The following is an 82,876-nucleotide window of genomic DNA, read 5'->3' as shown; positions in this document are numbered from 1 at the left end:
TTGATAACTCGAAACATTTCCTAAGGTGGTTTCTAAAACTCCATCTATATATATGTTATAACCAGTAACTCCTATATTGTCGGTTGCTCCTAACCAACTTAAATCTACTGTAGTGTCGGTTTGGTCAGTACTGGATAGTGTCGGAGGTGTTGGAGATTCTGTGTCTGCAGATACAGAGACTGGAGTTCCTGAAGTAGCAAATGTAGAAGGACTATTTTGGTTATTATATTCTGTCGATATCCAGTCATCAGATCTCGCAATGTTTGAAATACGCAATTCATCTATTATACCGTCTAATAATAAACTACCATTACTTCTAGCTCCCAGATATAAATTTTGGGCAAGACCATCTGGTAGAGCAACCACTGTTATTTCTGATGAAAAATTACCATTCAAAAAAGCAGTCATACCTGTTCCTGATGCATTTAACTTAATAACTGCATAATTCCATTCATTAATATTATAATTCATTCCTGTACTATGTATTGTAGTGCCATCATAATATGCTAGATGCCCTGCTAGCTGTGGTAGAATATTATAACCATTTTCTACAGTTTCACTTCGTTTTCCCAATACATAAAAAGCACCAAAGCTGTGAGGGTTAAACCATCCAGAAACAGTTAAGTTTGACGTTAGGTTTAAACTGGCATCATTCCCAACATTAAAAAAATTGTTTCCTAGTAAATCAATCCCATCACCTACTTTACATGCCAAACTGTTATTAGTATTCATATTCGTTGCTGAAACACCATCATTAGAGTTTGAACCACTATCTAGTATTTGATGTGTACTTCCTCCAGCAGTAATACCTTCGTCTAAATGCCATGTAGAAACATAATTATTTGACCATACAGCCTGACTTCCATAAGTATCTGTAGCTACAGGTTGTGTTTCTCCTGATTTATTATACCAAATGTAAATAGTAGTATCTGAGGTTGATGATAGACTTGGTATTTTAACCCACACTTGACATTGCCTGTTCGCTGCTGTAGCATCGGTTACTAAACTTACTATTTCACAGGCTAATCTGTTATTACCTGCTGCATCACTGGAAAAGCGAATATCACCACCGCCATTTAATGCCGAATTAGCGCCTCCATCAACAATTTCAGGGTCTAAATGATCTAAGGTTACCAAAAAAGGAAAATCTGTTAAATCTGAACTTCCCGTTACATAGGTATTATTAATTGTTATAGCTTGCTTTCTTCCCCAGTCCTGTAATGTTTGTGCATTATTAACATTAATAGATATAATTGACAATACAAGAATCACTAATATTTTTTTCATAATTATAATTTCAACTTTTAATGTTTTTTACATACTAACTATAGTATCTAAATGAATTTAGTTATGTTGTTTTATTATTTTTTCTAATTGATTTAATCGTTTTTCTTGTTCTAGTATATAAAGTGTTAACTCTTCTATCTTTTCTAACAATTTCATGTTCATGACACCTAACTCAACACCATTTGCTTCCATATCTATAGCTGTTGGTATGTTTGGTAAATGTTTATAGGTTTTTATGTATTGTTGAAGTGTTTCTAAAGGCGTTAAATTATAATCCTTTTCAAATACATAATCGGGTGCTGGTACTGATAAATCTACTTTTACTTCTTCGCTATGAACAGTACCTGCTACTGTTAATTTTGAATCGGGAATTGAAGTCCCTATTCCTACATTACCTGTATTGTAATACACATCTTGATTGGTTAAAGTCCAATACCCTTCAGACGTTGGTGGGGTCTGGTTTACTTCTGTTATTGATATACTACTTATATATACTTTATCGTCATTGTTAGTACAATCACATCCGTATGTACTAAATGAAAAATCACTGCCATCGGATGTAAAAGTCATCGTATAATCCTGATATGTGGTTGATGAAACTGTGATTGATGGAAGGTTACTGGTTACTCCACTCCAACTGGTAATAAGTCCACTTCCTATATTTCCCACATCATTTCTTGCTCGTATTGTAATAGTATATTCTACTCCGTTTGTTAAATTTTGAACTTGATTTGTTGCGGCATTATACCCATATTGGCTTCCTCTTCTTACAACTATAGAATAATTACTTGTCCCATCTGTTTCTGTTGCTGTGGTTACTGTTGTTTCTCCATGGGCAGTCCAGCCTGTGGTTCCGTCTACTTCATTTAAGGTACTTGCTGCATTGGATAGTGTATATAACTCCTGACTATTGTAAGGGCTATTTGTGGTTACTGTTATTATATTGCTAACTACACTTTCATTGCTAGCAGCATCCAATGCTGTTACTGTGAAATCATAGGATGTTTCTGTTGTTAATCCTGTAACTTGATAGGTTAATACATTTCCTAAAGTTGTTTCCAAAACACCATCTTTATAAATGTTATAGCCTGTAACTGCTGTATCGTCGGTTGCTCCTGCCCAGCTTAAATCTACAGTGATATCGGTTTGGGCTGTACTTGATAATATAGAGACTGTTGGGGCTTGGGTATCTGGATCATCTATAAGTTCCTGAATCGTGGGTTCTTGTCCGTTAACTTCATATAAAGTAGGTCCGTATGAAATGAATTCATCACTAGTATTAGTTGAAAATTCTAAATAATTAAGTAGTTTTAAACGCGAAGCCGTATTAGAAAACTTAAAGTCTGCATTCATATCAGCCTCTTTGACACCATTAGTATTATAAACTCCTCCAATACTTGTGGTTGAGCTATATCCACTTTCATGCATATATCCAACCAATAAATACCATTCATCTAGATTTGGCGTATCACTTTGAAATGCTCGTGGAGCAGTATTGACTAGACCATCGTCTAAATTTAGACCTGTATTATTATCTAAATCGTCTTTACATCTAAGTGCTAAATAAATAGTCCCATCATTTGAATTTGTTTTTTTAACCCAAGATGTATATCTATATGTTTTAGTATGGTCTATACTAATATAATCAGTATTCCACCCAATTTTACCTGAAGTACTAGTTGGCTGTGCTTTCCAAAGGGCACTTTGTAAACCATGAGGATCAGTACCTAACTCTCTGGAATTTTCAGAACTGACTCCTTGCAAATTAAACCCTACAACAGAACCCGTGCCTACTGTCCATACCGATGTATCTAAAAGATTAGTTTGCGAAAAAGATATACTAGCAATCAGTATGAGAGCTAATTTTAATATTATTTTCATATTATCTTATAATTTTAAAGGTGTTTGGTTAAAATTGAATTTTAAGATCCCATTTCTAAATAAATGGTCTTGGTATATCAGCTTTATTTGATCCTTGGGATTGATGTTATTAAAATAGAGTAACACGCGTTTAAAAGGGGCTACTTTATAGTTGCGTTCGAAGTTTACTCCCGAACACTGTATGGTATCATTTGAGGATGTGACTACGGTAAAGTCTTTTTTTATGGCAAAGGCCATGTACTTTACTGCTTCTTCGTAGGTTTTATCTGTGTAGTCTTCTAGTAATAAATCTGCTTCATTTGTATGCTGAAACTCTATTTCTATGATACGCTCTTTGGCATTTAGCTGATATAATGAATCTACTTTATCATAATTACTTTGGTTATTCTTTAGAAGGTAGTATTGTATTGGAACTTCTGTAGCTGTATAATTTATATCGTTAATAAAGTGTGTGATACGCTTCGATTTCCAGCCTTGTTGCTCAAAATTATAAATTTTGTATTCGGATTGTTTTTTAGTTTTTGAAGGTTTATTGCATGATATCGTTATGCTTAATATTAGCAATAACATAAAGGATATTGAGGGAATACTCCTTGTTAAAAGCTTCATAAAAATGACTTGTTAAAGTTTTATTAAAACTAAAAAAAGCACTTAAAATCTTACTAGGGATAAGCCTTAATATGTTTAAGGAGAATCCTTAATTATTACCTTCGTATTTTCTATTTGAAAATTCCAATATTTGATTTGTGATATCTATTGTTTCTTCGGCAAACATCACATTACCATTGCCGCTGGTTCCTAAAATAATTTTTAAGTTATTTGTTTGTGCATATACCTTTATATAATTATTGAGTCTATCCCAAACGTTTTTACTTAAATTATGAGTGTAATTATCTTGCAATTCTTGAAAGGCTTTACTCTTTTTTGCTATTTGTTGTTGCAAACTTTTAAAAGATGTATTTTCTTTATCGTTTATAGATTTAAATATTACATATAAGCTATCTAATACTTTACCTGCTTTTTTAATTTTTGCCTCTTCAATAACCTTAATATCTTTGGTCATATTAAAGCCATTAAAAAGTTTAATATTATCTATATAAACAATCTCTTGTTTGTTTTCTTGTATACCATAAATTATACCAGTAATTAGTACTATTACTAAAACAATTGTATTGATTGTTGGATGTATATTAAATCTGTTCATTGGTTATCTTGTTTTTATTATTGTTTTACTGTTGTTATTTAAGGATACTATTAAAGAATCTTTATAAGCCTTTTCTAAAATTATATCACTTACAGTTTCTTTTTCGCGTTTTCTATAAAGCTTATTGGCTATTTTTAATAAGATTAACCGTGTATTTCTACTTTCCCCTTTAACAAAACCATGATACGTAATGGTAGGCCAAACCATATTTTTCTTTATAACAGGTTTTACCACCTTTTTGTTTTTTTTAGCAGAAGGCTTTATAGATTTCTTTTTTATATCTCTAGATACCTTAAAAGGGTCTCTATCTGTTAGCTTAAGTAAAAAGGTATCTTTAATTACTAAATAATGTTGCTCATTAAATGCTAAAGGGTTAATTGTATCTACACTTTCTGATGACCGCTTGTTGTCCCCAAAATATTTATAAAATACAGCCCCCCAAATAATAACTAATAGGACTATCAATGTGCTATTTAAATATTTTTTATTCATTATATACTCACTACTTATTCTACTATTATAGATCTAACAATGCTATAATCGCTTTCATTACCAGCAGCATCTATTGCTTTTATCCTCCAATAATAAGTCCCTGTTGAAGTAAATGTATATTGTACGGTATTATTTTCTGTATTAGCAGAATGAATTATAGAATTAAAATTGACATCAGATGCTATCTCTATAGTATTTGTGATACTAGATTTTATATTTCCAGAATCGACTCCATTAGTCCAATTAAAGGTTACTGTTGTTGTCGTTGTATCTTGATCTTCTGGTGAAGCCAATGCTGGTTGGTTAGGGATCTCCCTATCTAAAAATAGTGATCTTTGTGAAAATTGTGTCTCAGATGTTTCATTGATTGCCTTTACTTTCCAGATATATTCTGCGTCTTCATCAAATACATCAGCATCAATTGTTAAACTATTAGAAGAAATACCGGTTTCTTTAAATACCGTTTGTTCTCCACTTAAATTTTTAATCAATTCAAAACTATAAGAACTCACATTACTAAGTTCATTCCAGGTACAAATAATATTTGCATTGTTTGTATAAAAATCAATTGATGGTGTTAAAAGAGAGACATTTTGGTTTGATAAATCATCTGAAGTTTCAACTGAAAAATTAACTGGAAACGTATAGGTTGTTTCATAAGCAAAATTTTCTCCTCTAATACGCCATTGATAGCTTCCTGGATTAAGCGTATATACAAACGTATTTGTTGACATTAAAGAATCTACTTCTAATATTTGATTAGATGTAATAACTTGTACCCTATAATCGTCTGCTCCGTCAATACTTTGCCATGTAAATTGAACCGTATTTCCTTCAATAACGGTTCCTTCTTTTGGGAAAGAGATTTGCACATTATCATTTGTAATATCTTCTTCCAAAATATCGTCGCAAGACAATGACAAAAAAAGTAATATGATTGCTAGAAAGGTATTATTTATTATTTTCATAATTCTGTAAAATTATTTTTAGAAAAAGGGTTTTAGTATTCGTTCTGTAATTTTTTTTGGTATAAAATTGTGTGCTTATAACTCTGGAGTTTTTAAAATTCTTTTCTATTTCGTAAAGCGTATATGTTAAATCCTTGTAGGAGCCTTCGAGTTCTATTTGATTTGAATAAATTAGAAATTCACTGTCTGAAAACAAGTGTACATCTTCTATATCCACAATATTTACATTAAAATCGTTTTTTGAAATAAAATCTAGTAAGGTTTGCTGCACATACTCTGGGTTTAGAGTTTGCCCTCCAATAATTTTATCAATGCTACTAATTTCATTTTTTAAACGATACAATTCGTTGAGCGAGCTTTCATTACCTGATAATTCTTTTTTAACTTGTTTTAATTCTTTTTTTGCAATTAATGTATGCTTATAGGTTTTTTTATAAGAAGCCATAAACAGTATTATAAAACCAATTATAACTGCAAAAAATTTCTGTTTATATGTGAAATTTTTAAACATTATATTTTAATTTTTATAATGAATGCATTCGTTTTTTTTGTCTGCTGTGTATAATCATCAATATCTATTTTTTGAATCCATAACAAGTCTTCTAATTTTTTTAACCAATTATTAAAAGCTGTATCATTTGTCGCTTCTCCTTTAATAGTAATAATGCCAATCTTAAAATTTATTTTCTCTCTAGGCTTAATTTTTTTTTGCGGAGGGATGACTTCTATCGTGTTTAATGTAATATCTGAAAGCACCGAGTTACCTATATCTGCCACATATTTAGTTATAAAACTCTTGTTGCTAATCCCACTTGTTTGCAATATTTTTTCTTTTAGTTTCTTTTCGTCTTTTAAAGCATTAACTTCATCAATGGTTTGCTGTGCTAGTACATATTCCGATTTTTTTTCAGCTAAAGCGTTTAAGTAAAAATCCATTAAAAAATGACTTGCTAAAAGCGATACAAAAAAAAAGATAAGTGCAAAAATCCCAGCTATTTTGAATAGTTTTTTAAATTTAAACTCATTGCTGTTTTCTGTTAAAAAACCAGTATCAAAATCAATAACTGGGTTGGGAAATTTGTAATCAAAAAATGATGCTAAAAGAGGTAGTTCTCTTTCGTTTAAACGATCGCCATTTATAACATATACTTTGTTTATTGTTTGTTCGTTCTTGAATGATAAAATTTCATTATTAGTTATTTCAAGAATATAATTAGGTGATGCAATCTCATCATACTCCTTTATGATAGGAAGTAAATTAGCCATTACAAATGATCCAAAAGATAAATGAATAACATATAAATTTATATCACTTATCTGTTTTATAATAGTATCTATATTTTGCTTTCTTGTTACAGAAATAAATACTTGCTCTTTTTGATGGTACTCAAAAAAGTGAAATTCGTTTAAGTCTGCTTTAAAAATTAAATCATTTCTATACCCTGCTTTATTTTCAACTTGTTTATTTATAATATTACTCCCTTCTACATGTAGAATTACAGGATAGTCTTTAGTGAGTTTTTCTTTAAATAATTCATCAAAATTATTAGAAAAAAAACGGCTTTCGATTATTAACTCATTGTTTTTAAACAAAATCTCAAGTAACTGGTATTCCAATACATTCCCATTATTAGAGATTCCTATAACGTAATATCTATGTCCTTTAATTGATATATTTTTTAATTTAGATATCATTTAATATGTTACTGTCGGTTTAATAAAAATATGAAGCTTCGATTTTTCTTTCCTTTTTGTTCTAACACTAAACAACCATTTGAGTATTGGGATTCTAGAAAGCAAAGGCGTTCCCGTACCAGAATTTTCGTTTTCTAATTCTTCTAAACCACCTAGTAAAACCATTTCATTATTTTTCACCCTAACTAAAGATTCAAATTTCTGTGTTGATTTCCCAGGAGGCGCATCTTCTCCTGCCCTTCCTAAAAAAGCACTTTTTTCGACCAAAATGGTAAGTGTTACATTCTCATCTTTTGATACAAAAGGTTTTATGTTTATACTCAAATTTGCTTCGGTAGATTTCCATGTGCCTGACTGTAGAATATTATTGTTAACACCCGAATTAATTAATCTATTATTTTGTTCAAAATAATAGCTGGTTTCTCCTATTGAAGATGTTGCATCATGCCCATTTAAGGTAACCAATTTGGGTGTTGAAGATAGTTTGATTAGCGAATTGTTTTCTAAGGCTTTTAGGTCTAAATAAAACTTATCTGAAACTTTACCTAAATTAATTAGTCCCAAACCATTAAAAGCATCAATTAAACTATTTACTGAAGTAGCATTAAGTGCAACATCACTGGTTGGGAATAATCCCCCAGAAGTCGTCCCTCCTGTTTCACTACTTAAACCTGCTTGTATACCTGTTTGTATTTCATACGCTTTTTGGTATTGTACTATAATAACCTCTATTTGTATAACAGGCACTACTAGGTCTATCTCGTAAATATAATCTTTAAACTCTTGTATTTGCGCCTTAGAACCAGACACGACAAAGCCATTAAGCTCTATAAATTCCTTCACTTCTATGCCTTGTGTAAGCGTAGCGGGTAATGTGGCTAAAACTGTTTCTATAGTTCTATTTTCTAATTGAACCAGTTCTACCATTCTTAAACCTTCGGTAGTATGCTCTCCTATTAAAAATAAATCGTCAACTACTTTATAGGTATAATTTTCTCCCTTAAAAAGGTGATCGAGTAAATTATCAAATGTAATACCATTAGCCATTAAAGTTGTACTAATTCCTGTAGGGGTGTTATACATGAAATAATTGATATTCAACTTTTCAGCTGCTTCTATAATCATAGCTGCTGCATCTGCTTCTGCTGCTTTGATATCTAAAAACCCCTGAGCATTCACTTTAATATCATAATCACCATTTTCTCCTTTCGTGGCATTATTCTTTTTAGAAGTTGTTCTTCTATTTCTACTAGTTTGTGTCGTTGATTTGGCCGGTTGTTGTGAAATGATATCTTTCTCTAGATAATAATTATCGTTTTCATCTATGGTTAGCACCAAACTATTTGACTTTGCTATCATTTCAAGAACTTGATCAAATGGTCTATTAAGAATGTAAGCGGATACTTTTTCGTTTTTCACATCGGGTGCTAATACCACATTACGTTTTGATGCATCTGTAATAGCCTGAGCAACTCTTGGTAATGAATCGTTATTTAATTTGACTGATAAAAACTTATTATTATCATTAAAAGTGACGTCTATTTTTTTTAGAGGTTTTGGCTTTTTTATAATAACTTCTTCTGGCTTTTTATTAAAAACCAAAATATTATTTAACACATCTACTTCTAATTTATGTTTCTGTATTAAAAACAGAAATACATCTTTAATATTTACATCATAAAAATTACTAGTTACTAATTGATTTAATTTAGCATCTACACTTACATTTAATTGGTGCTCTTCTGCAAGAGCATTAATAAAATCATACAGTGTTAATCCAGATAAATCAATCCTTACAGTTTCATTTAAACCTTTCTTAGTTTTGGCCAGTTCATCTATTTTTTTTGTAAAGGCTTCAACATTTTTTTGTGCATAGCCAATATTAAAAAGAAGGGTAAAAAAAAGTATATTTAAAAATCTATATAGCATATTTATGAATTAATAAGTATTGGGTAAATCTCTTCTAACGATGTTAACCCTCTTGATAGTAAATCAAAAGCTTTGTCTGAGAGTCTTTTGTTTTTTATAAAATTAGACTGTTCTAAAGTCTGTTTTTTTATGGCATCTGCAACTTCATAAGTAATAGGGAGTATTTCGTAAATAGCGCTTCGTCCTTTATATCCTGTGTGGTAACAAGCATCGCATCCCACGGCTACAAAATGTGTTTTTAATACTTTTTCTGATTTAAAAGTTCTGGGCAAATCATTATCATTAAAGTTTTGTTCACTTTTACAGGTATCACATAACATTCTAACAAGTCTTTGTGCTACAGATATATTAATGGTTTCTGCAATTAAAAATGATGGAACTCCCATATCTATTAATCTAGAAATGGTACCAATAGCTGAATTTGTATGAATTGTAGATAGTACTAAATGTCCTGTTAAAGATGCTCTTATTGCCATTTGTGCTGTTTGGCCATCTCTAATTTCACCAAGCATGATAATATCGGGGTCTTGCCGTAAAAAAGAACGTAATGCAGATGTGAATGTAAGCCCTATATTTTCTTTTAATTGTACTTGGTTAATTCCTTTTAAGGTGTACTCTACCGGATCTTCAACGGTAACAATATTTCTTTTTATACTATTAAGATGCTTTAATGTTGCATATAATGTTGTGGTTTTCCCAGAACCTGTTGGGCCACTAATAAGGACAATACCATTTGTCTTTTTTACGGCTTCTAAATACAATGCCACATCATCATTTTCGAAACCCAGTTTGTTTATGTTTAAATGTGAGGCATCTCTACCTAATATTCGCATCACTACTTTTTCGCCATGGTGTGTTGGTAATATGGACACTCTAATATCAAAATCGTCATATTCTATTCTTCCATCTTGGGGTAATCTTTTTTCTGTAATATCTAGATTTGATTTAATCTTAATTTGATTTATTAACTCCAGATAATTATCTTTTTTAATATGGTTTTTTTCGATTAATTGACCGTCTATACGTAATCGTACTCTAACATCTTCTTCATATATTTCTATATGAATATCACTGGCATTAATATTTTTGGCTTCAAATATTAAATCTTCTAAAAAATCATTTCCATAAGACACCAATTTTGGTTTATCATCATGCTTTCTATAATAAATTGAAAGCGCCTTTTTTATTATTGAAGTATCTATTAATTCAAAAACGATATTTTTATTAAAAATGAGTTTTAATTCCTCTTTAATGGTTTCTTGTTCTAAAACCTTAGATTCATCAATAAAAAAAACATTTTCATTATCAGTAATCTCCTTAGGGATAATTGAAAAATAATTCGCAATATCTGAGCTAATAGACTGTTGTAAGTCAATGCTTAAATTAATCTGTTTTAAGTTCGTTACATTCATTAAAATAGAGCGTTGATTTTAAACATGTTTTTTGCTATTATATTTACGATAAGAAATAAGGATAAATAACCTGCAAGTGGAATGGTTTTTACCTGTTTAAATAGCATAAACCCAAGATGGGTGAGTAAAGAAAACAGTAATCCAAAAACAAAAAATAGAATAAATGGCTTTAAATTAAACAATGGTGTTATTGCTAAAAAAAAGGCTATATCTCCTAGGCCTATATAGGTATCTATCGGATTTACAAATCCTTTGTTTTTTAAAGAAAAGTATAAAACAACTCCTAAAATATTAATTATAATAAAAGCGATATTATAAAGAATATAACTAAATTTTAAATCGGTAGAACTATAGTTAATAACTAAAGCTAGTAGAAACAATATAATAGGCAATGCCACATGTATGGTTCTCTTTTTTAAGTCTTGAAAAAAAACAAAGACTAAAATGACTATTAAAAATAAGGTTGTATATAGTAATATCACTACTAATCTTTTATAGTTTCTTTTAATATGCGATCTTGGTCAATTTGCCAAGTATTATAAACTCCATCTCCATCAAAGTCTTGCAAAGCAGTTGCTGTTGCTTTAAATGTATTCATTGATGCTTCAATAACTTCTATTTTATAAACAGCTTGTCCGCCTTTATCAATTGTTAAAGCTTCTTCAAACCCTAGTTCATTAAAATCGGTAGTGTATTTGGAATGACGATAAAAATGACTTTTCTCTAATCCATGTATCATGCTTAACATATTTTGTGCTTCAATAGATTTGGCACTTGTAACCACTGATGTCTGGTTAGGTACTACGAGGTAAATTAAAATGCCTATAATACATAATACCACCAATATCTCGGACATAGAATATGCTTTTAAATGTCCCTTTTTTGTGTTTGATTTCAATATATTCTTATTCATCTGTTTTTAATTTATTATTTTTTGATAGTCGTATACAACATCTAAATAATCATTTCTCCTTGTGATTAATAGCGTCATAAATATTTTGTTTTATTTCATTTTAATTTTCAATAATCTTACTTAAGTTAAACATAGGTGAGTACATCGCTATCATAATAAACCCAACAATTCCACCTATTAAAACAATCATTAGCGGCTCTAAAATGGTGCCTATCATTTTTGTTGAATGGTCTACTTCGTCATTGTATTGATTAGCTAAGCCATCAAACATATTGTCCAACTCATTAATTTGTTCTCCAATACTGGTTAATGAAATAATTTTGGGAGTGAAAAAAGCGTGTTTTTTTAAACTATCTGCCAATGTCTCTCCTCTTAATATGTCTTTTTTTGATTGTGAAAGCGATGACTTTAGCGGGTAAAATGAAATCATTTTCTCGGTTAATTCTAAAGCTGTTATAAGCGGTGTTTTTGCAGATAGTAAAAGGCTAAAAGATTGACAAAATCTCGCTAAATATATTTTCTTTATAAGACTTCCAAAATAAGGTATTTTTAATATGATTTTTGATGTAATACTTTTATAAGTAATATTCTGTTTTAATAATTTATGTCCAATAATTATTGATATAACAAGGCCTAACACACTAAATACTATAAGGTTAAAATTGTTAGACACTTTAACTACAAACTGCGTTATTTCTGGAAGATCTTTCCCAAATTGTTGAAATACGGATGCAAACATTGGTACCACAAAATTTAGCATAAAGTATAATACGGCAAATGTTATTACTAATACAAAAACTGGGTATGCCAATACCGAAACGACTTGACGTTTCATTTTAATTTTTCTTGTAAAAAATTTTTGAAGTTGATCGAATATATCTGTTAAGCGTCTTGTATCTTCACCTATTTTTATACTGTAATATTCGTAAGGAGAAAAATACTTGTAGTTTTTTATGGCTTCATGTAATGACTTTCCTTTAACAACATCATCATTAATGGTTTTATATATAGCACGAATAAATTTAGATTTTTGCTGACCTGTTAAAATAATTAATGCTTGATTAAAGTCTACTCCTGCTTTTATTAGCGTAGAAAACTCTCTATAAAAATCTTCTTTTTGTTTATCTGAAAACTTTTTAAAAGTTGGCATAGAAAATTTAGCATCCATTTTTAATGCTTCTTTTTTCTTTGCCTTACCTGTATTATATGTACTTACATCAATCTTCACTAAAATATTTTTGGTTTATCATTTTTGATCGATCTTTCTTAAAAAAATAGTTGGTATTAACGGTATCGTTTAATACACTTAATGACAATAACAGTACTTGGGTTTTAGCATTTTTATCTTCATTTAAAAGCTTATAATCTGTGGTCTGCAAATTAAAGGTGTCGGTTTTTATAGTATGCTTCCTTAAGATGTTTCTTTTGTTTATACTATAATAGATATAGGTGCCGTCATAATACTTTAGAGATAGTTCGTTATCACTAAAACTAAAATCATTGGCTTTTTTAATATCATTTATTAAGGCTGAGTTAAACAGGTTATATTCTAATACTTGTACATTTTCTTTTTCAAAAAGTGATAATTGTTTTCCTATTAAGTTAAATAGTGAATAGGTGATTGTAACAATAATACTCATTAACATTAAACTTATTAACGCTTCTAAAATGGTAAACCCTTTAAGATGTATTATACTTCTATTCATTATAAGCGATTAGCTTGTTTATAACATTGGTCTTGTTTCCTGTTTTGTATGTAAAAGTCAATAAAGCTGTATGCTCAGTTTCATTAACATCAACTTGCTTTTTAATGCTATAGCCTGTAAACGTGTAGTCATTACTCTCATAGTCCTTTTGCTCAATACTTTGTTGTATTAATAAACTAATAGAGTGTCTTGCATTAAAATAAGCGATCGATTTATTGTGTCTAATAATATTTAAATAGACCATAAATGCGACTAAAGCACATATAGAAATAATTGAAATGGCAATTACCGATTCCAATACAGATGAAGCCTTAAGCAGTTTAAAATTCTTTAATGATTTCATATATTTTTTCATTAGAGTTATTTTTAAATAAAGGCAACTCGATAAAATCACTTGGTAAGCTATCTCTATTTATTGTACCATTTAAAATGACGTTTTCATAGTTGGATGATTCTGTTTTTAGAAAAAATTTATCTGTATAAATATTTCCTATAACTTTACCTTTTAATTGTGTATTACCGTAGCAGTACACATTTCCAATTACAGTGGCATTTTCTTCTATAGTTAATGATCTATTCAAGCTAGCATTATAAATATCGCCATCGATAACAATACCCCCAGCAATGGTTGAATTTTCACGTATTTCAACCAAAACGTCATCATTATCATTTTTAATGTAAATGCTGGAAGGGTAATGTAATTCTACATTTTCATCAATAGTAACATGCTCTTTAGCAATAATTTGGATGTTACCTTTAAATCCGGATTTAATAGTTACTGATGGTGCAGATATAATCACATCATTCAAGCTAGCAGTAGGCGCAATATTTAATGTATTATTTGAGGTTAAAACAATATTGCCTTTACATACCATATCTCTTAATTCCCCTATGTCTTCAACGTCAATAACCTTTGTAGCTTCATCAAATCCATTAATAACATGAATATCTTTACCTAAACTGCTTAATGAAACGGGTTTAAACTTTGAAAACTCTATAGTGACATCTTTTTCAATTTTAGGAAGTTTATCACCCGATTTTAATTGCTGCCCTTTAAGCATAAGTTTATTACCTTTTTGCCCATTTATATATGCTAGCTCTGTTTTACCATTAGGTACTTTTATTTGTCCTAAAATGGTCATTTTTCCCGATAATTTTAAAGGTCTGTCATAATCTGTTACATACAATGCTATGTTATTACTTATATAAGATTTTTGGCCAACTAAAGCCGTTTTCGTAACAGTGTCGTTTTTAAATTGTGTTTTACTGATTAAAATATCATAAAAGCCCCAATGTTTTTTTTGAATGTATGATAAAACTTCATCACCAAAAACATCAATTTCTTTCATTTGGTCATAAGAAACTGTTTCCAAATTGCTAATTAAATAATTAAACGAAGAATCATTTCTTTGTATTAAATCTTCATGTGTATATAGCAAGTCATTTAGCATATTTTGGTAATAAGATATTAAGACTAAACATCCGCTAAATACTGAAATCATCAAGCATGTAAAAATAGCATTTATAAGGGATGACGCTTTTATACGATACATTTTTTAAAGGGAACAGTTTTAAATTTATTTAAGTTAATAGTCTATCAACCTAGCACTATGAATTAAAAAAACAACTAAATAAACGTACAAAGGATATTTGTTTAATAATTAAGGTTAACACCTAAAATATAGAAGGTAATACCTTAGTTTAATTATCATGTATATCTGAAAAACATACTAGATAAATCCATTTTCTTCAGCTAATAGTAGTAAATCTCTATCTCCTTTTCCTACCACATTAAAAACATCTTTTAATATGCGTTTTCTTCGTTCTAAAGCAGCAATAGAAAGTGGCAAAATTTGAGGTAACTCATTCATTTTTGTGCCATTAGATAGCTCATATAAAATTTTCCTATCTATACTGTCTATAATAAAATCGTTAGCCGATTGTTTTCTTAATATTTTCATTACAGTTTTGCTGTAAAAAGGAGGATCGAAAACAACATTGTTAACAGCATCTATAAGGACAGATAGTGTTATATCATTTTTAACCAAAAAACCATCTGGATTTAAATTTTTTAAAACACTGGATATTTTAAAAGCATTATTATAAGTGGTTGAAACAATTATCTTAATATCCTTGAATGTGTTTTTTATTTTAATGCCTAAATCTTCTCCGCATAAAATACTACCATCTTTAGATTGCGGAAGCCTCATATCTAAAAAAACAAGATCTATACCGCCATTTGTCTTTGCTCTTTCAAGTTTGAGCATTGCAATGTCACAGTTATTAGCAGCATCAATATTAAATTTTAATCTATTGTTTACTAATACTACTTGTTTTAATGCTCGTTGGTAAGAGTCTATTATTAACGGGTGGTCATCAATTATTAGAACATTGAGGGCTTTACTCATTACAATTCGATGTTTCGGTTAATTAATTTATATTTGCTCTTAATTGTAACTATTACATAGTTTTGGAATTAATTTTTTCTTCTAAAAACAAACTTATATATCGAAATTAAGCTATCCTAATTTTCGATACCCCTTTTAGGGAAACATATATTTGTAAGAGTAAACAGTCCTTTTTTAAAAGGCAAATCTTAATTTAAACCATTACCAGAGGTAGTTGATAATAATGAATTAATCATAAACTCTATATTATTTTTATATGTTTTAGTAAAAGGCACGTTGTGGTTACATTTTTTTATAGTGCATATAGAGTTTCCGTAACTTACTCTAGATACATAGTTAGAATTAATAATGTAACTTTTATGAATTCTCAAAAAATTATCTGGTAAAATCGATTCAAAAACTTTAAGCGTTTTAAATGCACTAATTATACTACCATCGTCCATATGGAAATCTGTAGTATTATTATCGGCCCTTAAAAACAAAATTTCATCTATATTCAAATATTGATAATCTTTGTATGATTTCAAGCATATAGTTTTTTTCGTTTTAATTGGATGTTTTTTTTTAAATCTAATTATACATTTTCGTATATCTAATGAAGTAATTGGGTTCAATAAATAATCAAAAAAACCCATTTTAATAGCCTCATATGTTTTTTCTTTTGAAGTCGAAATTGCTATAAACTCTGTATCTCCTTTTAAATATTGGTGTAATTCATTAACTAAACCAAATGGATTTTCATTAATAGTATCAATATTAATAAATATTAAATCTGGCATTTCTCTCAAAACAATATCCATAGACTCTTCATAACTATTTGAATACCCAACACAATTAAATTCTGGAAAATCTTCCATAATATTAATAATGTTATTTATTACAGCATTGTTGTTTTCAATAAATAAGTAATTAGTCAAAATATTAGTTTTAAAAAAGAGAACTAATTTATTTATTAACGAGGAATACAGAATATGGTTTTACCTTTAACTTTTAAAGGTTTTTCAGTAGTTTATAATTAAAGAAATTAAAAGTCTAAAATATTTAACCTACTCGCTTTTTTAACAGACTCAAATATAGGAAAGGTTTAAACGTGCTTAAATATAGTATAATCTGGCTCTTCGAAATATAGTAAATATATAAAGTGTATTATTTGCAGCGGGTCTTTTTATATCAAATCCTTTCAAAAATTTGAATGAAAATTATAAAAGAATAATTTAGGAATTAATTGATACTATTGGTTATTTGTAATGATTGTTCATATAACCTTACTTTTAAAATGTTTTAATATCAATTTAACTTGATTGAATATTTTAACTCCACTTTTAAAACATTTACTTTTTACTTCGATTCTGAATTCTATGACATTTTTATTTAGGCTTAATTGCTCTATTGAAAACCAGCCATTAGGAATAAATACGGTCAATCCATGAAATTCATCTTGCTGATAGAGTGTAAATTCTCCACTTAACCAATTAATGAATTTATTAAAATCGTACAAATTTTCAAAACTATCGTCATGCAACCATTTATGATGAATCGATTCATTTAAAATTTCATTTGGTTTTTCTTCTATAACGCTCACAGCATTAGATGCTCAATATGATTTCTTAAAATCTATCACTTGTCCATTTAACAACCTATCGCAAACTATAACCACATCTTCATTACCATCATAATTTATGGTAAAAACACTTTCTTGATCTGGCATCACTGTTTTAAGTGATTCTGTAGATTTATTATCATTAATTGAAAGGTAAGCATCATAATAAATAGGAGCTGTACCAATATTTTTAACTGTTAACAAAGATTTCCCATTAGATTTCTCAAATTTTGTTACTTCAAATTTATATCCTGTATTGATACTAGCTTCTTTTATACGCGCAGTGGTTTGATATTGATATTGATCGTTTCCAATCATATAAGTTACATGAAATCTATTTGCAAATGATTCGTAAGATTCTCCATGAGGACCATTTGGTGATAATACATTTTGCTGGTCGTAAGTAGTGTAATAATTAAACTCTCCTCCTATTGGAGACGTTTGATATCTTTCTGTACCAAAGAAATTGAAACGCGGCTCGTTTACAGCACCATGTTCTTCACTCATAAAGGAATCATCAAATACTCCAAAAGGGATATTTAACAGTGACGTATTAGCACTTAAGGGTGTTACATTTGTATCTTCTGCATCAATAGAAATAGACCAATGTAAATTATTAAATACGGTATTTAGCTTATTTAAAAACGTTGTTTGATAGTCCTTAGATGGAAATGTTTGTCCTAAAACAAAAGGCCCGTCATAGATATGATATTCTGCCCATAGTCCAAACCCCGTTTGAAGGAATGCTATTCTATTGTCATCATCATATTTTTCTGCAAACTTTTCGTAAAACTCTAAGGTGAAATCTTGCAATTCTTGATGTGACCAATCTGGGAACCAGGTTACCTTTCCTTCACTAGTTCCTTCTGTTTCATTATAATCTGGTAAATCTTTTATGTATTTTGGTACAGAGGTTAGCTGTCCCACATAAGCATATCTAAATCGAAGTATGGCTTGATGGTTTCTTGATGCTATATCATTTAGTTTGTTTTCAATAGTAGTCCAATCATAAACTCCTTTTTCAGAAACAATATCTTCATACAACATATACGAATATTCTAAAGTATGTGCTCCCGAACTTACATTTGCATTACCATCCCATACAACAATACCCGTCATAGGTTGTACATTCGTAAATTCTGTAACACCGCCTCCATTTAAAACAGGTTCTATAATAACCAAATCATCATTAATAGTATCACTACTTCCACCACCGCATGCAATAAAGAAACAACCAAAACTTAAAATTATAAGCTCTATTTTTTTCATAATTTCTTTTTCTTTTAAAACGCTAAATTTTTATATATGTTTTGTTTTTATTCATATACCAGAGTAAGAGATATATGATCCCAAAACCTCCAATTGTTGCAAAGGCATTATAGTATACGCCTAGATATTGTTCAAAACCAAATAATACTTGTTTTGCAAGCTCTGGAAAATCTATTACATGAGAAATAACATATGCTGTAATAGCATTAATACCAATAATTTTTAAAGGTTTCACCCATTTTGTATACCCTTTTACATCTATGATCCAATAAAATAGCGCTAATAATAAGAAACAAATACCCGAGGAGAATAGTACAAAAGAACTATTCCATAATTTTTTTACAATTGGATGCCATATATTTAATATAAGCCCTAAAAAAATTGCGCCATTTCCAATTAATAGAATATTACGCGCTACTTTTTCTCTTGATAATTTAGATCGGAGCATTTCCCCTGCAAATAAACCTGATAATGTAGTCGCTATAAAACCTAAACCACTTAATAGCCATGTATATTGATAACCATCATCAAAATCTCCAAAAATTAGTCTATCTACATAAATAGCAATATTTTTATCTGGCAATAATTCGCTATTACCTATTCCAGGAATATCAGCAAACTCAAGTAATAAAATATAAATAATAAGGCAAACTGCAAAAAGCATATATCTCGCATTTTTACTTAGATGAATATATGCTACACATGAGAAAAAATAGCCTACAGCAATTGCTTGTAATGTATTGCTAAAAATTTGGAACTCATTAATATCTAGATGCAATAGGTTTCCTTGTACAATCCAACCTAACACAAATAATATTACAAAACGCCTAATTAAATGTGGGTATAGTTTAATTTTTTTATCAATCTCTTTAACTCTTTTTTCCATTGAAAAAGGAATGACTACCCCCACTACAAAAAGGAAAAGAGGCATAACAATATCATAAAAATGAAAACCAAACCACTCTGGATGAGAAAATTGAGTTGCTAAAGTATTAGTAAAATCTGTTTGAGCACCTTCATGTAAATGAGCAAAAAAACGATCCGCAAAAATAATCATCAACATATCGAAACCTCTTAAAACATCTATCGATAATAACCTGTTATTTTTAATTGCAACTTTATTCATAATTTATGTATTATAATATTTTTCAAATCTGTTTGATTTTATATCTTGAATCAACCCGACAGGTTTGTGTTTAGATTTTAGAGGTTGTACTATTTCTAAATGAATATTTGTATAGGTTTGGCTTAAAAAGAAATAGCTGTATTATATTGAAATTATTTAATACTTGAAGATAGAATCTCTGTATTAATAATTTAAAATGTATTCGGCTAATACAATACATCAGGTAATAGCCGAATACATTTTTAGTTTTACTCACAAAAACCTATCGAATCTTCCGATGGAAGTTCGTAAATAATAAAACTACTTGTTGCTGTTACTTCGGGGAAAACAGCCACACCAGCCCAGCCAATAGTTAGTTCTGAAATTGCAATACCTATATAGCTTCCTAATGCTCCAAACTGAGTTTTTGGAATACTAAACTCTATAGCATTGGTTTCTGCATCAACACTAACTAACCCTGATGAATTGAAGTTTGCTCCAGAACCAGCTAGCCAGTCCCATCCCCATCCTCCACTAGGATCGTTATGTGAGTAAAAAGCACCCCAAGAACCACTTAGTGGTGGTCCCTCAAATAAATATTCTGCTCCAGAACTTGTAGGCCATTGCCAGCTTAAAAACCCTGTACTAGAGTCTCCATCTGTATTGAAATATATATCGACTAATTCCATTTGCATGGTTGTATTTCCTTCAAGGTATACATTTATGTTTTCGCCTGCTCCCCACATTTTGATTTTTTGCATAGACCCTGTACCAGAAGCACTTTCGTCATATAAATATTCAACATTTTCCCAATCATCAAAATTGCCGTTTATTTCAATATCAATTTCAAAAATTTCAGGAGTTGCAATGGTTTTAGTAGCATAAGCTTCTTGTCCAGAATCATTCATGGCAGTAAGGGTTACCTCAACCTCTCCACCAGCCTTAGTATAGGTATATACCGGATTTTCTTTATCGCAATAAAAATAAAGATCACCAAAATCCCATCTGTAGGTTGTAGCTCCTTCAGAAAGGTTGGTAAATGTAAATGTATTTCCATCACCAACAAACGAAAAGTCTGCTATAATGCCCCCACTAGAGGTTGTTTCTTCATCGTCCGTTGCACAGCCTGCAAGCAGTGAAACAGCAATTAGATAGTAGAAAAATGTTATTTTTTTCATGATTAATTTATTTAGAGATTAAATAGTTTTAATTAATAATTAATGTGTGTTGCAAATTATTGAGGCCTAATGCGGCTTCCCAAGTATTAGTGTTCGCTAATTGTATTGAATATTCTGTTCTATCTGATAATGTATCATGTGAATCTTCAATTTTTAAAAGCAATTCATAATTTCCAGATGGAATCCCTGAAAGACTAACGGTTTCTTCTAATTCATAATCAACATCTGGAACCACTTTTCTTATGTCAAAGTTTAATGCTTTCTTATAAATTGTTCCATCATTAACCGCTCTGAATACTAGAAATGTGTTCTTAGCATTATAAACTGGTGCAAAACCAATATTGTCTATAATGGTATTTAATTCAAAGCTACCATTGGCTGTAGCTTCTTTTTTTAGGCTAGCAGACTTTAATACCAGCCTATAACCTAATTCTTTTTGAAAATCTGTAAAACAGTTATTATTTCTCCACACGTTTAGTACAGGTCCATAATAATCAAGATTTAAATACGTCCATTTTAACAAAGACATCTCTGTATCTGCTGTTGCACAACTCGCCGTTGGAATTCCACTTGGAGGACAAGTTTCTCCTCCTGTAGGAACAAAGAGTGCTTCTTGACTTATATAGCTTTTTTCTATAGTAACATTATTGTATGTTCCATAATCGTCTACACTTGCTAAAAAACAATCGTTATGAAAACCAACTCGTGCAATATCGCTTGTTCCATAACCAACATCGGTTCCTATGGCTGTTGTATAATCAAAAATTTCTTGTTTATACCCTGGTGTTCTCAATTGAATTTTAATACTTTCTGGAAATGCTTCTAACAATTTGTTTAATACTGCTGTCCTGTTTGCTTTTGTATTTAAGCCATTAGTTGTTGTATGCCATTCTCCCCAAGATCCAATAAACCCTGCTTGAACAAAAGCAATCACATCTGCATTATCTGCAAAAATTGGTTTTAATTGATCTAAGTGAGATTCAATAATATTAAGCGGTGCATCTGTATCACTTTGATCACTGTTATATGCAAAACGTAAAACACATTTTACACCAGCTTCTCTTAGGTTTGCAAAATCTGCTTTTATTAAATCTAATTGCGCTGTGCTTAAATCTGAATCTTTAAAAGCGTTTAAATAATAAAGACGTAAAATAATAGTAACGTTTTCATTCATCAAACTTTGAAGCGTAACTAAACTAAGCGGTGTTCCTTCTGAAGCAACACTCCATGAATGCATGAATCCGCGTTCTGGGTTTGAAATAACTTCAGATGATGCTATGTAAGTGATTTCATTTATAGTTTCATCAATAATAACTTCGTCATCACTTGAAGAAACACTATCACTGCCACAACTAATAATTATAATAAGAATTATTAGTACTAAAAACTTATTTTTCATATTCATTTTTTTATGATTAACTACATCTAATAGCTGTCTTTAATCCAATTATAAGGCTTTCTTTTTACCCAATTACCTCTAGTGAAATCTGGAAAATCTTGTGGTGCTCCATTATTCTCTATAGACGCTTCAGATAATGGTGTAATAGCACTCCATGCTGCTGCATCATAAGCATCCATTGGTGGCGCCACATTTAATTTTGCAGATTCTACAAAAGCGTGCATTACAAAGAAATCCATGCCTCCATGTCCGGCACCATTGGCTAATTCACCATATTTTTGCCATAATGGATGATCGTATTTCTTTAACCAGTCATCGGCTGCCTCCCATTCATGAGGTTTTGTTTTGCCATCAATATGAATTCTATTCCCATCTACCTCCCATAAACCATTAGCTCCTTGAACTCTAAAGCCTAATGAATATGGTCTTGGTAAATTAGTATCGTGCGTTACAATTATAGATTCTCCATTAGTTGTTTCAATGGTAGAAGTAATGACATCACCTAGCTTAAATTTAACTTTTGCATTTGGATGATTTTCGCCTCCATGCTTAACAACATAATTGTGTAACCCAACTCCTTTAGTAGCTGTAGAGGTTAATGTCATAAATCTATTACCTCTATTTATATTAGACATGACTGCTATTGGGCCTATACCGTGTGTAGGATATATATCTGCATTTCTTAAAACGGAATGCTGTGTTCTCCACGCAGATTCTGAAATACCTTTTTCTCCAAACTCGACACCTTTGCCATAGGCCGTTTTCCCATCATTAAACTTAACGTGTCGCAAATCATGTTGGTAACCACATCTAAAGTGAATTAATTCTCCGAAAACATTTTGTTTAACCATATTTAATACAGCCATAATATCTCTTCGATAATTAACATTCTCAAGAATCATTAAATGGGTTCCTGTTTGTTCGTGTGTATTTACAAGATCCCAACACTCTTCCATAGTATTTGCTGCAGACACTTCTAAACCGGTATACTTACCTGCTTTCATAGTATCTTTAGCCATACGTGTGTGCCATAACCAAGGTGTAGAAATTACAACAGCATCTACTTCGTCTAAAGCAAGAAGGTTTCTATAATCATAATCATCTTTACCAAAAACCAAAGGTTTTTTATGACCCTTTTCTGTAATCTTATCAACTGCAATAGTTATTCTTTTAGGATCTATGTCGCAAATGGCTGTGATATTTATATCATCTCTTAATAATAAATTATTTAGATGATTAGTACCACGTAAGCCAACTCCTATCATTCCTATTTTTAATTTTTCAGAATTGCTATTGCTATTCATACCAAAAGTAAAACCAGGAAGCATTGAAACACCTGCTCCGAATATTGCTGTTTTTTTTATAAAATTTCTTCTAGAGTCCATTCTTTTTAATTTTCTTATTCTATTATTGTTTAATCTTTCTAAATGAAAGGGTTGTTTATATATACCTTCAAAATATCAAAGCAACCCTTTCATGACTAAACTCAAACTAATTATAACCAGGGTTTTGTAAAAATTCTCCTTTACCTTCACTTATTCTATCTAAGGAAAAAGGGTAGACAGTTTTATGTGCTGCAGTTTCACTTGCTGCTCCAGTTAAATCTATATTATATTCACTGAATTTACCATGTCTAATTAAATCTGCACGGTATTGTCCATTTTCACACCAATATTCGTGAGATCTTTCAAGAAGAATCATCGTATTAAACGTATCTATGTCTGCATAATCTGCTAATAAAAGATCATCTAACTGTGCTCTATTTCTAACAATATTCACTAAATCTATAGCTTCTTGACTAGGAACCCCGTTTTTATTAGCGATGGCTTCTGCTTTTGATAATAGTACATCTGCATATCTATACACAATAATATCTACTGTTGTTATCCCAGTATTTCTGGCAGCATCTTCAGCAATTTTTAATGGTATTGGTCCGTATTGCATATTGGTTCCTGGATTGCTTCTATTATACGTGACTCCATCTGTACCAACATATTCAGCAATAAGATTAGTTTTTCTTATATCATCAGCTTCAAAAGAATCATAAAATTTCCATGAACTTTGTATAGTACCCCATCCACCTCTAACAGGGTAGTTTGATGGTAATACCATAAGTTGCCATTGGTTTTCACTGGTACCCGCGTAATCAGCAGGAATTGCCCAAATAACCTCATTACTATCTACAGGAGCTTGTGTATCCCATAAACCTACATAATCACTTTCTAAATCGTAATGATTCATTGCCATGATTAGGTTTGCTTGTTCTTCTACATCTGCCCATCTTTTTTGGTGTAAATACAGTCTAATTAATAACATTCTTGCCATACCTTGACTAAATCTTCCATAATTAGTTTCAGATGGTGGTAGTAAATCTTCTGCAGCATCTAATAAATCTTGCTCTATAAAACTAACCATTTCATCATTGCTAAGCCTAGCTAAAGGGACTTCATTTAAAGGGGTTTTAAGCAATTCAAGTGGGGCTACTACTAAAGGTCCATACATGTCAAAAAGTTCATAGCTCAATAATGCTCTTGCACATTTAATTTCTGCTATACCTATTTTTTTCACATTCTCATTAGCAGAAGAATTCTCTATTAAATCTATACTTAATGTATTAGCACTTATTTTATTATAAAAATCATCGTAAAAACGAGTTACACTCTCATGTATAGGCTCAAAACTATGAAAAGTAGCATATAATTGCACACTAAAATCACCCATAAGTATCTCTGTGGTTGCATCGTTAATAAACATAACACCACGTTCTGATGTGGTATGAAAACCATCCCACCAAGCACCTCTCAAAGGATAGTATGCCGCTGCAACTAAAGCTTCAATATCATCTTCAGATTGCGGAAAAATAGCTGGACTTATTTCCTCAAAATTAACCGACTCAAGTTCTGGACTACATCCAGACGATAGGGTTATTAATACCCCTATTATAATTAGTTTAATATTTTTCATAATCATTTTTTTAAAATTTTAAATCAAGGCCTATAGTAAAGGTTCTAACATTAGGATATGAAGCAACTAGATTTGAAGGATCCCCCCCTGTTGAAATTACATCTGGATCATAACCATTTGTTTCTGGGTCTGCACCTTTATAAGGTGTAATTACAAAGAGATTCTGTGCTCCCAATCTTAAAGCTGCACTAGATGATGAATTTTTACCAAATATTTCTTTCGGGAATTGATATGACAATGAAATATTTTGTAAACGAATAAACCAAGCATCTTGTAAAAAGAAATCACCAGAACCATAATTAGAAAATCCATAATGAGAACCTGGTCTGGTAGTAGATGGATTTTCTGGTGTCCATCTATTAAGTATGTTTACTAATGCATTATTACCTTGTATGGCAACGCCATCTGCTGATACCCCATAGGCTACATCTGTTGCATCTACTATTTCTCTACCAAACATACCATTAAAATGGAAGTTTAATTGTATGTTTTTATAAGTAATTACATTTGTGAACCCCGCTATAAAATCTGGATCTGAACTGCCTAATAATACAGTATCTGCTATATCTATTTGTCCATCTGGTGCTCCTGTACGTTGAAATATCCCATTTTCATCAACTACTGGGTTTCCACTTCCATCTCTTACAAAACCATTAACATCTTTTATTTTAATTTGGCCAGGAAATAAATCTGGTTGCGCAGGAACTACTTCTCCTATTTGCATAATACCATCTGACAAATAACTATGGTTTGCACGTATAGGGTCATTTACCTCTTGATATACAGCTGGTTTCCAATCTGGTGCTCTTTCTAACCACCTATCGTCATAACTAGAATAGGTTAATGTACTTCTCCATGAAAAATTTTCGGTGCGAACATTAACAGAGTTAAGTGTTATTTCTAAACCTTTACTTTGAGTTGAACCAATATTTGCATTAACTATTGAGACTACCTGATATGAATTAAGGGCTTTCTCATCTAAAAGATTTGATATTTTTCTATCAAAGTACTCAATTGAACCAGAAACTCTATTATTAAAGAATCCAAAATCTAAACCTATATTGGTTTCTTTTGTTGTTTCCCATTGTAAAAATGGATTGGCTATTCTATCATAAAACACACCTGTTAATATAGATTCATCTGGATTTAACCATGCGTTTAATGCAATAAGCGCCGCTTTTGCATTAGCTGGAATTGCTTGATTACCAACTTCTCCATATCCAGCTCTTAATTTGAATTGAGATACTTTATCACTAACACTTTCCATGAATGGTTCTTCGGCAATATTCCATCCCAATGCTATTGATGGGAAAATATCATATTGGTTTTCTTTAAAGAACTTTCCTGATCCATCTCTACGTACTGTAGCTGTAAGCAAATACCTGTCTTTATACACATAGTTAATTCTACCAAAAACAGATGCAAGCTCACTTTCACTTCTAAATGAATCAACACTTGCAACGCCTGCAGCGGAATCTATACTATTCCATAAAAAAGCATCAGTAATAAAATCATTATTTTGTAAAGCCTCACCGTAATCTTCTTCTTTTTGATATGAAGCTCCAACCATTGCGGTTAATTTATGGGCTTCATTAAAGGTCGTATTATACGTTAATGTAAAATCTAACAACTTATCATTCTGTATCGTATTACTTATAGAGGCTCTACCGTTTTCTAATTCACCCCATAAAGTTGTTCTAGGCAAATAGGTATATCGACTACTAACGCCTTGATCTACACCTCCCGAAAACCTTGCAACTAACCCTTCAATAGGTTTTACTTCTAAATAAAAATTAGCAAGTGTTCTATCTGTTTTACCTTGATCTGTGATGGTAAGCATAGATGCAGGATTAGATGTTGTGGCATTATCAGGATTAATTGGATAATTTCCAAACTCATCAATAGCGTCAATAAGTGGTGTAGTTTGTATAGCAGACCTTATGATACCTGAGTTTTCAAATGCCTGTCCACCTAATTGTGTATTATCGTTATTAATGGTACTTTTCGTTAAAGTCATACCAACATTAATGTAGTCATTAATTTTTTGATCTAAATTTAATCTTAAAGATGATCTTTCGAATTCAGAATTTTTTAAAACACCTTGATGTTCGAATAAATTTCCAGACAAATAATATCGTGTACTTTCTGTGCCTCCATTTATAGAAAGGTTATGTTGCTTTACAATACCTTCTCTTGTTATTAAATCGAGCCAATTTGTACCTTCACCTGCATTATTAATTTGGTCATCTGAATAGAATCGAGAAAAAGCAATGCCATTAACTGGGTCTGCAATGGCTTCTTCTAAAGTTCTACTATTTTCCTGCCCACTTGCATAAGGGGTCACTCTATTTAAAAATGCCCAATTTTCAAATGTTGCTTCATTTCTTAATTGCATATATTCAGAAGCACTCAGTACTTCATAATTATCCTCATAGCTTTGAAAAGAACTTGATGTAGAATAATCTACATTAATTTTACCAGCTTTACCTTTTTTAGTGGTAATAATAATTACGCCATTTGCTGCTCTAAGCCCATAAATAGCAGAAGAACTCGCATCTTTTAAAACTTCAATAGATTCAATATCATTAGGGTTAAACGAATTTAAAATTCCTTGAGTACCACCACTAAATCTATTACCATCACCTGGTTCTTCTAAACCTGTTAATGGAAAGCCATCTACTACAATTAAAGGAGCATTACTTCCATTTATCGATGCTGCACCACGAACAAAGATGTCTATACCTCCACCTGGTTGTGCACTATTTTGAGTTATTTGTAAACCAGCCGCTTTTCCTTGTAGAATATGGCCAATTGAAGGTGTTGAAGATAATATTAAATCATCAGTTTTAACTTGTGAAATAGCACCTACTAAATCTCGTTTTCTTTGAACACCGTACCCAACAACAACAACTTCATCTAAATTGTTATTATCCTCAGATAATGATACATTAATAATTGATTGATCATTAATTATTACTTCTTTAGTGACAAAACCTAAATAGGAAATCACTAATGTTTTTCCATTGTCTGGAATGGTTATACTATAATTACCATCAAAATCTGTAGCTGCACCTACAGTGGTTCCTTTTACTTGAACAGAAGCTCCAGGTAGTGGAACTCCATATGCATCAGTAACTTTACCATTAACTATATTTTGTTGGCTATACCCCTTCTCTATCTCAAAAGAATTATTAGAGTTCAGCGAATATGTATTCGCATTAATTTGCATTAAAGAGACTATTAATATTATAATAGTTAGTTTCGTTCTTAAATCAAATTTTAATTCATTACTTATGCTGAGTAGCATCTTGAATTTTTTCATATTTTTGTTATGATTTATTTATTAGAGATTAAATTAAGTCACTTAGTATAACCGGAAAATGCTGCAACATTTTTCGGTTTTTAAGTTAATGTTTGTTTGAGTTAGTGTTGTTTCATAGTTTCTTTATCTTTAGTTGTTTTTATAGTTAGTTTTTATTATAATTAAAATTCCCACCTCACAAAAGCTTCCATAGCAGCATAATGTGATAAACCTAATTGGTCGTACAATTCGGCTGTTTCTTTATTTCTGTCTTCAGCTCTTTGCCAAAATTCTCTGCTATCTGAACCTTGAAAAACAACCCCGTCTTTTTGTGATTGGTGTTTAAAAATCCCTTTTCGTTTTTCCAGCACTTGGTCTGGTCCCATAGGCACTGCCATTTCTATTTCATCTACTGCCCATTCTTGCCATGCGCCTCTGTATAACCAAACCCAACAGTCATTCATAAAAGGTTTGTTTTTTAATTTTTTAACAGCTTCAAAAATGGCATCTAAACATACTTTATGAGTACCATGAGGGTCTGCTAAATCACCAGCCCCATAAATTTGATGTGGTTTAATTTTCTCTATTAAGTCTATAGTTAAATTAATATCTACATCACTCAAATCATTTTTCTCTATAGTACCTGTTTCATAAAAAGGCAGTTCCATAAAATGTATTTGTTCATCTGGAAGTCCAACAAAATGGCTTGTTGCCCTAGCTTCTCCTTTACGTATCAAACCTTTTATGTACCTTACTTCTTTAGTATCTATTTCGCTATCTTTCTTATTTTTTAAAAATTCAATAGCTCCTTTATATATTTTTTGGGCTTCAATACTTTCTATCCCAAATTTTTCGTTGTAATCGCATACAAAACTGGCATATCTTAAAGCTTCATCATCTGCCACTGCTATGTTACCAGATGTTTGGTATGCGACATGTACTTCATGTCCTTGCTCTTGTAACCTTTTAAAAGTACCTCCCATACTAATTATATCATCATCTGGGTGTGGACTAAAAATTAGTACTCGTTTTTTTACTGGTTGCGCACGCTCTGGTCTATTAGAATCTTCGGCATTTGGTTTTCCTCCAGGCCACCCGGTGATGGTATATTGTATTTTGTTAAAAATCTTAATGTTAATATCGTATGCTGGTCCGGAGTCTGCCAATAAATCACTCATCCCATTTTCTATATAATCGGCATCTGTAAGCATTAAGATAGGCTTTTCTAAATGAAGCGCTAAACCTAAAACTGCCTTACGGATCATTTTATCTGTCCAAACAATTTTTTCAACTAACCAAGGTGCATTGATTCTTGTTAATTTTGAAGCTGCTGCCTTATCAATTACAAAAACAGCATTATTATGTTCTTGTAGAAAAGAGGCTGGTACTTGATTTGTAATAGACTCTTCTACTGAAGTTTTTATTATATTAGATTTTCCTTCTCCCCAAGCCATTAGAATAACACGCTTAGCTTCCATGATTTTTTTTACTCCTAATGTAATTGCGGTTCTTGGAGTATTGCTTAACCCTGAAAAATCTTTACTTGCTGCAACTCTTGTTATATGATCTAAAGCGACTAATCGGGTTTTTGAATTTTGAAGCGAACCAGACTCGTTAAAACCAATATGTCCATTTCCTCCTATACCTAATATCTGTAAATCTATTCCTCCTAAAGCTTCAATTTTAGCTTCATAATTTTTACAATAATCAGCTATTTCTTTTTTAGATAAAGTGCCGTCTGGTATATGATAATTCTCTGGCAATATATCCACTTGGTCCAATAATAACTCCTTCATAAATCGCACATAGCTATTTACTGAATCTGGTTTCATTGGATAATACTCATCTAAATTAAATGTGATTACATTTTTAAAGCTCAATCCTTCTTCTTTATGCATTTTAACTAATTCTGCATAAAGGCCCTTAGGTGTTGAACCTGTTGCTAGCCCCAGCACACAAGATTCACCTTTATCTTGTTTAGCTCTTATAAGCCCTGCTATTTCTTTTGCAACTGATTTTGATGCCGTTGATGAATTTTCAAAAACTACGGTTTCGATATTCTCGAATCTTTTTTCAAAACCTGTTGCCTTATCTATACTACTTTTTAACATTTCTTTTTTTTATTTTTTTGACCAACTTTTATATCTATGCCCCTTAACTGCAAAAAACAGTATAATGGCATAGCACGGAATTAATACCCAATAACTTCCTGTTGCTGCTGTTGCAGCTGCTTCTACTTCTGAAATCCCACTAGATATTAATTCATGCTTGCCAGAGTCTACTAATCGTCCGTATAAAGGTGGTATAATAGCGCCTCCCGAAATTGCCATAATTAGCAATGCGGAAGCGGTCTTAGTAAACTTTCCTAAACCATTTAAAGTTAATGGCCATACTGCCGGCCATACCAATGCATTTGATACCCCCAAGGCTGCTACAAATAATACCGATGTAAAGCCTGTTGTTATTAATATACAGATGCTAAAAATTATACCTAACGCAGCACTTACCTCCAAGGCTGTACTTTGTTTAATATATTTGGGAATTAGAAACACTCCTAAAGCATAAGTTACAACCATTGCCATAAGAGTAAATGTGGTAAAAAACTTTGCATCTTCGGCCGAAAACCCTAATGATATACCATACGCTATAATACTATCGCCTGCTATAACTTCGGCTCCTACGTATACAAATAAGGTTAATACGCCTATCCATAAATGAGGGAATTGAAAAATATTGGTTTTACTTGTTTCTCCTTCTTTAGTTTCTTCAGCCTGAGCTGCTTCTACGTTAGGGAGTGGTGCTTTTTTAATTAATAAAGCAAATACAAATAAGGCTATAGCCATTATTAGATATGGTGTATATACGCTATTGGCCATGGTATCTAATAATTGTCCTTTTTCTTCTACAGATACTTGTCCTATTTTTACTTTAACATCGTCTATACCTGATAATAATAGAGCTCCAAAAATTAATGAGCCCAAGGCTCCTGCTATTTTATTGGCTATACCCATTATAGCCATACGCTTGGCACCACTTTCTATAGGGCCTAAAATAATAATGTATGGATTAGCAGCCGTTTGGCATAACGTCATACCTGTACCTTGAATAAAAATCGCTGCTAAAAACACCCAATAAGTACGTGCCTCTGCCGCTGGAATAAATAATAACGCCCCTAAAGACATAATAATGAGACCTAAAGACATCCCTTTACGATAGCCTATTTTATTAATAATAAAAGACGCCGGTAATGCCATAATCACAAAAGATATATAGGACGCTGTAGCGACAAAATAGGATTGCGCTTCGGTTAATTCATTTATGGTTTTCATAAATGGAATTAAAGCACTGTTTATCCAAGTTACAAATCCGAATATGGAAAACAGACCTGCTATTATTGCAATAGCGACCTTATTATTGCTAGATGTTTGTGTCATACCATCTTTTTTAATTACTTATTTCTTGTGTAGCATCCCAACTAAAGTTTGGAAACTCTTTTTTTAAATATTCTTTGACATGCTCAATGTCTTCTTTGGCTGTTAAATCTGGAACATGCTCTGAAAAAGGAATCCCTAACGCTGTTTTTGGATGCTCTTTCAACATATTTAAAAGAACAGTAGGTAACTCTTTCTCATTTCTTTCCGGGTTTATAGGACAATCTTTTAAATATGGATATATCATGTCTCCTTTAAACTTAAAAGCATTCATACTAACTCGTATCTTTCCTTCTGTATCTTTATGTTTGTCGACTTCATTAGCTTCTGGCTTTTCAATAATATTTAACAAATGATTTTCATTATCGAGTTTAGCTACTGCAAACCGAGAAATACGTTCTGAGGAAAACTCTAAAGAATCACGATCGTAACTAATAAAAGCTGCAGGGCTTTCTGTTGCTCTTAAAGCATACAAAGCTTGTGGTGAATACAAGTTATCACTATTACAAACCGAATAAAATTCTGAGTTTAATTCTGGATATTGCTCTACTGCCTGAAATAATGCATCTGCTGTTCCAAATGGTTTTACCCTATCTTTTGGGATATATTGAATTGCAAAAGATATATTTAACCCATAAAAATCATTGTCTTTTTCGTATTTCCCGTAAAAATCTTTAAAAAGTGCTCCTTGTTCACTTATAATTATATATATATTATTATAGCCTGCTAGTTTCGCATTATATAACAGATAATCTAATAAAGGCCTTCCATTTGGCCCTACACCAATAAGGGTTTTACTTCTTTGATTAGCTTGAGCTATTTCTTCTTGACTTAAATTACTAGATATAGCTTCTTTTTTCATTCTAGATGAAGCACCTCCTGCTAATATTATTAAATTCTTGTGCATAGTATATTAATCTAGTTTTCGATGTTTATTGTTTTTGATCTTTCTAATATTCTTGCTCCGGAATCAACAGACACTGGATATGATTCAATAGCTCCTGCTTTTAAAATAGCTTCAACTATTGGTGCCTCTTTTCCTGGTTCTGCTATAACAACAATACTACCTCCTCCTCCAGATCCAACTATTTTAGCTCCATAAGCTCCTGCTTTTAAAGCTGCCTCGATCATATCATCAATTCTGGGAACAGTAATTTTTAATAAATCCCTTAAAACGGTATGATGACCATTCATCAACTCTCCTATTCTTTTTAAATTAAGTGTCTCTTTATTAAATTCTATTAAGGCTTTTTTTGTATAATAGTGGTTTTTAATTGCCGCGTTGAAATAGGGAACATATTCTGTTGGTAAACAATTACTGTATTTATCTAAATCTTCGATTTCTGCTTTATTTAAATTGAAGTCTTTAAATGTTTTCGTAACAATATCTACAGCTTTTAAGGTATTTCCTTTTACTTCTGCAAGTAAACCAACTGTTTCTTTTGGAACACCAGACACACCAGAAATCAAACCATTTAATTCTGTTCTTATAATATTACAAGAGAATGGCTCTGATGTATTTATATAAACAACCTTTCCAACACCTATACTATAATGATCCATCATGCCCCCGGGTGCGCCTTGCTCCAATACTTCAGACTCGTATGCTATTTGTGATATTAGTTCGGGTGTGACTTTTTTAGTAATGCCAAAAGCTTCAATTAAAAAATTAGCCCATGATATAACTAATGCAGAAGAGCTGGATGTTCCTGCGTTTATAGGTAAGTTTCCTGTTATTTCTATGTTGTAACCTCTATTGGGAATACAACCATATTTTTTTAATACTTTAAGCGTATATAGTATATGGTCTCCTTTTTCCAGATCTACAATATCTTCATCTATATTAATGATTCTTTTCTTGTTTATATCTGGTTTATTAATATTAAAAGTTCGCAATCCATTTTCTATTGCTGTTAGTTTAATATGTTTACTTATCGCACACGCAATAATGGGTAAACCCAAATAATCTTGATGATCTCCAAATAAACATGTTCTTCCTGGTGCTATTGATATAATTTTGTTCATTTAAATTAAATATATGTCACTGATATTATGACATTTAATGTTACTAAAAAGCTGATTTTAATTTATGTATTGCTGCGAATGTATTTATTTATTTTAGAAAAAAAAAGAAAAACATCAAAAAATGTGCTCGAACACACAAAAAAAGTGTTATCGAGCACATTTTATGTAATATTACACTTAAGTTTTATTATATTTGCTAATATGAAGAAACACACTATAAAAGATATAGCTAAAATGGCAGGGGTGTCTAAAGGTACTGTCGACAGAGTAATACACAAAAGAGGGAAAGTATCTCAAAAAGCTTTAGAGAAGGTAACTAAGCTACTTGAAGAAATTGATTATCAACCAAACCCAATAGCAAGAAACTTAAAAAATAATAAGGTTTATCAAATTTATGTTGTAATACCAAACCCGGAAGAAGATAGCTTTTGGGAACCTTGTATTAAAAGTGTTAATGATGCGATTGCAGAATTTAAGTCTTTTGGAATAGTTATTAAACTGTTTTTTTATAGCCCTAACAGCACTAAATCTTTTAAAGATATTAATAATGAGATATTAAATTTATCTCCTTATGCTGTTTTATTGGCTCCACTCTTTTATAAAGAAAGTATTAGTGTTGTAAAAAATTATCAATCGGCAGGTATTAAAGTAAGTACCTTTAATAACCAAATAGATTCAAAACAAGTGGTTAGCTTTGTGGGGCAAAACTTATTTCAAAGTGGCAGGGTTGCAGCTCGATTAATGCATATGATTACTCCAAAAAATTCTGAAATTATTATTTGTCATATTGATGAGACATTTAACAATGCCCTCCACATGCAACAAAAAGAAAAAGGGTTTAGAGACTATTTCGATGAACAAAATCATGATAGTTACACAATATCAACACTTAGTGTAAGTCAGGAAAATCTTTATAAATCACTTATCACATTCTTGAAATCTAAACAGAATATTTCTGGCATCTTTGTAACGACTTCTAAAGTATATAAAGTAGTAGAAATTCTTCGTGATAACAATTTAAAAAACATCAAACTTATAGGTTACGATTTATTAACCGAAAACATTGATTTTTTAAAAGAAGATATTATTTCGTTTTTAATTCACCAAAACCCAAAAACACAAACATATCTAGGTTTAACATATTTGGTTGAACACTTCTTATTTGATAAAGAAATTCAAAATCAAAAACTTCTACCTATAGATATAGTAAATTCAGAAAACTTAAGTTCTTATATAGAAAATTAATTGGATTCTAGCTTTAAAACGCCAAATGAAGAAGATATATGAAAATTTGGTTCATCGGTTTTGGGATCAACCCATGTAATCCACACAGGCTCGTAAGATGACTTTTTTGTTTTATAATATTTCGCTCGAAACAGTCCGGTCTCTATTTTTTCGTTATGGATTAAGTCTAATTTCTTTAAAGAAGGTATGCTAATTTTACCTTCAACGCTATAGCCTTTATCTGTAATGTTAGATTTTATAATTAAATCTTCACTCGGCCAATTCCAATTAAAATCAAAGTTTTTATTTGGTAATGCTTTAAAATCCATAAGCCTTGGAGTTGGGTCTATCTCTAAACAATAATAAGGATTAAGAGATGAATTTGGTCTAAAAAATAGCTCTACCCTATCGGATATATTTATGCTATTAAAACTATTATCTGTGTTGTTAATATGTATGGTAGCATCTGTAACTTTATAACAAAAAAACAGGTAGTCTCTATCCCATAATGCTTTAAATTCTGTTTTCGTATGCTTTATATCTTCCCACGGGGAGTTAAAATCAGTCAAAACTACAGCTTTATCCCAAAGCTTGTCATTACCCTTCCCCGTGATAATTAATTGATTACAAGGAATATTATTTACTTTGTAAAGTTTCATCTAATCTTTAGCATTGAAAAATTACTTTTCTTTTAACTTAAATTGAAAAGCATATTATTAAAAATATTGAATTGAAAAATTTATAATAATTTAACGTGAATCTTGGATAAGAAAATTTGTGTCAGTCTGAGTGATTTTTGCAAAAAATCGTATCGAAAACCTGTCTGCCGACAGGCTGACAAGTAAATTTTCGACTAAAAAAAGCTTCTCGATACAAAATTCTTTCAGAATTTCACTCGAAGTGACTTCTGAACTCTTAAACAAGATTCACGTTAATTTAATATGAAAACGAAGTTACATGTATTTCTTTAATTTTCATAAGGAAAATCAAATAATTGTGCTCGAGCACAATTATTTGAAATAGTAAAAATATAGAAAACGTTATCATACTCTCTATAAATGTACATGTAATTCATAACTGGAAAGGATATTGGAAAAGGACTAGCTTATAGAATAAACGGATTTTAAATCAAATCTGACCTTATGCAATGACTTTCGAAAAAAGAAGAAATACTAGACTATTGTACGCATCATTTAACTTAAAATAGATGCTCATCATGTTACAATAGAAGCCAATAATAATTTTAAAAAAACGTTCCAAATAATCTTTTTATCGCTTATTTTTAATAACTTACAAATAAAATTATACAAAGACAAACACATACATAATATCTAAAATTTATGCAATCATATACCAGTAAAACTCAAGATAATGAAAGTAAATCGATTGTAAATAATACACTTAAAATACAAAGTAGTGAGGAATCTGCATTAAAATTTGCAGATAATAGACCTGAAACTATTGCACAAAGAAAACTTCAAGATAAAACAGATAACAGTCCACAGGCAAAACGAGTTGCTCAATTTCAAACTATGGCAAACAGCTATAGTGATCGACAACAACAACCAATCAATAATACAGGACTGCCCGATAACTTAAAATCAGGTATTGAAAGCCTTTCAGGTATTGATATGAGCGATACTCGGGTACACTATAATTCTCCAAAACCAGCACAGTTACAGGCTCATGCATATGCGCAAGGAACAGATATTCATATTGCATCTGGTCAAGAAAAACATTTACCTCATGAAGCATGGCACGTAGTACAACAAAAACAAGGAAGAGTGAAACCTACCATGCAGATGAAAGGTGAAATCAATATTAATGATGACACAGGTTTAGAGAAAGAAGCAGATGTGACGGGAGCTAAGGCACTTTCTGTTACCTCAGAACAAGTATCTACAATTAAAAGTCTGACACCAACACATGCACCTATGCAATTAAAAATGGGCTTTGAATTTGAATCAGCAAAAAATAAAGTGTTAGGAGCTGATAGAAAGTTTATTGTTTATGAAAATGATCAATTCTCTTTAGAAGCTGATACTAAAGAGGATGTAGAGTTTGTAACTAAACCGTTTAGTAAGAAATCTGATGTTCTTGGTGCAGTAGGAGCAGCTGCTGAAATGGCCGCTGACATAGTTGCCGGTAAAAATGGAGACAAAAAATACGAGTTTGTAAAGGGGGGTAATGTAAAAAATGATGCTACTATAGAAGTAAACGATGACCTTTTTAGAGCAAGTGCACAATCTACTGAAGGAGTCCGATTAGAAAATTTAGGGGAGTTAATTGATGAACATATTGGAAGAAGAAAGGCTATAACGAGAACGAGTAGAAATACTGCTGATGAAGTTTTAGAAGAAAATAATTTAACGCTAACTGACCATTTACAAAGAAAGATTCATGGGCTCATTCAATATATGGCATTATATGTATTGCAAGTTAAAAACCGTACAGATGAAAACCTTAAAAATGACGATGGACCAAAAGCTTATTTCAGGCTTATGGCAAGGTCTGATTTTAATACCATGTTTCGATCTATAGCCAATGATAATGATTTTGGACGATATCCAAGGCAAAAAGAAGTCAAAGTGACTTTAGTGAGGGATTTGGTAAAAGAAAAATTACCTGGTGAACTTGATTTAGGTTTAGACGATTATATTTTTTACTCTGGTAGCTATAAAGAGGCCAGAGACGATCCTATGAGAGACAGAAATAAAGGGCCAAAGTTAGGTGATTGGATCAATTCTATATTTACAACTGAAATAGCAAAAGATATGATGTCTCCCCCTCCCGGTTATACAGCTCATGCAGATTTACCCCCAGAATACAGGTATGGAATGGGAGCATATGGCATGGATGAGGATAAAGCATTAGTAGAAATGAGAGGCCATAGAAATAAATTGAGAAATACTGGAAGATTTGAAGAAAATAGCGGGAAAATCCCTAAAACGCAATGGGTTCCTTTCGCCAATCATTTTTTTACTACTGCAGTTGCTAGAAATGATAGTTTAGAAAATGATATGTAACATTAGAAGCATCTCCTTTTCATTAAGAAACATTGGTCTGCTCCTGCCCAGGTGATTCAATAGAAATTTCTCCTGCCCACATGCAGTCGCAGGTACTACTATCATCTAAAGTCGTGATATTATTAATTGACACATCACTAATTCCTGGTGACCACGGTGTGGTCGTAGCAGGAACACAAGGCATCGGTGTTAAAACACCAAGTGCTGCCGTAGTTGCCGTAGCAACTACCGGATTAGTAGGTGATGAGCACATCCCAAAAGTTAAGATATTCTCTAAAGGCACATAGTCCATAATGGTTGCTGCCGGCATATTACTCGTGTTTACTTTATTGGTAGGCAATATAGTTAGTGTTGATGGTGTGTCTCCCATAGTGCATGAGAGCATAGCTCCACTACATACTTGTTTTCCCATAATAATTTAATTAAGTGTTTTATTTGATTTACGATATTCTCGTTTAATTCCTGTTATTATATCATTTATACTTGTCTTTTTTTCGCCTTCGCTTGCTGCTTTTACAGCACAATATCTAAGAACATTAATCATTTCACCTCCGGATAACTCATAATCCTTGGCTATTTTATCCAATCCTTCTGTACCTTCTTTCATTTCAAAAACATCACCTATCATTTTTTTCCACAACAATTTACGTTCTTTATATTTTGGTTTTGGAAAATCGATGGTATTTTGAAAACGTCTTAAAAAAGCATCATCTATATTGGTTTGTAAATTGGTGGCTAAAATCACCAATCCATCAAAGTCTTCAATACGTTGAAGCAAATAAGCTACTTCCTGATTTGCATGTCGGTCGTTGGACGAATTGGTTTGTGTACGTTTGCTAAATAGTGCATCGGCTTCATCAAAAAACAAGATCCATGATTTAGATGCGGCTTCATCAAATAATCTACCCAGATTTTTCTCCGTTTCTCCTATATATTTTGACACGACCATTGATAAATCAATTCTAAAAACCGGTTTTTCAGTTGCTTTTCCAAGTAATGTTGCTGCTAGTGTTTTTCCTGTTCCGGGTGCTCCATAAAACAATACTTTATACCCTGGTTTTAAAGTTTTATCGAGATTCCATGTATTTAAAATAAGGTCGCTATGTTCTAGCCATGCTTGTACTTCGTTAAGTTGACTTTTTATTCGCTCTTCTAAAATAAGATCATTCCATGCTAATTTTGTTGTTATTTGCTGCGCTGGAAATTTAGAATTATAACTGGGTAAATATTTTTCACCGCTAATGATACTACTTAAATGTTCTTCTGAAACTTGCAACTTTTCATAAAGCCTGATTGGGTAGTTATCTGAATATAGAATACCTTCGCTATAAAGGATATAATTCTTGCTTATTGTTTTCATAAAATGAAGCCGTTTTTGCATATCTACTGCGCCTCCTAAAATAAAACTAGCCGTTTCCAGTGTTGGTATAAATCCGTAATGTTTTTCGTTTTTAACGCCCCCAAATTCTGAAAATTCACAGTCTAAATTTTTATTTTTAATTAAAAACACATCTAAACATTGTGGTTTAACAAGCGGTGCTAACGCTAGTATGAGTAATAAACGTTCTTCGAATCCAAAATTATATTTTCTAAGCAATTGCGCGTATCCAGACACTTCATCTGTTATTAATGGAGGTATTAAGTCTTTAACATCATTATAACTGCAATTATTTTCAAAATACAATGTAAGCGCTGTATCTATAACGACTTCTAACCATGCAATATCTTGTTGCAGTAATAAAACGCTTTTCTCTTTCATTAATTTCTCCATATTACATCTATTAATTTTTGCATCCAACTTAGTTTTAGTTTTCCAATGCCCCAGGGAATCTGGTCTAATAACATATCAAATGTTTTTTCTTCTACTCTTAAAATATAACTATCTTCTTCAATACTAATGCTACCTTCTCTGCACAGAAATGTTTCTCGTAAACCTTCAATGGATGTGTTTCCAAGAATACTCCAACTTGTAATAACAGCTTTCAACAAGCTTTCAACAACTTCTTTTTCGTTGGGTGTAATTGGTATATGTTGTTCAACAGTATCATGAATAGGCATTCCACAAATAATTTTGTTTAGAATAAGGTTTTGCTCTTCTACCTCGTCTTTTCCTGTAGCTGCATATTGTAGTATGTAAATGGCTTTCTGAATGCTATAGTCATCTTTAAAGACACCATTTTCTAAGAGCCCTAACCGTTCAAACAACATGGCTATATAAGGCCCCAGTATCACGATCCCGGAATTGGAGATATAAATACTGTCTCCAATAACCTCTTCTTCTGTAGCTTCCATTTCTTCTATATTTTCTACAGCTTCTTCCTTTTTATTTTCTATAAGCTCCTCTACTTCATAAATAACATTCGTAATATCTTCGGAAACCTTCTTGGTTTCAGGATAGAATTCTATTGATGTTATTTTATCTGGTAGCAGCTCTATACTTTTATAAAGAATCATACTCCAATCTTTCGCCGACCATTGTACAGGGCTATCAATAGCTATTTTAAGTAACGTAAGGTCAATAAAGTGATACCACAGGCTTTGATATTCTGATCCGGAAAGTTGCAGACGGCATTTTTCCAGTAAGGTTATTACATCTAAAAAACGCAATAGTTCAGATTTTACCATGAAATATTGTATAAATTCAATATGTGATGTATTGTTTAATTTTTTTATTAATCGTTTTCTGAATGATGCGTATTTTAAGTTAAATAGCAATGCTTCCGGAGCTTTTACGCATATCTTTTTAAGCATTGGTAAAACGTCTTTTTTTGAGGCCGTATCTACTACATGTTTCCAATCTTTTTTATCGTCAATTAATTGTTCTACTTGGGTTAACAGTTTTGACGTTTTAGACATTGGTTTTACTTCTTCATCTAACCACATCTTTACATCTTTTATTAAACCAGTATTCGTTTTTTCATCATAAAGTTTTTCTTGTAGCAAAACTTTAATGTCCGATACATTCATAGCAAAAGCAGAAACTATATTTTCAATTAAATAGTTTGTTAATGCTGCTATGTTTAAAACAGGATTCCTATAAGTATAATTTAGTATTAAGTGTTTTATTTTGTTTTTATAATCGGATGGTACACTTCTTATTCCTGAGATTTTTTTATCTAAAAGATCATCTATTAGCGCTTTAATACGAATCACGGATCCATTTACAGATGGATTTACGTGTTTAATAATCATTTCATAGGATGCATCATCTAACAGTTGAATAATTGCCTGTTGATTTTTTGCATTAACAAACCATACTTTAAAACTATCTGGAAACGATGTAACTGTTTGCCTGAAATATTCTTGTAATTCTTTTAATGATTTACTTTTACCCCACCAGGGTAATTTGCCATGTACGCAGAAATACTGAACAACATCGCTTTTATATCTCTCACTTATTTCATCATTATCGGTGCTTTTATAGAATAGTTTATCGTCAAGAATTCTTTTAAGAATTTTATAGTCGATCCGATTTGAAATTTGTTCTTGAAGTCGTGATAATAATACTGTTTTAGAAATATTATGTTTTTTACAAAACTTAACTACTAAGGCTTCAATGCTTTCTTTTAAATTTTGTGTGGTGCGCTTATAAAACTGCTCGTATACTTCTCCTATGAATGTATATATTATAGCATTGGAAACTTCATTTAAGACGGTCTTTTCTTGTAATTTAACAGGCTCATTTTTTGATTTTCCAGTTGTTTTAATAGCTTCTTTAATACCTTCACAGACCTTTTTATCAATGCTCAACATTTCAATAATCTGTAATAGCTGAATAATGACTTTGTTGTTCTGTTCTTTGCTTTGCAGCAATTCTTTATGTCGTTCTATTACCCAATCGGTTATTTCATGTTTGCTATATTGCTGTGTTGACGAACAGATTTTTAATAATAAAAGAGCTAGTTGTAATACTCCTTTTTTACAGTTAATATGTTGTAATTGCTTCTGAAAATCTATTAAAGCAAAGACATTATTTTTATTATAATTTGAATATATTTTTTTTGATAATTCCGACAAAGGTGACTCTATTTCTAATGCTGTCGTTTTTAAATTTTCGTTTGTTTGAATTAATTCTACTTCGTTAATAAAAGACCTAATTGCGGTATACTGTGCAACGCTTTTTTTACTTTCAAATCTTTTTAATATTCTAATGAATTCTTTATCAATCACCACATGTTTCGTTATCTCATACAAAAACGCTGTTATGTCATTTATAGAACTGTTAGCTATCGTACTGTAAGCGTATAAAGCTATTTTCCCTAACGATTTTTGTGCCATCTCTAAAGTTGAAGATCTAACCTGCAAACGGTTGGCTACATCTGAAATCTGCTTAAAAAAGAGAGTGCATGTTATGAATATTTTATTAGGTGATTTTGTGATTATATCTTTAAGTATATGGTCTGGAAATCTTTTAACCCATTGCTCAATATTGGTTCTATTTTTTATATGCTGATCAAAAAATGTGTAAAACGTTTTTGAGTTTTGAGTACTATTAATTCTTATAGCTTCACATAGTACATTGTAAGACATTAATGTATTATTTGCTGGCAACGAATTGTATTTTAAATAGTAGTCCAGAAGTTTAGTAAACTCTACGGTGCCATTCTTTTTTAAATCATCATTAAAAATGTTTTTTGATTTTTCATCTTCTTCTTTTTCCAATGTGACCAATAACTTTTCAAAATCAATAATAACACCTTCTTTATTTTGACGGCTTTTAATTCCTAACACAATAGCGTGAAGTAAACTCTTGTATGTTAATCTGTATTTCTGGGCTATTTTGCGAATAAGGTATTGTAAAAAACTCTTTTGGTTAGAATAGCTTCTCACTTCTGTAAATATATAGGCCAGGGTGATTTCCCAAATAGCATTTCTATAGCTTCCGGAATCGACTTCAATTATTTTATAATCATGTTGATGTTTAACGATATAACGACGGTATTCATTAATATAAACAGCTTCTTCTCCTGCGGCTGCCACAACTATTTGCTCTAAAAAAGGATCTTCTAATTGTGTTATTAAACGTTTACGTACGGTTTCTTTTTGTCCCAGGTTTTTTAACAGATCAACAAGTTCCTTTTTATTATTCTGGAGTAAGGTTTTAAATATTTCAATAGGTTTGCTAGACATAGAAGCATTCCATTTTACATAACCGTTTTTTAGAAAAAACTCAAATTGTTCGATGTGTTTATGATAAAGCTGTTTGCGTTTCCCAATTTTTAAAGTGCCATTTTCATAGCTATTATTTCTAAAAAAATCGGTTAATGCTTCTTCTATTCTTTGCTCTAACCCTATTTCAAAACCTGCTACTGAAATCGTTCCTATATCTAAAAAAACCTCATCAAATTGATCTAAATATTCCGAACTGTTATACTTGTCCATCACTTTCTGCAAAATGCGGTTGATGCCGTATTCCTGAAGTCTGCTTATTTTAGATTGATATGCATATGCTTCTGATGCATTATCTAAAATTAGTTCATAGCGTTGACTTTTAATGATATGTGTTTGTACTTCCTTCACGTTTCATCTTGTTGTTCGATTAATTTCTGGAGTATCGTAATCAACTCGTATGCGAGATCTTTTTGAGTGTCTTCTTCACTTTTTGAAGATAATTGCTCTAACCATTTAAAGTAAGAGGTTTCAAATGTTTTCAAATCTTCATAATCTAACCAATAAATTCCATATTTAATATGTATTGGAAATTGTTCGTATACTGTATTTTTAAACATCGTTTTAAAGTTTTCATTCTGAAAACGAACTGGCCAAGAAGGCGCTATAAAGCTTGCCTGAAAAGAAAAGAAACTTTCATCTATAGGGGCTTTGCCAGCTGCATAATTGACATAACACTTTATTATAGTCCCTAACTGTTCTTCATCAACTACAGTATTTAAACCTTTTAACAGCTCTATATCTTTATTAAGTGCTTCTTCTGAAGTATATTGATTTTCTGAAACCATTAAAACCTCTCCTTCTTGTCCATCTTCTCCAGACGAACTAATTTCTAAACTATAGTTATCTTTTTTATGAATAACAGAATATTGCAATTGCCCTAAAAGGAGTTGATTTACAAACGTTGTTATGGTTTCGTTTCGTTCTTGACAAGGTGCCCACACTTTATGAGTGAGTTTTAAATTCAATCCTATTGAAGGGAGCAATGAGAAGTCTATTTGAAACCCAAAATACGCTTCCTTGTAAGGTGGCAATAATAGTAAGTGTTCAATCATGAAGAAACCTTCACTCTTTTGGTTGATGTTTACCAAGTAAGCTACTGCTTTTTGAATGGCTGTAACGGCCTCTTCTTGAGTCTTTGACAGATGAACTATATTAGCTTCTTGATTTGCTTTTTTATAAAATATATAATATAAATCCTCCTTTTCGCTTTTTTTAATTTCGTAATTATCGGCTATAACACCATATTTTAAAGTGTCTTGCAGTAAGGTTTCTTTATCTCCCATATAGTGCATGACTTTATATAGATCATCTTTTATGACTTCGTCAATTGTTACATCTTCAATTTTTATAATTTCCAGATCTTCTTGCGAAATATTAATGGCATCAATAACGACTTCTATATTTAAAGTTACAGGGTGAATTTCTATTTCAGAATCTTCAAAACCTTTGATAAGCGATTTAATTTTAAAATCATCGATATCCATTAAGATTGCCAGCTTACGAAGTATTCCCGGAATAAATTGATTTTTTTCTCCTTCTTCTGGTTGGTGATAATTAAAAGACCTTGCTCTGCCATAGCTAATAGATGCATATTCGCGTACTAATTGTCGCTTCGATGTTAATAGTTTCTTATCGAATTCTTCATTCATTAATACTTCGCCATAACTACTACTGTTTATCTTACGAAGTGCATAGGTTTGAAATGTCTCATTAAATCTAGATAGCAAATGATTTGCTACTTCACTTAACCTTTTTAAGGCTTTGTTATCAAAACGATTATTAATATCGTTTAACGTTTCTTTCCATTTAGTTAATTCATATTCACCATTTACAGGTTTTATTAAATCAATTAATTCTTCCGTATCGGGAAGCTCTTTTGTAAAATACGATGCATGGTTATTATCATTCACATCGTATAATGTATGGATATTACTTAATTGAGTTAAAAAGTTGACCATTAATTGATCAAAAGGCATTAAATATGCTTGTAACTGTTTTACTTGAGCTTTACGTAAGTCTGTAGCCTGGCCACTTATGCCTCTATCTCCTATTCCATAGAGCTCAGGAAGTTGTTTTCTAATGGGGAAATAGGATGTCATATCAAGATGATTTCCAGGAGGAATGGATATTTTATTTAATGAACTAGAGGCTTCTTTAAACCCTCCATAACTTAATGCTCGTATAAGTGAGAATTGTTTTTTAGTTTCGTTTAAATCTGGTTGAAAAAAGGTATTTGAATTTTCAAAAACGATTTCTTTGTCAGACTTAGGAAACGTTGCAATCACTCTTGTATTTTTTGGAACTTTAAAACGATCACGTATTTGAATCATGTCCCCTGTATCTGGGTCTTTATATTGAAAGTAAAAGTCATTAACACTTACAATTCCCGGAATTTGGGTTATTATTTTCATAACATCAGAGATCACAATCTCTTCTAAAGGATCTTTAAGGTCTTCATCTAAAATAAATCCATCTAATAAATTGGGGCCATTGAATATTTTATTAATTGGCGTATCTTTTCGTTGTAACTCCCATAACGAATAGTAGTTAACATTCGACACCATGTAATCGTTTACCTGGTTAAAAACTTTTGCCAAAATCTCTTCTCCGTTTACACTATTTGAGAGTTTTATATTTAAACCCATGGCAAGCCTTAATGGCTTATAAATTTCTATGTTATAAATATCTTCACATAGGTTTCTATTGGTGTTATAAGTAGTAAGTATTTCTTGTATGATTCTTTTGTTATCATCACTTTCTTCCTGAGGGTCTGATTTGTATTTAAATTTCCCAATAAAAACACGTAACAGTCCTTTAATATTATCAACTTCTCCCGGACAGTCTTCTATAGGGTAAATCCATACATTTTTCACATTAGAAATTTGATCAATCCAAATTTTCCTGTAATCATAAAAAGTAATGGGGCCTGTTGTTAAAATATCTGAAGCAACAAAAAAACCATTATCTCCGGAATGTAGTTCTTGTCCTCTAGATTTAATTAAGATATCTTGTATTGGAGATAGTGTTTTATGGGCTAATTCCGTAATGGTATATACGATACTTTCTAATATAGTTACTCCGGGATCGTGCTCATTAAAATCTGTCCATACTTCACTACTAAGCTTCTGGATAATTTCTAAAGCCTCAAGATGCAATTCCTCATAAAGACTAGTGCCTTCTTTCTTTTTACTAATATATCCTTTAACGTTATTCATGAAATTTACAACTCCTTATTGCTTAAATAAATCCATGATATTATTATCCCATAACCTGACAATATGGAAATGTATTTTCTGAGAATAACCGTAGTCTGATCGTGTTTTAAGCTGCAATTTATAATTGTATGTACTGCCGGTAAATCGTATGGCTATTTTATTCCAAAACCAGCCATAATAAGCTTGGGTTCTGCGAATTCTGTGACGAGATTTCCCAAAGGTACTTATAGCATGTGCATGTAGCAACGCATATTTGCCTGCTTTTTCTTTGCCTACCTGAGCAATGACTTCGAAGGCTGCACAACCATTTAAACCTGTAATGACATCATGCCAATTTCCATCTGCTGGTACTGAAGCTAATTTATAAGTTCCAATACGAGAATCTACTCCTAAAACCCCATCAATTTCTAAAGTTGTTTTTGGGGTTTTAGTTCCAATACCTATAGCGCCTGTTTTTTGAAAATGTATCACATCTGTAACTTCCGTTTTAGTTACTGGTGCTACTATAGATAACCCTTTATCTTCTTCTTGATTAAGAGTCAAACTCCATTGTGGTAATTCATCTTCTACACTTTCAAAGACACTTAGTACCTTATCTGATTCTTTACCTTCCGGGGAAAGAATCAATCCATCTTCTTTTGTTTTTGAAATACCATCGTCTATTTTATTTATCATAGAATCTATCAAGCTTGAGAAATTGCTTTCTTTCGGTCTTGCTCCTGCTCTAAATAATGTTTTAAGGCTTTGCCTGTTTAATAACTTAATTTTCATATCACTTTTTCTTGTTAGAGGCTATTCCGTTTTGAAAGTCAAAATGGTATTTAACTTTGGTTTTGATGCTTTTGTATCCTCTTGTTTTGTTTTATCTTCTGTTACCTGTTCAGTTGTTGGGGGTTCATCGCCTCCTTCGGGTTCTATAAGTACATCGTTTGCAGCAATAATATAGTCTACACCTATTTGTAAATTCTGTGTTTCTATTTCTACTATGGTGCCTTCCTCAAGAATGGAGGGCAAGAATATATTATGTTTTAGCTTTGGTGCTAATATTGACCATGGGGTGGTTGGTTTAATTTCATTATTTTTTTCATGAATTTTCATTGTAAAATCATTGAGACCATCCTCTACAATATGCTCTATATCTAATCTTCTCACGGATTTTATATATGGTAAGTTCTCTATATGACTCATTAACATTATCGGAACTATCTCGGTTCCTATCCCTTTAGTTCTGCTAGTACTTATCTTTGATAATGGTGATAAATAGTCGTTTATAACGGTATTCAATTCTGTCATGTAATACCCACTATCATCCTCCACATAAAATTCTACGACACAATTAACCAGTAACCACTCTATAACAGGGTTTTGCACTTTTATTTTAATGAATGAATTTGCCCTCCTTTGTAAAAACTGAGTCATTTTTATAAGGTCATTCGTATTAAAATATTGATGGTTTTGGTAGGTCCATTGCTTGCTTAGTACAACCAAGGTTACTTTGCCTGCCTGTGATTTAAAATTTTTATCCAGATTAGTACATTTCGCGGCTATGACATCATGAAAGTATTGGAGTATTAAATGCTCATAATCCCATAATGATACAGCTCTGTCTTTATGTCTTAATCGTTCACTTACTTCTGTGTAAAATAACTCTGGTGTTCCGGGTGTTTCTCCTCCAAAAGAAGCTGCCGGTTGCATAATTTGTTTAAGCCCCGCTATTTTTACAACAGATTTAGTTATCTGTTTTGCTTCAATACACTTTCCTATAACTTGATTGTCTTCACTGGTACAAGTAGCCATTAAGGCATTTGGATAAATTCCATTTATAACCGGATACACATAAGCATCATGTATGGCCATAAATCGTAATTCACATATTTTGTCCTCATTGATTTGTGCATAATCTGGAAGCTGTAATTCTACGATTCCCGATTTGGTGAATTGATATGTACTGTCTGAGATAATATATTTTTCAGTAAGTGTTACCCAACTACCTGATGCTTTATATTGATAAACAATATTGTTACTTTTTTCATTATGTAACGGGTTATCATTCAATAAATCAAAAAACAAGGTTATGTTTGAATTGGGCTGAACACCAGATAACTCAACATAGAGGTACCCTTCTCCTTCATAATCTGTAACCATTGTGTTTAAAAACACTTGGGTGTCGTCTACTACTTTACGTATTCCGGAAGGGGTAATATGCATATAATCTCCGGTTATTTTACCCGAACTTTCATCATTAGGTGCTGTATTATCAAAATATATAACATCTTTTGCCGTATAATCCAGTTGCACTTCTTTTACCTTAGGAATAAAAGGTTTGTTAGGCAAGGGAGCATCCTCTTTATTTCTTGCATTATAGGTTACTATTTTTGTGTAACTTTTTTGATAAGCTTTTTGTCCAAACGCATGCTGTGGGTTGCTCAGGGTTAGTTTTAAAAATCCGTTTTGTGTATGTATATCATACTTTATCGGGTCTTGTAGCCTGTAATCTCTGGAAAGCTTATAAGGTTCCAGATCACTTAAAGCTATAGACCTGTCTTTAGATAGTATAACGCTATCATAACCTTCTGGAGTTGTACAGGGTTCAGTACTATATAGGTTTAATTTTTCTAACGGATGTCCAGCCTCCGGAAACCAATAACCATTTGATAGTGCTCTGACTTCTATTTTAAAAGAATCGTTTGTAAATACCTCATCATATTCCTGATAATAAGTATCAAACCCTCCATAATCCTCCGGAGCATTGGCCCAATCTATATGAATATTCAAGCTTATAAGCTCTTTTTTAAATAATTCACTTTTCCCTACCATAAGATAATCTCCAACAGAAGGTAAGGGGCCAAATAGATCAAAAGATTTTGTTAATGGCATTTTACCAATATTATTATATACCGACAGGTTTTTTACTCCTGTTACCTTTACATCAATTGTAACCGACTCCAGATTGACTCCTTTAAAAAATGAATATGCATAGATCGGCGCATATTCATCAAATAAGACTCTTACCATAGGCCAGGCAGAGTTCTTTTCTTCTGTTATTAATGTGGTTAATGGAGGTGCCGTGTTTTCTAATATGAAACTAATGCCAAAATCGTTGGTTGTTTCATCAAATACTAAATTATATGATGTTATTGCTTCCCATCCTTTTGTTGATGTGTATGAAATAATAAATGTGTTTTCAAAAACCATATTAAAAACGGTATCTAAAGACATTTTATCATTAATGACTATCTGGTTTACGAGTTTCCAAAACACATTCTTTGATGTGTCTTCTTCAAACCTGAATGTTATTGTAACCTGACGTTTTCCTTCTTCTAAAAAAAGCACAGGAGACCCGATCATAAAGCCAATATTTGTAATTGTTTTTTTGGTTATTCCGGAATTGATGAGTGTATTTTTATTAGCTCCGAATAAAGACCAATTTTCGGCATCTTCAATCTTCTTGCCTTTATTTACAAGGTTGTTTTTTATAATATTGGAAATAATAGTACCATCTGTCCCTATTTCAATAAATGGATTTTTGTTAAAGAATAAAGTTTGTGCAGATTCTAATACTATGGGACTTACAACTACAGGTTTATCGGTTTCAAATAGAATTGCTTTTTTACTTTCAAATAATTTACCAGCAGAAAATAGTGTTCCCTGTGGAATAAATACATTCTTTATTTTGGGGTCTACATTAAAACATATAATAGCCTGAGTTGGTTTTCCTTTTCGTAGTGTTTGCTGTAAGATATCTTTATAATAAAAATCTAAATGGCTTTGTGATAGTTTATTGAGCTCCTCTTGTATTTTCTTGTATAATAATGCAAAAGTGATGTACATGGCATTATTAGGCGCATGATCATTTCTTGCAAAAAGATAGGCTTTTAGATAGTTTTTTGTAAAATCCTGAATGTGAATGATGAGCTCTTTAAATGTATTGACTGTCTGATCTAAATTAACCGCTGCGTTTTTATTGTCTTCTTCTAAAGCCGTTCTATCTGGGTTATCTGGGTTTGGAGCGCCTAACATTCTTGGAGAAGTTCCCTCTTGCTCTTGTTTTAAACTTGTTACAGCATTGAGAATAGTCTCTTTCTTAGGTTTTAATATGTCAAATAAAATATTCCCTATTTTACTTGCTAAAACGTCTTCCTTAAGGTGAGTTAAATTAATATGCCATTCTTCTATTTTAGCATACCAATCTAATAAGGTATTCATAGTATCCAGAGGGGTCTCGCTAACTATGAGGCTATCTAATGGTTCCTTTATAATTTTAACCATAGACATAACGGAAGCATTCCTAATAAAAGCTTGCCAATTACCATCAAGGGTATTATCAATATTATAAAAATTTATATGTCCCAGATACGAAATCATATACCCCAAAAGATCTTCAAAAGACCTGTCATCAATCTTAAATTTTTGATTAAGCAGATCGTCGTTTATCCTTTGAGATTGTATGGTACCTGTTCTTCTTTCTATCATCAATGCATCATTGATTTAATTAATTTCATTACCCTTTAGTTGTATCCATTCCCTGTTCGGAAAAGTCTTTGGGATTTCTTACTTGTTTTTTAAATAAGTCGGGGATATCGGTTCCTTCAACTTTATAATATGGAAACACCAGGTTAAATCTGGTATTACTTAACGGCACTATATAATCTAAACTAATTCTTATAACACCATCTAAATAGTTGGATTCATCTAAATTAACCTTCAGTAATTTTATTCGGGGCTCGTAATTTATAATAGCTGTTCTTATAATTTCTGTAATGAGGTGTACTCTGGAATTTGAAATAGAATCGAACAAATAAGTGTATAAATCACAGCCATACCTAGGCTCCATAATGCGTTCACCTATACTGGTATTAAGTAATATTCCAAGAGATTGTTCTATATCTGCTTCATTGGAAACCATCTCGACTCCCGACTCATTATCTTTATAAAATGTAGGAGGGAAAGCCCAACCTGTACCTAAAAACGATTTATCCTTCATAATTTAGTCCATTTTTATTTATCATTTTTAATTTAGGTTTACCATAGTCCCGCTTATACTTGTATTACCACCACTACTACTCATGGTACAACCGCTATTGCCACTAATGGAAACAGTCTTATCTGCTTTTATAGTTACAGAATTTCCTTGAATTGTTAAATCGTTGGTTGCCTTAATGGTTAAACTGGAGTCACTTTGAATAGTAATGCCTTTATCGTTCATTTGTATCGAGTTACTATTCTCGTCAACAATGGTAATACCTTCATCTTTATCACTAATGGTTATAATATTTTTATTAGGGGTCATCATGGTCATAACTATATTCTCATCATCAAATTGAATTTCTAATTGACTTTTAGTCATGAGTGTTTTTATATAATTATTATCATCTCCAATAGTTACCGGAGGCGCATTTTTACTACTATAAACACTCCCTATTATGATTGGAAATCTAGGATCTCCATCCATAAAACCTATAATAACCTCATCCCCTTCCTCTGGGTAGAAAAAAGCGCCAACACCACTACTGGCGTAAAACGTAGATAATCGTGCCCATACAGTTTCTGATTCGTTGTTAATTGCTGGAATTTCCAATTCTACTTTAAATTCTTTTTCCTGATCTTCATTATCGCTGCTAGGAGTTTCATAGATGCTTTTAACTATGGCTGTTTGTAAACCTTTTACTCCTTTTAAAGATCCCGAAGCTGTTGGCCCCATGGAGGAGGATGTTTTTTCACTAAACCAATCTGGAGAAAGTCCAATACCTATCTCTGTTCGCCATTGACCATCACTCATACTATGGGATACGCTGGAAACATAGGCATTTCCATTAAAACGATCTCCTAAGCCTTCTAATAGAATCAATGAGTTTGGTTTTATAAGAGCAGACCCTTGGAATGTAATATTACCTCTATATCTGGACAGTTCATTTTTAAGCTTTGCCGCATCTACCCATGCTTGAGTAGCTTCTTGTGATATTGGAACTGATGTATCTAATGTCTGATCTGCAGATAATACACCTTCTAATTCTGAACCTGAAAGATCGCCTTGTTCGTTCTCTGAAACATCATCTGCCTCTACGCTAACTAATTCCTGGCTATCTGGATCCCAATAACTTCCGGTTATAGATTCGTACTGATTTGTAGCTTCAATTTCCGTATCCATTTCCAGAATATCTCTTCCTAATTTCAGTCCTATTTCGGGAGTCGTGTCTATTGGTGGCGGACTTACTACTAATTTCCCCATATCTGTGATAACAACCATCCCGTTTAATTCCGCTTTATTTACTATAAAATCCCAATCTGTGGCAGTGTATTGTACAATTTTATCCTGTATTACAGAAGAAGGTGTCACTTCTTTTTTAATACCAAGGTTATCTGCTATTTGTTCTATAGCCTTGCTATCTATTGCTTTGGTTAAAACGACTTTTGATTTAGATTTCGTAGCTTTTAAGATGGTGTCTTTACAGGCTACTTGTAACGATGTTCCTGAATCGTCTATTTTAATGGATTGCTTAATTACAACTCCAGAAAATATTTTGGTATCCTTATTATTGTATCCTAAACTAATTTCTATTTCCGATCCTGGCTCAAAAGTATCCGAATCAGTAATTTTAAATAGCTGATCGGATGGATTGCCATCCCTTATTGAAATTTGAGCGCTGGCTATAACATTTACTTCCTGAGATATAGAGATACTCATGACTCCATAGGTGTCTGGAACTTCTGAGCCATTAGATGTAATTGTAAAGGATATTATATTATTCCCTTTTATTATTGGTGATTCAGCCATATCTTAATTATTTTATAGGAGGTAAATATATTTTTGTACCGGGGGTGAGATCTCTAAAATTCAAGATATTATTATAGGCTGCTACTTCCATATAATAACTACTATCTCCATAAATTCTATAGCATATAAGTGGTAATGTGTCTCCTTCTTTTATTTCAACAAGATGTGTTAAATCCGGAGATTGGTTATTAGCTTCTTTAGCAATAAGCCCTTCATCTATAGCTTCTTCAAATGCTGCTGTAATTTTAGCACGCAATGGTGTTCCGTCATTCTTAAAGAGTGTATACGATATATTTAAGGAGGTTAGCTTGCATTTAAAAACTAATGTTCCCCACGAAATAATTAAGTAATTTGACTCATGAATGCTTCCGTTATATGTAAAACAGACATCTTTAAATGTTTTTATCTGATCATCTACAGAGGTCTGTGTTTTAAAACTCGCTAATGATCCTGATTTAATGGCTCCTGTAGCATCAAAATAAATATCGAAAGACACTTTTTCTGGAGGGATTCCCTTAAACCATAATGTTGTTCCCGGAGATCCAAGTGCTTGTTGATTGTTATAATTTACCGTATGCTCATGTGTATAGGATGCAGGATTTATTTGTACGGTACATTTGGATGTCCCGGATCCTGAATATTGATTCGTATCATAAGCTATGATTTCCATTAAATCCTTCCCCATATTAGCGCTCTTTTAACTTGTTCAACTGTTTTTTAACTTCCTTTTTACAAGTAGATTCTATAGTTCTCTTTATCATATTCATATCTATAGCTTCAGATTGTTTATTAATCGATTCTTCTACTTTTACTTTTATAACTAGTTCTCTTATTTCTATTGGCATATCATACTACTATTAAATAATCATAGGTTAGTTCCAATGTTTCTATAAGAATCTCATTGTTCATAGAGTTTAATGGTGAAAATTCCCATTTTACCGGCCACGCATTTATAAAACTCCAATTTTTTACGGGGAGTCCATTTTCATTTAGTAAACTCAACAACACCGTTTGAGAAACAATGGTTGTTGATAACCCGCCTACTAAAGTAGCTTCACACCATAATGATAATGGTGAAACTATTGATGTTATACCTCGTTTAAGTACTAGATTCTGATATTTTGCTCCAGTAGGAACCCGGTGTTTAAACCGGTTTTCCCCACCTTCTGCAATTTCTTCCATTCCCATTTCCATAGTCATACCTGAAACTTCTTTAAAGGAGGTATCTAACGCTCCTAATTCTAGTGGAAATGAAAGTCTAAAATGAAAACCTACTAATGGATAATTACTCATTCTTATCCATTAGCTATGGTTAACCCTTCATGAGCTAATTCTAGGGTTTCTACTGCAACTTCATTACCATCAGATTTTAAATCTGTTGCAGTAATTTTGGTTGGCCATGCATTCGTTAATGTCCAGGTCATTGTAGGAGCTCCGGTTTGATCCAACAACTGAATAACAACGGTTTCTCTTTTAATGGTATTCATTTTTATAGCATCGTACCATTTCCAGAAATTATTATCCTTAACAAAAACGCCTTTTTTTAAGGTGACATTACTAAATTTAGCAATACCAGGCATTTTTATTGTGCTAAATGTTTTACTATCACCATGCCTGTATTCTACGACTTGTGTTTCGGTATCTAACCCTGATACTTCTTGAAAAGAAGCTGTGTTGTCTTGTGAGCCTAAGTTAACTTTGAAATAAAATTTAGTTAACGGCCAAATTGCACCTTGTGCTGATCCATCATCTGCCATAATTGTATGTTTTTTTTAAATGATTTTAATGTTATTTTTTAATGATAAATTATCCTTTTTGCATTTCTTGCTGGAAGGTTATTTCTATGAATTCTGCTGGATGTGATACCGCTACTTTTACAGCAACTAGCATTTTTCCTTCCAGAATATCTTGTGAAGTCATGGTGCTTCCCAATCCTACGGAAACAGAAAAGGCATCTGCTGGTTTAGGTCCTACCAAGCCTCCTTGATTCCATAATCCAGTCAAGAAATTACTAATCATGCTTTTTACAGATACCCAAGTACTTGCATCATTAGGTGCAAAAACATAGGCACTTGCTGCTTCTTTTACAGATTGTTCTATGTATATTAATGTTCTTCTAACATTGATATACCTCCAGTCATTAGAATTTCCATCTAACGTTCTTGCTCCCCATACCAATACACCTTTTCCTGGGAATGATCTAATGGCACATACAGACTTTCCGTCTAATGGTACATTTAGATCTTCTTGAGCTTGATGGTCTATTTTAATGGATGGTGCTATAACGCCTTGCACACCAACATTAGCTGGTGCTACCCATACGCCTTCATTGTTATCTACAATGGTATAGATTCCTGCCATTGCTGCGCTGGGAGGCATTAAATTTAATTTCTCTAAGAAATGATTTAATAATAATTTATAGGAAGCACTTAAATTTTTAAGTACCGAATCTGCTTTATCTTGTGTAATTCCATCTGCTGCTGGTTTAGTCGCGAACAAAGCCGTTATATATGGTTTTATTGGATTATCAACAGAAGCTTTTGTTTTTGGATCTACAACAGCAGGAAACTCGGCATTAAGCATGGTTTGTACAACGGCATTACTTGCTGGTGCAATATTTTTATACGAGATATCGCCTAATTGATTTACGGTAGTATTTAACCAAGGGTAATAAACAGCTGCATAACTGTTAAATTTAGGCAATGTTGGTTCTACTGCATTTCTAAAGCCTTCAACACTTGTAGTTCCTACCAATGATTCGCTATATCCTCCTGGAATATCTAACAGCGCCACTCTAGATTGTAGTAAGCCGCAATGGTTAATCATTTCACCTTGTAATGTATAACATAACGCATATTTTTTTGCCAGATCGGTTTGTGTAGGATCCATTAACTCTACGGCATCCGGTATCACAATCATTGTAGGCTCTGTTTCTTTGACTAGTAACGTTAGTGCTTCTTCAAAAGGTTTTGTTTCTGTTAAACCAGTTGAAGCATAGTCATACCCTCCTACTGAAACAATATAACATGTACCTCCCCCATTTTCATAGAAAAAACGAATGGCACTATATAGTCTATAATTTACAGTAGTTGTCGCTAAATTATACCCCGTAGTATCTATAAAAAAATCTGGTGGTGGTGCACTAGTATTTCCTGCCGCCGGTGCTGCAGGTTGTTTCTTTTTAGAAGCATCTGCTGCTGGTGCTGCAGGAGCTTTGGAAGGAGCTGATGCTTGGTTTACACTAAATTGAATTTGAGGAGGTATGCTCCCAAAAACGGCATTAAATTCTGCCAACGAAGTTATCCTTACCGGTTCGTTTACTAAGTCTTTACCATTGTAACTGGTCTTTTCTGTATACCCTATAAAGGCTGGTATAGCAGTAGGAACAGGTACAACAGCATTTCCAAAGGCATCCAATTCTTGGATATAAACCCCTGGTGTTTTCATTGCTGTTACTGACATTCTTTTTTGTTATTTAAAGTTATACATGAATTATGGTTTGAGAATAAAATACATCCTCGTTGTTTTCCTTTTTAGTGATTATTACAGATGGTTTAGGTACAGGCATTTTAATATCCAATTCCATTACAGTATCTGAAAAATCATTTTTATAAAGCATTTTTAATAATGGACTTGCCCTAGCTCTTTGATGAAGCTTTATAATATCTGGAGAGGTAAACAAATTAGCCTCTTCTGTCCCGATTGTTTTCTTTACAGGCCCCGAATATTGCTCATCATTAACACTTTCTATACTAATATCTTGAATCGTAATTTTTTTATCTTGCGAGACTACAACTGCATATTGCCAATAGGTGGATCTTGCTATAAAATTTGCCTTGAGTAATGGGGGATTATTCTCTTTTAAAGCTGCCAGAATAGATGCCATTTGCAGATGCAAAATACCATAACATTTATCTTCAATTTTTTCTGAAGTGCCTATAAATGTTTGCGATAATTTACCTGCTATCCATAATTCATAAACCCCAGTACCAAAAACATTAATATTTATAGAAATACTTGGTTGATTTTCAATCGTTAACTGATTAAAAACATCTTCTCCTTTACTATTTTTTATCACTACTGAAACTGGTTGACCTTGAGGGACTTTTACCTGAAAAAATAATGATTGGACAGGTAGATATCTATTGGTAATTATAGCTTGTTCATTAGCATCTTGCAGCGGGTTTGTGAGATAAAGTAATGTCCCTTCTTCCTTGGGTAAAGCAAGGTCTGTATAATTATCAAATTCTTGATCTGTATTGATTAATTGAAAATAGAGATCGTCTATCGTTTGAAGCTCTTCCCAACTATTCGTTGAAGGTGAGACACCTATATACCCGAGATATTGATTTTTTAATTTATTTATGTGAATGTTATAATTCTTCATGACCCGTTGGGTAGATACCATTGGTATTAATTTAAAAACAGTACATACGTTATTATCAAAATATTCATGTAGCATTTCTAATGTAAACCAGTGCTGAAGATTCATATCCTATTCTTTTTTAGTATTTGATTTTAAACCTGCTACTGCCGGAATTTGTTCTTTAACATCTCCTTTTTGTATGCCTACCATTCGTACTTTGTACACCATAGATGGTACATATTTAGCTCCTATACCACTCCAAACATGGCTTAGCTCTTGTATGGGAACATTATAGATTTCAAAAGTTAATCGATCAATTGAGGAATCTAAATCTGGGTAATCTGAAGATGCAAAAACTCTAGAGGCTTGAAAAAAGCCTATTACCGCCGAAAGCATTTTTAATGCCTCGAGATAATTATCTGAATTATAATTAGCCGATATTAGTAAATATAGATTAAGATATACAGGAGGATTCACTTTACTAAAATCACCTTGGTTATCGGGAATATATCCTCCCATATGCTTTACCGTTTTTTCATGCTCTAAATTTATAATTGAAATAATGACCTTATTTTCAATGTTATTGGTAACGCTACCGTCCAGATTAATTAAGCTTCCGGGAACGACGATATCATCTGTTAAACCAAAGGACATTTTTAGATTCCTGTTAAGAAGGTCTGTTATAAATATGAGTACTTTATCCAGCATAGTCTATTCTGTTTTACTTTCTAATTGTGTTTTTATTGCCAAAGCAACGATTCTTGAAAAATAGATACCTATGACGCAGGCTATGTATAGCACTACGAATGATGGGTAAAGGTCTTCTGTAATAATGCTAAACACACCACTTAAATCAATAGATGTTAAGCTTATTAAATAGGCAACGATTAGCGTCACTGGAATACCTAATAATACAATGAACAAAACCCACAATAGTTCTTTAGACAACGCTTTCTTTACGGCTTCAAGGATCTTCTTCAGCTTTCCGGCTTCGGCTTTCATCTTTTTAGTATCAATAGCTGGCAGAGTGCTCATGGTAATTCTTTTTTCTTACGTTCAACAAATGTGTTTGCTATATAATATGCTATTCCTCCGAGTATAAAACCAATAATGAGTGTTACGATACTATTGTCTATCCATTGCTGCATTCTAAAAATGACAATCGTTAAGAGCAGCATGAATGCCGAATAGTATATTTTTAATGAAGTGCTATTAAAAAAATTAGCTCTTGTGTTTGGAAACATCATGGCACTTAAAAAGCCAATACATCCAAAGAATAATGCAAAACACATGATGTATAAAAGAATGGTTTTGTAATCGGTGATGCTTGCTAATTCTTTTTCAGTTTTATTAATTTTACTATCTGGATCATCTACTCCTAATGCATTCGAGATTTTTTGTAAGACACCGGTACTATCACTATCATCTTCTGTTGTCGATGCATTTCCCTGTTGAGAAGTATTACTATCACCACCTTGTGTGCCTTCGCCTTCAGATGAACCATCGGTAGACGCGTCCATAGCTGCTTTTTCTTCCTTTGATAATTCATTATATATAACGTTCCAGATATCATCATATCCTTTATCATACCCCAGAGCCCATAACCCCAAACCTGCCAGTTTGTTCTTTTTTATAAGGTTGGTTTTGTAAACAAAACTGGAGTCATTTTCAAACCAACACTGCCTATATTCCGTTTTTTTTCCTTTAACTCTATAGGTACTGTAAGCACTCTTACTAATAGGCTCAATATAGACAGCCTCGTTGTTTTCAATTTCCGACTTTATGTAACTGTAAGTTCTACTTCCTATATATTTTTTGGCTTTAGATTGCAAACTTTGGTTATCTGTCACCCATAAACTCCCATAAGTAGGTAGTGCTAGTATAAGTTTTGAATTTGGAACGCCTTCTTTTAAATAATACTTAACGGATTCCGTAAGATTGAATGGTTCCCAACTTTTGCCACTCAGCAATGGAGCTACCGGGCCTGCTATGCTACTGGTTTTACCATAATAATCGTAGCCCATGATTACAAACTTATCAATAGCCTGATTTAAAGATTTAAAATCTAAGACATAAGTTAAATTTACGCTTGGTACCGCTGCGTATATTTTGTAATCTTTATTTACCTTTTTTAATCTGCTTGAAAGCGTTAGTAAAAAACCCGTATAATCATCTTTTTCTTTTTTTTGAATGCCTTCAAAGTCTATACAAACGCCATCTCCTTTTCTTTTATCCAGTAATTTAATTAGATTACTTATTAATGTGTCAATGGATTTAGAGTTTCTTAAAAACCTCCTATTATTTCGTTCTCCAAAGTTGCTTACCGTAAGTAGTATTTTTTTATTAGGATACGCTTTAATGGAGTCTATTAATGATGTTGTTTCCCATTCGTGCGTAGAGATGGCTTTTCCTGTAGAGGGGTTTACTTCATATGAAAAATAGGCCACCGTAGAGAGCAGTGAAAAATTAATATGTTTATAATAATCTTTTTCCCAATAAGGATACCAACCAAAAACCTCATAGCCTAACTCAAAATTTTTATCTGTTTTAAGAAAAGATTTTTCCAGATCGACATCTGTAGTGCCAGTTGGAAATGTTGGCGTTTTTTTGTCTTTTAATTTTTTATGATTTTGATGTATAAATTTTCGAGCGAGTTTGGCAGAATCGTTATGTTTAAATAGCTTCTCGAAAAAACCAAGTTTTTTGGTTGCCTTTTTAATTAATTTAGATGTATCCTGTTGTTGTATTCTATATGCCTTAGTCGATGACAATGCATACAAATTGTCTTGAAGAAAAATAAAAATAATAAGTAACGTCAATACTTTTAATTGGTTCATTAACAACAGTGATTTTCTCTAAATTAACGTGGCGTAGTTTTTGAATCTTTGTTATTAAAATTATAGATATTGAGATTACTTAGATTGTATAGAAACAAAAAAACAAGGACACAATACCTTTAGTATTTACCATAAGTAAAGTACATCAATACCTATTGATTTTGGTTATAGCAATCTATAAAAAAAAATAAGAAAATTTTGTAATAAAACCATACTACATGTACTACAAAAACATACTTTTAGTAGTGTTTTAGCATACAAAAAGGAAATATAAAGCTTTCTAATTGTAGTTTTTTAGTTAAAAAAAATGTTTAAAAGTTGATTACATTCAATAACTTAATAAAACATGTTTTTTTGTTAACCTCAAACTGGTAAAAAGACTGTTTAACTATGATATATAAAACAACTGTATTATTATGAGTAGTTACGTAGACAAAACAAAAGATAAAATAGCCCAAAACGTTTTAAAAGAGCCCGTTAAGAAACAAAATAACGGTGACAATTCTTTAAAATTTATAGATAAAAGAGCCACAACTATTACACAAAAAAAGTTAATACAAATGGTAACAGCATCTCAAAATTCAATTCAGTTAAAACGCATCGAACATGGCTTAGAAAATAAAAATACTAAGGATCCTTCTCAGGCTCCTATACAAAGGGTTGAAAAAACAGCCGATGAGAAAAAAGATTTGTTTAAGAAATCTGATATTCATTATATTCCTAGTGGATGGGAAAAGGATGAAAATATTAGGAGAACAAATACTTACTTAAGCGGAAGTGCTGATTCCACCCGTGTTAAGAGTAACACAAGTAACCCGGACATCGTAACACAAAGCGGACAAGCATATACACTAACAGTTGTTGGGCATGGAAGAGAAGGTGATAACCAAAATATACATGCAAACTGGACGGGAACTTTAATGAATACACATAAAACAAAAAGTATTACAAATTTAGCTGCTAAAGCTGCTGCTATTGTAAACAGAGAGCGAGGGCAGCTAAACCAACTAAACTTATACATTTGTTTTTCTGCTTCTAATGGCATTATGCAGGCTTTTAAAGATCTTTTTCTTGCAAGAGTTAACCATGATAAACTAACGACAAATGCACTATTAATTGGACGTGAAATTGCAGTATTTGTGCATGAGTCTGGCGGACCAACCGGTAGTGGTAAAAAACTAGTTACTCTCGGTTTAAACACTTAAATAAAAGCCTCGTTGGGTTTTAAGAACTACAAAAAGCCTTTTTTAATAACAGAACTAATCAAAACATCACTATCGTTACTGGTTACACCAAATAGCTCTTTTAAATTGCGCCTTCTTTTTTCAATACCTGCTCTGGACAAAGGTAAAGCTTTAGGTAAATCTTTTGTTTTGGTTCCTTTTGATAACTCATTCAGCAATTGTTTATCAATACGATCTAAAACAATTTTGCTAGATATTTTTTTACGAAGTAGTTTTAAAATTGTTGAACTATAAAATGGTATATCATTAAGTATACTATCTAATGATTCAGAAAGTGTATTACATACAATATCGCTCTTATAAAGCAAACCATCCGGATTTAGATTTTGTAAAATATTACTCAATATTAATGAATTATTATACCCAGTAATAACAATAATTTTGGTTTCAGGTGAATTATTTCTAATATACATGCCAACATCTTCGCCTGATTTAAATTTTCCGTCTTTAGATTTCGGGATTCTTATATCTAAAAAAACTAAGCCAAAAGGGGTATTTGCTTTTTTTATACAATTAATAGCCTCGTCAGTATCAGTAACAAAAGTAACCTTAAATTTTATTTTTGGATTATATCCTTCATATAGGTTAATGTAGTTTTTATATGAATCTATTACCAATTGATGGTCATCGACTAAAAGCGTTTTAATAGTTTTTATCATTTTTTTTACAACAATTGAATTACGCTAAAAATAGTTATTGATATATTTTTTTTACAATTATAGTGCTTTTTTTCTTACCTACTCAACTTAAACTAATTTAAAGTCTAAATTATAATTGCATTGAGTACTTTATCTATTATTCTTTATTAATCTTTTTAAACAAATAGTTTCTAAATAGTTAGGATTGAATTCTTCTTTGATTGGTTTGTCGGCTCTTATAGTTCTCTCTTTCTCTATTTAAATATATTTATTACAAACTAAAGAAACACGTTAGTAATAAGAATTGTAATCGTAGTAATATAATTTCAAAATATAGATATAATAATAAGCTTGAAAATAAACCACTCCTGGACTGGAAGTCCATAGGTTCGTTTTGGCAGACTGAAAGTCTGCTTCGTGAAATATAGTAAAACTGAATTCGTGTGAATTCGTGAAACCTGCCAGCCGGCAGGCTGGTTCGTGTCAAAAGTTTTTAGAAGCTGAAAGCGACATGCACTAAAGTACATAATTTTAACTCCATTTGAGACCAATAAAATATCAGCTCTTTTTTATAAAACTTACACTCTCCTATTTTAAATAATGTTCTAGTACCACAGAATAGCCATTAAATAGCCATTTTTTCAACAAATTAATTCATTCTAATTCTTAAAGTTTTCACAATAATAATGGCTTTATTTTCTTTATTAATAGTAATACTATTATATTTGCGTTTAAACTAACTAATTATGGACAAATTACTATCAAATTTAAAAATTTCAGTGCCTGAGAAAATTTATGTAAAAGACCCTGAGTCTTCTGTATTAGGTAAGCGCATAATAGAACATAGCATTATTTTAATCGATGAAGCTGGTTTCGAAAATTTCACATTTAAAAAGCTAGGTGTACTTATAGGCTCTAATGAAAGCTCTATTTATCGTTATTTTGAAAGTAAGCATAAACTTTTATTATACTTATCGTCTTGGTATTGGGGTTGGATAGAATACCAATTAGTATTCGAAACACATAGTCTAAATGCTACCGATAAGCTTAAAAAAGCCATAGAAATTGTTACCAGAAGCATAAAAAAAGATTCTAATTACCATCATATTAATGAAGTTGTTTTAAATAGAATCATTATTAATGAAAATTCTAAATCATTCTTAACCAAAGAGGTAGACAAAGAAAACAAAGAAGGCTATTTTATTCTTTACAAACGTATTATATACCGCTTACAAGATATGATTGCGGCTATAAATCCAGACTATAAATTCCCTTCCAGTTTAGCGAGTACTATTATTGAAGGCAGTCTACATCAGCACTTTTTAAAAAGTCATTTTGCATCTATGACAGATTGTAAACTTGGTGTTACCCCAACCGATTTTTTAATGCCATTAGTTTTAAAAACAATTAACCCTTAATTATTTATGAATAAACCTACTATGTCTCCTTGGAAACGTTTTATTGGATTACTACGATTAGAAAAAAGAGATATTTTACAAATATTCTATTATGCTATTTTTTCTGGTATAGTAGCCTTATCGCTTCCGTTAGGAATTCAAGCTATAATAAACCTCATACAAGGTGCTCAAATATCTACATCGTGGGTTATATTAGTAATTCTGGTAACCCTTGGTGTCGCTTTCTCAGGTGCTTTGCAACTTATGCAATTACGTATTATAGAAACGATTCAACAAAGAATTTTTTTAAGATCTTCTTTTGAACTTAGTTATCGTTTTCCAAAAATTAAGATGACGGAATTACGCAACTATTATCCTCCTGAGCTTGCCAATAGGTTTTTTGATACGTTAACCATACAAAAGGGGCTTTCTAAAATATTAATCGATGTCCCTTCTGCTATATTACAAATATTGTTTGCCTTAATATTACTATCATTTTACCATCCCTTTTTCATCATTTTTGGTGTTCTGCTACTAACATTAATATTAATCGTATTTAAATATACTGCAGAAAAAGGTTTAAAAACCAGTTTACAAGAATCTAAACATAAATATAAAGTGGCCCATTGGATACAGGAAATAGCAAGAACAATAGTTAGTTTCAAGCTCTCAGGCGATACCAATTTGGCATTAAATAAAAATGATGCTTTAGTTAACGATTACTTAAAATCTAGAGAAAACCATTTTAAAATCCTAGTCATTCAATTCATTCAAATGATAAGTTTTAAAGTTATCGTAACTGCAAGTTTGCTTCTAATTGGCGGTGCTTTGGTTTTAAATCAAGAAATGAATATTGGGCAATTTGTAGCTGCCGAAATTATTATTCTTCTTGTAATTGCCTCAGTAGAAAAGCTAATTTTAGGATTAGAACCCTTTTACGACATGCTTACTTCCATTGAAAAATTAGGTCAAATCGTAGATAAAGACCTGGAGAACGGTAATGGTGAAACTATACCATTTGAAAATGGAATTCAAATTGAATTAGAAGATGTATCATACAAAGTTTCTAATCGTGAAAAACCAATAATTAATAACGTTTCTCTTAATATTAATTCTAAAAGTAGAATCCTTGTTAAAGGAGAAAGTGGTTCTGGAAAGTCAACATTATTGCGATTAATCTCTGGAGTCATACAGCCAACATCTGGTAATATTCATGTAAATAATTTATCGGTAAAAAGTTTAGATCTTAATCACTATCGTTCAAAATTAGGTATGTCATTAACCGAGGAAACACCTTTTGAAGCTTCCATTAAAGACAACCTTACGTTCGGAAATACTGCTATAACCGATGATGAAATATATAACACGATTAAAGCCGTAGGTCTTATCGATTTTATAAAGGAACAAACCAACGGTTTACAAACTATATTGTATCCAGATGGCAGACAAATGTCTCATACAGTTTCTAAAAAAATTGTTTTAGCACGGGCCATTTTAAAAAAACCTAAAGTATTGATTTTAGAAGATGCTTTAGACAGGTTTAACCAAAAAGAAACAAATTCCATTATAAATTTCTTAACGCATAAAGATAGGCCTTGGGCTCTTATAGTAGTAAGTAGTAGCGAAACGTGGGTAGATAAATGTAAAGAATCAGTAACACTAGAAAAAGGAGACATTAAAACTAAAAACTTTTAAGTTATGCTGAACATATCTCATAATCAACTAAATAAAAAAATAGATTTAGAAAAGTATAAATCTGGGAAAAGCATTTTGAATAAAAAGTACTATAAATACTTTAACAGGTTTTTGCTAGGCGCAGCTATCATATTATTTATCGTTCTATTTTTACCATGGACGCAGAACATCTCCGGACAAGGAGTAGTAACAACATTAAAGCCTAATCAACGCCCACAGAACATCATGTCTCAAATACCCGGACGTATAGAAGCGTGGTTTGTTCAAGAAGGTGATTTTGTAAAAGCTGGAGATACTATATTGAGGATTTCTGAAATAAAAAGCGACTATTTTGATGATAAATTGGTTGAAAGAACTAACGAACAAATTCAAGCTAAATCATCATCTGTTAATGCTTATGAAGGGAAAGTTAACGCTTTAAACAGACAGATTTCGGCTTTAAGAAATGAGCAACAATTAAAGCTGGAGTTAACCAAAAACAAACTCATGCAATCGCAGTTAAAAGTAAAAAGCGATAGTATTGACCTGGAAGCTGCCAAAACAAATTTAAAAATTGCAGACATACAGTTTAATCGTATTCAAACCTTACAAGAAGAGGGTTTAAAAGCAGTGAAAGATGTTGAAGAAAAACGCTTAAAACTTCAAGAGACACAGGCTAAATTTATTTCGCAAGAAAATAAATATCTAGCTAGTAAAAATGATGTCATTAACGCAAAATTAGAATTATCTCGAACTCATGCCGTGTTTGCAGACAAAATTTCGAAAGCACAAAGTGATATGTATACTGCTAAGTCTAGTCAGTTTGATACCCAAGCTCAAGTAACCAAACTAGAGAACACATATACTAACTATAAAAAACGCCATAGTTTATTATATATTACTGCTCCGCAAAATGGCTATATAAACAAAGCTTTAAGAGGTGGTATTGGAGTCACTTTTAAAGAAGGTGAAGCACTGGTTGGTATTATGCCTTCTAAATACGATTTGGCAGTTGAAACTTTTGTTAAACCAATAGACTTACCCTTACTTCATGTAGATGAAAAAGTGCGAATTCTGTTTGATGGTTGGCCAGCCATTGTTTTTAGCGGATGGCCAAATGTTTCATACGGTACTTATGGTGCTAAAATAGTTGCTATAGAAAGGTTTATTAGTAACAATGGTAAATATAGAGTACTATTAGCACCAGATGAAGTAGATCACAAATGGCCAGAAGCCATTAGAGTAGGCTCTGGAGCAAAAACAATTGCCTTACTTGAAGATGTACCAATTTGGTTTGAATTGTGGCGACAAATTAACAGCTTCCCTCCTAACTATTATACACCACAAGAAAGTAAAAAAATGGCTTCTAAAAAAGATAACAAATGAGAGCATTAATATGGTGCACATTAATATTTATTAGCGGCTTAGGTTCTGCACAAGAAAATACCTCCATGATATCTTTGGCTGAATATTTAGGCTATGTAAAAGCGTTTCATCCAATCGTAAAACAAGCTAATCTGGTTATTAACGAAAGTGAAGCTAAATTGATGAAAGCTCGTGGTGCTTTTGACCCAAAGTTGGAAGTTGATTACGACAGAAAGAAGTTTAAGAATACAGAATATTATGATAAGTTAAATGCTGCTTTTAAAATACCTACCTGGTATGGTATTGAAATAAAAGGAAATTTCGAAGAAAATACAGGAGACTTTTTAAATCCAGAAGCCAGTATTCCAGAAGATGGTTTATATAGCGCAGGTATATCTGTTTCGTTAGCAAAAGGGTTACTTATTAATAAGCGTATGGCCATGCTTAAACAAGCCAAAATATTTGTGAATCAAGCTAAAGCTGATAGACAAATACTCGTTAACAACATTTTATATCAAGCGACTCTAAGCTACTTTAATTGGTTAAAAACCTATAATGAAAAACGTGTTTATGATAGTTTTTTATCAAATGCCGAAATACGGTTTAATGGTATAAAAAAGAGCTATGAAGTAGGAGAAAGTCCGGCAATAGATACTTTAGAAGCCCGTATTACTTTAAACAACAGGCGGCTTAATTTTGAAAAATCAAGGATTAAGTTTATAAAATCATCATTAGAACTGTCAAACTATTTATGGTTAAATGAAAATACACCTATTGAAATAAAAGACCATGTGATACCAGATGAAAACACAATGCAAACCATTGATAAAACGCTCAATACATCTCAATTTAATATAGATATTTTAGATTTAAATAATCATCCTAAAATACAGTCATTGGATTATAAATTTCAAAGTTTAAATATTGAAAAGCGGTTGAAAATGAATAATTTATTACCAAAAATAGATTTACAATATAACTTCCTATCTCAAACCCCAGAAATTGCAAGGAGTTTTAATACTTCGGCTTATAAAAGTGGTTTAAATATTAGTTTTCCATTGTTTTTAAGAAAAGAGCGTTCTGAATTAAAATTAGCGAAGCTTAAAATGCAACATACTCAATTTGAAATTCAGTCTACAAGAGTGACACTCAAAAATAAGATTGATGCCATTAATAAGGAATTAGAATCATATATAACTCAAAATGATTATATAGAAGTTATTGTTAACGATTATAACACCATGCTATCTGCCGAGGAACGCAAACTCTTTTTAGGAGAGAGCTCTTTGTTTTTAGTCAACTCCAGAGAATCAAAGCTAATAGATGCTAAACTTAAAGCCGTTCAACTCGAAAATGATTTTTTTAAAACAAAAGCAAGTTTATTTAATGTTCTAGCAGTTTCTAATATAAGTGTAAACTAAGTTTATAAAGAAACTCTAAGAAATTGGCTTACTATATTTAGTTGGTGGTTTTTAAGCTTTCTTTTAAAATATTTACGCAAAATATGGTATCTTCAAATCTTGTTATTGAACTCGTTTAAACTTTTTGGATTTAAGCGAAAATTAGAAGTTTTTAGTTCTGTTGAAGGCTTTTTTGAGTTGCATAGCAGAGCTACGGAAGGAAAAAAACAAAAACAGAGTTGAAAACAGCAATTTTTTAGCAAATTGAAAAAGTTTAAACGAGTTCATTGTATGCCATTATAAAAACCATCAACTAAAAATGAAAACTCTAGCTTTTTACCTATTATTATTTTCAACCTTAATTGCCTGTAACAACAAATCCACTTCTACAGAAAAACAAACCACCTCAATACAATCTTTAACCTCTCAAAAAAAGATTATTGATTTGTCTCATACCTATTCAGATAAAACCATTTATTGGGTAACTTCTAAGGAATTTACATTGGATACTGTTTTTAAGGGACAAACAGATAAAGGCTACTATTATTCGGCCAATAACTTTTGTACTGCAGAACATGGGGGAACTCATATAGATGCTCCGATTCATTTTGCAGAAAATGGACAAACCGTAGATGAAATACCTCTTGAAAAATTAATTGGACATGCCATTAAGATTGATGTTTCTTCAAAAGCCGCTAATAATCCAGATTATTTAGTTAGCATAGAAGATTTTTTGGACTGGGAGAAAAGCCAAGGCACTACCATTCCAGATGGGAGTATCGTGTTATTACAAACCGGATTTTCAAAATACTACCCAGACAAAATTAAATATTTGGGGACCGATGAGCGTGGTGAACATGCTGTTAAATTATTACACTTTCCCGGACTTTCGCCAGATGCCGCAACATGGTTAATACAAAACCGCAATATCAATTCTATTGGTATCGATACGCCTAGCATTGATTATGGTCAATCTGAATATTTCAAAAGTCATGTCATACTTCTTGAGGAAGATATTCCTGCTTTTGAAAACCTTACTAATCTGGATAAATTACCTTTAAATGGGTTTGATATAATTGCTTTACCCATGAAAATTGAAGGTGGCACCGGAGCACCACTAAGAATTATAGCTATGGTAACTAATTGATTAAAAGTAACCATAACAAATAGAGTAAACAGTTTTTAAACCTATAAATATCATTCTAATTAATTTTTAATTAACCGATGAGAAATTTGAATTGCATCTTCCTTATTTTATGTTTTAATACAATAGTACTGTCTCAAAGTGTTAAACTAAAAATTCAAGATGACGGGGTACTTTTTAAGGAAGGTAAAGACAGTATTCTATTTTACCAAACGGCCAACAAGGAACTAAATGGTAAATACAAACGGTCTAATTATATTCATCCGCTTTATTCTTTAGATGGTAAAATTCTAACCGAAGACTTTCCAGAAGACCATCCGCATCATCGTGGTATTTTCTGGGCATGGCACCAACTGTATATAGGTGACAAACGAATTGGTGATGGATGGATAATTAAGAATTTTGAATGGCAAGTACTTTCAGTTGAAGCACTCAAAAATAAAGGAAAAGCAAGAAGCATCAAAGCACATGTAGTCTGGAAGTCCCCTTTATGGCTGGATGAAAACGGAAATAAAAAGCCTTTGGTTTCTGAATATACAACCATCACAGTATTCCCAACCAAACAGAACTATCGTCAAATTGATATAGAAATAGCCTTGATCGCTAAGGAACCAAACACCCGAATTGGCGGGTCGGAGGATAAAAAAGGCTATGGTGGTTTTTCTCCAAGGATTCAATTAGTAGAAGATATTATATTCACAAGTTCTACAGGAATGGTTGAACCACAAAATCTACCAATCGAAGCTGGGGGTTGGATAGACATTTCTGGAGCTTTGGGGCATGAAGGTTCTATGGCTGGTATATCGATTCTTAGTCACCACAAAAACCCGGGGTATCCCAATCCTTGGATTTTACGTTCAAAAAGAAGCATGCAAAACGCTGTATATCCGTATCCCGGTGCTAATGCTGTTAGCCTTTCTAATGTTGAGCCTACCGTATTACGTTACCGAATACTCATCCATAACGGAATAACAGCTTCTGAAATTTCATCGCAACATATACAATATAGAAAAGAGGGTTGATATATAAACCGAATACAACATAATAACCAAGAAAATGAAAATATTAAAAAGTAGACTATTAATTGTAATAACACTTGTTGTTCTATTTTCAAGTTATAATTATAAAAAACCTAAAGTGTTAATAATAGGTGACTCCATTTCATTAGGATATACCCCATTTGTTAAGGAAGGTTTAGCAAACGAATCAGATGTTTTTCATAATCCCGGAAATGCACAGCATACGGGAACTGGATTAAAAAAAATAGACGAATGGATTGGTGACGAGACATGGGATATAGTACAATTTAACTGGGGTTTATGGGATTTGTGTTATCGTCATCCAGATTCAAAAGTTCAAGGAAATAGAGATAAAGAAAATGGAAAGATCACTTATACAATTGATGAATATGCTTCAAATCTTGATTCGATAGTTACAATTCTAAAAACGAAAACTGATGCGAAATTAATTTTTGTAACAACATCCTATGTTCCCGAAAATGAAGCTGGTCGGTTTAAAAAAGATGCCATAAGATATAATAATGTTGCAAAAAAAGTCATGAAAAAACAATCGGTTATTGTAAACGATATCTATGAAGCATCCATTCCAATTCACCAAAAATTTGGTAGAGGATCAGATAATGTTCATTATTCAAAACAGGGTTATAAAAAACTAGGTGAAATAGTAACAAAATTTCTAAAAACAGAAATAGAATCAATAAAAAGTAAGTAATGCGAATGAGGTGGCTTAAAAAGTGATATTCTGAATAATTTCAATAATCTCCTTATAAACACAGACGACCTAAAGTAAAGTACCTTAGATCGCCTGTTCTTAAAATGAATAAGCTAAAACTATTAGCCTAAATTTTAAATGTTATAACTGGTAATGTAGAATGATTGGCAACATCTTCCCCTACACTGCCCTGAAAAAAATGAGATAAGCCCTTTCTTCCATGTGTTGGAATGGCAATTAAATCGGCTCCTATTTTTATTGAAGAACTTAAAATACCATCTTCTATAGTATAATCAGACGTGTAATAAACATCTCCCATTCTATCTAAATTTCCATCTGCTTTGGTAAAGAAATTAACCGCAAGTTTTTCAATCTCCAAAGAATTTCTGAATTTATCATTTGGTAAATTCACATAAACCAAATACAATTTAGAGCCTAACTTATCAAACACCTTAACGGCTCTTAAATAAGCCTCAATGGACTCTTCTGAAAAATCGCATGCATAAGCGACTACCTCAAAATTAATTTCAGGTACATTATTTTTAACTACCAATACCGGAATATCGGCATGTCTTACAACACGTTCTGTATTAGAACCAATAAAAAATTCTTTAACACCACTAGCTCCATGAGACCCCATAACTATAAGGTCTGCATCGTACTTGCTTGCAATGTCATTAACCTCACTAAACACCTTAAAATGTTTAACAATTGGTGTTACTTTAACGTCTTTTAAATAATCTTTTTTAAGAAAATCTTCAAATCTTTGCTCTGCTAACTTTAAAAAATAAATTATTTTTTGTGGCTGTTCTCCTCCTGTTGTAAGCACCACTTCAGACATTTCCAGCATATGCAATGCCAACAATTCTGCATCATTCTTTTTAGCTAGCTTTGCAGCTGTATTTAAAGCATATTCTGAATGCTCAGAAAAATCTACGGGTACAATAATCTTCTTCATAATTTTGTAGGTTTAGGTTCCCATTTTTACTTCGGCTTACTTCTAATCCCTGCTTGGCAGGAAGTCACTCAATTTAAGCCACTCAGTAACCATATGGGAGAGTTAATGTTTAAACTGTCATAGAAAACAACTGAGTGTCGGGTTGCTTTCTTTGTAATAATAAATCAAAAGCCATACATATGTTTCTAACATAAGGCCGGCCTTTTTTAGTCACCTCAATAGTGTTTGAACTCACATTGAGTAATCCATCTGTCTTCATTTCCTGTAATTGGTCAATAACCTGTGGTAATTCCTTAAAACAAAGATTATTTTTGGTCCAAGCTGTTTTAAAGCGACACATTAAATTAAGAATATGTTTTCTTATAGTTAAGTCCTCTTCGTTTAGAATATGCCCTCTATAAACAGGTAAAATATTATTTTTTAATAAATCATAGTATGCTTCGATACTTTTTACATTTTGAGAAAAACCGTACCAACTATCACTAATTGACGACACGCCTAAACCAATCATAGCCTGGGTTTTTGAGGCAGTATATCCCATAAAGTTTCTATGTAAATTACCGTTTACCATAGATTCGTACAACGAATCTGTAGTTAAAGCAAAATGATCCATACCTATTTCGCTATAACCAACCTCTGCCAGTAGTTGTTTACCTAGTTCGTATTGTTGCCTTTTTAATTCGGCAGAAGGTAAATCGGAATCCTTAAATCCGCGTTGTCCGTTCCCTTTAATCCATGGTACATGTGCATAACTATAAAATGCCAATCTATCTGGTAATAATTCCTTAGTCTTTAAAATGGTTTCCTTTACATGTTCTAAGGTTTGAAATGGAAGTCCAAAAATAATATCATGTCCAACCGACGTGTAACCAATCTCTCTGGCCATATCGGTAGCTCGTTTTACATTTTCAAAAGGCTGAATTCTGTGTATGGCTTTTTGTACCGTGTCATTATAGTCCTGCACACCATAACTCACCCTTCTAAATCCCACATCGTAAAGGGCTTGCAAATGTTCTTTAGTCGTGTTATTTGGATGCCCTTCAAAACTAAACTCATGGTTGTTTGCAAGTATCGAATGTCTTAAAATACCATTAATTAATCGCTGTAAATTTTCTGGGCTAAAAAAAGTGGGAGTACCACCTCCTAAGTGTAATTCTTTAATAATTGGTTTTTCATCAAACAATTCTAAATATAAATTCCACTCTTTTAAAACTGCAGTTATATAAGGAGACTCCACATTATGCTGTTTTGTAATACGCTTATTACATCCACAAAACGTGCACAAACTTTCACAATAGGGCAAGTGAATATAGAGGCTTATACCTTCTTCTAAATTACTTTCTTTAAAAGATTCTGCTAAAGACGATTTCCATTTTTTTAAGGAAAATGTCTCATTGTTCCAATAAGGAACTGTTGGGTAACTCGTATAACGAGGCCCCGCAATATTATATTTATTTATTAACGAATTTAACATACCTAACATTTATATATCAAAAGTATAGCATGAGAGGTTTTTAAAATATGATATATGTCATAGTGAATATTTGCAATTCGATTATTATTAGTTTAATTTCACACCACCAAAAAATCTAAAAAATGAAAAGAATAATCACCTTATTAGTTGTTATTTCGATAGGAATAACTTCATGTAAACAAGAAAAAAAAGAAGCGAAAACAGATTCTTCCAATGAGGTAGAAGTAACAGAAAAATTTGTTGCAAAGCCTGAGGCTACATCTGTTAAATGGACCGCTTACAAAACCACCGAAAAGATTGGTGTTGGTGGCGAATTCACAACAATAAATTTTGACAATAAAGAAGGAGGCTCTCCTCAAGAAGCTCTAAACAATTTAAATTTTTCTATACCAATAAGTAGTTTGTTTACTAACGATGCTACTAATACACGTGATGCAAAATTAAAAGAGTTTTTCTTTGGTGCGATGTTAGATACTGAGTTTTTAAAAGGTACTATTAAGTATATTAATGATTCGTGCATTGCTTCTATTACTATGAATGGTGTTACCAACGACTTACCGTTAGAAGTTAAGATAACAGATGAAAGACGTGTAAGTATGACTGGTACAATGAATCTTAAAGACTGGGATGCTTTAGGTGCTTTAGAATCTATAAACAAAGCTTGTTTTGATTTACATAAAGGTCCTGATGGCGTTAGTAAAACTTGGGAAGATGTAGCTATAGAAGTGAGTACCTTTCTTCGTAAAAACTAGTAAAATATTATTTATTACTATAAAAAAGCTACTTTAACGAGTAGCTTTTTTATTTGACATTTGTTCAAAGAATCTATATGTAAATTTCTATACATTGTTTGTAACAGATAAAATAATGAATCCAACAAATACAATTTCTCTTCCAGTAATTCTAACAGTACCGTAAATTTGATATGTTGCAATATGTTTCATTAAATCTGCTACAACAATTATACTTAAACAAAATGAGCCGGATATAGTATCCGGCTCATTCAAATTATTTTTATTTCACCATCCTTTTTAAGGATTTGTACTGTCTAACGTTTTTTATGCTTTTAAATAAATTAAGCACTTATCTAATTCTGGGTTCTGCTGTACTAGAGAAAGAATAAATATTTTAAGCTCTTCTAACTCGTAAGGTAGTAAACGTTGCACTGCCTTTTGTACTTCTTTGCAGAACAAAGTCGTATCAAAACTGACTTTTCCAAGTACTGTTTTAGTATACTCTAGCATTGCTCTTGCCATAATGCATCTTAAGATTATTAGGTTAGTAAAAAATAAGTAGATTTTTGTATAGGCTTATATGTTTTAATTAATGAACTTTAAATTTAATAAAAAATTGCACAAGTTTTTTTGTTTAAAATAAATTTAACATTTAAAATTTATTATCGCCATCTAATAAATCGCCTAAACCACCTAAAAGACTTCCTTCTCCTTTATCTTTTCCTCCCCCTCTTGGAGCTGATGCCAAAACACGTCCTGCCAACCTGCTAAATGGTAATGATTGAATATATACTGTACCAGGACCTTGCAGTTTTGCAAAAAACAGACCTTCACCTCCAAAAATAGTATTCTTAATACCGCCAACAAACTCTATATCGTAATCTACACCTTGTGTAAAACCAACGATACATCCTGTATCAACTTTTAAAATTTCTCCAGCTTGTAATTCTTTTTTAGCCATTGTTCCTCCAGCATGAACAAATGCCATACCATCTCCTTCAAGTTTTTGCATTATGAACCCTTCGCCTCCAAATAAACCTCTTCCCAACTTTTTCGAAAACTCAATTCCTACACTTACCCCTTTTGCTGCACATAGAAATGCATCTTTCTGGCAAATAAATTTGCCTTTAAACTCTGTTAAGTCTATGGGTAAAATTTTTCCCGGGTAAGGAGAAGCAAATGATACATTACGTTTACCTATTAAAGTGTTATAATAGGCCGTCATAAATAAACTCTCACCAGTAAGAATACGTTTTCCAGCTCCTAATATTTTTCCTAAAAACCCGGTGTCTTTTTTAGACCCATCACCAAAAATGGTTTCCATTTTTATACCATCGTCCATCATCATAAAACTACCTGCCTCTGCAATAACGACTTCTTCCGGATCAAGTTCAATTTCTACATATTGCATCTCTTCTCCGTATATTCTATAATCAATTTCGTGTGCTGTCATTTTTTTATTTTTTTATTTAACTATAAGTATATTCGTTTAAAGTTTTGTTACATATGAACACCAAGTTTTAAGCACCAAATTCCAAATAACAAAACGAAGACTGATTTTACTGCTACTGATCACTGAACACTGCTTATTACCGAACACTAAAAACTACCCCTTCACCTTAACACTCCATTCAAAATTAAAGGTTGAAACCTCTACGCCTTCTTCATTTACTCCTATAGATTTCATCCAAATAGTTTGTCCTTCTCCAGTTTCTATTGTTCTTTTTAATGCTTCGTCAATTAAGTGGCCATCATTACAAGTAAAGGTTATTCTACCTGTTGCCTTTTTTGTAAAAGTGGCATTGTTACTGGTTACTAGCATAGAAATTCTTTTACCAGATTCTTGAATCTTCGCTATCATTAATGCTCCTGTTGAAAACTCTGCTGCCATGCCTTGTACTGCCCAAAACATAGATTTAAAAGGATTTTGGTTAATCCATCTATACTTTACAGTTACTATACACTTATTGGTATCAATGTGTTTTGTGCGTACACCACAAAAATAAGCCGCCGGCAGCTTAAATATTATGAAAGTATTTAGTTTTCTGGGAGTTATGCTCATTATTTATAATTTATTTTTTACCTAAAGTGATAAAGAATAGTACATAAAGATAATAATAGTTTGTATTTATTATGCTATTTACTGCCAGCTTTCATTAGAACGCTCTAAAATTGAGTCTCGTTATTACTGATTAAAAAACGTTTTAAAGGAACTACAAAACCATTACCAGGCATCTACTATACCAAAAGCGTTAGTCAGATAAACTCTAGCCTCTTGAGTATGATAAACCTATACAAATACAATAAATTAATACAAGGTTATTATGAACTCAAAAGAAGTTCACAATCACAGAATTTCCAAAGGGGCTATTTTGACTTTAGGGCTATTATTAATAATAATTATTTTATCTAAAATCCTGTAGTTAATTATTGAATTTAAACCAAACAGTATTATGTTTTCGACCTCCTCTATCGCATTTAGGGAAAGTATCTCCTTCGTGGATATAATTTTGAATATAATCGTGTTCATTACAATAATAGCTTCCAGAATCATTACATATTGTACTTGTTTTGTTGCTTTTATAAAGTTGATATTTTGATGATTTTGACATAATAATAAAATTGAATGTTAATTAAAAATACAAAGTTAAATCAAAGGAATTTAAAATTATTGGCTCTTATGGCTATAATTAAAATAAGTAGGAGTTAAAGGCTTGTATTTTTTACAAATAAAAGAATGTCTTCGCTTAAAACTAGTAATCCTAATTTAAAGCTAGTTGCAAAATATGAAGTTTTGAAATATGATAAAGCCGAGAGTAACGCCCATAAATATTTTGAAAAATTTATATATGAAGGCGAGTTTTTTGAGGTGAAATTTGAAGACATTCATAATTATATGCTAGAATATTACTGCGTACATGATGCACAAGTGGTGGTTTACTCAAAAGATAAAAGAAACAGATAAACAGGCTTCATAAATCCTTTATTCAGTAAAATTATTTCGATTAAAAACAATAGGATTAGATAACGTAAACACCTGTATTTTCGAGGGGGTATAAATCAAATGAGTCTACCAAATTCAACCCTAAAAACGCTCTTAATCACTGTAAATACATGCAAAGCCAGAGTTTGTTAAAGGTATGTTAAACTTTTAGAGAACGGCATTTTTTTTTAAGCTCAAAAAGGACAAAATCTTTTAGAAGAGTGGCTAAAAATATGACCAAGGCTATTATAAGCCCCGTAATAAAACCTTTTATGTCAAAATATTCTAGCATATTCGCAATTATATAAAAAAAACAGGAAAAACCCTAAAAATATTAAAGAAATAATATTTCAGTTACACCAACGGGACCAATTGTTGCGCCTGAGAAGTACCCGACAATATCACCAGGGCTTTTGAATTTCTCTCTATTTAAAAGGAAGTAAATTACAGAACAGCTCAAACTAACTATAAATACGCTTATTCTAATCGCCTTATTTACATTTTCTGGATTTAGTATCCAATAAATCATTATAGCTGGTACTATCCATATAATACAAAAAATGATAATAAGCCAAGTACACCCACTACTATCTTCTTTTTTCTTAGGAGTATCTTTTCGTATTGTTCTACTTTTATAGTAACGGTCATCTTGAAAATCTCTATCTCTATCTCTATCACCAAAAGCTCCAGAGCCTTGTCTAGGTAATTTCCTTTGATGTTCGATCTCTTTTTCTCCAACTAGTTCAATATCTCTATGCTTATTGTAAACAGACCTTTTATTTAGGCCTTGAGGCTCTTTCTTATCATTGGAAAAAACAGAAATATTCCCCCAAAATATAGCAACTAAGGTTGCTAATGGTGACAGGAATATAATTGACAGCTTTATATTATTTAAATAAATATAAGTAACTAATGCGAGAGCAGAGGTGATAATTAGACCTAGAGCAAAATTCTTTAATACTTTAATCATATCGGGTGAAAGTTTACAAAGTAAATATATTGAAATATATAAAATTTCTTACATTTACTTTGTAAAAAACTATTTGTTAGATGTTTAAAAATATTAAGTGGAGTGATTTAAGAGTATTGGGAGAAAACAAAATGATAAACAAATCTTACATCTACCTTTTTATAGTTCCTGCTTTAGCCAAAATACTTGAAAAAGTTAAGTCACCATTAAATATGGTTATTTTTGGAGAGGATATTGAAATAGTTTTTGAACTACCATTTACATGGCAAGTATTTTACTTTTGCTCTTTGTTTTTCACTATAGCAGCAGTAATATATAATTTAAAAGCTCCCTCTATCATAAAAGAGAATAAATCATATGCTAGTTTTGTGGAAGAACAAAAGAATTTTAAGCATTTAGATAGGTATATTGGGGAATTTTATGGTAATACAAAATATTATAATAAACTGAATTGGAAGAAAATCGTATCATTTATGGAGGAAGGAGATAAAAAGAAACTAGACAAAGAATTGTTCTTGTTGTTTATTAATAAATTAAATCGTTTTACTAATAAATATTTTCATAAACACCAGTTAAACAATTTTAAATCAACTATTAACTTTAAAAATAAAGATAAAAATAAAAATATACTTTATGAAATAAATGTAGTATGGTTCTATATAGTTTATCTTCATGAAAAGAAAAACAATAAAAAAGGACTAGAGAATGGTTTTTGGATGATATACGATTTGTTAAATATGTCAAAAAGCAATTATAAAAAAGTTTCTTTTTTTTCTTATTTGCTAGGGATATTTCTTATCGCTTTCGTCTTAATCCAAAACGTCTGGACAGTAATTAAAATAATGTTCAATATACAATGAAAGACCGCAAACCCCACAACATATACTGGATATTTAACCGTAGATTTTGAATTATGGTTAAAAATTAATTTTTAAAATATGTTACTATAACCGAAGTGTTATGGCAAATGAGAGTATATATATTATTATCATCAGTAACATTAATATCAATGTTATCTTCTTCATTCCAATAATTAATATTTTCATAACCTTTAGAATCTTCACCAATAGAATATCTAACACCATTAGATATATCAAGAATAGTTTTAGTGGATTTTTTTGTGATTTTTTTAATTGTTAGCATAGATTTTTTAAAATAAAAATTGATTAATAAAGCGAAGTTAGAAAATAGAATTTTAAAATTAATTGCTCTTATAGCTATAATTATCATAAACTAAATCCTGTGATAACATTGTACAAACAAGGGCTCAAAAATCACAAGGAACTTCTTTGTATTGCGCAGGAGTATAGTTCCCATTACCATCAACTGATTGTACGCTAACTTCTATGAACTTAGTGCAATCATCATTAGAGGAACAATTAAAAATTAAAAAAGAAATAATTATTAAAAAAGAAAATTTAAAAACTTTTGGCATAAAAAAAATTTAGCTGCAAATATAAATGAATTTAAAAAAACGAAAAATCTGTAATATTTTCGATCTTAAGTTAATTATCCATTTTCCCTCAGTTAAGATTTAACTGTGATGAAAAAGAAAAAACTGTTAGGGGTAGTAAAGGGAATAAATTAATTAACTACAAATGTTAATGTTATGTTAATTTTCAGTACTATGCGTAACAAAGTACCTTCTTTTAGACATATATTTGTATAAGAAACTATTATATGTTTTAAAATCATGCTAGATAATCATCAAAAAAACATTGCAACATTTATTCATTTATCAACCTTTAGCAGGTTTATAATTCCGTTTGGAAACTTTATTGGCCCTATTATTCTATGGGTTACGAATAAGGATAAATCTGAATTTATAGATAATCATGGTAAACAAGCTATTAATTTTCAGATTAGTATTTTGCTTTATGCTATCATTATAGGAACATTAACAATACCATTTTTTATTTTCAAGGTTTTTCATGGTATCGATTTTATAGATTTTCATGGTTTTCATGACTTTCATATTAACATTGGTAAACCCTCTCCTCTACTTTATATAGGCGGAGCATTAGGTTTTTTAGCCATTATAGGTTTTATAGTAGAACTTGTTTTTATTGTATTAGCAAGTTTAAAAGCGAGAGATGGCGAATATTATAAATACCCATTAACAATTAATTTTTTAAAATAAATATTACCCTGAGCATCTGCTTGGCAAATGTAAAGGATTCATCAATAAACAATCATCAAATCAATCTGTCTATTGGCAGGTAAATCAAAAAATGAACAGTTTCATAATATTAAAACGCTTTAGAATATGAAGATAGAAAACACAAAAGCACAAATGCGTAAAGGTGTGTTAGAATTCTGCATACTATCTGTCTTAAAAGACAATGATGCTTATGTAGCAGAAATTTTAGACACCCTTAAAAATGCAAAGTTGCTGGTAGTAGAAGGAACTATTTACCCTTTACTTACACGACTTAAAAATGCAGGGCTTTTAAATTACAGATGGGAAGAGTCTACCTCCGGACCTCCAAGAAAATATTACGGTTTAACCGAAACAGGTAAGCTATTTTTAAAAGAATTAAACACAACCTGGAGTGAATTACACAATGCAGTAACAATAGTAACAAGCCAAAAAACAACAAAAAAATGAATAAAACAGTCAACATAAATTTAGCAGGTATATTTTTTCATATAGATGAAGATGCGTACTTAAAATTACAACGCTATCTTGAGGCTATAAAACGTTCATTTACAGACTCTCAAGGGCGTTCTGAAATTATAGCTGACATTGAAGCTCGAATTGCCGAACTTTTTAATGAACGTGTTCAAAACAATAAACAGGTTATACGAATTAAAGAGGTAGATGAAGTTATCTCCATTATGGGGCAACCGGAAGACTATTTGGTTGATGACGAAATCTTTGAAGATGAACCGCAAACAACTTACAAAAGAAAAACAGCACCTTCTAAAAAACTATTTAGAGATACAGACAACTCTTATATAAGTGGTGTATCATCTGGTTTAGGGCATTATTTTGGTATTGATGCGATATGGGTTCGTTTAGCATGGATTATATTGTTTAGTGCCGCTGGTACCGGTATTCTATTATATATTTTGCTTTGGATTTTAGTACCTGAGGCCAAAACTACTGCCGAAAAGATAATGATGACGGGAGAGCCTGTGAACATTAGTAATATAGAAAAAAAAATTAAAGACGGCTTTGAAAATGTCACTGAAACAGTAAGTGATGTCGCAAAAAATGTGTCCGAATCTGTTTCTGATGCTGCAAAAAACGTAAGCAGCACCGTATCTGATGCCACTAAAAATATTGATTTTCAAAAACAGGGTAATAAAATTAAGTCCAGTTCTAAAACATTTTTCGACACTTTAGGTGAAGTCATTATGTTCTTCTTTAAAGTATTTGCAAAATTTATTGGGATACTGTTAATACTTATTGGGGCTTTCTCCTTAATCGTTTTAATAATTGCCCTATTTTCTGTTGGCATTATAGATATTATCCATATTCCTGGATTAGACTTAGTTGAAATTGCCAATGCTGGAAACACACCACTTTGGTTAGCGTCCTTGTTAAGCTTTTTTGCTGTCGGTATTCCTTTCTTTTTCTTGTTCTATTTAGGTTTAAAAATCCTGATTAACAACTTGAAATCGATTGGTAATATAGCCAAATTCACATTACTAGGCTTATGGTTAATATCCACAATAGGGGTAGCTATTATAATCATAAGAGAAGCTAGCGAACATGTTTATAACGAAAAATATATAGAAAAAACCGAATTACAAATTAAAGCCAATGATACCTTAAGTATAAAAATGGTAGGAGACACAAAATTTAGCCAGAATTTTTACAAGTATCATAATTTTAGATTGGCAAATGATAATGATGGAAATAAAATGATCTATTCTGCCGATGTTCATATTATTGTTAAATCGACTACAGACTCTGTGGCGTCAATGGTTATTGAAAAAAGTTCTGATGGTAGAAGTTATGACAAATCTATAGAACGCGCTAAAAACATAAATTATAATTACGCTTTTAGTAATTCTAATTTACTATTAGACCCATATTTAACTACAAATCCTGAAAATAAAATTAGCGATCAAGAAATAAAAATCATACTATATCTTCCAGAAGGCAGTATCGTAAAATTTGATAAAAACACTAAGCACTTCTTAACTAATCACAAACATAATGGCAATATAGTTTTATCAAAAGGCGCAGGAAATTTTTTAGAAATTATAGAAGATGATACTAAATGTTTAGACTGTCCTGCTAAAAAAGAGAAAGAAAAAGATTTTAAAGTAAAGGTAAATACCCCTAATTTAAAAATTAATGATGAAGGCATAGAAGTTAAATCGGATAGTAATAGTTTAAAAGTTGACGATACCGGTTTAAAAGTTAAGTC

General features: G+C 31.7%; 74 protein-coding genes (1 of these 74 running past the window's edge). 16 read left to right on the top strand and 58 right to left on the bottom strand.

Annotated features, from left to right (window positions below; all coding sequences use genetic code 11):
* The 30 genes from Q4Q35_RS04215 to Q4Q35_RS04070 form a co-directional block, all read right to left on the bottom strand.
* The coding region (locus Q4Q35_RS04215; protein ID WP_303276691.1) for a LamG-like jellyroll fold domain-containing protein at window positions 1-1,287 on the bottom strand (1,287 nt) is incomplete at its 3' end.
* Between the two features lie 57 nt (window positions 1,288-1,344).
* On the bottom strand, window positions 1,345-3,168 hold the full coding sequence (locus Q4Q35_RS04210; protein ID WP_303276690.1) for a fibronectin type III domain-containing protein: 1,824 nt from the start codon (window positions 3,166-3,168) through the stop codon (window positions 1,345-1,347).
* Window positions 3,169-3,174: 6 nt separating this feature from the next.
* Window positions 3,175-3,777, bottom strand: a complete 603-nt coding sequence (locus Q4Q35_RS04205; RefSeq protein WP_303276689.1) for a hypothetical protein — start codon at window positions 3,775-3,777, stop codon at window positions 3,175-3,177.
* An 88-nt stretch (window positions 3,778-3,865) separates the two neighbouring features.
* Window positions 3,866-4,372, bottom strand: coding sequence for an OmpH/Skp family outer membrane protein (locus Q4Q35_RS04200; RefSeq protein ID WP_303276688.1), 507 nt, complete (start codon window positions 4,370-4,372; stop codon window positions 3,866-3,868).
* 3 nt (window positions 4,373-4,375) lie between these two features.
* Entirely contained in the window at window positions 4,376-4,864 is a 489-nt protein-coding gene (locus tag Q4Q35_RS04195; RefSeq protein ID WP_303276687.1) for a hypothetical protein, read from the bottom strand.
* A gap of 14 nt (window positions 4,865-4,878) precedes the next feature.
* On the bottom strand, window positions 4,879-5,832 hold the full coding sequence (locus Q4Q35_RS04190; protein ID WP_303276685.1) for a hypothetical protein: 954 nt from the start codon (window positions 5,830-5,832) through the stop codon (window positions 4,879-4,881).
* Window positions 5,816-6,277, bottom strand: a complete 462-nt coding sequence (locus Q4Q35_RS04185; protein WP_303276684.1) for a hypothetical protein — start codon at window positions 6,275-6,277, stop codon at window positions 5,816-5,818. The genes Q4Q35_RS04190 and Q4Q35_RS04185 overlap by 17 nt, the downstream gene beginning before the upstream one ends.
* Window positions 6,278-6,342: 65 nt before the next feature.
* Window positions 6,343-7,527, bottom strand: coding sequence for a PilN domain-containing protein (locus Q4Q35_RS04180; protein ID WP_303276683.1), 1,185 nt, complete (start codon window positions 7,525-7,527; stop codon window positions 6,343-6,345).
* The gene (locus Q4Q35_RS04175) at window positions 7,528-9,456 is read right to left on the bottom strand and encodes a type II secretion system protein GspD (RefSeq protein WP_303276682.1); all 1,929 of its coding nucleotides are present in this window, start codon (window positions 9,454-9,456) and stop codon (window positions 7,528-7,530) included.
* 2 nt (window positions 9,457-9,458) lie between these two features.
* The gene (locus Q4Q35_RS04170; RefSeq protein WP_303276681.1) at window positions 9,459-10,868 is read right to left on the bottom strand and encodes a GspE/PulE family protein; all 1,410 of its coding nucleotides are present in this window, start codon (window positions 10,866-10,868) and stop codon (window positions 9,459-9,461) included.
* The gene (locus tag Q4Q35_RS04165) at window positions 10,868-11,350 is read right to left on the bottom strand and encodes a prepilin peptidase (RefSeq protein WP_303276680.1); all 483 of its coding nucleotides are present in this window, start codon (window positions 11,348-11,350) and stop codon (window positions 10,868-10,870) included. Before Q4Q35_RS04165 ends, Q4Q35_RS04170 begins: the two co-directional genes overlap by 1 nt.
* 2 nt (window positions 11,351-11,352) lie before the next feature.
* A complete protein-coding gene (locus Q4Q35_RS04160) occupies window positions 11,353-11,781 on the bottom strand; it encodes a type IV pilin protein (RefSeq protein WP_303276678.1) in 429 nt (142 codons plus the stop codon).
* Window positions 11,782-11,881: 100 nt separating this feature from the next.
* The gene (locus tag Q4Q35_RS04155) at window positions 11,882-13,009 is read right to left on the bottom strand and encodes a type II secretion system F family protein (RefSeq protein ID WP_303276677.1); all 1,128 of its coding nucleotides are present in this window, start codon (window positions 13,007-13,009) and stop codon (window positions 11,882-11,884) included.
* The gene (locus Q4Q35_RS04150; RefSeq protein WP_303276676.1) at window positions 12,999-13,487 is read right to left on the bottom strand and encodes a PulJ/GspJ family protein; all 489 of its coding nucleotides are present in this window, start codon (window positions 13,485-13,487) and stop codon (window positions 12,999-13,001) included. The genes Q4Q35_RS04155 and Q4Q35_RS04150 overlap by 11 nt, the downstream gene beginning before the upstream one ends.
* Window positions 13,480-13,830, bottom strand: a complete 351-nt coding sequence (locus Q4Q35_RS04145; RefSeq protein WP_303276675.1) for a hypothetical protein — start codon at window positions 13,828-13,830, stop codon at window positions 13,480-13,482. The genes Q4Q35_RS04150 and Q4Q35_RS04145 overlap by 8 nt, the downstream gene beginning before the upstream one ends.
* A complete protein-coding gene (locus Q4Q35_RS04140) occupies window positions 13,808-15,040 on the bottom strand; it encodes a bactofilin family protein (protein ID WP_303276674.1) in 1,233 nt (410 codons plus the stop codon). Before Q4Q35_RS04140 ends, Q4Q35_RS04145 begins: the two co-directional genes overlap by 23 nt.
* A gap of 177 nt (window positions 15,041-15,217) precedes the next feature.
* Window positions 15,218-15,895: a response regulator gene (locus tag Q4Q35_RS04135; protein ID WP_303276673.1), complete on the bottom strand. Its 678-nt coding sequence runs from the start codon at window positions 15,893-15,895 to the stop codon at window positions 15,218-15,220.
* A gap of 188 nt (window positions 15,896-16,083) precedes the next feature.
* The gene (locus tag Q4Q35_RS04130; protein ID WP_303276672.1) at window positions 16,084-16,812 is read right to left on the bottom strand and encodes a LytR/AlgR family response regulator transcription factor; all 729 of its coding nucleotides are present in this window, start codon (window positions 16,810-16,812) and stop codon (window positions 16,084-16,086) included.
* A gap of 338 nt (window positions 16,813-17,150) precedes the next feature.
* A complete protein-coding gene (locus Q4Q35_RS04125; RefSeq protein WP_303276671.1) occupies window positions 17,151-17,477 on the bottom strand; it encodes a hypothetical protein in 327 nt (108 codons plus the stop codon).
* A 12-nt stretch (window positions 17,478-17,489) separates the two neighbouring features.
* Window positions 17,490-18,764, bottom strand: a complete 1,275-nt coding sequence (locus tag Q4Q35_RS04120) for a hypothetical protein (RefSeq protein ID WP_303276670.1) — start codon at window positions 18,762-18,764, stop codon at window positions 17,490-17,492.
* 22 nt (window positions 18,765-18,786) lie between these two features.
* Window positions 18,787-19,890, bottom strand: coding sequence for an acyltransferase family protein (locus tag Q4Q35_RS04115; RefSeq protein ID WP_303276669.1), 1,104 nt, complete (start codon window positions 19,888-19,890; stop codon window positions 18,787-18,789).
* A 248-nt stretch (window positions 19,891-20,138) separates the two neighbouring features.
* Window positions 20,139-21,047: a PKD domain-containing protein gene (locus Q4Q35_RS04110; protein ID WP_303276668.1), complete on the bottom strand. Its 909-nt coding sequence runs from the start codon at window positions 21,045-21,047 to the stop codon at window positions 20,139-20,141.
* A gap of 28 nt (window positions 21,048-21,075) precedes the next feature.
* Entirely contained in the window at window positions 21,076-22,446 is a 1,371-nt protein-coding gene (locus Q4Q35_RS04105) for a DUF4832 domain-containing protein (RefSeq protein WP_303276667.1), read from the bottom strand.
* A gap of 26 nt (window positions 22,447-22,472) precedes the next feature.
* Window positions 22,473-23,831 (bottom strand): Gfo/Idh/MocA family protein, encoded by a 1,359-nt coding sequence (locus Q4Q35_RS04100; protein WP_303276665.1) that lies wholly within the window; start codon window positions 23,829-23,831, stop codon window positions 22,473-22,475.
* 106 nt (window positions 23,832-23,937) lie between these two features.
* Window positions 23,938-25,410 (bottom strand): RagB/SusD family nutrient uptake outer membrane protein, encoded by a 1,473-nt coding sequence (locus Q4Q35_RS04095; protein WP_303276664.1) that lies wholly within the window; start codon window positions 25,408-25,410, stop codon window positions 23,938-23,940.
* A gap of 10 nt (window positions 25,411-25,420) precedes the next feature.
* A complete protein-coding gene (locus tag Q4Q35_RS04090; protein ID WP_303276663.1) occupies window positions 25,421-28,732 on the bottom strand; it encodes a SusC/RagA family TonB-linked outer membrane protein in 3,312 nt (1,103 codons plus the stop codon).
* Window positions 28,733-28,893: 161 nt separating this feature from the next.
* Window positions 28,894-30,822 carry a glucosamine-6-phosphate deaminase gene (gene nagB, locus Q4Q35_RS04085; RefSeq protein WP_303276662.1) on the bottom strand — a complete coding sequence of 643 codons (1,929 nt, stop codon included), beginning with the start codon at window positions 30,820-30,822 and terminating at the stop codon, window positions 28,894-28,896.
* Window positions 30,823-30,831: 9 nt separating this feature from the next.
* Window positions 30,832-32,145 carry a sugar MFS transporter gene (locus tag Q4Q35_RS04080; RefSeq protein ID WP_303276661.1) on the bottom strand — a complete coding sequence of 438 codons (1,314 nt, stop codon included), beginning with the start codon at window positions 32,143-32,145 and terminating at the stop codon, window positions 30,832-30,834.
* A gap of 10 nt (window positions 32,146-32,155) precedes the next feature.
* Window positions 32,156-33,049, bottom strand: a complete 894-nt coding sequence (locus Q4Q35_RS04075; protein WP_303276660.1) for a sugar phosphate nucleotidyltransferase — start codon at window positions 33,047-33,049, stop codon at window positions 32,156-32,158.
* Window positions 33,050-33,060: 11 nt separating this feature from the next.
* Complete coding sequence (locus tag Q4Q35_RS04070) at window positions 33,061-34,167, bottom strand: mevalonate kinase family protein (protein ID WP_303276659.1); 1,107 nt, start codon at window positions 34,165-34,167, stop codon at window positions 33,061-33,063.
* A 201-nt stretch (window positions 34,168-34,368) separates the two neighbouring features.
* Here Q4Q35_RS04070 and Q4Q35_RS04065 point away from each other — a divergent pair, with 201 nt between their 5' ends.
* Window positions 34,369-35,412 (top strand): LacI family DNA-binding transcriptional regulator, encoded by a 1,044-nt coding sequence (locus Q4Q35_RS04065; protein ID WP_303276658.1) that lies wholly within the window; start codon window positions 34,369-34,371, stop codon window positions 35,410-35,412.
* Here the strand turns inward: Q4Q35_RS04065 and Q4Q35_RS04060 are convergent.
* Window positions 35,409-36,050 carry a carbohydrate-binding family 9-like protein gene (locus Q4Q35_RS04060; RefSeq protein WP_303276657.1) on the bottom strand — a complete coding sequence of 214 codons (642 nt, stop codon included), beginning with the start codon at window positions 36,048-36,050 and terminating at the stop codon, window positions 35,409-35,411. The two genes, Q4Q35_RS04065 and Q4Q35_RS04060, sit on opposite strands and share 4 nt — an antisense overlap.
* A gap of 681 nt (window positions 36,051-36,731) precedes the next feature.
* On the opposite strand from Q4Q35_RS04060, the gene Q4Q35_RS04055 reads away from it, so the two are divergent.
* Window positions 36,732-38,417, top strand: a complete 1,686-nt coding sequence (locus Q4Q35_RS04055; protein WP_303276656.1) for an eCIS core domain-containing protein — start codon at window positions 36,732-36,734, stop codon at window positions 38,415-38,417.
* A 22-nt stretch (window positions 38,418-38,439) separates the two neighbouring features.
* On the opposite strand, the gene Q4Q35_RS04050 is transcribed toward Q4Q35_RS04055, so the two are convergent.
* Genes Q4Q35_RS04050 through Q4Q35_RS03970 form a run of 17 tightly spaced genes read right to left on the bottom strand, consistent with a single transcriptional unit; the run spans window position 38,440 to window position 60,782 of the window.
* Window positions 38,440-38,829 carry a DUF4280 domain-containing protein gene (locus tag Q4Q35_RS04050; RefSeq protein WP_303276655.1) on the bottom strand — a complete coding sequence of 130 codons (390 nt, stop codon included), beginning with the start codon at window positions 38,827-38,829 and terminating at the stop codon, window positions 38,440-38,442.
* 6 nt (window positions 38,830-38,835) lie between these two features.
* Window positions 38,836-40,188, bottom strand: a complete 1,353-nt coding sequence (locus Q4Q35_RS04045; RefSeq protein ID WP_303276654.1) for an ATP-binding protein — start codon at window positions 40,186-40,188, stop codon at window positions 38,836-38,838.
* On the bottom strand, window positions 40,176-43,937 hold the full coding sequence (locus tag Q4Q35_RS04040; protein ID WP_303276653.1) for a contractile injection system tape measure protein: 3,762 nt from the start codon (window positions 43,935-43,937) through the stop codon (window positions 40,176-40,178). The genes Q4Q35_RS04045 and Q4Q35_RS04040 overlap by 13 nt, the downstream gene beginning before the upstream one ends.
* Window positions 43,934-46,804 carry a baseplate wedge protein gene (locus Q4Q35_RS04035; RefSeq protein ID WP_303276652.1) on the bottom strand — a complete coding sequence of 957 codons (2,871 nt, stop codon included), beginning with the start codon at window positions 46,802-46,804 and terminating at the stop codon, window positions 43,934-43,936. The genes Q4Q35_RS04040 and Q4Q35_RS04035 overlap by 4 nt, the downstream gene beginning before the upstream one ends.
* 15 nt (window positions 46,805-46,819) lie before the next feature.
* Complete coding sequence (locus Q4Q35_RS04030; protein WP_303276651.1) at window positions 46,820-47,575, bottom strand: hypothetical protein; 756 nt, start codon at window positions 47,573-47,575, stop codon at window positions 46,820-46,822.
* A gap of 21 nt (window positions 47,576-47,596) precedes the next feature.
* A complete protein-coding gene (locus Q4Q35_RS04025; RefSeq protein ID WP_303276650.1) occupies window positions 47,597-51,277 on the bottom strand; it encodes a baseplate J/gp47 family protein in 3,681 nt (1,226 codons plus the stop codon).
* 28 nt (window positions 51,278-51,305) lie between these two features.
* Window positions 51,306-51,788: a GPW/gp25 family protein gene (locus Q4Q35_RS04020; RefSeq protein WP_303276649.1), complete on the bottom strand. Its 483-nt coding sequence runs from the start codon at window positions 51,786-51,788 to the stop codon at window positions 51,306-51,308.
* 27 nt (window positions 51,789-51,815) lie between these two features.
* Window positions 51,816-53,579 (bottom strand): type VI secretion system tip protein VgrG, encoded by a 1,764-nt coding sequence (gene vgrG, locus Q4Q35_RS04015; RefSeq protein WP_303276648.1) that lies wholly within the window; start codon window positions 53,577-53,579, stop codon window positions 51,816-51,818.
* 7 nt (window positions 53,580-53,586) lie between these two features.
* Window positions 53,587-54,264 carry a CIS tube protein gene (locus tag Q4Q35_RS04010; RefSeq protein WP_303276647.1) on the bottom strand — a complete coding sequence of 226 codons (678 nt, stop codon included), beginning with the start codon at window positions 54,262-54,264 and terminating at the stop codon, window positions 53,587-53,589.
* A 1-nt stretch (window position 54,265) separates the two neighbouring features.
* Complete coding sequence (locus Q4Q35_RS04005) at window positions 54,266-54,424, bottom strand: DUF5908 family protein (RefSeq protein ID WP_303276646.1); 159 nt, start codon at window positions 54,422-54,424, stop codon at window positions 54,266-54,268.
* Window position 54,425: 1 nt separating this feature from the next.
* Window positions 54,426-54,872: a phage tail protein gene (locus Q4Q35_RS04000; RefSeq protein ID WP_303276645.1), complete on the bottom strand. Its 447-nt coding sequence runs from the start codon at window positions 54,870-54,872 to the stop codon at window positions 54,426-54,428.
* 2 nt (window positions 54,873-54,874) lie between these two features.
* Complete coding sequence (locus Q4Q35_RS03995; RefSeq protein WP_303276644.1) at window positions 54,875-55,336, bottom strand: phage tail protein; 462 nt, start codon at window positions 55,334-55,336, stop codon at window positions 54,875-54,877.
* Window positions 55,337-55,385: 49 nt separating this feature from the next.
* On the bottom strand, window positions 55,386-57,041 hold the full coding sequence (locus Q4Q35_RS03990) for a phage tail sheath family protein (protein ID WP_303276643.1): 1,656 nt from the start codon (window positions 57,039-57,041) through the stop codon (window positions 55,386-55,388).
* 19 nt (window positions 57,042-57,060) lie between these two features.
* Complete coding sequence (locus tag Q4Q35_RS03985) at window positions 57,061-58,071, bottom strand: hypothetical protein (RefSeq protein ID WP_303276642.1); 1,011 nt, start codon at window positions 58,069-58,071, stop codon at window positions 57,061-57,063.
* A gap of 3 nt (window positions 58,072-58,074) precedes the next feature.
* Window positions 58,075-58,653 carry a Pvc16 family protein gene (locus Q4Q35_RS03980; RefSeq protein ID WP_303276641.1) on the bottom strand — a complete coding sequence of 193 codons (579 nt, stop codon included), beginning with the start codon at window positions 58,651-58,653 and terminating at the stop codon, window positions 58,075-58,077.
* Window positions 58,654-58,656: 3 nt separating this feature from the next.
* A complete protein-coding gene (locus tag Q4Q35_RS03975) occupies window positions 58,657-58,980 on the bottom strand; it encodes a hypothetical protein (RefSeq protein ID WP_303276640.1) in 324 nt (107 codons plus the stop codon).
* Window positions 58,977-60,782, bottom strand: coding sequence for a glycosyl hydrolase family 18 protein (locus Q4Q35_RS03970; RefSeq protein ID WP_303276639.1), 1,806 nt, complete (start codon window positions 60,780-60,782; stop codon window positions 58,977-58,979). The genes Q4Q35_RS03975 and Q4Q35_RS03970 overlap by 4 nt, the downstream gene beginning before the upstream one ends.
* Window positions 60,783-61,198: 416 nt before the next feature.
* Between Q4Q35_RS03970 and Q4Q35_RS03965 the strand changes: the two genes are divergently transcribed.
* A complete protein-coding gene (locus tag Q4Q35_RS03965; protein ID WP_303276638.1) occupies window positions 61,199-61,987 on the top strand; it encodes a hypothetical protein in 789 nt (262 codons plus the stop codon).
* A 26-nt stretch (window positions 61,988-62,013) separates the two neighbouring features.
* Here Q4Q35_RS03965 and Q4Q35_RS03960 read toward each other — a convergent pair whose 3' ends face one another.
* Entirely contained in the window at window positions 62,014-62,685 is a 672-nt protein-coding gene (locus tag Q4Q35_RS03960; RefSeq protein WP_303276637.1) for a response regulator, read from the bottom strand.
* A gap of 725 nt (window positions 62,686-63,410) precedes the next feature.
* Here Q4Q35_RS03960 and Q4Q35_RS03955 point away from each other — a divergent pair.
* The 7 genes from Q4Q35_RS03955 (at window position 63,411) to Q4Q35_RS03925 (ending at window position 71,375) form a co-directional block, all read left to right on the top strand.
* Window positions 63,411-64,082: a TetR/AcrR family transcriptional regulator gene (locus Q4Q35_RS03955; RefSeq protein ID WP_303276636.1), complete on the top strand. Its 672-nt coding sequence runs from the start codon at window positions 63,411-63,413 to the stop codon at window positions 64,080-64,082.
* 6 nt (window positions 64,083-64,088) lie between these two features.
* Window positions 64,089-65,756, top strand: coding sequence for a peptidase domain-containing ABC transporter (locus tag Q4Q35_RS03950; protein ID WP_303276635.1), 1,668 nt, complete (start codon window positions 64,089-64,091; stop codon window positions 65,754-65,756).
* Window positions 65,757-65,759: 3 nt separating this feature from the next.
* Complete coding sequence (locus Q4Q35_RS03945) at window positions 65,760-67,121, top strand: HlyD family secretion protein (RefSeq protein ID WP_303276634.1); 1,362 nt, start codon at window positions 65,760-65,762, stop codon at window positions 67,119-67,121.
* Window positions 67,118-68,521 (top strand): TolC family protein, encoded by a 1,404-nt coding sequence (locus tag Q4Q35_RS03940; protein WP_303276633.1) that lies wholly within the window; start codon window positions 67,118-67,120, stop codon window positions 68,519-68,521. The genes Q4Q35_RS03945 and Q4Q35_RS03940 overlap by 4 nt, the downstream gene beginning before the upstream one ends.
* 298 nt (window positions 68,522-68,819) lie before the next feature.
* On the top strand, window positions 68,820-69,647 hold the full coding sequence (locus tag Q4Q35_RS03935) for a cyclase family protein (RefSeq protein ID WP_303276632.1): 828 nt from the start codon (window positions 68,820-68,822) through the stop codon (window positions 69,645-69,647).
* 77 nt (window positions 69,648-69,724) lie between these two features.
* Window positions 69,725-70,666, top strand: coding sequence for a DUF6807 family protein (locus Q4Q35_RS03930; protein WP_303276631.1), 942 nt, complete (start codon window positions 69,725-69,727; stop codon window positions 70,664-70,666).
* Window positions 70,667-70,700: 34 nt separating this feature from the next.
* A complete protein-coding gene (locus tag Q4Q35_RS03925) occupies window positions 70,701-71,375 on the top strand; it encodes an SGNH/GDSL hydrolase family protein (RefSeq protein WP_303276630.1) in 675 nt (224 codons plus the stop codon).
* A 127-nt stretch (window positions 71,376-71,502) separates the two neighbouring features.
* On the opposite strand, the gene Q4Q35_RS03920 is transcribed toward Q4Q35_RS03925, so the two are convergent.
* Window positions 71,503-72,333, bottom strand: coding sequence for a universal stress protein (locus Q4Q35_RS03920; protein ID WP_303276629.1), 831 nt, complete (start codon window positions 72,331-72,333; stop codon window positions 71,503-71,505).
* Window positions 72,334-72,442: 109 nt separating this feature from the next.
* A complete protein-coding gene (hemN, locus tag Q4Q35_RS03915) occupies window positions 72,443-73,807 on the bottom strand; it encodes an oxygen-independent coproporphyrinogen III oxidase (RefSeq protein WP_303276628.1) in 1,365 nt (454 codons plus the stop codon).
* Between the two features lie 122 nt (window positions 73,808-73,929).
* Here hemN and Q4Q35_RS03910 point away from each other — a divergent pair, with 122 nt between their 5' ends.
* Window positions 73,930-74,559 (top strand): YceI family protein, encoded by a 630-nt coding sequence (locus Q4Q35_RS03910; RefSeq protein ID WP_303276627.1) that lies wholly within the window; start codon window positions 73,930-73,932, stop codon window positions 74,557-74,559.
* Window positions 74,560-74,646: 87 nt separating this feature from the next.
* On the opposite strand, the gene Q4Q35_RS03905 is transcribed toward Q4Q35_RS03910, so the two are convergent.
* The 5 genes from Q4Q35_RS03905 to Q4Q35_RS03885 form a co-directional block, all read right to left on the bottom strand.
* Complete coding sequence (locus tag Q4Q35_RS03905) at window positions 74,647-74,814, bottom strand: hypothetical protein (RefSeq protein ID WP_303276626.1); 168 nt, start codon at window positions 74,812-74,814, stop codon at window positions 74,647-74,649.
* 51 nt (window positions 74,815-74,865) lie between these two features.
* Window positions 74,866-75,063, bottom strand: coding sequence for a hypothetical protein (locus Q4Q35_RS03900; RefSeq protein WP_303276625.1), 198 nt, complete (start codon window positions 75,061-75,063; stop codon window positions 74,866-74,868).
* A gap of 130 nt (window positions 75,064-75,193) precedes the next feature.
* Window positions 75,194-75,994: a TIGR00266 family protein gene (locus Q4Q35_RS03895; RefSeq protein WP_303276624.1), complete on the bottom strand. Its 801-nt coding sequence runs from the start codon at window positions 75,992-75,994 to the stop codon at window positions 75,194-75,196.
* Window positions 75,995-76,147: 153 nt separating this feature from the next.
* Entirely contained in the window at window positions 76,148-76,603 is a 456-nt protein-coding gene (locus tag Q4Q35_RS03890) for a DUF4442 domain-containing protein (RefSeq protein ID WP_303276623.1), read from the bottom strand.
* Between the two features lie 361 nt (window positions 76,604-76,964).
* Window positions 76,965-77,153 carry a hypothetical protein gene (locus tag Q4Q35_RS03885; RefSeq protein WP_303276622.1) on the bottom strand — a complete coding sequence of 63 codons (189 nt, stop codon included), beginning with the start codon at window positions 77,151-77,153 and terminating at the stop codon, window positions 76,965-76,967.
* A 125-nt stretch (window positions 77,154-77,278) separates the two neighbouring features.
* Here Q4Q35_RS03885 and Q4Q35_RS03880 point away from each other — a divergent pair, with 125 nt between their 5' ends.
* Window positions 77,279-77,506, top strand: a complete 228-nt coding sequence (locus tag Q4Q35_RS03880; protein ID WP_303276621.1) for a GIY-YIG nuclease family protein — start codon at window positions 77,279-77,281, stop codon at window positions 77,504-77,506.
* A 352-nt stretch (window positions 77,507-77,858) separates the two neighbouring features.
* On the opposite strand, the gene Q4Q35_RS03875 is transcribed toward Q4Q35_RS03880, so the two are convergent.
* Complete coding sequence (locus Q4Q35_RS03875) at window positions 77,859-78,494, bottom strand: hypothetical protein (RefSeq protein ID WP_303276620.1); 636 nt, start codon at window positions 78,492-78,494, stop codon at window positions 77,859-77,861.
* Between the two features lie 80 nt (window positions 78,495-78,574).
* On the opposite strand from Q4Q35_RS03875, the gene Q4Q35_RS03870 reads away from it, so the two are divergent.
* Complete coding sequence (locus Q4Q35_RS03870) at window positions 78,575-79,354, top strand: hypothetical protein (RefSeq protein ID WP_303276619.1); 780 nt, start codon at window positions 78,575-78,577, stop codon at window positions 79,352-79,354.
* A 64-nt stretch (window positions 79,355-79,418) separates the two neighbouring features.
* On the opposite strand, the gene Q4Q35_RS03865 is transcribed toward Q4Q35_RS03870, so the two are convergent.
* A complete protein-coding gene (locus tag Q4Q35_RS03865) occupies window positions 79,419-79,637 on the bottom strand; it encodes a hypothetical protein (protein WP_303276618.1) in 219 nt (72 codons plus the stop codon).
* 550 nt (window positions 79,638-80,187) lie between these two features.
* Here Q4Q35_RS03865 and Q4Q35_RS03860 point away from each other — a divergent pair.
* The 3 genes from Q4Q35_RS03860 to Q4Q35_RS03850 form a co-directional block, all read left to right on the top strand.
* On the top strand, window positions 80,188-80,634 hold the full coding sequence (locus Q4Q35_RS03860) for a DUF4870 domain-containing protein (protein ID WP_303276617.1): 447 nt from the start codon (window positions 80,188-80,190) through the stop codon (window positions 80,632-80,634).
* A 126-nt stretch (window positions 80,635-80,760) separates the two neighbouring features.
* Window positions 80,761-81,102, top strand: a complete 342-nt coding sequence (locus Q4Q35_RS03855) for a PadR family transcriptional regulator (protein ID WP_303276616.1) — start codon at window positions 80,761-80,763, stop codon at window positions 81,100-81,102.
* Window positions 81,099-82,876, top strand: partial view of a PspC domain-containing protein gene (locus Q4Q35_RS03850; protein WP_303276615.1) — the 5' portion only. 58 nt of this gene lie beyond the right edge of the window; only the first 1,778 of its 1,836 coding nucleotides appear in the window; it begins with the start codon at window positions 81,099-81,101; the stop codon falls past the right edge of the window. The genes Q4Q35_RS03855 and Q4Q35_RS03850 overlap by 4 nt, the downstream gene beginning before the upstream one ends.

The organism is Flavivirga aquimarina (genome assembly GCF_030540835.1).
Lineage (GTDB): Bacteria > Bacteroidota > Bacteroidia > Flavobacteriales > Flavobacteriaceae > Flavivirga > Flavivirga aquimarina.
Note: the sequence above shows the minus strand (reverse complement) of the source record. Positions and strands in the feature narration are given on the sequence as shown.

What these genes read in the sequence shown, in the direction of transcription:
- Q4Q35_RS04210 (WP_303276690.1), bottom strand. Translation starts at nt 3,168, where the DNA reads ATGAAAATAATATTAAAATTAGCTCTCATACTGATTGCTAGTATATCT.
- Q4Q35_RS04205 (WP_303276689.1), bottom strand. Translation starts at nt 3,777, where the DNA reads ATGAAGCTTTTAACAAGGAGTATTCCCTCAATATCCTTTATGTTATTG.
- Q4Q35_RS04200 (WP_303276688.1), bottom strand. Translation starts at nt 4,372, where the DNA reads ATGAACAGATTTAATATACATCCAACAATCAATACAATTGTTTTAGTA.
- Q4Q35_RS04195 (WP_303276687.1), bottom strand. Translation starts at nt 4,864, where the DNA reads ATGAATAAAAAATATTTAAATAGCACATTGATAGTCCTATTAGTTATT.
- Q4Q35_RS04190 (WP_303276685.1), bottom strand. Translation starts at nt 5,832, where the DNA reads ATGAAAATAATAAATAATACCTTTCTAGCAATCATATTACTTTTTTTG.
- Q4Q35_RS04185 (WP_303276684.1), bottom strand. Translation starts at nt 6,277, where the DNA reads ATGGCTTCTTATAAAAAAACCTATAAGCATACATTAATTGCAAAAAAA.
- Q4Q35_RS04180 (WP_303276683.1), bottom strand. Translation starts at nt 7,527, where the DNA reads ATGATATCTAAATTAAAAAATATATCAATTAAAGGACATAGATATTAC.
- Q4Q35_RS04175 (WP_303276682.1), bottom strand. Translation starts at nt 9,456, where the DNA reads ATGCTATATAGATTTTTAAATATACTTTTTTTTACCCTTCTTTTTAAT.
- Q4Q35_RS04170 (WP_303276681.1), bottom strand. Translation starts at nt 10,868, where the DNA reads ATGAATGTAACGAACTTAAAACAGATTAATTTAAGCATTGACTTACAA.
- Q4Q35_RS04160 (WP_303276678.1), bottom strand. Translation starts at nt 11,781, where the DNA reads ATGAATAAGAATATATTGAAATCAAACACAAAAAAGGGACATTTAAAA.
- Q4Q35_RS04150 (WP_303276676.1), bottom strand. Translation starts at nt 13,487, where the DNA reads ATGAATAGAAGTATAATACATCTTAAAGGGTTTACCATTTTAGAAGCG.
- Q4Q35_RS04145 (WP_303276675.1), bottom strand. Translation starts at nt 13,830, where the DNA reads ATGAAATCATTAAAGAATTTTAAACTGCTTAAGGCTTCATCTGTATTG.
- Q4Q35_RS04140 (WP_303276674.1), bottom strand. Translation starts at nt 15,040, where the DNA reads ATGTATCGTATAAAAGCGTCATCCCTTATAAATGCTATTTTTACATGC.
- Q4Q35_RS04135 (WP_303276673.1), bottom strand. Translation starts at nt 15,895, where the DNA reads ATGAGTAAAGCCCTCAATGTTCTAATAATTGATGACCACCCGTTAATA.
- Q4Q35_RS04120 (WP_303276670.1), bottom strand. Translation starts at nt 18,764, where the DNA reads ATGAAAAAAATAGAGCTTATAATTTTAAGTTTTGGTTGTTTCTTTATT.
- Q4Q35_RS04115 (WP_303276669.1), bottom strand. Translation starts at nt 19,890, where the DNA reads ATGAATAAAGTTGCAATTAAAAATAACAGGTTATTATCGATAGATGTT.
- Q4Q35_RS04110 (WP_303276668.1), bottom strand. Translation starts at nt 21,047, where the DNA reads ATGAAAAAAATAACATTTTTCTACTATCTAATTGCTGTTTCACTGCTT.
- Q4Q35_RS04105 (WP_303276667.1), bottom strand. Translation starts at nt 22,446, where the DNA reads ATGAAAAATAAGTTTTTAGTACTAATAATTCTTATTATAATTATTAGT.
- Q4Q35_RS04100 (WP_303276665.1), bottom strand. Translation starts at nt 23,831, where the DNA reads ATGGACTCTAGAAGAAATTTTATAAAAAAAACAGCAATATTCGGAGCA.
- Q4Q35_RS04095 (WP_303276664.1), bottom strand. Translation starts at nt 25,410, where the DNA reads ATGAAAAATATTAAACTAATTATAATAGGGGTATTAATAACCCTATCG.
- Q4Q35_RS04090 (WP_303276663.1), bottom strand. Translation starts at nt 28,732, where the DNA reads ATGAAAAAATTCAAGATGCTACTCAGCATAAGTAATGAATTAAAATTT.
- nagB (WP_303276662.1), bottom strand. Translation starts at nt 30,822, where the DNA reads ATGTTAAAAAGTAGTATAGATAAGGCAACAGGTTTTGAAAAAAGATTC.
- Q4Q35_RS04080 (WP_303276661.1), bottom strand. Translation starts at nt 32,145, where the DNA reads ATGACACAAACATCTAGCAATAATAAGGTCGCTATTGCAATAATAGCA.
- Q4Q35_RS04075 (WP_303276660.1), bottom strand. Translation starts at nt 33,049, where the DNA reads ATGCACAAGAATTTAATAATATTAGCAGGAGGTGCTTCATCTAGAATG.
- Q4Q35_RS04070 (WP_303276659.1), bottom strand. Translation starts at nt 34,167, where the DNA reads ATGAACAAAATTATATCAATAGCACCAGGAAGAACATGTTTATTTGGA.
- Q4Q35_RS04065 (WP_303276658.1), top strand. Translation starts at nt 34,369, where the DNA reads ATGAAGAAACACACTATAAAAGATATAGCTAAAATGGCAGGGGTGTCT.
- Q4Q35_RS04060 (WP_303276657.1), bottom strand. Translation starts at nt 36,050, where the DNA reads ATGAAACTTTACAAAGTAAATAATATTCCTTGTAATCAATTAATTATC.
- Q4Q35_RS04055 (WP_303276656.1), top strand. Translation starts at nt 36,732, where the DNA reads ATGCAATCATATACCAGTAAAACTCAAGATAATGAAAGTAAATCGATT.
- Q4Q35_RS04050 (WP_303276655.1), bottom strand. Translation starts at nt 38,829, where the DNA reads ATGGGAAAACAAGTATGTAGTGGAGCTATGCTCTCATGCACTATGGGA.
- Q4Q35_RS04045 (WP_303276654.1), bottom strand. Translation starts at nt 40,188, where the DNA reads ATGGAGAAATTAATGAAAGAGAAAAGCGTTTTATTACTGCAACAAGAT.
- Q4Q35_RS04035 (WP_303276652.1), bottom strand. Translation starts at nt 46,804, where the DNA reads ATGAATAACGTTAAAGGATATATTAGTAAAAAGAAAGAAGGCACTAGT.
- Q4Q35_RS04030 (WP_303276651.1), bottom strand. Translation starts at nt 47,575, where the DNA reads ATGAAAATTAAGTTATTAAACAGGCAAAGCCTTAAAACATTATTTAGA.
- Q4Q35_RS04025 (WP_303276650.1), bottom strand. Translation starts at nt 51,277, where the DNA reads ATGATAGAAAGAAGAACAGGTACCATACAATCTCAAAGGATAAACGAC.
- Q4Q35_RS04020 (WP_303276649.1), bottom strand. Translation starts at nt 51,788, where the DNA reads ATGAAGGATAAATCGTTTTTAGGTACAGGTTGGGCTTTCCCTCCTACA.
- vgrG (WP_303276648.1), bottom strand. Translation starts at nt 53,579, where the DNA reads ATGGCTGAATCACCAATAATAAAAGGGAATAATATAATATCCTTTACA.
- Q4Q35_RS04010 (WP_303276647.1), bottom strand. Translation starts at nt 54,264, where the DNA reads ATGGGGAAGGATTTAATGGAAATCATAGCTTATGATACGAATCAATAT.
- Q4Q35_RS04005 (WP_303276646.1), bottom strand. Translation starts at nt 54,424, where the DNA reads ATGCCAATAGAAATAAGAGAACTAGTTATAAAAGTAAAAGTAGAAGAA.
- Q4Q35_RS04000 (WP_303276645.1), bottom strand. Translation starts at nt 54,872, where the DNA reads ATGAGTAATTATCCATTAGTAGGTTTTCATTTTAGACTTTCATTTCCA.
- Q4Q35_RS03995 (WP_303276644.1), bottom strand. Translation starts at nt 55,336, where the DNA reads ATGGCAGATGATGGATCAGCACAAGGTGCAATTTGGCCGTTAACTAAA.
- Q4Q35_RS03990 (WP_303276643.1), bottom strand. Translation starts at nt 57,041, where the DNA reads ATGTCAGTAACAGCAATGAAAACACCAGGGGTTTATATCCAAGAATTG.
- Q4Q35_RS03985 (WP_303276642.1), bottom strand. Translation starts at nt 58,071, where the DNA reads ATGAATCTTCAGCACTGGTTTACATTAGAAATGCTACATGAATATTTT.
- Q4Q35_RS03980 (WP_303276641.1), bottom strand. Translation starts at nt 58,653, where the DNA reads ATGCTGGATAAAGTACTCATATTTATAACAGACCTTCTTAACAGGAAT.
- Q4Q35_RS03975 (WP_303276640.1), bottom strand. Translation starts at nt 58,980, where the DNA reads ATGAGCACTCTGCCAGCTATTGATACTAAAAAGATGAAAGCCGAAGCC.
- Q4Q35_RS03970 (WP_303276639.1), bottom strand. Translation starts at nt 60,782, where the DNA reads ATGAACCAATTAAAAGTATTGACGTTACTTATTATTTTTATTTTTCTT.
- Q4Q35_RS03965 (WP_303276638.1), top strand. Translation starts at nt 61,199, where the DNA reads ATGAGTAGTTACGTAGACAAAACAAAAGATAAAATAGCCCAAAACGTT.
- Q4Q35_RS03960 (WP_303276637.1), bottom strand. Translation starts at nt 62,685, where the DNA reads ATGATAAAAACTATTAAAACGCTTTTAGTCGATGACCATCAATTGGTA.
- Q4Q35_RS03955 (WP_303276636.1), top strand. Translation starts at nt 63,411, where the DNA reads ATGGACAAATTACTATCAAATTTAAAAATTTCAGTGCCTGAGAAAATT.
- Q4Q35_RS03950 (WP_303276635.1), top strand. Translation starts at nt 64,089, where the DNA reads ATGAATAAACCTACTATGTCTCCTTGGAAACGTTTTATTGGATTACTA.
- Q4Q35_RS03945 (WP_303276634.1), top strand. Translation starts at nt 65,760, where the DNA reads ATGCTGAACATATCTCATAATCAACTAAATAAAAAAATAGATTTAGAA.
- Q4Q35_RS03940 (WP_303276633.1), top strand. Translation starts at nt 67,118, where the DNA reads ATGAGAGCATTAATATGGTGCACATTAATATTTATTAGCGGCTTAGGT.
- Q4Q35_RS03935 (WP_303276632.1), top strand. Translation starts at nt 68,820, where the DNA reads ATGAAAACTCTAGCTTTTTACCTATTATTATTTTCAACCTTAATTGCC.
- Q4Q35_RS03930 (WP_303276631.1), top strand. Translation starts at nt 69,725, where the DNA reads ATGAGAAATTTGAATTGCATCTTCCTTATTTTATGTTTTAATACAATA.
- Q4Q35_RS03925 (WP_303276630.1), top strand. Translation starts at nt 70,701, where the DNA reads ATGAAAATATTAAAAAGTAGACTATTAATTGTAATAACACTTGTTGTT.
- Q4Q35_RS03920 (WP_303276629.1), bottom strand. Translation starts at nt 72,333, where the DNA reads ATGAAGAAGATTATTGTACCCGTAGATTTTTCTGAGCATTCAGAATAT.
- hemN (WP_303276628.1), bottom strand. Translation starts at nt 73,807, where the DNA reads ATGTTAAATTCGTTAATAAATAAATATAATATTGCGGGGCCTCGTTAT.
- Q4Q35_RS03910 (WP_303276627.1), top strand. Translation starts at nt 73,930, where the DNA reads ATGAAAAGAATAATCACCTTATTAGTTGTTATTTCGATAGGAATAACT.
- Q4Q35_RS03900 (WP_303276625.1), bottom strand. Translation starts at nt 75,063, where the DNA reads ATGGCAAGAGCAATGCTAGAGTATACTAAAACAGTACTTGGAAAAGTC.
- Q4Q35_RS03895 (WP_303276624.1), bottom strand. Translation starts at nt 75,994, where the DNA reads ATGACAGCACACGAAATTGATTATAGAATATACGGAGAAGAGATGCAA.
- Q4Q35_RS03890 (WP_303276623.1), bottom strand. Translation starts at nt 76,603, where the DNA reads ATGAGCATAACTCCCAGAAAACTAAATACTTTCATAATATTTAAGCTG.
- Q4Q35_RS03885 (WP_303276622.1), bottom strand. Translation starts at nt 77,153, where the DNA reads ATGTCAAAATCATCAAAATATCAACTTTATAAAAGCAACAAAACAAGT.
- Q4Q35_RS03880 (WP_303276621.1), top strand. Translation starts at nt 77,279, where the DNA reads ATGTCTTCGCTTAAAACTAGTAATCCTAATTTAAAGCTAGTTGCAAAA.
- Q4Q35_RS03875 (WP_303276620.1), bottom strand. Translation starts at nt 78,494, where the DNA reads ATGATTAAAGTATTAAAGAATTTTGCTCTAGGTCTAATTATCACCTCT.
- Q4Q35_RS03870 (WP_303276619.1), top strand. Translation starts at nt 78,575, where the DNA reads ATGTTTAAAAATATTAAGTGGAGTGATTTAAGAGTATTGGGAGAAAAC.
- Q4Q35_RS03865 (WP_303276618.1), bottom strand. Translation starts at nt 79,637, where the DNA reads ATGCTAACAATTAAAAAAATCACAAAAAAATCCACTAAAACTATTCTT.
- Q4Q35_RS03860 (WP_303276617.1), top strand. Translation starts at nt 80,188, where the DNA reads ATGCTAGATAATCATCAAAAAAACATTGCAACATTTATTCATTTATCA.
- Q4Q35_RS03855 (WP_303276616.1), top strand. Translation starts at nt 80,761, where the DNA reads ATGAAGATAGAAAACACAAAAGCACAAATGCGTAAAGGTGTGTTAGAA.